The organism is Chimaeribacter coloradensis (genome assembly GCF_002858715.1).
GTDB classification, from domain to species: domain Bacteria; phylum Pseudomonadota; class Gammaproteobacteria; order Enterobacterales; family Enterobacteriaceae; genus Chimaeribacter; species Chimaeribacter coloradensis.
In genome coordinates, this window is sequence record NZ_PJZH01000005.1 from 1 (window position 1) to 115,343 (window position 115,343).

Here is a 115,343-nt window from a genome sequence, read left to right on the forward strand (position 1 = left end):
ATATCAAGCGGGTGGATGATGTCAGCTTCAGTTTGCGGCGGGGGGAGATCCTGGGCGTGGCCGGGCTGGTCGGCTCCGGCCGCACGGAAACGGTACAGTGCCTGTTCGGCGCTTACCCCGGGCGCTGGCAGGGCAGCATTTTCATCGACGGGCAGCCGGTCACCCTGCGCACCTGCCAGGACGCGATGCGCAGCGGCATCGCGATGGTGCCGGAAGATCGCAAACGGGACGGCATTGTGCCGGTGATGGGGGTCGGGGCCAATATCACGCTGGCGGCGCTGTCGGGTTTCACCGGGCGGCTCAGCGTATTGGACGATGCGCAGGAGCAGTCAGTCATTCAGCGCTCTATCGCTTCGTTGCGCGTCAAAACCTCGTCGCCGGAGCTCGCCATCGGCCGCCTGAGCGGTGGGAACCAGCAGAAGGCGATTCTGGCCAAGTGTTTGCTGCTCAACCCACGCATCCTGATTCTGGATGAACCCACACGGGGCATCGACATCGGCGCGAAATCTGAAATCTACAAGCTTATTAACCAGCTGGCCCAGCAGGGGATCGCCGTGATTGTGATCTCTTCCGAATTACCGGAAGTCCTGGGCCTGAGTGACCGGGTGCTGGTGATGCATCTGGGTAAATGCAAAGCCTCCCTTATTAACCAGAACCTGACGCAAGAGCAGGTGATGGAAGCGGCTCTCAGGAGTGAACCTTATGTCGAAAATTACCCAGCCTGACGCCGTGCCGGCGGCGGCAGAATCACACAGCCTGTTGCAACGCCTGAAGCACATCAACCTTCAGGTGTATGTGATGCTGGCGGCGATTGTCATCATCATCCTGTTCTTCACCTTTACCACAGACGGGGCGTATATCAGCCCGCGCAACATCTCTAACCTGCTGCGCCAGACGGCCATCACCGGCATTCTGGCCGTGGGCATGGTGTTTGTGATTATCTCTGCGGAAATTGACCTCTCGGTCGGGTCAATGATGGGGCTGCTCGGCGGGGCAGCGGCGATTTTTGACGTCTGGCTTGGCTGGCCGCTGCCTGTCACGGTGATCGTGACCCTGGCGCTGGGGCTGCTGCTGGGGGCGTGGAACGGCTGGTGGGTCGCCTACCGTAAGGTGCCCTCTTTTATCGTCACGCTGGCAGGTATGCTGGCTTTCCGCGGCGTGCTGATCGGCATTACCCACGGCACCACCGTGGCACCCACCAGCGAAGGGATGTCGTTGATTGGCCAGAGCTACCTGCCGGACGGCGTGGGGTTCGGCATTGGCGCGCTGACGCTGTTGCTGTTTATCGGCTGGCAGTGGCGGCGGCGGCAACAGCGCCAGGCACTGAACCTGCCGCTGCCGGCGGCGGGGAAAGCGGTATCCGGCCAGGCGCTGACGGCCGTTATTGTGCTGGGGGCTATCTATTTGCTGAATGATTACCGCGGGGTGCCGACGCCGGTGCTGGTGCTGGCGGCGCTGATGCTGGCAGGCCTCTTTATGGCGACGCGCACCGCCTTCGGCCGCCGTATTTACGCCATCGGCGGCAACATTGATGCGGCGCGCCTCTCCGGCGTGAATGTGGAACGCACCAAGCTGGCGGTGTTTGCCATTAACGGCCTGATGGTCGCCATCGCCGGGCTGATTCTCAGCTCGCGGCTGGGGGCGGGGTCACCTTCTGCGGGCAACATCGCGGAACTGGATGCCATCGCCGCCTGTGTCATTGGCGGCACCAGCCTGGCAGGCGGGGTCGGCAGCGTGGCCGGGGCCGTGATGGGTGCCTTTATTATGGCCTCGCTGGACAACGGCATGAGTATGCTGGATGTCCCGACCTTCTGGCAGTACATCGTCAAAGGGGCCATTCTGCTGCTGGCTGTCTGGATGGATTCCGCAACCAAACGCCGTGCCTGAGCCGCTGACGGCGCAAAACCACAGCAGGCGTGGCGAGACCGGCATTCCCTGAAAAATAGATCGAGAACGATCACACTTGGTTCATCTTTTATGCCATGAGGGCAGGTGGCTGTGCTATCCAGAAGACAGTGAATCAACGGGATAACTCACCATGTTTGAAAAGCGCTACCGGATTACGCTGTTGTTTAATGCCAATAAGGTTTATGACCGGCAGGTCGTTGAAGGCGTCGGTGAGTATTTACAGGCGTCACAGTGCGACTGGGATATTTTCATCGAAGAGGATTTTCGTTGCCGCATCGACAACATCAAGGACTGGCTGGGTGATGGGGTTATCGCTGACTTTGACGACCGGAGTATTCAGTCTCTGCTGCAAGGTGTGAATGTTCCGATTGTCGGGGTAGGCGGGTCATACCACCGGCCGGAGGATTACCCCTCCGTGCACTACATCGCCACAGATAACCAGGCGCTGGTAGAAGCCGCCTTCCTGCATCTCAAGGAAAAAGGCATCAACCGTTTCGCTTTTTATGGTTTGCCGCACGCCAGCGGCAAACGCTGGGCGCAGGAGCGGGAACACGCCTTCCGGGCACAGGTGGCCGCCGAACAATATCAGGGCGTGGTCTACCAGGGCATGGAGACCGCGCCTGAAAACTGGCAACACGCGCAAAACCGCCTGGCGGACTGGGTACAGACGTTGCCGCAGCAGACCGGCATCATCGCCGTGACGGATGCCCGGGCGCGCCACCTGTTGCAGGTTTGCGAGCATCTGGATATTCCGGTGCCGGAAAAGCTCAGCGTTATCGGCATTGATAATGAAGAGCTGACCCGTTACCTCTCACGCGTGGCGCTCTCTTCCGTAGTGCAGGGCACGCGCCAGATGGGGTACCGGGCCGCTAAACTGCTCCATCAGCTCCTGAACGATAACACCCTGCCGCTGCAACGCATTCTGGTGCCGCCGGTAAAAGTCGTGGCCCGCCGCTCTACCGATTTCCGCTCACTGCGCGATCCGGCAGTGATTCAGGCGATGCACTTTATCCGTTATCACGCCTGTAAGGGGATTAAGGTTGAACAGGTGCTGGATGCCGTGGGGATTTCCCGCTCCAACCTGGAGAAGCGCTTCAAAGATGAGATCGGGCAGACCATTCATGGGGTAATTCACGAAGAGAAACTGGAGCGGGCACGCAATCTGTTAAAAGCGACGTCGCTTTCCATCAATGAGATCTCGCAGATGTGTGGCTACCCCTCATTACAGTACTTCTATTCCGTATTTAAAAAAGATGACGATATGACCCCAAAAGAGTATCGCGAACGTCATGGAGAGGGGGTGTATTAAGCCGTTGCCGGCAGGGGAACACACATGATCAACTCGTTGCATATCCTTTCTTTATTTCTTTCATTCGCTTTATGAATATAAATAAAATCCTAAATAATCAAAGCGTTGCGTAATAAAAAGAAAAGCGTATGCTACCGGCGGGTGCCTGGACATGTCTGTTCCGGGCCGCCTGGTGCAGACAAAGAAAAGGCCCCACCCGACGTTAATCAAAGTGAGGCCTATCTGTATGCGTAACAACATCAGGTTAGCCTCTTACCCGCCGCAAGGCAAGGATTTGGAGGCCAATATGCTGCAAAAAAGTGGGGTTATTTGTTTGATCGTTATCTGCGTCACCTTATTGATATTTATGTGGATAACGCGCAGTTCGCTCTGCGAGGTGCGGGTCAACAATAACGACATTAACGTTGCCATCATTATGGACTGCGGATCCTGAGGGTAAGGCAACCGGGGCGGGCATCTGCCCGCCCCTCCGTTGCAACGCATCGCTGCCCATGCACCCTGTTAAAAAGCCCGCTCCGGCGGGCTTTTTTTATCCTGCTTAGCGGGGATCAGGGCAGGGTGATGATAATACTGTCTGCGCCCCTTTCCGGCGTGATGACCGCGCCCCATTCGCCTTGCTGGTTCGCCCCATGGCGGACATCAGAAATTGCCATGACATTGCGCAGGCAGAGTCGCCAGCCTGGCGCAGCGCCTGTTGCCCGCAGGGTGATCTGTTGGCCGTGACGCTCAGCCGCCAGGGTAAATACCACGGCGCCCGTCTGATTCACCAGCTGGCTTTCAGCACGGTGCCCCTCTTCTAATTCAAACAGCTGGAAGAACGGCTGGTCACTGTAATCGTAATCGGGCCGCTGATCCTGTTCGCCTAACGCCAGCAGCGTGTTCGGGCGGACGTAGAGCGGCAGGCTGGTAAAATCATGCTGCTCTTTATGCCAGCGGCCACCCTCCAGGCGGGCATTGCTGAACAGGTGCGTCCAGCGCCCTTCCGGCAGATAGAAGCTGACATCGCCCTGCTCGCTGAAGACCGGCGCGACCAGCAGGCTGCCGCCCAGCATGTACTGCCGGTCGAGGTAGTCACAGCCAGGGTCGTCCGGGAACTCCAGCACCATAGCGCGCATCATGGGGGTGCCGTGCTCTGCCGCTTCGGCGGCCTGGGCGTAGAGGTAGGGCATCATCCGGCATTTCCATTCGGTAAAGTGGCGCACCACGTCACAGGCTTCATCGTCATAAGCCCACGGCACCCGGTAAGATTTACTGCCATGCAGGCGGCTGTGGCTCGACAGCAGGCCGAACGCACACCAGCGTTTATAGATGTGCGCCGGGGCGGTATTTTCAAAGCCGCCGATGTCATGGCTCCAGAAGCCAAAACCGGAAAGGCCCAGCGACAGCCCGCCGCGCAGGCTTTCTGCCATAGATTCATAAGTGGCATAGCAGTCACCGCCCCAGTGAACCGGGAATTGCTGCGCACCCACAGAGGCGGAGCGGGCAAACAGCACCGCCTGATCGCGGCCCAGTTTCTCCTGCAGGGTGTGATAGACCAGCTCGTTATAGATAAACGCATAATGGTTATGCATTTTTTGCGGGCAGGCCCCGTTGGCCCATACCACGTCGGTAGGGATACGTTCGCCGAAATCGGTTTTGAAGCAGTCAACGCCCATATCGATCAACCGCTTAAGATGCCCGGCATACCATTCGCAGGCCCCCGGGTGGGTGAAATCAACAATGGCCTGGCCGGGCTGCCACTTGTCCCACTGCCAGACATCGCCGTCAGGGCGCTTCAGCAGGAAGCCCTTTTCCATGCCCTCTTTGAACAGTGGGGATTTCTGCCCAATGTAGGGGTTAATCCACAGGCAGATTTTCAGGCCGCGCGCTTTCAGGCGGGCCAGCATCCCTTGCGGGTCGGGGAAGGTGGCCGGGTCCCACTCAAAATCGCACCACTGGAAGGCTTTCATCCAGAAGCAATCGAAGTGAAACACATGCAGCGGCAACCGGCGCTCGGCCATACCGTCAATAAAGCGGTTGACGGTCTCTTCATCATAATTGGTGGTAAACGACGTCGTCAGCCAGAGGCCGAAAGACCAGGCGGGCGGCAGCGCCGGGCGACCGGTGAAGCGGGTGTAGCGGTCCAGCACCTGCTTTGGCGTGGGGCCGTCGATCACAAAATAGTCGAGGTGCTCACTCTCCACGCTGAACTGCACTTTGGACACCTTCTCCGACCCGACCTCGAACGACACGCACTCCGGGTGATTGACCAACACGCCATAGCCTTTGTTGGTCAGGTAGAAAGGAATATTTTTGTAGGCCTGTTCGGTGCTGGTGCCGCCGTCGCGGTTCCAGGTCTCTACGGTCTGGCCGTTTTTCACGAAGGCCGTAAACCGCTCGCCCAGGCCATAGACGGTTTCACCCACGGCCAGGTCGAGCCGCTCATAGACATAGTTTTTGCCGCTCCGGCTATCCTGCACATACCCTGCGGATTTCGCCGCGCTGCCGGTAATGCGTTCGCCCCGGCGCAAGAAGTCGAGCGCCCACGCGTCGCCCTTGGTCACGCGGACCGTCAGGTCGCCGCTGTGCAGCGCGGCAAATTCCTCATTCTCTTCGCTGCGTACCGGCGCATCATTCAGGCTGTTGAGCGGGTAGTGTGGGCCGCGCGGCAGCGCACCCTCAAAGTGGGCGATACGGACCCCGATGATGCCTGGTTGCGGTGCGGTAAAGCGTAAGGTAAACAGCGGGGAGTCAACCTGCCCGGCGCGTTCACGCGCGTCCCGTGGGGCGGCATAGACCACCATCTCCTGCGCCCGGTGTTCCACCTCAAAGACCTGCAAAGGGTGAATAAGCGTCAGGCCCGGCTGAATCAGCCAGTTACCGTCACTGATTTTCATCTCACGTCTCCTGTTACTTCAAAAATTGCTGCTGGTTGCGGCGGACGCCGTTGGCCAGCTCATCAAGGATGTTCCGCAGCATCGGGGTGCGCAGGGTATAGAAGCGCTTGCAGATCAGGGCGCTCAACAGGTAGCAGATGCCCGGCACCAGGGTAAACAGCGCGATAATGCTGGTGAGGGTCGCTGCGTTTTGTGTCGCTGCGCCGGACTGGTAGCCCGCCCCGGCCAGCAGCCAGCCAATCAGCGCTCCGCCGAGGGCCAGCCCGAGTTTCAGCACAAACAGGGTGCCGGCAAAGCTGATGCCGGTCAGGCGTTTGCCGTTCCGCCATTCGCCGTAATCCACGGTATCGGACATCATCACCCACTGGATCGGCGTCACCAGCTGGTGCAGCACACCGATGATAAAGATGAAGATAAACATGGTGATATTGGCGCTGACCGGCACCCAGAACATGGCAATACTGAGCACTGCCAGTGCGGCGTTGGTCCACCAGAAGACGCTGACTTTGCATTTCCAGTCGGTGAGGGGTTTCGCCAGCGCGCTGCCGATCAGGTTGCCCACGGAGTAGGTGCCGAGGAACATGGCGAACACCGCCGGGTTGCCGAGAATATAGGTGACGTAATACATCATGGCGCCGCCGCGTACCGAGACCGCCAGAATATTCAGCAGCGTCAGCCAGCCCACCACGCGCCACTGGTCGTTCTGCCAGATGTCGCGCAAATCCTCACGCATGGTGCCTTTCAGCGCACCCTCATCACTGACGCGCTCTTTGGTGGTAGCGAAACAGATCGCCAGCATCACCACCGCGACCAGCGCCAGCACCGCGATCCCGCCCTGGTAGCCCAGCGCCTGGTTTTCGCCGCCAATCAGCGTGACCAGCGGCATCATCAGCACCGTGCTCAGCATGCCGCCCGCGGTAGCCAGCACAAAGCGGTAGGATTGCAGGGAAATACGCTGCGTGGGGTCAGCAGTAATGACGCCGCCCAGCGCGCAATAAGGGATGTTAACCACCGTATACATCAGCGTCAGCAGGGTGTAGGTAATGGCGGCATAGATCATTTTGCCGGTCATGCTGAGTTCAGGCGTGCTGTAGGTAAAGACGCAGACGATGCCGAACGGAATGGCACCGAACAGGACATAAGGGCGGAATTTGCCGAAGCGCGTGCGGGTACGGTCGGCGATCAGCCCCATGCAGGGGTCGGAGACGGCATCCAGCGCGCGGGCCAGTAAAAACATCGTGCCGACATACCCGGCCGGAATGCCGAAAATATCGGTGTAGAAAAACATCATGTAAAGCATGACGTTATCGAAAATAATATGGCTGGCTGCATCCCCCAGACCGTAGCCGATTTTTTCTTTAACCGAGAGAACTTCACTCATTTCAACCATCCTTAATAAGGAGTGCTGTTAACAAAGGTAGCCACGGTTTTAAACCAGCCGGGCGGGGGCAGCCATTCTGATATTTGTTTATGAAATTACGTTTCTTTATTTATGTGATCGCGGTAACCGGTTTCTGCGGCGGCCGCCCGGCGGAGCAAGGGAATAACGGGGCGGCCGGAAATAGGGCGCGATGAATATATCCATTGCACCCTATTTCATTTTTAAATAGGTCAGAAGATTATTGCGGCACGCGCCAGCTGTCGTAATAGATGTGTTCTGCCTGGAAATTGATCTTCTCTTTTTCGCCCGTCAGTCGCCAGGCCAGATAAAAGGCGAAATCAAAGGCCACGCCCAGCCCCCGGCCACTGATCAGGTTGCCGTCCTCCACGACGTTTTCATCAACATAGCGGCCATCGTCTACGGTCTGGTGGAGATCCCCGGAGCAGACGTAGCGCCGCCCCTGCAGCAGCCGGTTGCCGCCCAGCACCCGCGCGGCGGCAGAACAGAGCGGGCAGATCCATTTACCGGCCTGATCGTGACGGCGGATAAAGTCCGTCACCTGCGGGTCGGCCGCCAGGTTCACCGTGCCCTGCGGGCCGCCGGGCAGCACCACCGCATCAAACAGGGTGGCATGCAGGTCTGCCAGCAGGCTGTCAGCAGTGACGTTCAGCCCGTGGTAACTCACCACCTGCCGCGCGGCCTGGCAGGCCACGGTCACGACCTCAATCTCCAGGCGCTGCAACACATCCATGACAATGACCGCTTCCGCTTCCTCAAATCCTTCTGCCAACAGTATGGCGACGCGCTTGCTCATCCTGACTCCTGATGGTTAATAAAAGAACATGCGGGCCAGCATAACAAAGGGGGTTTTCATAACTGGAACGCTGTTTTAAAAATTTACGAGGCAGATCGCAGAAAAGGGCAGGCCACGGGAAGGTGCGGGGTAGAAGGCAGGTGGCCGTGCCTGAGAGAGATAGCCATGCCTTTCAGAAAACAGCGAGCCAAAATCTCATCCACATTTATTTGGCTCGCCTGATTCAGGGAAGAAAAATAAAAGGTTAGCAGGCCAATGCCTGATAAGCCGTTACCCGCAGGTTAAAGCGCGGCACCGTTGGGTTATTAAATGAAACCGGTTATTTCAGCCATCCAGCGCTAAAACAGCACGGGTATTCTCATCACCCCGCCCTTTTCTGCGTAATGGAAACGATTAACGGATATTCATTAACTCTTCCATAGAGAGAATATGGTAATGGCGCTGGCCCTGAACGGGCAAAGTTTCGTGGATAATACATTTCACCAGCGTGGTCGAAAAAACCGGGGCGAGCATCACCCGCTTACAGATCAGCATATAATTGGTACCATTTACAATCTGGTGCCCGCAATAAAGGACGGGGGTATAACCGATGTCAACCAGGGGTTCTACCAACGGCGGAAATGCGTCGGCCAGATTGTCAGGCAACGTGCAGGGGTCGAGATACTCATTTATGATCCAGCTTGCTGTCATGTGATTTCCTTGTCATTCATGCAATAAGAAACGTAAAGAGATTATGTAATTAATTATCCTACTTACTATGTTAAGGGTTTCTTTCAGGGAGGAGGAATATAGGGTCACGCGGACACCAATAAAATAGGTTTTTAAACGGGCGGGGTCTGTGATTATGCTCGCATTGTGAATAAGAAAGGGGCAGCGAGGGGGTGAGGAATATGCATAACACTCAATATGATAGTGATAGTAATTTTATACCGGGACTATTTCCGGCAAAAATATTTCCCTGATGCAGGCTAACCCTCTCCTTACGTCAGGGAATAGGGATTATCTTTCCTGCTTATTTTTATCCATCCGGCCAAGCAGGAATTTCATCAGCAAGACAAAGGCCACCGCCCCAATAATCACCAGCGCACCGGAAACCTTTTTATCCATCGCCCCCAGCAGATTCTCAATAAAGTGGCCACAGAAATAGCCCAGCAACACCCATACCAGTGACCAGATACAGGCACCGAGAATATTCAGGCTGACAAAGCGTGCTACCGGCATTTTACTGGCACCGATGATTACCGGCCCGATAATGCGGAAGCCATACATAAAACGCACACCTAATACAAACAGCGCCGGGTGGTGATTAATCAGCTGCCTGGCGCGTTCGATTTGCGGCTGACGGCGTTTTAGTTTCCCCAGCAGCCGCGGGCCAAAACGCCGCCCGGTAAAATAGAGGATCTGATCGCCCAGGCAGCCGCCAAATGCCACCACCGCCAGCACCCACGGCAACTTCAGCAGCCCGTGATGCGCAGCAATGCCGCCGAGCAGGGTGATGGTCTCGCCCTCCAGCAGGCAGCCGGCCAGCAGCGCCCAATAACCATAGTCAGTAATAAAATGTGCAATGTCCGGCATAACGGTCCTTATGGCCTGAGAACAGGGTGAAGAAAAAACAAACACATTGACTCAGGGAATACAAAACAGAGATAACAATAGCTTAGTCAATAAATGGCAGGGCAGTGCCCGCCTGCCGATCCCTCTGTGTCAGCCGCCAAGGAGCATCCCATGTTTACCCTGTATGTGGACGATAACTATTTCAGCCCTTATGCCATGTCTGCCTTTGTGGCGCTGACAGAAAAAGGGGCCGGCTTCAGGCTGGAAACCGTGGCGCTGGGTGCGGGTGAGCAGCAGCAGCCGCCTTATGGCGCGCTCTCGCTGACGCGCCGGGTGCCGACGCTGGTTGAGGGGGCGTTCCGGCTATCGGAGTCTTCCGCGATTGATGAGTATCTGGAAGAGTGCTTTCCGGCACCGGACTATGTCGCCCTCTACCCGGTGTCGCGCACGCAGCGGGCAAAGGCGCGTGAGGTGCAGGCGTGGTTACGCAGCGATCTGGGGGCGCTCCGCGCAGAGCGGCCAACGGAAGTGGTGTTTGGCGGCCTGCGGGCAGAGCCACTGACGCGCGAGGGGCAACAGGCGGCAGAAAAGCTGATTGCCGCGGCGGACGCGCTGTTGCCGGAAGGGCAATTACATCTGTTTGACCGGTGGAGCATCGCCGACACCGATCTGGCGCTGATGCTTAACCGGCTGGTGATGAACGGGGACGCCGTACCGGCCCGGCTGGCCGCGTACGCCGGAACGCAGTGGCAGCGCCCCTCCGTACAGCGCTGGCTGGCTTTGTCGCAGCCGGCATAACCGCAGCGCAAGCGGCGCGGCAGGGGCCGCGCCGGAAAACGCAGGATCAGGCGGTGCCGGTGCCGCCGTCCGACCCCCAGACCTGGCCGGAGGTGAAGCTCGCTTCCTGCGAGGCCAGCAGCACATACAGCGGCGCGATCTCCACCGGCTGGCCGGGGCGGCCAAACGGGGCTTCACTGCCGAACTGCATCACTTTTTCCTGTGGCTGGCCGCCGCTGGATTGCAACGGCGTCCAGTAGGGGCCGGGCGCTACTGCATTAACACGGATGCCCTTCTGCGCGATCTGTTTCGCCAGCGCTTTGGTGAAGGCGACAATCGCAGCCTTGGTGGAGGCGTAATCCAGCAGTGCTTCGCCCGGCTTGAAGGCCTGCACCGACGCGGTATTAATGATCGCCGCACCGGGTTGCAGGTGCGGAATCGCCGCTTTGCTCAGCCAGAACATCGCATAGACGTTGGTTTTAAACGTGGTATCAAACTGTTCGCTGGTCAGATCCAGAATCGAATCCACCGACTGCTGGTGACCGGCGTTATTGACTAAAATATCCAGCCCGCCCAGTTTCTCTACCGCTTCACTTATCAGTTTCTTGCAGAACGCCTCGTCACGCAGATCCCCGGGGATCGCCACCGCGTTGCGCCCTTCAGCCCGGATCAGATCGATCACTTCACGGGCATCCGGCTCCTCTACCGGCAGGTAGTTAATCGCGACATCCGCCCCTTCGCGGGCGTAGGCGATGGCGGCAGCGCGGCCGATGCCGGAGTCACCCCCGGTGATCAGCGCTTTGCGCCCCACCAGTTTACCGGCACCCCGGTAGCTGTTTTCACCGTGATCGGGGCGCGGCCGCATTTTACTAGCCAGCCCCGGCGGGTCTTGCGGCTGGCGTTCAAACGGCGGCTTCGGGTACTGATCAATCGGGTTCTGTTTTACCGCCAGCGGCACCGCCTGCCCGGCAGTGCTGGTGTCACCGGTGGCCGCCTGCGCCACACCGGGCAGCGCCATACCTGCGGCCACACCGCCTAACATGCCGCCAACCACCTGTCGCCGTGAAATACCTTTTTTGCCTGTGGGTTCCACTTCCTGCCTCCTTAGGGTCTGCATTTTCTTTGTCCGGCCAGGCCGGAAAAAGCGGGAGTTACCCCTTAAAGGATAGTGGGCATGTGACGGCCGTCCACAAATTGAGCAAAATTGGTGTAACAACCTGGTGACGGGGCGCTACCGGCCGGTAAGACAGGGTTACCGGCCGGAGAACGCGTGTTGCTGACCGGCGAAAGGGGGGCCGGCCAGCAAAGGGGATTACCGGCGCGTGGTCGCCAGCCGGGCAGCAAATACCAGGAATACGCAGCCGGTCAGGCGATCCAGCGTTTTCACAACCGCCGGGCGGCGCAGCCAGCGTGCCAGCGGGCGGGTTGCGGCAATCAGTGTGCAGGACCACAAGGTGCCGATCAGCACATGAATCACCGCCAGGCTGAACACCGAAGCCGCCATCGGGTAGCCGGTGGGCACAAATTGCGGCAGGAAAGAGACATAAAACACGCCTATTTTCGGGTTCAGGATGTTGCCGAACAGGCCTTTGACGAACCAGTTGCTGCCGGGGGAGGCTGGCGTCGCTGTTTCCGGGGCCATTGAGGTGCGCGGCCGCAGGATCATGTTCAGGCCGAGCCAGCAGAGGTAACCCGCGCCAATCCATTTCAGGGTCGTAAAGGCAAGTTCAGAAGCGGCCAGCAGCGCCCCCAGCCCCAGTGCCACCAACGCGCCCCAGACCAGGCACCCGGCGTTGATACCCATCGCCGCCTGCAAGGCTTTGCGGCTGTTTTCCGTGGCGGCAGTGCGCAGGATCAGGGCAGTGTCCAGCCCGGGTGTCAGGGTCAATACCCCGGCGGCAAACGAGAAAGAGATCAGGGATTCAGTAAGGGTCATAACGGCTCCGGCTCAGAAAGAGGCAAGCATATAAGCCGCAGAAAACAGAGGCAACCACGTGTTAATGAATGGTTGTCATGATGGAACGCAAGCCGAAAAAACGGATGAAAAACGGGGAGGGGGTTGCAGTGGGGGTCAGTGAACCGGCATGGCGCACGCGCCTGCCGGCATCACCTGGGTACGTTATTCCTGCGGCTTATTTATAGAGTTCAGCCGTGCCGTGCAGCTTGTTGTTACCGCTGACGGAAATAATACGGTAGGAAGAGGCACCAGCCTGCTGAGCTTTCGCCGCCAGTTGTGCTTCAACCGTGGAAAGATCGGTCGCGCCGCTGGCCGTCACCATGCCCAGTTTTTCACCCGCATCCTGTTGGGTCAGGGTGGCGGCACCGGCAGCACCTGCAAAGGCAGCCAGAGAAAGGGTAGCAGCTACTGCAAAATATTTGATGCTTTTCATGGTCAGTGTCCTGTCAGTAATCAGTAAGGTTATCGGTGTGTGAAAGGGCGTTTCCTTTCGATGAGATAAGCATAAGCGGCAGGGCGCGAAAAGAAAAACGGGATGTTTTGAGGATATCGTTCAAAAAAACTGGAGTAGAATTTACGTGAGGTTACACGGGGCGGCAGGTGCTTTACGCAACGCGGTGAAAAGGCGAAAAAAAGCGGCAGGCGACGAAGAAATAAGCGGCTACATGCTGATTTTGTGCAGTTTTCTTAACCCCTGCTAGACTTAACCCTGTTTACACCCCTGGCGGGAGAGGCCGGGGGTACAGGATCGTAAACATGTCGCTGGGGCAACGCCTGCCGGCGCAACCGCCCGGCTAAAGACACTGTTGGAGGAGTCTATGGGAATTTTATCTTGGATTATTTTTGGTCTGATCGCAGGTATCCTGGCTAAGTGGATCATGCCGGGCAAAGATGGCGGTGGCTTCTTCATTACCATCATCCTGGGGATCATCGGTGCTGTGGTCGGTGGCTGGATCAGTACATTCTTCGGCTTTGGCCGGGTGGATGGCTTCAACTTCGGCAGTTTTGTTGTCGCGGTTATCGGTGCGCTGGTCGTGCTGTTCATTTACCGTAAAGTCCGCAGCTGACCTGCTATCAGGTGCTGAAAAACCCCGCAGGCTGCCGCCTCCGGGGTTTTTTTATGTCAGATGGCGACCTGCCCCCGCACACCGTCTGCCTCCATATCACAGCCGCGCCCGCGCTGGATAATCGCGCCGCGGGACATCACCAGGTAGTTGTCAGCCAGCTCTGCGGCGAAATCATAAAATTGCTCCACCAGCAGAATCGCCATATCGCCGCGTGCCGCCAGCGTGCGGATCACCTGCCCAATCTCCTTGATCACCGACGGCTGAATGCCCTCGGTCGGCTCGTCCAGAATCAGCAGTTGCGGCTTGCAGGCCAGCGCCCGGCCAATCGCCAGTTGCTGCTGCTGGCCGCCGGAGAGGTCACCGCCGCGCCGCTGTTTCATCGCGTTGAGCACCGGAAACAGGGTATAAATATCCTCCGGCACCTGCCGCGCCTGCGCACCGCTGAAACGCGACAGCCCCATCAGCAAATTCTCTTCCACCGTCAGCCGGGGAAAAATCTCGCGCCCCTGCGGCACATAGGCGATGCCCGCCTGCACCCGCTGGTGCGGTTTATGGCGAGTGATCGCCTTGCCCTGCCAGTGCACAGTGCCTGATTTCACCGGCAGCAGCCCCATCAGACACTTCAGCAGCGTGGTTTTACCCACGCCGTTACGCCCCAGCAAACAGGTGATTTCGCCGATGCGCGCCTCAAACCCCAGGCCGCGTAAAATGTGGCTGCCGCCGTAATACTGGTTCAACTCATTGACCTGTAACATCATTCCCCCTCAGCGCCCAAGATAGACCTCAATCACCTGCTCGTTGGCCTGCACCTGTTGCAGCGAGCCTTCCGCCAGCACCTGCCCCTGGTGCAGCACCGTCACGTGGTCGGCGATGGTCTCCACAAAGCCCATGTCGTGCTCCACCACCATCAGCGAATGTTTCCCGGCCAATGAGCGGAACAGTTCGGCGGTGTATTCGGTTTCCGCGTCGGTCATGCCGGCGGCCGGTTCGTCGAGCAGCAGCAGGTGCGGCTCCTGCACCAGCAACATGCCGATTTCAAGGAACTGCTTCTGCCCGTGGGAAAGCAGCCCGGCCGGGCGGTGCCGTTCCGCCGCCAGCCGTAACAGGGTGAGCATCTCATCGATGCGGTCATGCTGTTCGCCGCTCAGCCTGGCGCGCAGCGAGGTCCAGACAGATTTGTCCGCTTTTTGCGCAATCTCCAGGTTCTCGAACACCGTCAGCGCCTCAAACACCGTGGGCTTCTGGAATTTGCGGCCAATCCCCGCCTGGGCAATCGCCATCGGCTCCAGCCGGGTGAGGTCGGTGCGCTGGTCATAGGTGACGCTGCCGCTCTGCGGCCGGGTCTTGCCGGTGATCACATCCATCAGCGTGGTTTTGCCCGCGCCGTTGGGGCCGATGATGCAGCGCAGCTCCCCGACGCCGATCTGCAGCGACAAATCGGTCAGGGCGCGGAAGCCGTCAAAACTGACGTTAATCTTCTCCAGCGACAGAATCGGGTCGCGCTGGTCGCGGTATTTGTCCGCCGGGTGCGGCTGGGTGAACAGCGGTTCAGCGATCATGGCGTTGCCCCTGTTTTCTGCGGCGCAATAGCCCGATGACCCCCTGCGGCAGGCAGAGCGTCACCAGGATGAACATCCCGCCGAGGAAGAATTGCCAGTATTCCGGCATCGCCACGGTGAACCAGCTTTTGGCCCCGTTGACGATCCCGGCCCCCAGCAGCGGCCCCACCAGCGTGCCGCGCCCGCCGAGCGCCACCCAGATCGCCGCCTCAATGGAGTTGGTCGGGGACATCTCACCCGGGTTGATGATGCCGACCTGCGGCACATAGAGCGCCCCGGCCAGCCCGCACAGCACGGCGGAGAGCGTCCAGACAAACAGCTTAAAGCCGCGCGGGTCATAGCCGCAGAAGGTCAGGCGGTTTTCGGCGTCACGCACCGCGGTCAGCACCCGGCCGAATTTGCTTTTCGCCAGCGCGAAGCCCAGCGCCAGGCTGGCGGCCAGCAGCAATACGGTGGCGACAAACAGCGCGACGCGGGTCGCCGTGGCGGTGATCGGGAAGCCGAGCAGGGTGGTAAAGCCGGTAAAGCCGTTATTGCCGCCGAAGCCGGTCTCATTGCGGAAGAACAGCAGCATCCCGGCGTAGGTCAGCGCCTGCGTCATGATAGAGAAGTAGACGCCTTTGATCTTCGAGCGGAAGGCGAAGAAGCCAAACACAAACGCCAGTACCCCCGGCACCAGCACGATCAAACAGAGCGCCCAGGCGAAATATTGCGTCCCGGCCCAGAACCACGGCAGCTCCGTCCACGACAGGAACGACATAAAGGCCGGCAGGCCGTCCCCCGCCGCCTGCCGCATCAGGTACATGCCCATCGCATAGCCGCCGAGGGCGAAAAACAGCCCATGCCCCAGCGACAGCAGCCCGGCATAGCCCCAGACCAGATCCAGCGCGATCGCGACGATCGCATAACAGAGGATCTTGCCGATCAACGTCAGGGTATAGGTGGAGATCGAAAGCGGGTGCGCCGCCGGCAGCAGTGCCAGAAAAGGCAGCGCCAGCAGGGCCAGCAGGGCCAGGGTGCCGAGGCTCAGGGTCAGGCGCGGCGCTTTCTGCACGCCGGTTAAGGTCAGTGGTTGTGTCATCAGTCAGTCACCCGGCCCTTGAGGGCGAACAGCCCCTGCGGACGCTTCTGGATAAACAGGATAATCAGCGCCAGAATCAAAATTTTGCCCAGCACTGCGCCCATCTGCGGCTCAAGGATTTTGTTGACGATCCCCAGCCCAAACGCCGCCACCACGCTGCCCGCCAGCTGGCCGACACCGCCCAGCACCACCACCAGGAACGAATCGATGATGTAGCCTTGGCCCAGCTCCGGCCCGACGTTGCCGAGCTGCGACAGCGCCACGCCGCCCAGCCCGGCGATGCCGGAGCCGAGGCCGAAGGCCAGCATGTCGATGCGCCCGGTCGGCACGCCGCAGCAGGCGGCCATCGCCCGGTTCTGCGTCACGGCGCGCACATTCAGCCCAAGGCGGGTCTTATTCAGCAGCAGCCAGGTCAGCGCCAGCACCAGCAGCACGAAGACAATTACCGCGATGCGGTTCCACGGCAGCACCAGGTTCGGCAGCAGCTGGACGCCGCCGGAGAGCCACGCCGGGTTGGCGACCTCAACGTTCTGCGCGCCGAACAGCATCCGCACCCCCTGGATCAGCATCAGGCTGATGCCCCAGGTCGCCAGCAGCGTCTCCAGCGGGCGGCCGTAAAGGTGGCGGATCACCGTGCGCTCCAGCGCCATGCCGATCCCGGCGGTGATAAAGAAGGCCACCGGCAGCGCCGCCAGCGGGTAGAGCGCCAGCCACCCGGGCGCGTAGTGCTGGAACAGCGACTGCACCAGCCAGGTGGCATAGGCGCCGAGCATCAGCATCTCGCCGTGCGCCATGTTGATTACGCCCAGCAGCCCATAAGTGATCGCCAGCCCCAGCGCCGCCAACAGCAGAATCGACCCCAGCGACAAGCCGGTAAACGCCTGGCCGAGCAGGTCACCAATCAGCAGCCGGTGCTGGATCTGCGCCAGGCTCTCCGCCGCGGCGCGGCGCACCCCGGCATCGGGTTCGGTGCGGGCGTCGGTCAGCGGTTGCAGCCGCGCCTGGGTATCGGGATCGGCGGCGTCGCCGAGCAGTCTCACCGCGTTCAGCCGTACCTGCGGATCGGCGTCAGCCAGGTGCAGGTTGGCGAGCGCCAGCGCCAGCGCGGCACGGACGTCTGACGCGTTCTCCTGCGCCAGCCGCGCCGTAAGCAGCGGCAACTGGTCAGGCTGCGCCTTACGCTGTAAGGCGGTGGCCGCCTGTAACCGGGTGGCGGCATCAGGGCTGACCAGCCGGTGCGCTGCCAGCGCATTGGCGATCAGATTCCGCAGGCGGTTGTTCATCCAGACTTTTTTGGTGTCGCCCACCGGCGCGGCGTTGCCCTCCAGCGGCGTTAACGCTTCGCCCTGCCGGGTAAAGGCGTGTTTTGCCTGGTCAACCACCACATTTTCCTGCTTCAGCGCCTGCAACAGCGGCAGCCGCGCCGGTTGCGGATCGGCGGCCCACGCCTGTAACAGCGCGGCCTGCTGGCTGCGGCTGGCGGCGGCGAACTCATCCGCCGGCCCGGCCTGCGCCAGCCACGGCAGGCTGACGAGCGTTGCTATCAGCAGGCGCATAATGAAAGGGAGTCGCATCGGGGATCTCCTGTGCAGGCCGGGCGAACCCGGCCCGATCGGTTACTGGCCGCTGGTTTTCACCGGCGTATCCGGTTTTTTGTCATTGCCGGGAATGTACGGGCTCCACGGCTGGGCGCGGATCGGCTGTTCGGTCTGCCACACCACGTTGAACTGGCCGCCCGGCTCAATCTCGCCAATCATCACCGGCTTGTGCAGGTGGTGGTTGGTCTGGTCCATGGTCAGGGTAAAGCCGGACGGCGCGGCGAAGGTCTGCCCGGCCATGGCGTCACGCACTTTGTTGACGTCCGTGGTGCCCGCTTTCTCCACCGCCTGCGCCCACATATGGATGCCGACATAGGTCGCTTCCATCGGGTCGTTGGTGACGGCGGAGGCGGCGTTCGGCAGGTTGTGCGCTTTGGCGTAGGCTTTCCATTCGGCGACAAAGGCTTTGTTGGTCGGGTTATCCACGGACTGGAAATAGTTCCAGGCCGCCAGATCGCCCACCAGCGGTTTGGTGTCGATGCCGCGCAGCTCCTCTTCCCCCACCGAGAAGGCCACCACCGGCACATCGGTGGCTTTCACGCCCTGGTTCGCCAGCTCTTTGTAGAACGGCACGTTGGAGTCGCCGTTGATGGTGGAGACCACCGCCGTTTTACCGCCGGCGGCGAACTTCTTGATGTTGGTGACGATGGTCTGGTAGTCGCTGTAACCGAACGGCGTGTAGACCTCTTCGATGTCTTTGTCCTGCACCCCTTTGGCATGCAGGAACGCCCGCAGGATTTTGTTGGTGGTGCGCGGGTAGACGTAATCGGTGCCGAGCAGGAAGAAGCGTTTGGCTTCGCCGCCGTCTTCACTCATCAGGTACTCCACCGCCGGGATCGCCTGCTGGTTCGGCGCGGCCCCGGTGTAGAAGACGTTCGGCGACATCTCCTCGCCCTCATATTGCACCGGGTAGAACAGCAGGCCGTTCAGCTCCTCAAACACCGGCAGCACCGACTTACGTGACACGGACGTCCAGCAGCCGAACACCACGGCCGCCTTGTCCTGCGTCAGCAGCTGGCGCGCCTTCTCGGCGAACAGCGGCCAGTTGGAGGCGGGGTCGACCACCACCGGCTCGAGCTTTTTGCCGAGCACACCGCCTTTGGCGTTGATGTCATCGATGGTCATCAGCGCCACCTCTTTCAGCGGCGTTTCGGAGATCGCCATGGTGCCGGAGAGGGAATGCATAATGCCGACCTTGATGGTGTCGGCGGCCTGGGCACCAAACGCCAGGCCAAAGCCGGCCATCGTGGCGGAGAGGGCGAACGCATGGATAAAGCGGCGGGATGGCATAAAACGCACTCCTGATGAAAAGTAGAGGTTAAGGCGCGCGGAAACCCGGCGACGCCCTGCCTGCCGGAGCAGGCGGTTTTTTGCGCCAGCGGCGCGATTTTCTGTTTCTTCACGCGCTTGCCGCGCGGGTTACGGTGACGGGGCGGGGCGCGCCCCAGGCTCCTCCTCTGCGCGCGGTGGCGGGGTGCGCGCCTCATGCAGCCGGTGCAGCGTGATTTTGCGCACCTCCGCCTTGCTGACGGCGATATGGTCATGCAGCAGGCGCTGCGCCTCGCCGGTGCGGCGCTGCATAATCGCGTGCAGCACCGCCGCATGTTCCCGGTAGGTGGCGCTGACGCGCTCCTCCTGAGTGAAGTCGAGCTGCCGGATGATGCGGATCTTCTCGGTGAGATCGCGGTGGATGCGTGCCATTTCACCGTTACCCACCGCCTCCACCAGCGCCAGATGGAACGCCTCATCAAAGCGCGACACCGCCGGGCCGTCGGGCAGCGGCGGCTGGTCAATCCAGAAAGCCGCCACCGGCAGCAGCAGCGCGGGCAGCGCCTGGCCGGGGCGGGCGCAGAGCCGCTTTACCGCCTCCAGCTCCAGCACAATCCGCAGGTCATAAAGCTGTTCGAAATAGGCGAAATCGAACGGCTTCACCTGCCAGCCGCTGCGGAAATGCACCTCGACGTAGCCTTCACGCTCCAGCCAGAACAGCGCCTGGCGCACCGGGGTGCGGCTCACCGCCATCCGCCCGGCGATTTCGCTCTCGCTGAAGCGGTCGCCGGGCAGCAGGCGGAAGTCAAAAATGTCCTGTTTCATCTGCTGGTAAATGCGCTCCGCCAGCCCTTCCGGACGGGCTTTGCTGGAATGTCCCGCAAGTTGCATAAGCATCCTTAAGGGGCCGGTCTGCCCGGCCCGTTTCCGTTATGAGGCGGCCGTATCGAGCCACAGCAGCGCATCGCCGGGGCCGACCGGGCGGCCGGGGCGGCAGCGGATCTGCGTCACCGTGCCGGCGCAGGGCGCATAGACAGACAGCTCCATCTTCATCGCCTCGACCACGATCAGCGCCTGCCCTTCGCGTACCACATCGCCCGGCTGCACCAGGATTTTCCAGACGTTGCCGTTGAGATCGGCGCTGACCAGTTGCCCTTCGCCCTCGCTCTCCTCCAGCGGCTGCGGGCGGTTGGCCGCCTCCGCCACGGCGGCGCTCTCCTCGGCCTGCCAGTGCGCCACCTCCGTGGTAAACGCAGCCTGCTGGCGGGCGCGGAACGCGCTGATATCGTCGGCGTTCTCCGTTAAAAAGCGGGTGTACTCCGCAAAATCGAACTCGCCCGGTTCAATCTTCACCTCGGCGCGCCCTTCGCGGAACGCCTCGCGGAAGGCGTCCAGCTCCGCTTCGCTGACCGGGTAGAAGCGCACCTGATCGAAGAAGTGCAGCAGCCACGGCTCGCCGGGGGCGAATTGCGGGTTTTTGAGGAATTTGTTCCAGATCGGCAGCGTGCGCCCCACCAGCTGGTAGCCGCCCGGCGAATCCATGCCGTAGATGCACATATACATACCGCCAATGCCCACGGTGCCCTCGGCGGTGTAGGTGCGCGCCGGGTTATATTTGGAGCTGAGCAGCCGGTGGCGAGGGTCGAGCGGCACCGCGCAGGGCGCGCCGAGGTAGACGTCACCCAGCCCGAGGATCAGGTAGCTGGCGCTGAACAGGATGTCGCGCACCGCCTCGCGGCTCGCCAGCCCGTTGATGCGCCGGATGAAATCGACGTTGTTCGGCAGCCAGGGGGCCTGGTCGCGCACCGTTTCGCGGTAGCGTTCCACCGCGCCCAGCGTGGCGGAATCTTCGAACGCCATCGGCAGGTGGACGATGCGCGTCGGCACTTTCAGCGTGCTGACGTCGCCAAGCTGGTTCTCCAGCGTCAGCAGCAGTTGCAGCAGTGCCGGCTGGCTGAGGAGGCGGCCGTCATAGCGGATTTGCAGCGAACGCACGCCGGGGGCCAGCTCAGCGATGCCCGCTACCGCTGCCTCGCGGATCGCCTGCATCAGCAGGTAGAGCCGCAGCCGCAGCGCCAGATCGAGCACGTTGTCGCCATATTCCAGCAGGATGTAGCTGTCGCCCGCCTGGCGGTAGACCACCGCCGGGCGATCTGGGGTGGCGGGCAGCGTGGCCAGGATCGCCGCCGACGGCGTGTCACCCGGCAGCAGGGAAGGTTCCGGCAGCGCCAGCGCGTCGACGCGGCTCAGGGAGGCGAGGGTGCCCGCCTGCGCCTGTTCCAGCGCCAGCGCCTGCTCAATGCTGATCGGGTGGAAACGCAGGCGGTCGCCCGGTTTCACCTGCCCGACTTTCCACAGCTCCGCTTTGGCGATAGTCACCGGGCAGACGAAGCCGCCGAGGCTCGGCCCGTCACGGGTGAGGATCACCGGGAAGTCGCCGGTAAAGTTGATCGCGCCGATGGCGTATTCGCAGTCATGCACGTTGGAGGGGTGCAGCCCCGCCTCGCCGCCATCCTGCCGCGCCCAGGCCGGTTTCGGCCCGGTGAGGCGCACGCCCAGCCGGTTGGAGTTGTAATGCACCTGCCATTCGGCCGCGAAAAATTCCGCGATCGATTCCGGAGTGAAGAAGTCCGGCGCGCCGTGCGGCCCGTAGAGCACGCCGATGTGCCACAGCGTGCCGTAGTGCGGCAGCAGCGCGGGGTCAGCGGCCTGCGGCGCATCGGTGGGCGCGGGGGTGGTGCAGGCGGGCAGGTGCGGCTGGGAGATCGGCAGCAGGTCCGCCACCCGCAGTGTGCGCCCGGCGTGGCCGCCAAACTCCCCCAGCGCAAAGGTGGCGCGGCTGCCGAGGTAGACCGGCACATCCAGCCCGTTGCGCACTGCCAGATAGGTACGGCAGCCGTGGCGGGCGCGGCCGAGCGTCAGCGTCTGCCCGGCGCTGACCGTGACCGGCTCCGCGTAGGGCACCGGCACGCCGTCGAGGTCGGCCGGGCAGTCGGCCCCGGTCAGGGCGATCAGCACATCGGCATGAAAGCGCAGCGTCGGCCCCTGGAGGGTGAACTCCAGCCCGGCGGCGTCCGGGTGGTTGCCGACGATCCGGTTCGCCAGCCGGAACGCGAAATCATCCATCGGCCCCGAGGGCGGGACGCCGATGTCCCAGTAGCCCAGGCGGCCGGGGAAATCCTGCACGCTGCTGTAGGTGCCGGGTTGCAGCACCTCGATCGCCTGCGGGCGGTAGGTGAAGCTGTCGAGCATCCGCGTCCAGACCTCGCCGTGGCGGAAGGCGTCGGTGGCGACGATCTGGCGCAGATAGTCAAGGTTGGTGGCGATGCCGTGCAGCCGGGTGGCGTTGAGCGCCGCCGTGAGATTTTCCAGCGCCAGCGTGCGGTTTTCGCCATAGACAATCAGCTTGGCGATCATCGGGTCGTAGAAGGCCGACACCTCGCTGCCGGTCGAGACCCAGCCATCCACGCGCACCCCGTCCGGGAAGTGCACATCCGTCAGCACGCCGGGGCTGGGCTGGAAGTTGCGCAGCGGGTCTTCCGCGTAGAGCCGCACCTCGATCGCCGCGCCGTGCGGGGCGCGCGCCAGATGCAGCCAGTCCGGCTCGCTGCCTGCGGCCACCTGCACCATGCAGTCGATCAGGTCGAGGCCGGTGACCAGCTCCGTGACCGGGTGCTCTACCTGCAAGCGGGTGTTCACTTCCAGGAAGTAGAACGCCTCCTGCGCCGCGTCGTAGATGAACTCCACCGTCCCGGCGCTGCGGTAGTTTACGGATTCACCCAGCGCCACTGCCGCCCGGTGCAGCGCCGTGCGGGTCATCTCCGGCAGGTGCGGCGCGGGCGTCTCCTCCACCACTTTCTGGTTGCGGCGTTGCAGCGAGCAGTCGCGCTCACCCAGCGCCACCACGCGGCCCTGGCCGTCCCCGAAGATCTGTACCTCAATGTGGCGCGCCCGGTCGATAAAGCGCTCCAGGAAAACGCCGTCATCGCGGAAGAACTGCCCGCCGAGCCGCCGCACGCTCTCCCAGGCATCCCGCAGCGCAGCGGCGTCGTCACAGCGCATCAGCCCGATGCCGCCACCGCCCGCGGTGCTTTTCAGCATCACCGGGTAGCCGATCTGCGCGGCGGCCGCCAGTGCGGCATCCAGATCCGCCAGCAGCCCGGTGCCGGGCGTCATCGGCACACCTGCCGCCGCAGCCAGCTCCCGCGCCCGGTGCTTCAGGCCGAAATCACGGATCTGCTGCGCAGTCGGGCCGATAAATGCCAGCCCCGCGGCCTCGCACGCCTCCGCAAACTCCGCGCTCTCGGACAAAAAACCGTAGCCCGGGAAGATCGCCTGTGCGCCGCTCTCGGCCGCGGCCGCCAGGATTTTAGTCATGTCGAGGTAGCTGTCGGCGGGTTTCTCGCCGCCGAGCGCAATGGCGACCTCCGCGTCGCTGACGTGCGGCGCATTGCGGTCCGGGTCGGCATAGACCGCCACGCTGGTGATGCCGCGCTTTTTCAGGGTGCGGATGGCCCGGCAGGCGATTTCGCCGCGGTTGGCGATCAAAACAGTGGTGAACATGGCGCGATCCTCAGGAAGCGGTGGAAGCGGAAAGGCTGCTGAGGTAGTTGCGCCAGCCGCCAAAGGAGGTGATCTCCTGCGCGCCTTCCAGCGCCGCAGGCTCACAGATAAACCCTTTCACCCGGCGGCCGTCCGCCAGTTCCAGCGTGCCGATGCCGAGCGGCGCGGGGATTTCCGCCACAAACTCGCCGAAGCGCGCCAGCGGCATCGCCCACAGCTCGACCGTGATGGCGCGGCCGCCTGTGTCGCGCACCAGGCCGGGTTTGGGCGGCTGGGTGCCGGGCAGGGCGAACAGGCGGTAGTGGGCGGTGGTGGTGGTCTGCGCCAGCAGCACGGCGCCGCGGGTGGTCAGCTGGTGGTTAAGCGGCATCCCGGTGAGGTGCGCGCCTACCACTGCCACCTGCACCACGCCTTCGGTTGGCGGCAGTGGTGGGGTGAGATAGGCGGGCGGCAGCGCACGGCCGGTAGCGCCCAGCGGCAGGGTCAGGTGCCTCTGCCAGCGCTGGCCGAAGTGCGCCAGTGCCGCGTCATGCCAGGCGGGGGCGATCAGGGTGATGCCGGCGGGCAGGCCGTCTTCCCGCAGGGCGGCGGGCAGGGCCAGCGCGCTGAGGTCGGCCAGGTTGGTGAAGTTGGTGTAGGTGCCGAACTGGCTGTTAAAGCGCACCGGCTCCTGCGCCATCTCATCAATCGTGCGGAGGGTCGGCGACGTCGGCACTACCAGCGCATCAAACCCGGCCAGCGCGTCGTTGATCCGGCGGGCAAGCTCCGCCCGCAGGTACTCCGCCCGCCAGGCATCGCAGGCGCTGTAATTTTTGCCGCCGCTGATAATGCCGCGCACCACCGGGTCGAGGACGTCCGGCTGGTCGTCCAGCAGCGCGCCCACGGCCACGGTGCGTTCGGCCACCCACGGGCCCTGATAGAGCTGCTCCGCCAGCTGGCGGAACGGGCTGAAATCTATCGGCTCCAGCGTGACGCCGCAGGCCTTGAGCTGCGCCAGCGCCGCGGCGAACGCCTGTTGGTTCTGCGTGTCCCCGAAGAATTCCAGGCTGTCCGGCACGGCAAAGCGCGGGGCAGCAGGCAGGGAGGCCGGGGCGGTATGCGGGTTGCGGCGCGAATAGGCGTCGGCGGCATCGTAGCCGCCTGCCGCGCTTGCCACCGCCAGCGCATCGGCCACCGTCAGGGCGAACACCGAGACGCAGTCGTTCAACCGGCAGGCCGGGACCACGCCCCGGTTGGAGAGCCAGCCTTTGGTAGGCTTCAGCCCGACGATATTGTTAAACCCGGCGGGCACGCGGCCCGACCCGGCGGTGTCAGTGCCGAGGGCAAAGGCCACCAGGCCCCGCGCCACGGCTGAGGCGGAACCGGCGCTGGAGCCGCCGCTGACATAGGCCGGGTTGAAACTGTTGCTGACCGCGCCGAACGGCGAACGTGTGCCGACCAGCCCGGTGGCGAACTGGTCGAGGTTGGTCTTGCCGAGCACAATCGCCCCGGCCGCGCGCAGGTTCGCCACCACGGCGGCATCCTGCTCTGCCTGATAGGTAAAGGCCGGGCAGGCGGCGCTGGTGGGCCAGCCGCCGACGTCGATGTTGTCTTTCACCGCGAACGGCACGCCAAACAGCGGGAACGCCGCCAGGTCACCGCCTGCGGCCTGCAACCGTTGCAGCAGGGCGTCGGTCTGCGCCTGGAGCTGCGCCGGGGTGGCGCGGTAGATCCAGGCGTTGTCCTGTTCGCTCAGCCCGGCCAGCACCGTATGTAAGGTGGTGTCGAGCCTGTCCGGCGCGGCGCGGTAGTGCTGTTGCCATTCATCAAGGGTAAAGCCGTTATAAAGAGTCGGTTGCATCTGCTGAATTCCACCCTGTACACAAGTTTGAATTCACCTCAGCAAAGGGCGTGCCACAATGTAATTGACTCATTCTTAACAGGTTTTATTCAAGTGATATGCGGAGGGCAGACACGCCTGCACCAGCGCTGAGCGTTTTCTGCGCAGTGATGGCGCACAGCGGCAGGGTGCCGTTTTCACGTTGGGCGGGCTATGATGAGGATTACCAATACTTTGGCAAACGTGGAGCAGTATGCGGTTTCGGGTGATCAGAAAACGGATGAAACGCCTCGCCATACTGGCAGCGGTGGCGGCAGTGACGCTGTTTACCGTGCGGGTGTATGACACCCAGCGCGGCCCGGCGCTGGAGCCGTGGCACACGGAGGCACCGCCTGAGCTGGAGGCGGCCGCACTGGACCACACCGACTGGGCGGGCTACCTGAAAGCGGAACAGCGGGCGTTTGATGACGTCTACCGCAATGTAACGCAGAAACTCGACAGCAGTGAGCGCCTGCCGCTGAACCGCTATTTTGAGGGCAGCCCGATCTACCCCGAACACTTCCGCCACGACTGGAACCGCTCTTACGAACTGGTGCCCCCGGGCAAACCGCGCGGCGCGGTCGTGATGCTGCACGGCTTGACCGACTCCCCCTACAGCCTGCGCCATCTGGCCGAACACTACCGGCAACGCGGCTGGCTGGTGGTCGGGATCCGTTTACCGGCGCACGGCACCGTACCGGGCGCGCTGACCCGCGTCAGCTGGGAGGACTGGCTGGCCGCCACCCGGCTGGCGGTGCGTGAGGCGAGGGCGAAAACCGGGCCGGAGGCCCCGCTGCAACTGGTGGGCTTCTCCAACGGCGGGGCGCTGGCGATGAAGTACACGCTCGACAGCCTTCAGGATAAGACCCTGGCGCGGCCGCAGCGGGTGGTGCTGATTTCGCCGATGATTGGCGTGACGGCCTTTGCCCGCTTTGCCGGGATCGCCGGCTGGCCGGCAGTCTTCCCGCCGTTCGCCAAAGCCGCCTGGCTGAGCATTCTGCCGGAGTTCAACCCGTTCAAATACAATTCGTTCCCGGTGAACGGGGCGCGCCAGTCCTGGCAGTTAACCCAGGCGCTGCAACAGCAGATTGCGGCGGCGCAACGCGGCGGGCAACTGGCGCAACTGCCGCCGGTGCTGACGTTCCAGTCGGTGCTGGATTCCACCGTCAGCACCCGCGCAGTGGTGGAGGCGCTCTACAACCGGCTGCCGGCCAACGGCAGTGAACTGGTGCTGTTTGACATTAACCGCCGGGCGGAATTCGGCCCGCTGCTCAGGCCCGATGCGGATACCGCCATCGATACCCTGCTGCCCGCGCCGCCGCGCCGTTACACCACCACCGTCATCAGTAATGCCCCACCGGGCGCAAAAACCCCCGGGAATTCCGCCGTGGCCGTCAGGCTCAGTGCCGGGCAGACGGTGCCGCAGCAGCAGGTGCTGGGTATTGCTTACCCGCCGGAGATCTATTCGCTTTCCCATGTGGCGTTGCCGTTCCCGCCGGAGGATTCGCTCTATGGCCGCACGCCCGCAGCGCCGCGCCAGTTCGGCATCAGCTTCGGGACGCTGGCATCGCGCGGTGAGCGCGGGGCGCTGGTGGAGAGTATGGATGCGCTGATGCGCATCTCGTCGAACCCGTTCTACCCCTATCTGCTGGCGCGGATTGATCAGGGCATTGCTCAGGAGTGAGGGCGGTCAGCGTTCAGGTAGGCGCGTTCCGTGTCCCGGAACCATTGCGCCGGGACGTTATAGGGCGGCTGGTGCAGGCTGTCGAGCGCCTGATCGATAATCTTCCGGGCGCGCTTCCACAGGGTTTTATTCCCCTCTTTCAGCACCTCCAGCTGTAACCGTTTTTCAATCAGGTAGGTTTTGGCGAACTCTGCATCGCACGCCAGAATTTCGTGCAGGTTGTCGATCAGATCGGCCAGTTTGATGGTTTTGGCCTGCGGGCTGGCCTGTGCGGTGTGGCGGCGGTCGATATTTTTCCGTCTGATGCGGTCGCCGTCTTCCGGCTGGCTGGCGTTGGTCAGCATCCCGACCAGCGTGGCCACCTCCGGCCCGAACTCACGTTCAATATCTTTCAGGGTGGTGGGCGTATCTTCCACCGTGTCATGCAGCCAGGCAGCGGCCAGCATCGCTTCGCTGTGCGGCACGCGGCTGACAATCTCCGCGACGGCGCGCGGATGCACAATATAGGGATCGTCCGTATACTTGCGGCGCTGATTGATCCCGGCGTGGGCTTTGCCCGCAAACAAGCGGGCACGTTCAACTAAAGTCGTCATGATTTCTCCCTTTATCCCTGTGGCGCGGCCTGCACGGCAGGCAAGAAACATGCACGCCAACCTGTGATGCTTGCAGAAGAAGGCGGCTCATACGCTTTGTGACATCTTTTAAGATAGCGTGGTTTACCGGCTTATGCCGCCGGAGGCCCGCTTTTTCGGAGCAGGCTTAAGCCCGCGCCCTCTGCGTTACGCTAATGCTTGCTATTATATCGCACACTATCTATATTGACACCATGAACAGAAAAACAGACGAGTCGTTACCCAACCCGCCGATGCTGCATCTCGATCAGCAGCTGTGCTTTGCCCTCTACTCCGCCAACCTGGCGTTGCATAAGGTGTACCGCACGCTGCTGGCGCAGCTTGGCCTGACCTACCCGCAGTATCTGGTGATGCTGGTGCTGTGGGAGCGGGATGGGGTGACGGTCTCTGAGATTGGCGAGCGGCTGTTTCTTGACTCCGCCACGCTGACGCCGCTGCTGAAACGGCTGGAAAGTGCCGGGCTGCTGCTGCGCCGCCGCGCGGCCGCCGATGAGCGCCAGGTGTTGATTACCCTGACCGAAGCCGGGCGTGACCTGCGCATGCAGGCGCAATCGGTGCCGGAAGCGGTGGCCTGCGCCGCTGACTGTAGCGTCGAGCAGCTCGAAGGCATCAAACAGCAGTTGGAGATGTTGCGCAGCAACCTGCTGAAAAAAGCCTGACCGGCAAGGTGACGGCGCACCGCAGGGCGGTGCGCCGGTGAAATCCGCGACAGAACGGCACGCTGTTCTATACTTAATCTGTTGTTGCTAATTAAGTTGTGTGCGATTAAATCGCGAATCTGATACGAATGACGATGACCCCAGGCCCGGCGCTGTGCCGGTGTTCCCCTACTCCAGAAGGAAATGTGTATGTCTATCGAAAAAGTTGTCTACCAGGCCCATGCTAAAGCCACCGGCGGCCGTGATGGCCGTGCGACCTCATCAGATGGCGTGCTGGATGTGAAACTGGGCGTGCCGAAAGAGATGGGCGGCGCGGGCGGTGAAGCCACTAACCCGGAACAGCTGTTTGCGGCCGGTTACTCTGCCTGCTTCCTGGGCGCGCTGAAGTATGTGGCGTCGCAGGAAAAGGTGAAAATCCCGGCTGAAGCGCAGATTGAAGGGACTGTGGGCATCGGCCCGGTGCCGACCGGCTTTGCGATCGAAGTGCAGCTCGACATCAGCCTGCCGGGTGTGGAGCGCAGCGTCGCCGAAGATCTGGTGAAGAAAGCGCACGTGGTGTGCCCGTACTCCAACGCCACCCGCGGCAATATTGATGTGACATTGAATATCAAATAAACCTGATTCCCCGTCCAAAATAGCAGGTGTGTTAATAAAAAAGAGGGGTTGCCCCTCTTTTTTTATCAACCGCCTGTTTTCATATCCTTTTCCGGCGTTTTCGAGGTTTTTCGCTCAGACTTTTCTTGAATTGTTGCAAGATTAATCAATTATTCAGCAGCTAAATGAACCACATTTGATCAATAATGTCTGATTGTTTCAGATTGCTTTTACCGGACCGGGGTTCAGACAGTACATGAATAGAGTTAAAACTCTATCGCAACAAAATCTTTCTCTCTTGTTAGCGATTTATATCGGCATTTTCCTGAATTTTTCCGTTTTTTATCGTCGTTTTGATACCTTCACCCAGGGCATCCATACTTTACAACTCATCTCCGCCGTGACGGAAGTGATTGCCATTGTGCTTTTTACCTTCTTCGTCATGCGCATGGTGTCACTCGGCGGCAAGCTGTTTTACCGTTTTATTGCGTCGCTGCTGGTGCTGGTGTCGGTAGCGGCCAGCTACTACATGACCTTTTTCAATGTGGTGATTGGGTACGGCATTATCGTCTCGGTGATGACCACCGATGTGGACCTGTCGAAAGAGGTGATTGGTTACCACTTCATCCTGTGGATGGCGGTGGTCAGCGCCCTGCCGCTGCTGCTGATCTGGAAAAATAACCTCAGCTTTACCCTGATTGAGCAGATCAAAACGCCGGGGCACCGCATTAAGCCGGTGGCGGTGCTGCTGGGCGTCGGGCTGCTGGTCTGGCTGCCGCTGCGCCTGCTGGATATGGAGCAGTCCGCCAATGAGAAAGTCACCAACATCGACATGCCGAGCTACGGCGGCGTGGTGGCGCACTCTTATCTGCCGTCCAACTGGCTGGCGGCGCTCGGCCTGTTCGCCTACACCCAGTATGACGAAAGCCAGGACGCCGAAGATCTGGCTGACCCGGCCAAAAAATTCACCTACATCCCGCCGGCCGGTATCGATGACACCTACGTGGTGTTTATCATCGGTGAAACCACCCGCTGGGACCACATGGGGATGCTCGGCTACAACCGCGACACCACGCCGCGCCTGTCGAAAGAGAAGAACCTGGTGGCATTCAAGGGCACCTCGTGCGACACCGCTACCAAGCTGTCACTGCGCTGCATGTTCGTGCGTGAGGGCGGGGTGGAAGATAACCCGCAGCGCACCCTGAAAGAGCAGAACGTGTTTGCGGTGCTGCGGTCACTGGGCTTTACCTCCGAGCTGTTCGCCATGCAGAGCGAGGTCTGGTTCTACAACAACACCAACCCCAACAACTTCTCGTTCCGTGAGCTTATCGCCTCTGAAAAACGCAACGATGGTAAACCGGTGGACGACATGCTGCTGGTGAATGAGATGCACGAGTCGCTGAAACGTTACCCCACCGGCAAGCACCTGATTGTGCTGCACACCAAAGGGTCACACTACCTCTACTCCCAGCGTTACCCGCGTGAGTATGCGCGCTACACGCCGGAGTGCATGGGGGTGGACCAGTCCTGTAGCAAGCAGCAGCTGATTAACGCCTTCGATAACAGCGTGCTCTACACTGACAGCTTTATCGATAACGTCATCGATCAGGTGCGTGACAAGAAAGCGCTGGTGTTCTATGCCGCTGACCACGGGGAATCGATCGACGAGAACTACCATTTCCACGGCACACCGCGTGAAATGGCACCGCCGGAGCAGTTCCGCGTGCCGCTGATGGTCTGGGCTTCGGATAAATTCCTCTCCCAGCCGGAGCACCGCAGCGCCTTTGAACAGCTTCAGGCGCAGCAGCGCATAGGCGAAACCCACCGCCATACTGAACTCTATGATTCGATCCTGGGCTGCCTGGGCTTTACCTCCCCGGATGGCGGCATCAATCAGAAAAACAACTGGTGCCACCTGCCCGGCAAGGCGTAACTGCCGGGCTGTTGAATAAATAAACAGTTGATGAAAAGGACAGAAAAAAGGGATTGACGGTAAAGGCGCAGCGGCAGTAAGATGCGCCCGCACTCTCGGTGAGTGGCGCAGCCTGGTAGCGCACTTCGTTCGGGACGAAGGGGTCGGAGGTTCGAATCCTCTCTCACCGACCAAATTCTGCATCACGGTTCCCGACCCGTGAAATAAAAAACCCGCAACCTCTGGTTAGCGGGTTTTTTATTGCCTGAAATCCAGCTTTCCGCCTGGTGCGCGCAGTCATGGCATGCTGAATAAAAACGGGTGCTGAAGGCCCGGCCTGACAATGCTCAATCAGCGGGGCACTCTGCCGCCCCGCCGTTGCTCTTAACGTTTAACTTCGTAGGCTAATACCGCTGCAAGCGTGGTGGTTCCCATAGTGATTTGTAATTCACAAAGTGAATCACGTACCAGCCAGGTAAAAACCAGGATGGTAAAACACACCATAAAAATCCCCGTATTAAATTTATGCAGCATATCAGTTCCCTCCATTGCCTTACGGCGGTTAAGAGGCTAACATCCACATTGTTCGGGTGTGGAGTGTTAGCCCCACGTTGGTGAAAATCACGTGGGGCTTTTCTCTGCCTGACCGATGCTTAAGCCAGACAGCCTTAAGCACCCGCCGCGCAGTGTACGCCTTATTCTTTTCCTTTCGCCTCTTTTCGTTATTGATATTTTTTTGTCGTTTTAATAAAGGTAATTCGTTGCCGAATAAACAATTTTACTTTGTGGGTAATAAGCGTAACCGAACCCGTCACGAGAGCTTTTAATTAAAATAATTTGCGAAAGAATTATATTTAAAGAAATGATTCTCTGGAGAGGAAATAAAAAAGGCCGCCCGCAGGCAGCCTTGTTATTTGTTATTTTTTTACGCCTGTTTCGGCTGGCCATTCGAGGCGGTAATGCCGCCATCGACCGGCAGGTTAACCCCGGTGATGTAGCGCGCGTCGTCGCTGGCGAGGAAGGCGATCACCGCTGCAACCTCTTCCGGCTCGCCGGGGCGGCCCAGCGGGGTGCGTTTGCGGAACTCCTCCAGCAGCGGCTCATTCTTTTTAATGTCCTCTGCCATCGGCGTGATGATGAGGCCGGGGCAGACCGCATTAACGCGGACGTTATCGGCCCCGTGGTCCATCGCCAGCGAACGGGTGAAGTTGGTCACGCCGCCTTTCGCTGCATTATAGAAGCTCATGCCCCAGTCGCCGCCGATGCCGGAAACCGAAGAGACGTTCACGATGTTGCCCTGGCTTTTGATCAGCGCCGGCATAAAGTAGCGGCAGCTGTGGAACACGCCGTACAGGTCGATCTTGATCGCTTTTTCCCAATCTTCATACGCCCCTTCATGCACTTTGCCCTGTGCGGCCACACCGGCGTCATTCACTACCACATCCACCCGGCCATACTTCGCCAGCACGTCTGCCGCCAGCTGCTCGACCTCCTCCGCTTTTGACATATCCGTCGGGCGCACCAGATGGTCGCCGCCTTCCAGCGCGCCCAGGGTTTTCTGCAATTTCTCTTCCGTGCGGCCTACCAGCACCACGGATGCCCCCTCAGCGGCAAACCGTTTAGCAGTGAATTCGCCAATGCCGGAACCGGCACCTGTGATGACCACGACTTTTTTGCTGAATCGTTGCATGTTGCCTCCTTTCTGGGGTGATGGGCGTGTCGCCCTGCAATTTACATGTGGTTTAAGCCTAGCAAATCACAGGAAATTCTCAGTGCCGGGAGGCGGGTTGGCGGGATAACCTGCTGTTTTTCAGCGGCTTTAAAGTTTTAAAAAATGTGAATGCAGCGCGCTGTCCCGGTGGTGGCCCGTTTCGCGGGTGGGAAAAGGCAAAGCACCACAGCGCCTTTAACCTGACGGCAGGGCAGGGAACCAGCATATTGTCCGGTAAAAAATAACCAACCCGAAATGAGACGTTTTTTCGTTACGCGGCGGATCTCCCGGCCATAGGCGCAGCTTATGGTAAAAAGGCTCCCCCTTTCGGGTTAAACGCCAGCATTTTAAGCTGATTTTCCTGCACTTCACGGCGATAAGCGCTCAGATTATCGCCATTCGGCCAGAAAGTTTTTTCGTTTTTTAACGGTGGAAACATCTGAAGACAAACTGTTACAGCGGGATGATTCGCCTGCAAATTATCCCTGTTCATTATTTAATCCTGAATATGTTAGAAAATGGTTTTTTTTATGTTTGTTTGCTGTTTCTCACACTCTGTGTAAATGCCCGTTGGTTATATTGACGTCACCCCAAACAGTTGCCAAATTGGTAGCCTCAGGGGTATGACCAGAGGATAGTTCGGGTGAATTCCACGCACCCGGGCACGCCGGTAAACGCTTTCACCGGCACCCGCACCGTATTCCTTCAGACGCCTCCCGGCGTCAGCCGCAACCGGCCACCGACAAAAACATTACAGGCCGGCTTGTACAAATAACACACAACACCACATCACAATCTATGGAGTCACGCGATGAGAATCTCCCTGGGAAAAGCAGGCATCCTGAAGTTCAGCATGGGCCTGATTGCGCTGTCTGTCGCGGCCGGTGTTCAGGCCAAGACATTGGTTTATTGCTCAGAAGGATCGCCCGAAGGCTTTAACCCACAGCTGTTCACCTCCGGCACCACCTATGACGCCAGCTCCGTGCCGATCTATAACCGGCTGGTCGAGTTCAAAATCGGCACCACCGAGATCCAGCCCGGCCTGGCCGAGAAGTGGGAAATCAGTGAAGACGGCAAAACCTACACCTTCCACCTGCGTAAGGGTGTGAAGTGGCAGAGCAGCAAAGAGTTCAAGCCATCGCGTGAATTCAACGCTGACGACGTGCTCTTCTCCTTCAACCGCCAGAAGGATGAGGCCAACCCGTACCACAAAGTCTCCGGCGGCAGCTATGAGTACTTCCAGGGCATGGGCATGCCGGACCTGATCAGCAAGATTGAGAAAGTGGACGACTACACCGTGCGCTTCGTGCTGACCCGCCCGGAGTCGCCGTTCCTGGCCGATATGGCGATGGACTTCGCGTCGATCATGTCCGCAGAGTATGCCGACAACATGCTGAAAGCCGGCACACCGGAGAAGATCGACCTGAACCCGGTCGGCACCGGCCCGTTCCAGCTGCTCCAGTACCAGAAAGATTCGCGCATCCTCTACAAAGCCTTTGACGGCTTCTGGGGCACCAAGCCGAAAATTGACCGCCTGGTCTTCTCCATCACGCCGGACGCCTCCGTGCGTTATGCGAAACTGCAGAAAAACGAGTGCCAGGTGATGCCATACCCGAACCCGGCTGACATCGCGGCGATGAAGAAAGACAGCGCCATTAACCTGATGCAGCAACCGGGCCTGAACGTCGGCTATCTCTCCTACAACGTGCAGAAAAAACCGCTGGATAATGTAAAAGTGCGTCAGGCGCTGAGCATGGCGGTGAACAAGAAAGCGATCATCGACGCGGTTTACCAGGGTGCCGGCCAGGCCGCCAAAAACCTGATCCCGCCGACCATGTGGAGCTACAACGACGACGTCAAAGATTATGAGTACAACCCGGAGCAGGCCAAGGCGCTGCTGAAAGAGGCGGGCATGGCGGACGGCTTCAGCATCGACCTCTGGGCGATGCCGGTGCAGCGCCCCTATAACCCGAACGCCCGCCGCATGGCGGAGCTGATCCAGTCTGACTGGGCGAAAATCGGCGTGAAAGCCAACATCGTGACCTACGAGTGGGGCGAATACCTGAAACGCGCTAAAGCGGGCGAACACCAGACGGTGATGATGGGCTGGACCGGCGACAACGGGGACCCGGACAACTTCTTCGCCACCCTGTTCAGCTGTGACGCGGCGGAGCAAGGCTCGAACTACTCCAAATGGTGCTACAAGCCGTTTGAAGACCAGATCCAGCCGGCCCGCGCCGAATCGGATCACAACAAGCGCATCGAGTACTACAAACAGGCGCAGGTCGTGATGCATGACCAGGCCCCGGCGCTGATCATCGCCCACTCCACCGTCTATGAGCCGGTGCGCAAAGAGGTGAAAGGCTACGTCGTTGACCCGCTGGGCAAACACCACTTCGAGAACGTCTCCATGGAGTGATGCCGCCCCGGCATCCGGCACAGGTTCCCGGCCTGTGCCGTCACGGAATCCGGCCGGCGCTGCCCGGCCCCTGTCGATGGATCGATACATTACCACTGTGAGCTGTTGGGGCGCGGTTTCCGCTGCGCCCGATTCAGATGTGAGCCTTAAATAAGCCCGGCGAGCTACGGTTCTCCGGGCATTTTATACAGAGAGTTCGGGTTATGTTTCAGTTCATACTCCGGCGTTTGGGGCTGGTTATCCCAACGTTTATCGGTATCACCCTGCTGACCTTTGCGTTCGTCCACCTGATCCCCGGTGACCCGGTGACCATCATGGCCGGTGAGCGCGGCATCTCCGCCGAGCGCCACGCGCAACTGATGGCTGAGATGGGGCTGGATAAGCCCATGTACCAGCAGTACTTCCACTACATCGGCGGGGTGCTCCAGGGCGACCTCGGCATCTCGCTGAAAAGCCGCATCCCGGTCTGGGATGAGTTCATCCCGCGTTTCCTCGCCACGCTGGAGCTGGGTATCTGCGCCATGCTGTTTGCGGTGGCGGTGGGCATCCCGGTCGGCGTGCTGGCCGCGGTGAAGCGCGGCTCTATCTTCGACCACACCGCCGTGGGCATCTCGCTCACCGGCTATTCGATGCCGATCTTCTGGTGGGGCATCATGCTGGTGATGCTGGTCTCGGTGCAGCTGAACCTGACGCCGGTCTCCGGCCGCATCAGCGACACCGTGTTCCTGGATGACACCCTGCCGCTCACCGGCTTTATGCTGATCGACACCTTCTTCTGGGGCGAGCCGGGTGACTTCAAAGACGCCGTGATGCACATGATCCTGCCGGCGATTGTGCTCGGCACCATTCCGCTGGCGGTGATTGTGCGCATGACCCGCTCCTCGATGCTGGAGGTGCTGGGCGAAGACTACATCCGCACCGCGCGCGCCAAGGGCGTCAGCCGGATGCGGGTGATCATCGTCCATGCGCTGCGCAACGCCATGCTGCCGGTGGTCACGGTGATCGGCCTCCAGGTCGGTACGCTGCTGGCCGGTGCGATCCTGACGGAGACCATTTTCTCCTGGCCGGGGCTGGGCCGCTGGCTGATCGACGCCCTGCAACGGCGGGATTACCCGGTGGTGCAGGGTGGGGTGCTGCTGATCGCGACCCTGATTATTCTGGTTAACCTGCTGGTAGATCTGCTCTACGGCGTGGTTAACCCCCGTATCCGACACAAGAAATAAGGGGGGCGCACATGTCTCAAATCAGTGAGCCGGTCGGCACAGAATCCCAGCGCAGCACCGCGCCGGTGCCCATGACCCCGATGCAGGAGTTCTGGCACTACTTTAAACGCAACAAAGGGGCGGTGGTGGGGCTGGTCTACATCATCATCATGCTGATCCTGGCGATTGGCGCCGGGTTCCTCGCCCCGCACGCCCCGGCGGAACAGTTCCGTGACGCGCTGCTGAAGCCGCCGGTCTGGCAGGAGGGCGGCAGCTGGAAATTCCTGCTCGGTACCGATGACGTCGGCCGCGACATCCTCTCGCGCCTGATGTACGGCGCACGGCTCTCGCTGCTGGTGGGCTGCCTGGTGGTGGTGCTCTCCCTGCTGATGGGCGTGGTGCTCGGCCTGCTGGCCGGGTACTTCGGCGGCATGACTGACATCATCATCATGCGCGTGGTGGACATCATGCTGGCGCTGCCGAGCCTGCTGCTGGCGCTGGTGCTGGTGGCGATCTTCGGCCCGTCGATTGTCAACGCCTCGCTGGCGCTGACCTTTGTGGCGCTGCCGCACTATGTGCGCCTGACGCGCGCGGCGGTGCTGGTGGAGGTCAACCGCGACTACGTCACCGCCTCGCGGGTGGCGGGCGCGGGCGCGATGCGCCAGATGTTCGTCAACATCCTGCCCAACTGCCTGGCACCGCTGATCGTGCAGGCGTCGCTGGGCTTCTCCAACGCCATCCTGGACATGGCGGCGCTCGGCTTCCTCGGCATGGGCGCACAGCCCCCGACGCCTGAGTGGGGCACCATGCTGTCCGATGTGTTGCAGTTTGCCCAGAGCGCCTGGTGGGTCGTGACCTTCCCGGGGCTGGTGATCCTGCTGACGGTACTGGCATTTAACCTGATGGGGGATGGCCTGCGTGATGCCCTCGACCCCAAACTCAAGCAGTAAGAGGACGCGAGATGTCTGCAACAGAAACCCCTATTGAGGCGCGCACAGCGCCTGCCGCGTCCGGTAAAACGTCTGCGGCGAACAAAACCCTGCTGACCGTGGATCAGCTGTCGGTGCATTTCGGTGAGAAAACCGCGCCGTTCCGCGCCGTTGACCGTATCAGTTATCAGGTGAAACAGGGCGAAGTGCTCGGGATTGTCGGCGAGTCCGGCTCCGGTAAGTCGGTGAGTTCCCTGGCGATCATGGGGCTGATTGATTTCCCCGGCCGCGTGATGGCGGAACGGCTGGAGTTCAACGGCCGTGACCTGCAACAGATCAGCGAAAAAGAGCGCCGCCAGCTGGTGGGCTCCGACGTGGCGATGATCTTCCAGGACCCGATGACCAGCCTTAACCCGTGCTACACCGTGGGCTACCAGATCATGGAAGCGCTGAAAGTGCACCAGGGCGGCAATAAGAAAACCCGCCGCCAGCGCACCATCGACCTGCTGACGCAGGTGGGCATTCCTGACCCGGCCTCGCGGCTGGACGTCTACCCGCACCAGCTCTCCGGCGGCATGAGCCAGCGCGTGATGATCGCGATGGCGATCGCCTGCCGCCCGCAACTGCTGATTGCCGATGAGCCGACCACCGCGCTCGACGTGACCATCCAGGCGCAGATCATTGAGCTGCTGCTGGAGCTGCAACAGCGCGAGAACATGGCGCTGATCCTGATCACCCACGACCTGGCGCTGGTGGCGGAGTCCGCGCACCAGATCATCGTGATGTATGCCGGGCAGGTGGTGGAAGTGGGCAAAGCTGAGGAGATCTTCCGCGCGCCGCGCCACCCTTACACCCAGGCGCTGCTGCGTGCGCTGCCGGAGTTCTCCACCGACAAGGCGCGTCTCGCGTCGCTGCCGGGCGTGGTGCCGGGCAAATATGACCGCCCGACCGGCTGCCTGCTCAACCCGCGCTGCCCCTACGCCACCGATCACTGCCGCGCCGTGGAACCGGCGTTACGCCAGATCCCGGGCCGCCAGTCCAAATGCCATTACCCGCTTGATGATGCCGGGAGACCGACCTATGACCACTAATGCGCCGCTGTTACAGGCGATTGACCTGAAAAAACACTACCCGGTGAAGAAAGGGCTGTTCGCCCCGGAGCGGATGGTAAAAGCGCTCGACGGCGTCTCGTTCACGCTGGAGCGCGGCAAAACGCTGGCGGTAGTCGGCGAGTCCGGCTGCGGCAAATCCACCCTGGGCCGTTTGCTGACGATGATTGAAATCCCCACCGGCGGCGAGCTTTACTTCCAGGGGCAGGATCTGCTGAAACCGGACGAAACCTCTGAAAAGCTGCGCCGCCAAAAGATTCAGATCGTCTTCCAGAACCCTTACGGCTCGCTGAACCCACGCAAAAAAGTGGGGCAGATCCTCGAGGAGCCATTGCTGATCAACACCACGCTGAGCGGTGCCGAGCGGCGGGAAAAGGCGCTGGCGATGATGGCGAAAGTCGGCCTGAAAACCGAGCACTACGACCGCTACCCGCACATGTTCTCCGGCGGCCAGCGCCAGCGTATCGCCATCGCGCGCGGGCTGATGCTCAACCCGGATGTGGTGATCGCCGATGAGCCGGTCTCCGCGCTGGACGTGTCAGTGCGTGCGCAGGTACTGAACCTGATGATGGACCTGCAACAGGAGCTGGGGCTGTCGTATGTCTTTATTTCGCACGACCTGTCGGTGGTGGAGCACATCGCCGATGAGGTGATGGTGATGTACCTCGGCCGCTGTGTGGAGAAGGGCACCAAAGAGGCGATCTTCAACAACCCGCGCCACCCCTATACGCAGGCGCTGCTCTCTGCCACACCGCGCCTCAACCCGGACCAGCGCCGCGAGCGCATCAAGCTCACCGGTGAGCTCCCCAGCCCGCTCAACCCGCCGCCGGGCTGCGCCTTCAACGCCCGCTGCCGCCGCGCGTTCCACGTCTGCCCGCAGCAGCAACCGCAGCTGAAGCAGTACGGTGACCAGCTGGTCGCCTGCTTCGCCGTGGATCAGGACGAGCAGGAAAAGGCGAAACAGCCCGCCCCGGCCCTCGGCTGACGGCGTTTCACCCCCATCAGGGCGCGGGCAACCGCGCCCTTTTTTATGCCCGCCCCGCCGCACCGATCAAGTAGCGTACAAGTAACCGATCAAGTAGAGTAAAAGCCTCCCTCTTTTATGCTCTTTGACCATGATGAAAGATCGCCCGACAGCGCGCTATACGCCCCCCTTTACCCTGACGGCCGATATCCTTGACCGGGTCGCGGCCATCAGTGAACTGCTGGGGCGCTGGTCAATATCGCAGCACGATATCTTTACCCCCCAGCTTCGCCGGGGTAACCAGATCCGGACTATTCAGGCCTCGCTGGCGATTGAAAACAACACGCTCTCGCTGGAGCAGGTAACGGCAGTACTGGAAGGAAAGCGGGTATTGGGGTTACCGCATGAAATTCAGGAAGTGCGCAATGCGTTTTCTGCCTACGCCCGAATGGCGCAGTGGCAGCCGCACTCGGTGGCGCATCTGCTTCAGGCGCATGGCATGCTGATGTATGGGCTGGTCGATAACCCCGGCCATTTCCGGCAGGGCGGTGTTGGGATCTATCGTGATAAAAGGTTGATCCATATGCCGCCGCCCGCCGACCGGGTGCCGTTGTTAATACGTGACCTGCTGACATGGTGCCGGACGGCGACGGTGCATCCGATCATTATCAGTTGTGTTTTTCACTATGAGTTTGAATTTATCCACCCCTTTGCCGATGGCAACGGTCGCATGGGGCGGCTGTGGCAGTCGCGGTTATTGAGCCAGTGGCAGCCGATGTTTGAGTTCCTGCCGGTTGAGTCAGTGATTAAAGCGCGCCAGGAAGAGTATTACCGGGCGCTGTCTGAAGCCGATCGATGTGCGGAATCGACCCCTTTTGTTGAGTTTATGCTCGCTGCCCTGCTGGAGGCGATGCGGGAAATTCATGGCGTGGTGGAGCCGGACGTCGGCATCAGCCCGCCTGTCGCGGCCCTGTTGACGGCGCTTTACCGTAATCCGCCGCTAAAGAGCGCGGAACTGATGCCGTTAACCGGGCTGCGGCACCGGCCAACCTTCCGCAAAAATGTGCTGGAACCGGCGCTGGCGGCCGGGTGGATTGCCATGAGCCACCCCGACTCACCGCGCAGCCCGCAGCAGCGCTATCGGCTGACAGCCGCCGGGGAGCGCCTTGCCGCCGCCCTGCGCGCATAAAAAAACCGGGTTTCCCCGGTTTTTTAATCTGTTTCAGCGGCTTATTTTTGGATCGACCAGTAGGCGAGCTGCTGGAGGGCAGAGGAGTAGTAGCCGTCATCCGGCGTCAGGGTGTTGGTGACGTCAAAGCCGTTGCCGAGCGTCACGTCGCGGATCGCCAGCATCCCGGGGGAGAGCGAGTATTCTGCTTTCGCGCCGCTCTGCACGTCGATATAGGCCGGGGTGTTTTCACGCGGGTAGCCCTGCCAGTAACGGATAAAGGGCTGCAGCGCCGGGGAGTCTGGCTCCGCCCAGCTGATGTAGAGCGGGATGCGCACCGCGTCATAGCTGAAACGCGGCGGCCAGCCGTTGCCCGGTGCCACGCTGCCGTCCGCCTGCATCGTGACCCAGTCCGTCGGCAGGCCGATTTTGCCGAAATTCATCTTTTTCAACAGCGCCAGCCCGTCATCATTCAGGGATTTCCACACCTTCAGGTGGCTGTGTTGGTAAAACGCCTGCCACGCCGGGAAGAGGAAATAAGAAGGGTTGAGCGTGATGGTGCTGGTGTGGTTAAAGCCGTAAATGCCCGGCAGCATCACCGTATGCCCGGCGAACTCAATGACATTGTGCTTCACAATCGCCGCCTGCAACCTCTCAGAGGCGCGGGTGTACGCGGTGTTGTGCCATTTGTCACCGGCCAGCAGCAGCGCCCAGGCCATCAGCGTGTCGCCGTCGGAGGCGTTGTTCTTGTCTGCCACTTTCTCTTTGGCGTTCGGGTCATACCGCCAGGCGTACAGACCGACCTCTTTGCGGTAGAGGGTTTTGTCCGCCCATTTCCACAGCCGGTCAAACGTCGGGCGGTCATCATTGAATACCGCCAGCAGCATACTGAAACCCTGCCCTTCGGTATGGCTGACGTTGCGGTTGGCGGTATCCACGATCCGGCCGTCCGGCATCAGGAAACGCGTTTTATACTGCGCCCAGCCATCCCCCTGCGCACAGGCCAGCGAAGAGAACAGGCTGAGCGCCAGCCCGAAAATCAGCGCCATGCGGCGTAGTGTACTTATCATCAACGGGTATCCCTATAAACAGAGGCCGCACCGGAAGGGCGCGGCCGGAAACCGGCCTCAGAGGCCCTTCTGGTAGCGGAACAACAAGGTTTGCTGCGGGTTCGGCCCCTGCCAGCGTAACGGCACCTGATCATGGCCGCCCTGCGCCTGTAGCCAGGCGGCATAGGCACCCTCCAGCACCGCGGCGAACGCCGCCTGCCAGCCCGCCGCGTCAGCCTGCGGGGCAACCGGCCAGGCGATGTGCGTCAGCGTCAGGCCGCGTTCGCCCGGCGTCAGCGTCACTTCGCCCCAGTCAAACGTCGCCAGCAACTGGTTGAGGCTGTCTTCCAGCCCGCCGACGGTGTGGCAGGCGGCCAGCGGGTGGCGGCGCGCCAGATCGCCGCCCATCATACGCAGGAACTGGTGGCCGTCCTCGCCTTCGGCAGTCGCCAGAATGCCGGAGAACAGCGTCTGCACCAGATCCTGCCAGCCCGGCTGGTGCTGGCGGCGCTGGTGGTAGGCGAGCTGCTGGGTATGGGCGTCTTGCATCAGGTTATTCATTGCACATTATTTCCTGTCCAACAGATAGCGGAAGTAGAGCTCCGCCCTGCTTTCATTGTAGTCACCAAAGGTGTCGTAACCCACTTTCCCGCCGACGATCATATTGCGGTTCAGGTGATAGTTGCCCGCTGCCCCGAGGTTCCAGCCGATGCCGTTCTCGCTGCTGCCGGCGTAGTAGGCTTCGGTGCCGTAACCGGCCGCCACCAGCGATTCAAGCTGGGACTGGAGCGCCGGGTCATCCGGGTAGTAGGCGCTTTTGTCTTTCGAGTAGGACTGGTAGCCCGCCGAGGCATTCAGCTTCAGATCCCAGTCATCCATCTTCTGCGTGTACTCCACCGGGAAGGCGACGCTGACATAGTTCTGCGGGCTGAAGTAGCCGCCCTGGCCGTAGCTGAAGTAGCTGAGGTTTTTCGAGAAATCCATATAGCCGACGTTGACGCCGGTTTTCAGCTCACGGTCACTTTCGCGGTAAGGGCGCACATAGAGCCCGGCATTGGCCTCGATCCCGTGGTTTGAGGCGACGTGGTTACCGAGGTAGCTGTAGTAACCCGCCCCGGCGTAGAACCCGGCGTCGCCGTCGTCATAGGAGAGGCTGAGGCTGCCGCCGTTTTTGGTGACCTGGCCCCACTTTTTGCCGCTGTAGGTGTCTTCAGTGCCGACGTAAGAGAGCAGGCTGTCCGTGACGGCGCGGCGCTCCGCGGTGACTGTCAGGGTGGTAAAGTCGCCTACCTTCGGCGACCACTGCACCCCGCCCACCAGCGAGTTGAGATCCTGGCCGAGCGGGGTGGAGCCGACGTCCGCTTTGTAGTGGTCGCCGCTCACCGCCAGCGCCAGCTCCACGCCGGAACCGTTCTGGTTGCCCGACTCCGGCGCGCTGTAGGCGGTGGGGTCGGCACCGGTGATGGTGCTGTAGGCGGCGCAGCGCGCGCTGGTGGCATCGGTGGCGCAGTTGGCGGTATAGCCTGCGGCCGCCGCGGTTTGCAGCTTCGCCAGCGAGCTGTAGCTGTCGGCATCCAGTCCGGCGGCTTTGGCGGCGGCGCTGACGGTCTCCTTCACGGATTGCGCCTGGGCCAGCGCGCCCTGGCCGAAGCGGCGGTTGCCGGTGTCGCTGCTGCTGCCGCTGCTGAGGGAGACCGGCGTGGCGGTGAAGCTGACGCGCGCGCTGTCAAACGGCTCGGCGGAGAAGGTCATCGGCGCTTTGGCTTCGGTAAGCTGGCTGAGGCCGCTTTCGCCATCGCGCCCACGGATCGAGAGGCCGCCCTGTACCCAGGTGGCGTTTTTCTCCTGCAATGCATCCAGCATCGCGTTGACCTGCTTCAGCGTGGTGTTCTGGCGCGCCAGCAGCGGGGAGGCGGGCGCGCCGGGGATCTGCCCGTTGTTGAGGGTTTCATCCGGCTGCTGCCACGGCAAGACACTGCCGTAGGCGGAGCCTGAGCGGGTACTGCGGGTGGTGCGGTTGATAAACGGGTTATCGGCCAGCGCCAGCCCGGCGATGGTTGGTGTGCCGCTGCCGCCCGCCCCCTCAAGCCCGATCATCTTGCCCTTGGCAGAACGCAACAGCGCCAGCGCCTGATCGTGGTCGCCTTCCGCTTCCGCCACCCGCGCCGCCTGCAACAGCCGCTGCGGGGTGCGCGGCCCGGTGAAACCGCCCATTAACCGGCGCGCGCGCGGCACGTCGCCGTCGGCCAGCGCCACCTCCACCGCCCCTTCACGCGCCTCCTGCGCCGGCGTATCGCGGCTCAGCAGGTAGTCATAGACCTTGCCCGCCTCTTTATTCATCTTGCCGGACTGGTAGAGCCGCGCCATCGCCAGCATCAGGTCGCGGTTCTGCGGGTCGTTTTGCAGCGCGACGATCAGCTTGTCGTAGGCGGCGGCATTCTGCCCCTGCTCACGCAGCCGGTCAGCCTCGTTGATCACGAAGCCGGTGCGCAGACGGCTAAGCTGCGCCGGGCTGCTGCCCGCCTGAACCTGCGGGTTGCTGAGCCAGGCGTCCGCTTCGCTGCCCAGCCCGGCGGCGTTCAGCACCGCGATCTGGTCGGCGTAATCCCCGGCATTGCCCTTCACGCCCTGCTGCATGTTCCGGTGCACCAGCGCCACCGCGCCGCTGGCGTCACCTGCGGCCAGCAGCCCTTTCGCCAGCGCGCCGCTGTCGGCCGGGCTGTCGGGCGGCGTTTGTGCCAGCGCGTGCAGGGTGTTGGCGGCAGCCGTGAGGTTACCGCTTTGCAGGTAGGCGTTGGCGGCGGCCATCTGCCGGTTGAAGTGGGTGCGCCCGGCCAGCCCGCGCATTGCGGCGGTGCGGCTGCGTGGCGGGATGCGCGCCAGCAGCGCGTCGGCCTGCGGCCAGTTGCCGTTTTCAGACGCAAACAGCGCGGCGGCGTAAGTGGCCCCGGCCGGGGCGTTGGGGGCCGCCGCCGGGGCCATCAGTGCCTGCGCCTGGGCGCTGTCGCCGAGACTGGTGAGGATGCGCGCCCGGTCGAGCGTCACCCAGATGTTGTCCGGCTGCTTCTCCTGCGCCTGTTGCAGCAGGGTCAGGGCGCGCTGCGGGTTATTGGCCTGCACCGCTTCCGCTGCCTCGCGGCGCAGCGGCTCCACGTTGACCCCGGCGGGCTGTACCCGCGGCCGCAGTAACGCAGGCAGGCTCTGCAACAGCGCGTTGGCCTCTGCGGTGTCGCCCTGCTGGCGCAGCACATAGTACAGCCCCGCTTTGGCGTCATTGTTCTGGCTGTCACGGGTCAGCAGCGCCCGGTAGAGCTGCGCGGCCCCGGTCAGGTCGCCGCTGCGGCGCAACAGGTCGGCGCGGAACAGCGCCGCCGCCAGCCCTTTGTCACCCGCTTCGGTGGTCAGCGGGGCGGAGAGGGTGAGCGCCCGGTCAGTGTCGCCCGCCGCCGCGGCGCGTTTCGCGTCGGCCAGCGCCGCATAGAAGCGGGCGTCCTGCGCCTGGGCGTGCCACTCGTCGCTGTGCGGCCCGCCCTGTTGGGCGGCGCGCGTCAGATAGGTGTCTGCTTTGGCGAAATCCCCATTGCGCTGGGCGATGTAGCCCAGCCCGGCCAGCGCGTCGGCGTCGTTGGGGCTGGTGGCCAGCACCGCGTCAAACTTCGCCTGCGCATCCTGCATATTGCCGCTGTTCAGGGCGGTGAAGCCTTCGCCTTTGGCCGCGCCGCCGACGTTTTTCTGGAAATAGGCCATCACGCCGCTGTCGTTCGGGTGCCGCTGCTGGTAAGCCTGATAGAGCGGCTGATCCTCCGGCTGCGGGGTGAGCCACAACAGCGCCTGACGCAGGGCGCTGTCCGCCTCGCTGCTTTTGCCCGCAAGGCCGGCCAGCAGGCTGATGCCGTCGCGGCGCGTGGCAGCCTGATAGCTCATCGCTTTGCCCAGCGCCAGCCGCGCCGCGCCATCCGCCGGCCGGGCGTTGAGGCGCGCCTTCAGGCCGTCGATCGCCTGCGGCAGCAGCGTCTGGTCACCGGCCATGGTGAGGTAATATTCGTTCGCCAGGCTCTCCGGCGGCTCGCTGCCGCTGAACAACTTACGGTACGCTTCCAGCGCCTGGCCCACCGCGCCGTTGGCGGCCAGTTGCCGCGCCGTCGCCAGCTGAACCGGCGGGATCGCCTGCACCGCCCCGGCGTTGTCGAGCGCGTCCAGCCGCGGGTCGCCCGGCGAGGCCGCGCTGAGCTTCTGCCGCCACTGCGCGGCGGTGGCCTTGTCACCGCCCTGCATCGCATACAGCGACATCAGGTAGAGCGCCTCCGGGTTGTTGGCCTCCACCATCAGCACCTTTTGCAGCGCGTCTTTCGCCAGCTCGTCGTGCGCTTTCTCATGCCAGTAGGCGGCCTGATCGAACAGCGCCTTCAGCGCCGGGTTGCTGTCGGTGGCCTGCACCGTGACCGGCAGCACCGCCAGCCCGGCGGCCCACAGGGCGAGGCGCAGGCGTGACGGGGTCAGAAAAGGCAGCGGGCGCGCCACCGGGTTACTCATTTTCATCAGGGAAGTCCTTGCCGGCCGAACCGCGGTGCGGGGCCAGGCGCTGTGCCGCATGGCGGGCCAGCAGCACATAAATACTCAAACCGATCGCCGCAGCGAACAGCAATGTCACCAGCGACAGCACCACAATGTGCTGGCTGGCGTACCAGACAATCATCAGGTACCAGGGCAGCTGGCCGACCGGGAACTGCGGGCCGACGCGGAAACTGCGCACGCCGTTCTCATCGGTGATGATGGCCAGATCGCCGCGTACCCCGGCGTTGATCGCGGCGGTGTTCAGATCCTGATTAAGCTTCAGCAGCTCGCTGTCATCGGTGGCGGTGGCCAGCACCACCACGCGGTTTTTCGCCCAGGGGGAGGGGAAGCTGGCAAAGCCGCGCCACGTCTGGGTAGAGGAGAGGTAGCGGTCCGCTTCGACCGGTGTGCGGAACCAGTCACCGGTGGCCCAGGCTTTCAGGCGCGCCGGGGTGCCGGGCGTGCGCACCGTCAGGCTGTGGTTTTCCGGCTGGAACGGCGTGCCGCCCAGCAGGGCCTCAGCAAAGGCGTTATCGTGCAGGGAGGCCACCGCCAGGATGTCACGATCCCCGGCATCACCCGGGACGCCAAACGCCACCCGCACCTGCGCCACCGGCACGCCGGTGGCGTTCCCGGCGCGGCCCATCAGCCCCAGCAGGGTGTGCAGCTCCGCCACGCCCGGCCTGGCGGGCAGCAGCAGCAGCGTCTGCGAGAAGTCCGCCAGCCGTGAGAACGGGAACGAGGCGCCGACGTAGTAAGAGAGATTCGGCAGCTGCGAGAAGTGGTGGGTGTGCGTCAGGTCGATGTAAGAGTCGTCATCGATCCGGCTCTTGATATTGTTGCTGGTCAGCAGGTTGCAGGGCGCATCCTTCTTCGGTGCAATGGCGTAGTAGAAGGTCAGCTGGTTGTCGCCGTAGATCAGGTAGGGCGCCAGGTGCAGCGTGGTGCTCTCCTGCCGGGTATCACCGCCGAGGTAACGCCAGGCGCTCTCCACCAGCCCGTTTTTGTTCACCGTGAGGTTGCGCAGGAAGGTGCCGTTGATCGAGATATTCAGCTGCGAGTTGTCTTCATCGATCCAGTTTTCCGTGGGGAAACGGTAACCGAGCTGCACCGGGATGGTATCGCCGTCCCACATAAAGAGATCCGGCGCGGCACGGAACGCCACGTGGATGGCGTCATGGTAGATGCCGCTGGCGGTCAGTGCGTCCTGATTCGTCACCAGGCTGCGCAGGCTGACCGGCTCGCGGGTGTTGATCCAGCGCGGCGCGTCGTAAGGCAGGCGCGGCGGGATCGGCTGCGTGGTAACTGCCAGTGCGCTCTGGCCTTCCGGCAGCGGGGCGCTGACCAGCCGCCAGGCGGCCTGGCGGAGCTGGCGCTCATCGTTGCCCAGCACCAGCAACAGCTTGTAGACCGGGTTGAGCGGGTTGTCGATCACCTGCAACAACGGGCCGGGGGTGGCGGGCAGCGTCAGCGAGCCGATGCGGTCACCCGGTTTACCGAACACGATGCCGTTCTGTTCCGGCAGGCCGTCTACCACCACCGGGAAATCAATGCCGCGGTAGTCGGAACGCATCCCGAGGTAAGAGGCGACGGTGGCCGCCGCACTGACCTCCGCAGGTTGCAGCGCCGCCGGGAACACCATGCTGACCTGTGAGGCATTCATCTGGAGCGGGTCGAAGAACGGGCGCGGGAAGTGGCCGAGATCGCGGCCGATGTTCAGCCGTTGCCCCTCCAGGTGTAGCCGGGTGGTGGGCTGCACCGTGACCCAGTATTTATCGGACTGGTCGCGCTCGCATTGCATGGTGTTGCTGTCCTGCACCTCGAAACTGAGGTTGTTGCGCGAGACCACCATCGCCGCCGGGATCTCCAGCTCGTACTCATTGTCGCGGCTGCCGTCCCCGGTCAGCGGCAGCGCGCCGAGCGGCTGGCCGTTGAGCATCAGTTGCAGGCTGGTGTCGCGCGCCAGCAGGGCAGGGGAGACCTTGAGCACCAGCGTCAGGCGGGCGTTGGTCATCACCTGGTCGGCCGGCAGGGTAAAGACGATGCCGGAACGCAACTGGCCGCCGCTCAGGGTCAGGCCGTGCGGCTGGCCCATCTCTGCCAGCGTCAGGCGGGTGGTCACATTCTGCGCCAGGGCGATCTGCGGCACCGGCACGTCCGGCACGGCGATCTCCGGCGCGTCCGGTTCAGGCGCAGCGGCCTGCGGCAGGGGCGTGCTGTCAGCCGGGCGCGGCAGGGTGGAGAGATCCAGCGCGGCCGGTTCCGCCTGGCCCACGGCCAGCGGCAGCAGGGCGAGGCCGGTGGCGAGCCACGGGCGGGCGCGGCGCAATGCCGCCAGGAGTCGGATAGGGGTCATCAGGCAGCCTCACCCTTGTTCACCCTGGCGCTGCGGCGGCGTGCCTTGCGCTCTTTCCAGGTGTGGTAGAACAGCTCGAACACACAGCGCACGATGCCCATCAGCGAGTGCAGCGGGCGGTCTTTCGGGTGCGGCGGCGTGATCCAGGCGTCGGCGCGCGCCAGCACCACCCGCACCAGCTCGCGGCGGCGGGAGAGCGGCATCTCGCCAAATTGCAGGCGAATCACCTTCTCCGTGGCGTCGATCAGGCTGACCGGGATGCAGACCGCGCCCGATTGCAGCAGGATCTCCACCTCTTCGATCACGTCATGCTGGTAGCGATCGTCGGGCGTGACCAGTTTCACCCCGCCCATCGACATGTCCACGGTGGTGGTGCGCACTGAGATGCCGCTGGCGTAATGCACAATCGCCGGCAGCGCCACGTCGATGCGGATGGTTTTGCGCACCTGGCGCGTCTCTTTCGCCACGGCAATCGCCGCCAGCAGGATCAGCACGCTGAAGCAGCCCCAGCCGATGTTGAGCGCCATTACTTTCGGGTCAACGCCGAAATAGTTATGCGCCACGGCGCGGGTGATGCCGGCCACAATCCCGGCCAGCATCATCACCACCACGATGACGTGCGGCCGGACGATGTTGAAGTCAAAGAAGCCGTTGTCGAGCAGGCCGCCCTTGTCGGTGACGTTGAACTTGCCGTGTTTCGGCGAAATCAGCGTCAGCAGCGTCGGGATCACCAGGTGGAACGCCATCACCGTCTCGTAGATCTCCCCCCAGAAGGCGTAGCGGTAGCGGCCGTTCATCCGTGAGTTGATGTACACCGACATCAGCAGGTGCGGCAGCATATAGGCGAAAATCATCGAAGCCGACGAAGCAATAATGTTCTGGTTAAACAGCAGGTAGGCCATCGGCGCGGTGAGGAAGATCACCCGCGGCAGGCCGTACTGGAAGTGGAGCATGGCGTTGAGGTAACAGAGGCGCTGCGGCCAGCTCAGGCCGCGGCCGAACAGCGGGTTATCAACGCGGAAAATCTGCGTCATGCCGCGCGCCCAGCGGGTACGCTGGATCACATGCAGGCCGAGGCGCTCAGTGGCCAGCCCGGCCGCCAACGGCAGCGCCAGAAACGCGGAGTTCCAGCCCAGGCGCTGCATTTTCAGCGCGGTATGCGCATCTTCGGTGACAGTTTCCACCGCGAAGCCGCCGATCTCCTCCAGCGCCACGCGGCGGATCACCGCGCAGGAGCCGCAGAAGAAGGTGGCGTTCCAGTTGTCATTGCCCTGCTGAACCGGGCCGTAGAACAGCGCGCCCTCGTTCGGCACATGGCGCGCCGCCGAGAGGTTACGCTCGAACGGGTCGGGCGAGTAGAAGTAGTGCGGCGTCTGCAGCAGCGCCAGCCGCTCCTCTTTCAGGAAGCTGCCGACGGTGGCCTGCAAAAAGGCGCGGGTGGCGACGTGGTCGCAGTCAAAGATGCAGATCAGCTCGCCTTTGGTGAGCGTCAGCGCATGGTTGAGGTTACCGGCTTTGGCGTGGCGGTTGTCGTTGCGGGTGATGTAGCCCACGCCCGCATCGGCGGCGAACACCGCGAACTCGTCGCGTTTGCCGTCATCCAGCAGGTAAATTTTCAGCTTCTCTTTCGGGTAGTCGATGCACTGCGCCGCCAGCACCGTGTCACGCACCACGTCGAGGCTTTCGTTGTAGCTCGGCACATAGATGTCCACCGTCGGCCAGAGGCTCATGTCATCCGGCAGCGGTTCGATGGTGCGCTTCAGCGGCCAGGTGGTTTGCAAATAGCCCAGCAGCAGGATCACCCAGACGTACAGCTCCGCCACGAACAGGCCGATGCCGAGCACCGCCTCAATGGTGGAGTTAAAGTGCAGCGTCTCGGTGGCGCGCCAGTAGATGTAGCGGGTGGAGGTCAGTACTGACATTACCACCATGATCACGCTGACTTTTTTGCTTTTGCTCAGGCCGAGCAGGAACAGCGTCGCGATGCCGATCAGCCCGAAGGTGTACTGCTTTTCGCTGTCGAGCGGCGTGATGATGACCAGCAGGGCCACCGGCAGCAGCAGAAGCAGCAGCAGGGAAAACAGGAGTTTGTTCATGACGTCAGGGTGGCCGCTATCAGTAAGTGTGGGGAGGGGTGATCGACGCGTGGAATTCACCGTCGCCAACGTTGATGCCGAGAATGGCCGCCACTTTTTTGCTGACCAGTTCGATGTCAAACGCAGCGGCAGAGACCGGGCTGAAATCGATGATTGCCCGCTGGGAGGCGTTGGCCTCCGGCACGCACTCATCACGGTGGACGGTGCCGAGCAGGCGGTCGCCCAGGCGTTGCTCAAAGAACTGGGTGACGTCACGGCTCAGGGTGCGGCGCATGTCGATCTGGTTGATGACGTAGTACTCGCCCTGTTTGTCGTTCAGCGCGCTGCCGATCATCTTGTGGTTTTCCATCTGCGGCAGCAGCGACAGCGAGGCGGTGTCCGCCAGCATCACCACCAGGTGCAGGTCCGCCAGCGCTTTCATTGCTTTCAGCGCCGGGCTGGGGCCGGGCGGGAAGTCCGCCAGGATCACCAGGCCGGGGTAGTTCAACACCGTGTGCAGGCCGCGCATCAGGAAGTGCGGGTCGCTGGTGAGCTGCTGCTCAAAGGCGAGGCGCTGGGCCTCGTCCACTTCGCCGTAGGGCAGCACAAAGGTGTTGGACCCCGCCTTGAGGATGAACTGGCTCCAGTCGGCGGCGTCGGTGGCGTCAGCCACAAAGCCGCGCCCGTCGGAGACCGGCACGCCGAAATGCAGCCGCAGGGCGTTCTGTACGTCAAAATCGATCACCAGCACTTTGCTGCCGCTGCGCGCCAGCGCATAGGCCAGATTGGCGGTCAGGGTGGTTTTGCCGACGCCCCCTTTGGGCGAGCAGACACAGACTAACGGCATGAGGCAATCATCTCTAACAGGGGTTGAAGCGGTGTGTCACGGCGGCTGTCCGCGGCCGGGCGGGCGGCGGGTTTCGGCCGGAACAGCGAGGTGTAACGGGCCGCGTCCGCCGCGGCAGTGGCGGCGGCGTCAGGGGCGGCGGCCACTGCCGGGGCAGGAGCCTTCGGGGGCAGCTGCTCACTCAGGCTGCTGAGCAGCCCCTGGCCGGCGAATTCCCGGCCGGAGACCGGCACCGGAGCCGGCTGCACGGTGCGCTGGCTGCTGCCCAGCGCGCCGGGGGCGTCGGCCGCCGCGGAGAGCTGGCGCAGGATCGGCCAGTTCTGCTGGGCACCCTCCTGGCCGCTGTCTGAAATTTCCTTGTAATCAATCCCTTCCATATGGGTTTTTTCTTTGAACCGTTTAATATCGTCGTATGTATTCATCAGTGCGGCCTATACGAGGGTGTGGGTGCCGGGAAAAAGTGGTGAAAAAAACGCAGACAATCGTGCCGGCATTCCCGCCAGGGAAGGGGGTTCAGGTGACGTCGCCGCGCCCCGTCGCTGGAGCGCGCCTAATATATCAATTCCAAATCAGATTAATAGCGCAGCGATCGGCAGGGAAAATGCCTGTCTGAATAGTGCCTTGGTGTTTTGTTCTGAGGTAAATCCTATTAGCGTTTTTTAATGCCCGGTTAAGTGAATCATTAAAATTACGCCAGCGTAAAGCTCTGTTTAACCCGTATTCGCACGGGGTATATGTTAAATATATTTAATCATTTAGTGCGGTTTTCCTGCCCCTGCCACCCCGGAACACGCGGGCATGCCGTGCCGCCGCCTGCTGAAAAGGGGGAGTTAGCGGGTTTTACGCTAGGATAAGGATGAAAACGGCGGTTATCTTGCCGGAAGCGGTGAACAGGCCGTCTGCCGGCGGGGGAAACCCGTATACTGGGCAGCATGCTGCCTCGCCGTGATGATTGCGGCCACGCCGCCCCGCTTTTTGGTCATGGATTTAACTGTTTGTTACCAATGCGGCTCACGTATTACCATGAGGTGCCGCACGGAAGGGTATGACCTCCGATGTGACGGCCAAAACAGCATAAACAGGCAGTGATGCCGTGTGAGACCACCGCGCCGGGCGTGGTGTTCATCTCTTTATAGCCACGGGCGTGACGCCGGTGGCCGATCCCAGTGTGTGACGGAGACGTATGTTGCGGGTCAGACGTTCGTTAACGATTAAACAGATGGCAGCCGTATCAGGCGTGACGCTGGTTACCCTCTGCATTTTTATCACTATCCAGCTGTTTCACCTGGCGCAGCAGCGCCGGGAGGATTACGCCCAGCAGATGGAACAGGTGGCCCACTCTATCCGCCAGCCGCTGGCGGAGGCGGTGCTCAATGTTGACCTGCCGCAGGCGCACCAGCTTCTGAATACGTTCAAACCGCTCGGCATCGTGACGCGCGCCAACGTGGTGCTGCCCAACGACATCCAGGTGCTGCATGGCGACTTCCCGCCGGAGCGGGCGGTGCCGCCGCTGGTGGCCAGCCTCTTCTCACTGCCGGTGCGCATCAGCGTGCCGCTCTACACCCTGGAGCGGATGCCTGCGCACCCCAAGCCGCTGGCCTACCTGGTGTTGCAGGCGGACTCCTGGCACCTCTACCAGCAGATCCGCAGCATCATTATTACCCTGCTGGCGACCTATTTGCTGATGGCGCTGGTGCTCTCGGTGGCGGTGAGCTGGTGCATGAACCGGCTGATGGTGCACCCGCTGCGCCATATGGCGCGGGAGCTGGACGCGCTGGATGAGGGGCAGATTCTGCACCACCAGCTCCGGGTCTCGCCAATCCATAAAGATGACGAGCTGGGGATGCTGGCGCGCCACTACAACCGCAACCAGAAAGTGCTGGCGCAGCGCTTTGGGGAAAACCTGCGCGAGTGGCCGCGCCACCCGGTGACGGCGCTGCCGAATGAGTCACTGTTTACCGAGCTGCTGGCGCAGTACCTGCGCTTCCAGCCGCACCTGTCCCGTTTCAACCTGCTGCTGATCGACGTGGAGACGCTGCAGGAGGCGGCCGGGGTGCTGAACGAGCCGCAGCGCAACGCCATGTTGCAGGCGGTGGTGGCACGCATCCGCAGCGCCCTCGCGGAGCATGATGAACTGGGCCAGACCGGGCCGCATGAGTTCAGCGTGCTGGCCCGCAGCGCGGAGCGGCCGTTCCAGGCGATGCGGCTGGCGCGGGAGATCATGGCGGCGATCAACGCGCCGCTGACGGAAGGGGAGCTGACGGTGCGCCCGGTGGCCTGCATCGGCATCGCCCACCATGCCGGGGACAGCAGGCCGGAAGCCGCGGCGCTGATGCTGAATGCCCGCTCGGCGCTGGTCTCCGCCCACCACCAGGGCAAAAATGAGATCCTGTTCTTTGATCCGGAGCTGACGCGCAAAACCCAGCAGCGGCTGACGCAGGAGAGCGACATTCTGCAGGCGCTGGAGCACAACGAGTTCGCGCTGTTCCTCCAGCCGCAGGTTGAGCTGCAAAGCGACCGGATCATCGGCGCGGAGGCGCTGCTGCGCCGCCGCCTGCCGGACGGCAGCTACAGCCTGGACGCGGAGTTCATCCCGTTTGCCGAGGAGATCGGCCTGATTGTACCGCTGGGCTACTGGGTGCTGGAGCAGGGCTGCCGCATCCTGGCGGACTGGCAGCGCGAAGGGATCACCATTCCGCTCTCTGTGAACCTCTCCGGCGTACAGATTCAGCACCGCAATTTCCTGCTGGAGCTGAAAACCCTGCTGAGCCGCTACCAGATCAAGCCCGGCATGCTGGTGCTGGAGATCACCGAAACTGCCCGCATCGACGATCTTGACCGGGCGCTGAAGCTGCTCAGCGAGCTGCACCACTCCGGGGTGTCGGTGGCGCTGGATGATTTCGGCATGGGGTACTCCAGCCTGCACTACCTCAACCGCCTGCGCTGCCTGCCGATCAACATCATCAAAATTGACCGCAGCTTTATCAGCAGCCTGCCGGAAGATGACCTGATGGTGCGGATCGTCAGCTCCATCGCCAATGCGATGGACATCAGCGTGATCGCCGAAGGGGTGGAAAATTCCGCCCAGCACCAGTGGCTGAAGGCGCACAACATCCCGATGGCGCAGGGCTACCTGTTTGCCCGGCCGATGCCGCGCGACGCCTTTGAAAAGCTGTTGCGGCAGGGTGCGCCGCTGCCGGAAAAAACCGGCAAATAACGCCCCGGTTACCCGCGCCGGGCCATCGCCCGGCGCGGCACCCTTTCCCTTCCGACATCCTGCCGGTGAATCGATTCAGCTCATACTTTGCTATGAACAGTTGTTGCAACCATAGATAAGTTATTTCCAACATGTTTTCTTGGTGTTACTTTCGCCGCTGCTGTCATGCCCGTGTGGGCAGTGGGTGACAGCTCTCTCCCGCAAAGGATGTTGATCATGAAAAAGTTGTTTAAGAGCCTCTATTTTCAGGTGTTAACCGCCATCACCATTGGGGTGCTGCTCGGGCATTTCTATCCGGAGCTGGGGGCGCAGATGAAGCCGCTGGGCGATGGCTTTGTTAAATTGATTAAAATGATTATCGCGCCGGTGATTTTCTGTACCGTCGTGACCGGCATCGCCGGGATGGAGAGCATGAAGGCGGTCGGGCGCACCGGTGCCATCGCGCTGCTCTATTTTGAAGTGGTCAGCACCCTGGCGCTGATTATCGGGCTGGTGATTGTGAACGTGGTGCAGCCGGGAGCCGGGATGAACATCGACCCGGCCACGCTGGATGCCAAAGCGGTGGCGGTCTATGCCGAACAGGCGCAGCAGCAGGGGATCATCCCGTTCCTGCTCGACATCATCCCCGGCAGCGTGATCGGCGCGTTCGCCAGCGGCAACATCCTGCAGGTGCTGCTGTTTGCAGTGCTGTTCGGCTTTGCGCTGCACCGCCTGGGCGATAAAGGCCAGCTGATGTTCAACATGATCGAGAGCTTCTCGAAAGTCATTTTCGGCATCATCAATATGATCATGCGCCTGGCCCCGCTGGGGGCGTTCGGTGCCATGGCGTTCACCATCGGCAAATATGGCGTCGGCTCGCTGGTGCAGCTCGGCCAGCTGATCCTCTGCTTCTACCTGACCTGTATCCTGTTTGTGGTGGTGGTGCTGGGGCTGATCGCCCGCGTCACCGGCTTCAGCATCTTCCGCTTTATCAACTACATCAAAGAGGAGCTGCTGATCGTGCTCGGTACCTCCTCCTCAGAGTCCGCGCTGCCGCGGATGCTGGACAAGATGGAACGGCTGGGCTGCCAGAAGTCGGTGGTGGGGCTGGTGATCCCGACCGGGTACTCGTTTAACCTCGACGGCACCTCAATCTACCTGACCATGGCGGCGGTGTTTATCGCACAGGCCACCAACTCGCACATGGACATCTGGCACCAGATCACCCTGCTGGTGGTGCTGCTGCTCTCCTCCAAAGGGGCGGCCGGGGTCACCGGCAGCGGCTTTATCGTGCTGGCGGCAACACTCTCCGCCGTGGGCCACCTGCCGGTGACCGGCCTGGCGCTGATTCTGGGCATCGACCGCTTTATGTCTGAGGCGCGCGCGCTGACCAACCTGGTGGGCAACGGCGTGGCAACGGTCGTCGTGGCGAAACGCGTGGGCCAGCTGAATGAAAAGCAGCTCCACACCGTGCTGCATGATAAAAAATCCACCGCCGGGACGATCTCCTCCTCCTGATCGCGCTCAGATCGCGGCATTAAGCCGCACTTACAGGCTGTTTGCCGCCCAAAGCCACCCTTTACTTGATGTAAGTGGTGGCTTTTCCTCATAATACCCCGCCACCCCCGGCCTGCTGATGTTCAGATCGCCGCTTTTTTTCTCATTTCCGCGGTGACATCGGCAGGGGTTCGCGGTCAAACACGGGTTACCTCCCGTTTCGTCTCACTGACACGCACAGGGCAGGGCTGCGTTCCCGGAGCAGGGAATGAACGAATTCGAATAGAAAAATCGGAATGTTATTTTAAGTAGGGGTTCACATGCAGGGCACCAAAATTCGTCTTTTAGTTGGTGGGTTACTGCTGGTTGCCGCCAGCAGCAGCGTGCAGGCTGAAGCACTACAACCCGATCCTGCCTGGCAGCAGGGTAAACTGGACAATGGGTTCACCTGGCAGCTGCTGGCCACGCCGCAGCGTCCCACCGACCGTATTCAACTGCGCCTGATCGTGCGCGCCGGCTCGCTGGTCGAGACCGCCCAACAGACCGGCTTTGCCCACCTGTTGCCGCACCTGGCGCTGATCCGCAGCCAGAGCTTCAGCGCTCCCCAGCTTCAGTCGCTGTGGCAGCAGGCGATCGACAGCGACCGGCCTCTGCCGCCCGCCATTTCGTCCTATGATTACACCCTCTATAACCTGAGCCTGCCCACCAACCGCCCCGAGCTGCTGAAAGAGGCGCTGACCTGGCTGGCGGACACCAGCGGCGGGCTGGTGACGGACGCCCCCACCGTGCAGGCAGCGATGGACGCCTTCCAGGACCCGATCGGCACCCTGCCGCCGGATGCGCAAGACCCGTGGTGGCGCTACCGGATGAAAGGCTCCACGCTGCTGGCGCACGATCCCGGCCAGCGCCCTGACCGCCCGGTCAGCATTGATGAGCTGAACAAGTTCTATCACCAGTGGTACACGCCGGACGCGATGACGCTCTATGTAGTCGGCAACGTGGACAGCCGCAGCATGGGCGAGCAGATCAGCAAAACCTTTGGCAGCCTGAAAGGCAAACGGGAGACGCCGCCGGTGATGCCGACCCTCTCCCCGCTGCCGGCGCAGGCGGTGACGCTGATCGCCGACGGCCTGACGCAGGATCGCCTGTCGTTAATCTGGGATGCGCCGTGGCAGCCGATCCGCGACTCCCAGACGCTCAGCCGCTACTGGCGCAGCGACCTGGCGCGTGAGGCGCTGTTTATGCACCTGCAACAGCAACTGAACGGCAAAGCCAAGGCGATGAACCTCGGCTTTGACTGCCAGGTGCAGTACCAGCGCAGCCAGTGCGCCATCCGGATGGAGAGCCCGAACGCCGCACTGCTGCCGGACTTCACCGCGCTGGTCACTGAGCTGGCGAAAGTGCGCGACAACGGGCTGACGCAGCAGGAGTTTGATGCGCTGATGGCGCAGAAGAACGATCAGCTCAGCCAACTGTTCGCCACCTATGCCCGCACCAGCACCGATGTGCTGACCAACCAGCGCCTGCGTTCGCAGGAGAATGGGGTGGTGGACATCGCGCCGGAGCTGTACCAGAAGTTGCGCCAGGAATTCCTGGCATCGCTCAGCCTGCCGCTGCTGAACCAGGAGCTGAAACAGCAGCTCTCGGTGGACCCGGCACTGGTGCTGATGCAGCCGAAAGGGGAAGCGGAGATGAGCGTGCAGACGTTGCAGGAGGCCTACAACAGCGTGATGTTGCCGGCCCCGGCCGTAGTGCCCTCAGTGGATGACGCCAAAGCCGAGGCGGCGGCAGCGACCACGCCGTAACCCGCGGCTATTTCCGACGCTGCAAAAAAACGTGCCGGCTTCTGCCGGCACGTCTGTTTCTGCGGGATGCCGGGTTTAGCGCGGCATCGCCTCTAGCGGGATAATCGCGCCCCGGTGGCGGATCACCGTGCTGGCGGTGAGGTGGCCGCGCTCAGCCGCCGCCACCACATCACCGCCGGTCAGCCGCACCGCCAGGTAACCGGCACTGAAGGAGTCCCCGGCGGCGGTGGTGTCCACCACCTCCTCTTTCGCCAGCGTCACCGCGGCCACTTCATGCAGCGCCCCCTGCGGGTCGGAAACCAGGCAAGACTCCGCCCCGCGTTTAATCACCACCTCTGACACCCCCAGCGCGCGGGTGCGGGCGATCACCGCCTCAACCGGCTGCTCCCCCCACAGTGCGTCCTCATCGTCCAGCGTCAGGAACGCGATGTCCGTGCAGGCGAGCATCGCCTGATAAGCCTGCTGCGTGTCTTCCCGCTGCTGCCACAGGCGCGGGCGGTAGTTGTTGTCAAAGATCACCTTACCGCCGCGGGCGCGACAGTCACGCAGCAACGCCATCAGCCGTTCGCGCCGTTCCGGCGTCAGGATCGCCAGGCTGATGCCGCTCAGGTAGAGGTAGTCATACTGCACCAGCTGTTCACACAGCGCGTCTGCCTGCGGGCCGTCGAGCCAGAAGCGGGCGGCGGCGTCATTGCGCCAGTAGTAGAAGGTGCGCTCGCCGTGCGCGTCGGTCTCGATGAAATAGAGGCCGGGCAGTTTATTCTCCAGCCGCTGCACCAGATCGGTGTTGACCTTTTCACGCTGCCACGCCGCCAGCATCTCCCGGCTGAAGGTATCGGTGCCGAGGGCGGTCACATAGTGCACACCCAGCGCCGTTTCCGGCACCTGGCGGGCAATATAGACCGCGGTGTTCAGCGTGTCGCCGCCGAAACCGCGGCTGAGATCCGCGCCTTTTTGCGACAGTTCGATCATGCATTCGCCGATAACGGCAATTTTCTGGCTTGTCATGGTGGCTGGCCTGCTTAAGAGGGTGAATAGGGGTTTCCCGTAGTCTTAACCGAAGGGCGGGGCGAGTCAACAGCAATAAAACAACGTTTTAAAATTCCTGAGAGAGATCGCGCTTTTGCTGTGCCGAACGATATCAGCAGCTTAGCGCACCGGGCACGCCATGCCCGTGGCCCCGCGCCAAAGCGGCTTTCAGGGGTAAAGTTTTGAGCAATGAGGCCGATAATTAACAGGCGTAGAACACGACGCAGGGCAGGCAACAGGCGGTGACATCCCGCTGCCGCATCCGGCACGCGAGGCCGGCTCCCCCAAACCATCACGAACATGGCAACAGCAACGATGATAACCAAGATGATGTCTGGTCTGCTCACGCCATCATTCTCTGTGATTGATCGCGCGAAGGAACAGAGTTTCTGGCGGCAATGCCAGCGTACCTACAAATTTCAGCCTATTTACCTGACCAGCGGCCATATGCTGGGCCTGGAGCTGCTGACCGCGGTATCACACCCCTCTAACCCCGGGAAATTCCTGTCGCCGGAGCGCTATTTTGCCGCCATCAGCGTGACGCGGCGGCTGATGATTATCCAGGAGCAGCTTCAGTTGCTGGAGCAGTGGCGTCCGGAACTGGAACCGCGCGGGCTGCTGGCCTCCATCAACGTGGATGGGCAATCCCTGGAGGCGCTCCAGCAGCAACCGGCCCTTTGCGCCCGCATCGCGGCGCTGCCGTTTGCACGCTTCGAGCTGGTTGAGCAGGCAGAAATGGCGCTGACCCGGCCGCTGGGGCAGATTGCCCAGGCTGACCGTTTATGGCTGGATGACTTCGGCAACGGTCTCGCCAATTTCTGCTCGTTCACCGCCTGGAAGTATGAGTACATCAAAGTAGCGCGGGAGCTGTTTATCCTGTTGCGCCAGAGCGATGAAGGCTCGCGGCTGTTCTTTACGCTGGTGACGCTGCTCAAGCGTTACAGCAAAGGGGTGATTATCGAAGGAGTGGAGACCGCCGAAGAGTGGGCGATGGTCTGCGACTCTGATGCCCATGCCGCCCAGGGGTATTACATGTCCCGGCCGCAGGTGTTTGACCGTGAAGCCGGTCTGCCGCTGTTTTTCCCCGGCTGACATACCGGGTTACACTCCCGCTTTCCGTTGTAAACCCTGTTATTTGCAGGCATAACGGCCTGTTTCCCGCTTTCTCCGCCGGGTGCGCCCGGGCAGGATCAGACAATTTAAGCTATTGTTAAGCTGACGAAACTGTTAATTCTCTGTCAGGAATAGCTCATGTCGCGAACAGGAAAAATAATAAGCTGGGTCGTGGGAGTGCTGGTGGTGGTGCTGATCGCCCTGGTGGTGTTCATCATGACCTTTGACTGGAACCGCCTGAAACCCACCATTAACGAAAAAGTCTCCACGGAGCTGAACCGGCCGTTTGCCATCCGCGGCAACCTCGGCGTGGACTGGTCACGCCAGAAAGAGGAGCGCGGCTGGCGCTCATGGGTGCCGTGGCCGCACATCCATGCCGAAGATATTGTGCTCGGCAACCCTGACGGCATCCCGGAAACCAAAGACCTCGGCAATAATATGGTCACGCTGCAGCGCGCTGATGCCACCCTCGCCCCGCTGGCGCTGCTGGGCAAAACCGTGAGCATCCCGCACATCCGCCTGACGAAGCCTGACGCCGCCCTGCAACGGCTGGCAAACGGCAAAAATAACTGGACGTTCAACCTCGCCAGCAGCCAGAACCCCGACCCAAACCCGCAGCCTTCCGCCTGGTCGGTGAACATCGGCGAGATTGCCTTTGATCGCGGGCAGATCGACTACAAAGACGCCATCGCGAAAGCGGACGTGCGCGTGGTGGTCGACCCGCTGGGCAAACCGCTGCCCTATGCCGAAATCTCCGGGCAGAAAAAGGATGAGGGCGCGAAACAGAAAGCAGACACCTCCCCGCCGGACTTCATGTTTGGCTGGAAAGTCACCGGCCGTTACAACGGGCAGCCGCTCTCCGGCAGCGGGAAAATCGGCGGGTTGCTGGCGTTGCAGGACACCCGTACCCCGTTCCCGGTGCAGGCCGATGTGCGTTCCGGCAATACGCGCGTTGCGGTGGCCGGGACACTGACCGACCCGACCAACCTCGGTGCGCTGGACCTGCGCCTGAAACTCTCCGGGGAAACCCTCTCCGATCTGTATGGCCTCACCGGCGTGCTGTTGCCGCAATCCCCGCCGTATGAAACCGATGGCCGCCTCTCTGCGACGCTGAAAGAGAAGGGCGGTGCCGTCTACCGCTACCGGGATTTCAACGGGGAGATTGGCGACAGCGACATCCACGGTTCACTGGTTTACCACGCCAGCGAACCACGGCCGAAACTCACCGGCGATGTGGTCTCGAAGCAGCTGCGCTTTGCTGACCTCGCGCCGCTGATCGGCGCAGACTCCAATAAAGAGAAAGCGAAACGCGGCGAAACCACCCGCCAGCCATCCGACAAGGTGCTGCCGGTTGAGAAATTCGATACCAAAAGCTGGGACGTGATGGACGCTGACGTGAAGTTCGCGGCCAAACGCATCGAGCATGGCAAATCCCTGCCGCTGAGCGACCTGAGCACTCACCTGAAACTCACCAACGGCGTGCTGCTGCTTGACCCGCTGCGCTTCGGCGTGGCCGGCGGTAACCTGAACTCCACCGTCCGGCTGGAGGGGAATAAAAACCCGATGCCGGGGCGGGTGGACATGCACGCGCGCGGCCTGCAACTTAAAGCGCTGTTCCCGAATGTGGAAGCGATGCGGAGCAGCCTGGGCCAGCTGAACGGCGATGCCTCCTTTACCGGCACCGGTAACTCCGTCTCCGCGCTGCTCGGCACCAGTGACGGCCAGTTGCAGCTGTTAATTAACGACGGCGTGATCAGCCGCAACCTGATGGAGATTGCCGGGCTGAACGTGGGTAACTACGTGGTCGGCAAACTGTTTGGGGACGATGAAGTAGCGATCAACTGCGCCGCTGCAGACATTAACGTCCGCGACGGCGTGGCGTCACCGCGGCTGTTCGTGTTCGATACCGAGAACGCGATCATTAACGTCAGCGGCACCACCAACTTCGCCAACGAGCGGCTGGATCTCTCCATCAACCCGGACAGCAAAGGGCTGCGTATCATCACCCTGCGCTCACCGCTCTACGTGCGCGGCACCTTCAAAAACCCGGACGCCGGGGTAAAAGCGGGGCCGCTGCTCGCCCGTGGCGCTGCCGCTGTGGCGCTGGGTGCGGTGGTCGGCCCTGCCGCCTCGCTGCTGGCGCTGATCTCCCCCAGCGAAGGGGAAGAGAACCAGTGCGGCCCGCTGTTGCAGAAAATGAAAGCCAGTAAGTAAACCGCACCGGCAATAAAAAAACCGCTCCCGTAAAGGAGCGGTTTTTGTTTTTAGCGTTACCTGGGCTGGAACAGATTCAGCTGAAGCTGAATGTTGGAGATATTAATCTGCCAACCTTCCTCCGCAGCCGTCTGCATTACCAGCGCAACGAACAGCGTAATAAACAACTTACGCGTATTTCTCATTGCCGAATCCCTGACAGGCGATCCGCTATTTCTGCAAACCCACCGGGAAATTTCCAGAAAGACAAGCAGCGTGATACTGCTTGCACTTCACGGGGTAAATTTCCCGTTACCCAACGCCCGGTGACCCGCTGCTAAACGGGCGGAACGGCCCCGGCAAGAGTCTACAAGTTTTAGTGTCCATAAAGAGCCTTTCGTATTTAATCTATTATTAATCAATTTTTTAATCTCAATTAACCGTCAAATAAAAATGGGCATTCTGCCACTTTTTTCGACAAAGAGAGTGACGAAGAGGAAACAGGGGGATATTATTGTTTTGCGTGATACTGCTTGTGCATGTTTTTAAGCACCCTGTCTGCGTAGCCTGCTAACTGCGTAGCCAGATAAAAAAACCGCTCCCGTAAAGGAGCGGTTTTTGTTTTTAGCGTTACCTGGGCTGGAACAGGTTCAGCTGAAGCTGAATGTTGGAGATGTTAATCTGCCAACCTTCCTCTGCAGCCGTCTGCATTACCAGCGCAACGAACAGCGTAATAAACAGCTTACGCGTATTTCTCATTGCCGAATCCCTGACAGGCGATCCGCTATTTCTGCAAACCCACCGGGAAGTTTCCAGAAAGGCAGGCAGTATGCTGCTGCCTGCCATTCACGGGGGAAGAGTACCCGTTACCCAATGCCCGGTGACCCGCTGCTAAACAGGCGGAACGGCCCCGGCAAGAGTCTACAGGGTAGCGCGCTGATAAAGAGCCTTTCATATTTAATCTATTATAAATCATTACTTTAAAATTAATTAAACATGAAATAAAAACGAGAATACCGGCATTTTTTTCTATAAAGAGCGTGACGAAAATGCAGCAGGGGGATATTATCGGTTTGTGTGCTGCTGCCTGCTTTTTTAAGTGAGATACACCCTGTCTGCGTAGCCTGCTAACTGCGTAGCCAGACAAAAGAACCGCTGAAAAGCGGTTTTTTTGTGCCTGTTATCTGCTGGCTTGCGCATGCTGATTCCTCAGCAGTTGGCATTGGTGATCCTGTATCTCTTCAGCGGACGCAAGGTTCAGCGTCAGGAGATCACGCTCAATCGCCAGCAGCAGGAAATCCCCGCTTTTCGCCCTGACCATCGCCAGCCCGTAGTGCCCCATCGCCTCTTTGGCCCCCGGCACCCCCTCCGCCAGCAGGCGGAATGCACTGCGTTGCGCCAGCTCCTCCTGTGTGACGCGCCGCGCCAGCCAGGGCTGGCCGTCAAGCGTCAGCGGCTGCCAGCGTGGCGTGATGCGGCCATCGGCCGCCTGAAGCTGTTGACGCACGTCCGGCCGCAGGCAGGAGAGGTGAATATGCAGCTGGTTCTGCGTCCGTCCCCATTCTGAGTTAATCGCCAAAGAAATCATGCTGTCATCAATCGGGTGGCCATAGCGGCGGGCCATCACGCCGCGTGCCTGCCACGCCTGCAAAAAAAAGTTGGGCGTTTTCGCCTCCAGCAGCGCCGGGCTTTCGATGCCGGTGATCTTTGCGCCCGGCAGCAGCAGGTATTGCAGCGGGCCGTTCTGGTCTTTCAGCACCACATACCCGGCTGCGGGGTTTGCCAGCGCGCAGGGGGCGGGCTGCCCGGTGCGCTGCAGGTTGGGCAGGCATTGCTCGCTGACAATCTTCCATAAGGCGTCCGGGTGGGCCGGGCGCAGCCAGAGATATGCCCCGGCGGCCAGCAGGCACAAGGCAACCAGCGCACCAATCCAGACAACATAACTATGGGGTCGGGGCATAAGCAGAATTCCGGTAAGGGGCTGAAAAGAGAGCATACGTCGGGCGTGTGACGAAAGAAAGGCGGGGCGCGGGCAGAAAAAAGCCGGTGCAGGGCACCGGCCGGAAGACGGGGATGAAATGTTACAGCGCCTGGTGGCGGGTCTCTTTCATCAGCAGCAGCGCGATCAGCGTCAGGGTCGCCATCGCCGCCAGGTAGAAGCCGACGTAGGCGAGGCCGTAGTGGGTCGCCAGCCAGGTGGCGATGTACGGGGCCACCGAGGCACCGAGGATCGACGCCACGTTATAGGAGAACGACGCCCCGGTGTAGCGCACTTCGGTCGGGAACAGCTCCGGCAGCAGCGCGCCCATCGGGCCGAAGGTCAGCCCCATGATGCTCAGGCCGAGCAGCAGGAAGCCCATCACCAGCACCTGGTTACCGGAGCCCAGCAGGCTTGGGAACACAAAGGCGAAGGCGATCATCAGCAGGGTAATCGCGATCATGGTTTTGCGGCGGCCGAAGGCATCCGCCAGCAGCCCGGCCACCGGCACCATCACGCCGAAACCGATCACCGCCACCATCAGCATCCACAGGAAGCTGTTGCGCGAGTAGCCCAGCCCCAGCGGCTGCGCGGTGGTGCCGTAGGTCATGGAGTAGACCGTCATCAGGTAGAACAGGGTGTAGGTCGCCAGCATGATAAAGGTGCCGAGAATGGTCGCCTTCATATGTTTGCTCAGCAGCGTGCCGAGCGGGATCTTCACCTGTTTGCCCGCTTTCGCCACCTTGGCAAACACCGGGGTCTCATGCAGGGAGACGCGCACATAGAGGCCGATCAGCACCAGCGCAGAGGAGAGGATAAACGGCACACGCCAGCCCCACGACATAAACTGCTCATCGGTCAGCAGCCAGGAGAGCAGCAGGAAAGTGCCGTTGGCAAAGAAGAAGCCGATCGGCGCGCCGAGCTGCGGGAAGGAGCCGTAGAGCGCCCGCTTTTTCGCCGGGGCATTTTCAGTGGCCAGCAGCGCCGCGCCGCCCCACTCGCCGCCGAGGCCCAGGCCCTGGCCGAAGCGTGCCAGCGCCAGCAGCAGCGGGGCGAACACGCCGATAGTGGCGTAGCTTGGCAGCAGGCCGATCAGGACGGTTGAGATCCCCATCGTCAGCAGCGACGCCACCAGCGTGACTTTGCGGCCGACGCGGTCGCCAAAGTGGCCGAACAGCGCTGAGCCAATCGGGCGTGCCACAAAGGCGATGGCGAAGGTCGCCAGGGATTGCAGCGTCGCCGCGGTCGGGTCACCCTGTGGGAAGAAGATGTGCGGGAACACAATCACGGCCGCCGTGGCGTAGATGTAGAAATCAAAAAACTCGATGGCGGTACCAATAAGGGAAGCAACGATCACTTTGCCGCGTGAGTTGGTCGGTGTGGCCTGTTGCTCAGAATCAATGGGCGGTGCGATGGTGGCTTGCATAAATGTATCTTATTTGTGATTTATGTAAAAAATCATCTTAAGCACAGCAAAGCGCCATTTCAACGCTGTAAAAACCGCCGGAAAGCGGCCTGGCGGCCAAAAGAGAATATTCTTTCTGAGATAACCGGTTTAGCGCTTCATAAGTTTGCGGTATGAATAAATCACAGCCGAAGACACCAGAAAACCGCTGAAGAAAATTTTCAGGGTAGTGAGATATGCTGGTTCCGGCTGAGGGGGTTGCCTTTTTTCAGCATCAATGGGAGGTTTTAGCTTCTTACATCAGCATATCATGCCAGGCATCAGGCGCTGCCTGGCATGATAGGGAGGTTTATGGCGCTTTGGTCTGCGGCGGCGTGCCGATCGGCTGGTCGCCTTTGTATTTGGCGGTGGCGATCCAGGCGGCGCAGAACAGGGTCAGGCGGGCGAAATAGTAGAAGAACGCCATCAACCCAATCACCGACCCAAAGGCCGCGCCGGAGGCTGATTTCGCCAGGCTCGGCAGCGTCAGGGTCATGATCATCTTAATCACCTCAAAGCCGATGGCGGCAATCAGCGTCCCACGGAACAGCGCCTTTTTGCGCGGCTTGTGGCGCGGCAACATCCAGAAAATCCACAGGAACAGCAGATAGTTGGCGATGATCGAAATGCTCAGCGCGATGATGGTCATCGCCGGGCGCAGCCATTCCACGTGTGACAGCCCCAGCGCCCCGACAATCGCCTCCTGCGCCGACCCGGCCACCGACGTCAGCGACAGCGTCAGGATCAGCGCCACCACCAGCCCAATCAGCGAGATAAAATCGCGCAGGTAACGCAGGTAGATCTTCTCTTTATCCTGCGCGTTACGCTCCCAGACGTCGCGCGACTGGGCGAGGATCGCCTCACGCAGGTTGCCCATCCAGCTGATGCCGGAGTAGAGCGCCAGCAGTAACCCGGTCAGGCCCACGGCGGTGCGCTGCTGGATGGCGGTGTTTACGGTGTTTTTCAGCGTGGCGGCCAGTGACGGGTCACTGATGCTGTTGACGATTTTGCCAATCAGCTCGGTAAGCAGATCGGGGTGGGAGGCCAGCACAAACCCCACGGCGGCAAATGACACCATCAGAATCGGAATCAGTGACAGGAACGAGAAGTAGGTGATCGCCGCGCCGAACTGGCTGCCCAGCCGGTCATTGAAGCGTTCTACCGCCCGCAGCACATGGGCGACCGGTGCCCAGGCCTGAAAGCGGGCCACCAGCCGGGAGAAGCGGCTGATCTGGTGGTCGATATCGGCGTTGCCGGTTTTCACATTAATCAGCGGGGCCTCTTTGGGCTGATTATTGATGGCGTGCTCAGTGATAGTCGGGTGGTCGCTGCTCTGCGCCACGCGATGCAATTCGGAATCTTTCGGCATTACGTACAGTGTCCTTTGTGAAAACGTCAGGGCTTGGGCTAATTATAGCCGAGGCCGCCGCGCTTTCTGGTTTTACCCTGAAGAGTCAGCCGGATAGCGTAATGAAACGGTAAAAAACGGGCGTATTGAGTAAAGAATAGTCAGTTTTGCCCCCCGGCGGCGGCGGGCAGATAGGATGTGCTACGGTGTTATAGCTTATCCAACGCCATAAGACCTTTGTGGCCGGGCTCTTCCGGCCAACCGTTTGATTATCAATATTTTACGAGTCAACAACAGGAACCTGCTGATGAAACTGCTCCCGACCCTGGTGCCGGCACTGGCTATGCTGCCGTTTGCCGCGCTGGCTGCCCCGGCCACCTATGACGCCGAACTCTCCGGCTTTGCTTACCCCCACCCGGTTGAACATTTCACCTTTACTTCACAGGGTCAGCCGTTGCAGATGGCCTATATGGACGTCAAACCGGCGAAGCCAAACGGCCAGACCGTGATGCTGATGCACGGTAAAAACTTCTGTGGGGCAACCTGGGAGCAGACCATCACCACCCTGAGCGATGCCGGTTACCGCGTGGTGGTGCCGGACCAGATCGGCTTCTGCAAATCGTCCAAGCCGCAGCATTACCAGTTCAGCTTCCAGCAACTCGCCGCCAATACCCACGCGCTGCTGGAGAAACTTAACGTACAGAAGCTGACGGTCATGGGCCATTCGATGGGCGGGATGCTCTCCACCCGATACGCCCTGATGTACCCGCAGCAGGTTGAACAGCTGGTGCTGGTCAACCCGATTGGGCTGGAGGACTGGAAAGCGCTCGGCGTGCCTTACCCGGGCATCGACGCTGCCTATCAGGGCGAGCTGAAAACCGATGCGGACTCCATCCGCGCTTACCAGCGCAGCACCTACTACGCGAACCACTGGAAGCCGGAGTACGATCGCTGGGTCAACATGCAGGCGGGCATGTATGCCGGGCCGGACAAGCAGAAAGTGGCGTGGGATCAGGCACTCACCACCGATATGGTGTTCACCCAGCCGGTGGTGTACGAGTTCCCGCACCTGAAAATGCCGACGCTGCTGCTGATTGGCGGCAAAGACAACACGGCGATCGGCAAAGCGCTGGCCCCGGCAGAGCTCAAACCGAAACTGGGGCGCTACGAAGAGCTGGGCAAACGCACCGCCGCGGCCATTCCGCAGTCGACGCTGGTGGAGTTCCCGGAGCTGGGCCACTCGCCGCAGATCCAGGACCCCGCCGCGTTCCACCAGGCATTAATGAAGTGGCTCAGCACCCCGCATAACGGCGCATAAACCGCCTGGTTTTCTGCCCTTTAACCCTGAAAGCCGTTGCGTTCGCGCTGCGGCTTTTTTACGCAAATTGCGCAACGCTTCAACGCCTCCCTCATAATCCCACACAATGTTTGTTGACAAATTTTAAAGTTTAAAATCCTTTTTAGCCGGGCTAACAACGATGTTATATTGATAACGAAAAGTTGAATTTTTCATATTTCTTGACCAGATATGTTAAGTTATTGTTAACTTCAGCCCTTCACCGGTTGTGGGAATAAAGGATGCAACGCCGCGATGCACACATTGCTGACGTTGTACGACTCAGCATGTTTTATTTTCATGAAGTTATTGTTTTTCAAGGATGCAGAGACGGGTTATGAACAAACTACGTGCCAATGCGCTTTGCTTGAATACGGTAATGTCTGTTACGCAAGCGGCAGCAGAGGAAAAACAGGTCGTCGATGTGGTGTTGATCGGCGGCGGCATCATGAGCGCGACGCTCGGCACCTACCTGCAGGAGCTTGAGCCGGACTGGACGATCCACATGGTGGAACGTCTCTCTTCCGTGGCGGACGAAAGCTCTAACGGCTGGAACAATGCCGGCACCGGCCACGCCGCGCTGGCCGAAATGAACTACACGCCGGAGAAGCCCGACGGCTCCATCGACATCAGCAAAGCGGTGGCGATCAACGAATCGTTCCAGATTTCACGCCAGTTCTGGGCCTACCAGGTTCAGCGCAACGTGATGCACACCCCGCGCGCCTTTATCAACAGCGTCCCGCACATGAGCTTTGTCTGGGGCGATGACAACATCAACTTCCTGCGTAAACGCCATGCGGCCCTGCAACAGAGCACCCTGTTCCGCGGCATGGAGTACTCCGAAGACCCGGCGCAGATCCGTGACTGGATCCCGGCGGTGATGGACGGGCGCGACCCGCAGCAGAAAGTGGCGGCGACCCGCATCCCGATCGGCACCGATGTGAATTTCGGTGAAGTCACCCGCCAGCTGGTGACCTCCCTGCGTAAAAGCCGCAACTTCGTGCACCAGACCGGCCATGAAGTGCGTGACATCAAACGCAACAGCGACAAAACCTGGACGGTGACCATCGCCGACCTGCAAAACGGCGGCCGTGAGCGGCGCGTGCGTACCCGCTTCATCTTTATCGGGGCGGGCGGGGCTTCGCTGACGCTGCTGCAGAAATCGGGCATCCCGGAGGCGCGCAACTACGGCGGCTTCCCGGTGGGCGGGGAGTTCCTGGTTACCGAGAACCCGGAAGTGGTCAAACGCCATATGGCGAAAGTCTACGGCAAGGCTACCGTTGGTGCGCCGCCGATGTCGGTGCCGCACCTCGATACCCGCGTGCTGGACGGCAAACGCGTGCTGCTGTTCGGGCCGTTCGCCACCTTCTCCAGCAAGTTCCTGAAAAACGGCTCGCTGTGGGATCTGTTCGGCAGCCTGCGCCCCGGCAACATTATGCCGATGGCGCACGTGGGCATGGATAACTTCAACCTGGTGAAATACCTGGTCGGGCAACTGATGCTCAGCGACGACGACCGCCACCGCGCGCTGCAGGAGTACTTCCCGGAAGCGCGCAAAGAGGACTGGAAGCTGTGGGTCGCCGGCCAGCGTGTGCAGATCATCGAGAAAGATGAGAAGAAGGGCGGCGTACTGCGCCTGGGCACCGAAGTGGTGACCTCGCGTGACGGCAGCATCGCCGCGCTGCTGGGGGCATCACCGGGCGCCTCCACCGCCGCGCCGATCATGCTGGAGCTGATGGAGCGGGTGTTCAAAGAGAAAGTCGCCTCGCCGGAATGGCAGGCGAAGCTCAAACAGATCATCCCGTCTTACGGCCAGAAGCTGAACGGTAACCTGGCGCTGACGCAGCAGGTGCTGGAAGAGACCAGCCGCATCCTGCAACTGGAGAGCCTGCCGGAGTCTGTGCCTGCCGCCTCCCCGGCCGGCACCCCCGCCCACGGCGACGCCGGGGTTGTACCGGCGCTGTAAGCGCAGCCCGAAAAAAAGCCCGCATGATGCGGGCTTTTTTGTGTCTGTCAGCGGTACACCGCCCCCGGTATAGCGCGGCCCCGGCAGCGCGGCGTGAAAAAAACGCCGGGTATCCGGCGTTTTTAATGGGTGTTTATAGCGCAGTGGTTTCTGCAGAAATACTCAGAACGACATCGTCACACCGGCGTAATAGGCGCGGCCCGGCTCGTTATAGGTCGAGGCGCCGTCATTTTCGCGGTAGATCTGTTTATCGAACAGGTTGCTGATACCGGCATTCAGGCGCAGGTTTTTCACCAGCTCATAATTGGTACCGATGCCGACCACCGAATAGGCACCCACTTCACGATCGGACATCGACCCTGATTCGTTGCGGATCTCGGCGTATTCACGCGGCTTCTGCCGCCCGTACATCGTCCAGGTGAGGTTGGTGGAGAGCTTCTCCGTGACCTGCCAGTCCAGCATGGTGTTAATGGTGTATTTCGGGATGATCGACAGCGGGTTGCCGGTCTCTTTGTCTTCCGAGGTGATCATGTAGGTGGCATTGGTGCGCCAGTCGAGCCTGTCACGGATAACCGGCACCGTCAGGTTCGCTTCCAGCCCTTCCACCAGCGCTTTGCCGCCATTCTCCCAGCGCAGGATGTTATAGCCGTTAGAGGCGTAACCGATGATGTCCGTCCCCGAGACGATTTTGTTTTTGTAATCGTTACGGAAATAGGTGACGCCCGCCTCATAGCCGCTGCGGCTGAATTGCAGCCCGATCTCTTTGTTGATGCTGACTTCCGGGTCGAGGTCGTCATTGCCCAACAGGTAGCAGCTCCCGGAGGCGATGTTGGTCGGGCAGCCGTTGCCGCGGGTCGAGAGCAGGTAACCTTCGCTGGACTGGTAGAGGTTCGGCGCTTTGAATACCCGCGCGATCCCGGCTTTAAGTTTGAAATACTCCCCCAGATCCTGGGATGCGTTCAGGCTCGGGCTGAAGTTGCCGCCGAATTTGCTGTGGTAGTCGAAACGTATCCCGGGGATGATCACCGTGCCGGGGATCGCCTCAATATTGTCTTCGATATAGAGCGCGCTCAGCTCGGCGCTGTTTTTGCTGCTGCGGCCGGCCGGGTCGCCCGACACATCCGCGATGGTGACGCCCGTGGCATTCGTCGCCGTCATCGAGGCCGGGTCGTCGAGCTGTTCCCGGTTCCACTCTGCGCCGACGGTCAACGTCTGGTCGGCCCAGAGATCCAGCGGGATATTCAGTTCGCCGCTGGTGCGGTAGTTCTCCAGGCGGCTGGTGTTATAGGCGTCACTGTTGATCATCCCTTCTACCCGGCCGGTGGAGCCTTCCTGCAGGCGGGTATTGTTGGTTTTTTCGTAATAGACGCCAAATTTGGACTGGCCCCAGTCCCAGATGCCGTTATGGGTGATGCCGTAAGTCTGGCGGTAGAGCCGGTTGGTTTCGTCGCCATACAGGGTCGACACCAGCCCATTCGGGCTGAGGTTGCCGTTGCTGTATTGGGTGTCCCCGGCGTAGATATTGCCCTGGCGGCTGTAGCCGTAGTTGAAATCCACAATCTGCGTCGGCGTGATTTTCCAGGAGAGCAGGGCGTTGATGTCTTTGTTGCGCACCCCTTCACGCCCGGCAGCGTAGGAGCCGTTCTGCGCGGTGTTGATGTCCGCGGCGTCGGCGTCGGTTTTATTGAGGTTGCCGTAGAGCCGCATGGTCAGCGCGTCTCCCGCCAGCGGGCCGTTCAGGCTGAAGTTGGCGCGCTTCGTCGCCCCCTCTTTATCGTTTTCCGGCTGGTTGGTGTAGAGCGACAGGGAGCCGTGCCAGTCGTTGGTCGGGCGTTTGGTGATGATATTGACCACGCCGCCGGCCGCGCCGGAGCCGTAGCGGGCGGCGGCCGGGCCGCGCAGCACTTCGATGCGCTCGACCATCTCCGGCGGCACCCAGTTGCTGTCGCCGCGGCTGTCACGCTCGCCGCGCCAGCTGTAACGCACGGAATTGCGTGAGGTCACCGGCACCCCATCAATCAGAATCAGCGTGTTTTCCGGCCCCATGCCGCGGATGTCAATCTGCCGGTTATTGCCGCGGCTGCCGGTGGCGCTGTTACCGGTGAGGTTCACACCCGGCATTTTGCGGATGATGTCTGACAGGTCGTTAACCGGGGGCGTTTTCTCAATATCTTTTGCGGTGATGATCGACACCCCCGGCTGTTGTTTCAGCTCCTCAGCCGCCGTGGCCTGCACCGTCATCACTTCGCCATCGTCCCCGGATAACGGCGGCGTCGCGTCTGCCGCATAACCACTTCCGCTCATCAGCCCCGCCAATACCACTGCACAAGGCCGGAGACGGTAAGATTTTGTGGTGTCCATTAAGAAAAGCCCCTGTTTTTTATATGAAATTGTAAGTAAATGCGTATGGTAATGATAATCATTTTTATTTAAATAGCGAAACAGTAATTTTCATAATTTCCTCACAATTCATCCAGTACTTGTCCAATCGTGAAAAAAAGGCGGTTTTTTAGGCAGAGATGTAAATAAGTGATTAATAAATCATTCAAAACTTATCGGGCTTAGAAGAAATCAGGGGGCCATAACGGAGAAAAGGCGGGCTAAAAGGGAATCTGTTCAGCGTGGCCCCGGATCGGGTATCATCCCGGCATCAAATAAGAATAGTAATGATTAATATTTGCAATCAGTGGTTACTCAGCGATTCCAGGAGATGAAATGCGTTTACGTGCTGCTCTGTTTGCGTCCTTCGTGACGGCCTCCCTTGCCCTGACCGGGTGTGATGACTCTTCCGCGCAGTCCACGGCCGGTGCCTCCCTGAGCGTGGAACATGCGCAGGGCAACACGCAGGTGCCGCTGAACCCGAAGAAGGTGATCGTGCTTAACCCGGCTACGCTGGACATCGTCGACGCCCTGAAGATCCCGGTGGCCGGGGTGCCGCAGTCCAGCACGCATCTGCCGTCCTACCTGGCCAAATACAGCGGCAGCAGCTACCTGAACGCCGGGACGCTGTTTGAGCCGGATTACGAAGCGCTGAGCAACGCCAAACCGGATCTGATCATCGCCGGTGGCCGCGCCCATGACGCCTACGACAAGCTGAGCGAACTCGCGCCGACCATCGCGCTGGATATCGATCCGCAGCACTTTATGCCGAGCCTGGCGCAGCGCACCAACCAGCTGGGCGAGATTTTCGGCAAGCAGACGGAAGCGAAAACCCTGCTGGAGAACTTCACCGCGCAGACGGAAAAAATTAAGCAGAAATCGGCCCACGCCGGATCGGCAATGATCATTATGATCAGCGGCGGAAAGATGTCCGCCTACAGCGCCGGCTCCCGCTTCGGTTTTATCTTTGATCAGCTGGGCTTCACCCCGGCAGCCACCTTCCCGCAGACCGGCAAGCACGGCAACGTGGTCTCGTCCGAGTTCATCCTCAACGCCAACCCGGACTGGCTGTTTGTGCTGGACCGCGACAACGCCATCGGCCGCGCTGAGGGGCAATCCGCCCAACAGGTGCTGGATAACCCGTTGATTGAGAAGACCAATGCCTGGAAAAACCAGCGGGTGATCTACCTGGATTCCGCCTCGCTCTACATCGCCGGCGGCATCCAGAGCTATACCCAGCTGATGGACAAAGTCAGCACCGCGCTGGACAGCACGGCGGCGCAGTAACCCACGATGAAGCTCCTTACCCTCACCGGCCTGGCGACGCTGCTGGGCCTGATGGCCTGTAGCCTGTTTATCGGGGCCGGGCAGGTGACCCTGGCCGGCTTCTGGTCTGACCCGGCAATGCGCGACATCTTCCTGCTCAGCCGGGTGCCGCGCACGCTGGCGCTGCTGCTGGCCGGCAGCGCCATGAGCGTGGCCGGGCTGATTATGCAGATGCTGACCCAGAACCGCTTCGTCGAACCCTCTATCGCCGGGACGACGCAGTCAGCCGGGCTGGGGCTGCTGCTGGTGATGGTGATCCACCCCGGTGCGCCGGTTATCGTAAAAATGCTGGTCGCGACGCTGTTTGCCCTGGGCGGCACCCTGCTGTTTATTCTGTTGCTGGGGCGGATGAGGATGAAATCGCCGCTGATGGTGCCGCTGGCCGGCATCATGCTGGGGGCGGTGTTCAGCGCCGTTACCACCTTTCTGGCGATGGAATTTGACCTGTTGCAGTCGCTGGGCGGCTGGGAGTCAGGGGATTTCTCCGCCGTTTTGCAGGGGCGCTATGAGCTGCTGTGGGTGGTTGGCGCGCTGACGCTGATTGCCTGCCTGATCGCCGACCGCTTCACCGTGGCCGGGATGGGGCGAGAGTTCTCAGTGAATGTCGGGCTGAATTACCAGCGGGTGATGCTGGCGGGCATGGCGATCATCGCGGTGATCAGCGGCGTGGTGGTGGTGGTGATCGGCGTGCTGCCGTTCCTCGGGCTGATTGTGCCCAACATCGTCAGCATGGCGATGGGCGACAACCTGCGCCGCACCCTGCCGTGGGTCTGCTTTGCCGGGGGCGGGCTGGTGCTGCTGTGTGACATCGTCGGCCGGTTGATCATCGCACCGTTCGAGATCCCGGTCAGCGTGATCCTCGGCGTCATCGGCGCGGCGGTCTTTCTGGCCCTGATCATAAGGAAACCCCGCCATGCAGGCTGAAGAGACCACTCACACTGAGTATCACGCCCCGGCGCGGCGCGGCCCACTGAGCCTGCCGGCGAAGCGGCTGCTGCTGCTCGGCGTACTGGCGGTATGCGCCGCCGCCGGGTTTATGACGATCGGCCTCGGCGGCAACATCAGCTACATCCTGGTTCACCGCGGCCTGATCCTGGCGACCATGCTGCTGGTGGCCTTTGCCTCCGGCACCGCCACGCTGCTGTTCCAGACCGTGACCGGCAACCGCATCCTGACCCCCTCCATCATGGGGCTGGAAGCGCTGTTCATCCTGATCCAGACGCTGCTGATCTTTATCATCGATGCTAACGGCCTGGCGTACCTGGGGGTCAGCGGGAAATTCCTCTGTGACGCCCTGCTGTTGCTGGTGTTCTCGCTGTTTCTTTACCGCTGGCTGCTGGGCGGTGCGGGCCTCGACCTGCACCGCGTGCTGCTGGTGGGGCTGGTGTGCGGCACCCTGTTCCGCAGCGTCTCCGGCCTGCTGCAACGCCTGCTCTCACCGGGGGATTTTGCCATCCTCCAGGGGCGTATTTTTGCCACCTTCACCCGCGCCGCGCCGGAGATCATCGCGCTGGCCGCCGTGATCTGCGCGCTGGCGGCGCTGGCGATCTGGCGGATGCGCCACAGCCTCGATGTGATCGCGCTCGGCAGGGAGACGGCGATCAATCTGGGCCTCGCCTATCAGCGGCATGTCACGCTGATCCTGCTGCTGGTGTCGCTGCTGGTGGCGGTCTCCACCGCGCTGGTGGGGCCGCTGACGTTTCTCGGCCTGCTGGTGGCGAACCTCGCGTATCAGGTCGTCGGCTCCTCGCGCCACCGCCACCTGCTGCCCGGCGTGTTCCTGATTGGCGTGGTTACGCTGGTGGGCGGGCAGGTGATCCTGGAGCGCCTGCTGGGTATGGCGGGCACTTTGTCGGTGGTGATTGAGTTCGTCGGCGGCGCGTTGTTTATCATTCTTTTGGTTAAAAAGGCGGCGGTGTGATTGAGATAAAGCGTGTCAGCAAACAGTACCAGCAGACGCGGGTGCTGCATGAGATTGCAGAGACCATCCCGGCCGGTGGCGTGACCTCGATTATCGGCCCGAACGGGGCCGGGAAATCGACCCTGCTGTCGGTGATTGGCCGTTTGCTCACGCCGGACGCCGGGCAGGTGCTGGTCAGCGGGTTGGACGTGGCGCACACGCCCGGCAAGCAGCTCGCCACCCGCCTCTCGGTGCTGCGGCAGGAGAACCACTTCACCAGCCGTCTGACGGTGTACGATCTGGTGGGCTTTGGCCGCTACCCCTACACGCAGGGGCGGCTCAATGAGGAGGATCGCCGGCATATCGATACGGCGCTGGCGTTTCTTGACCTGTTGCCGCTGAAAGATCGCTATCTGGATGAGCTCTCCGGCGGCCAGCGCCAGCGGGCCTATGTGGCGATGGTGCTCTGCCAGGATACCGACTACGTGCTGCTGGATGAGCCGCTCAACAATCTGGACATGAAGCACGCGGTGGCGATGATGAAGCAGCTGCGGCGCGCGGCGGATGAGCTGCATAAAACCATTATTCTGGTGATCCATGACATCAACTTCGCCGCTGCCTACTCCGATTACATCATCGCGATGAAAGCGGGGCAGGTGGTCTGCCGCGGCACGCCGGAGACCCTGATGTGCGCCGAGGTACTGGAGGCGATCTTTGATACGGAGGTCAGTATTGAGCAGGTGCGCGGCCGCCCGGTCGCCATCTATTACCGCTGACGGCAAACCGCAGGCAATAAAAAAGGCCGGATGATTCCGGCCTTTTTGTGGGGGTGCACTGCGCTTAGCGCATGGTGACAAACTCTTCCGCTGCGGTCGGGTGGATCGCGACGGTGTTGTCGAAGTCTTTCTTGGTCGCGCCCATTTTCAGTGCGACGGCGAAGCCCTGCAGGATCTCGTCCATACCGAAGCCGATGCCGTGGATGCCGACGATTTTTTCCTCTTTGCCCACGCAGACCAGCTTCATGCGGCACGGCTGGCGGTGCTGGGTCACGGCGGTGTACATGGCGGTAAACGCGGATTTGTACACTTTCACTTCATCTTCGCCATACAGTTCAACGGCCTGCGGCTCAGTCAGGCCCACGGTGCCGATAGGCGGGTGGCTGAAGACCACGGTCGGGACGTTGCTGTAATCCAGGTGCTCGTCCGGCTTGTTGTTGAACAGGCGCTCAGAGAGGCGGCGGCCGGCGGCCACGGCAACCGGGGTCAGCTCAACGGCACCGGTGTTGTCACCCACGGCGTAGATGCCCGGCACGCTGGTGTTCTGGTATTTATCGACCTCAATGTAACCTTTTTCGTTGGTTTTCACCCCGGTGACGGAGAGGTTCAGGTTGTCGGTTTCCGGCTCACGGCCAATCGCCCAGACCAGGCAATCCACAACGAAATCGTTGCCGTTTTCGAGGTGCAGCGTCAGGCTGCCGTCGTCGTTCTTCACGATCGCTTTCGGGATCGATTCGGTATGCAGCAGCGGGCCTTCGGTGTTCATCACTTCCACCAGCGTATCCACGATCAGCGGATCGAAGGTACGCAGCGGTGCGTGTTTACGCACGAACAGGTGGGTTTGCGCGCCCAGGGCGTTCATCACCCCGGCAATCTCTACGGCGATGTAACCCGCGCCGACCACGGCCACGCGCTGCGGCATCTCGTCCAGATCGAAGAAGCCGTCAGAGTCGATGCCATATTCCGCACCTGGGATGTCCGGGTGGCTCGGACGGCCGCCGGTGGCGATCAGGATATGGTCAGCCGTGATCTTCTCACCGTTCACTTCCACGGTGTGCGCATCCACGAAACGCGCGTAACCGCGGATCACCTCGACGTTATTTTTGCCCAGCACGTTGTCGTAAGAGGTGTGGATACGGTCGATGTAGGCGGTACGGTTGGCGACCAGTTTTTTCCAGTCGAACGCGTTCACGGTGGTGTCGAACCCGTAATCCGGGCCGTAGTTATGGATCGCTTCCGCAATCTGCGCGGCGTGCCACATCACTTTTTTCGGTACACAACCTACGTTGACGCAGGTGCCGCCCAGGGCTTTGGCTTCAATGAGCGCGCACTTCTGGCCGTACATGGCTGCACGGTTGATTGAGGCGATGCCGCCGCTGCCGCCACCAATTGCAAGGTAGTCATAATGTTTGGTCATCGAATGTGTTCCATAGAGATGAAAAGAAAAATTGAGGTAGAGTTTAACGCTACTCGGCCAATCGCCGCAAAGTTTGCACCTATGATTGTGATAGGGCGATAGCGATCTCTTCAGTTACAAATGTTTAACCAGATGGAAGCATAGCATGCACCTGACCTTTCTCGGCACCTGTGCCGGCACCCCGAGTTTGCAGCGTAACGTCACGGCCATCGCGTTGACACTGTGCAACAGCCGCAGCGGCGGCACCTGGCTGTTTGACTGCGGCGAAGGCACCCAGCACCAGTTCATGCGCAGCCCGCTCAAACCGGGCAGGCTGGAGAAAATCTTCATTACCCACCTGCACGGCGACCACATTTTCGGCCTGCCGGGCCTGCTCACCAGCCGTTCTATGGGCGGGATCACCGAGCCGCTGACGGTCTACGGGCCGAAGGGCATCCGCGCGTTTATTGAAACCAGCCTGACCCTCAGCAGCTCGTTTGTGACCTTCCCGCTGGAGATTGTGGAGATCGCCGCCGGTGAGGTGTGTGATGACGGCAAAAACCGGGTCACCGCCTGGCCGATGAACCATGTGGTGGAGTGCTACGGCTACCGGGTTCAGGCGCACGACAAGCCGGGCTACCTGGATGGCGAACGGCTGAAAGCGGACGGCGTGCCGCGCGGGCCGTGGTTCCAGCAGCTGAAACGGGGCGAAACCGTGACGCTGCCCGACGGCCGGGTGGTGGACGGCAGCGCCTATCTGGGGCCGTCCACCAAAGGGAAATCGCTGGCGATTTTCGGTGACACTGCGCCGACGCCGGTCTCCGACCTGCTGGCCGACGGGGTGGATTTGATGGTGCATGAAACCACGCTGGAAGCGGCGATGGCGGAAAAGGCCAACGGCCGCGGCCACTCCACCACCGTACAGGCCGCCACCGCGGCCCGGCTGGCCGGGGCGAAGCGGCTGATCGCCACCCATTTCAGCTCGCGCTACAGCTTTGCCGAGTGCGAGAAACTGCTGGCCGAGTGCCGAGCGATTTTCCCCAACACCGAGCTGGCGCGGGACTTCGCGGTCTTTGAGGTGTGACGGCACCCGCCCGCAGAGGGGCGGGAAGCGCAGCAGATAACGCGGCCCTTCCCCTTACTCCGGGACGATCCACTTCACCAGCGTGTGGCCGTTGCCGGTCGGCACCAGCGTCTTGTGCAGCCACGGCAGTACGTTGTTCATCTGCTGCTCCAGCTTCCACGGCGGGTTAATCACAATCATGCCGGAGGCGGTCATGCCGCGCTGGTCGCTGTCCGGGCGCACCGCCAGCTCAATCTGCAGGATACGGCGGATGCCGGTGGCTTCGAGATCGCGCGTCAGGCGTTTGATCTGCTGGCGCATCACCACCGGGTACCACAGGGCGTAGGTGCCGGTGGCAAAGCGTTTGTAGCCTTCCTGAATCCCTTTCACCACATCCTGATAGTCGGTTTTCATCTCATACGGCGGGTCAATCAGGATCAGCCCACGGCGTGAAAGCGGCGGCAACTGCGATTTCAGCTGTTGGTAGCCGTCTGCTCTCAGCACTTTGGCCCGCTCATCTTTCTGGAATTCACTGCGCAGCAGCGGGTAGTCGCTGGAGTGCAGCTCCGTCAGGTGAAGCTTGTCCTGCTCACGCAGCAGGTGGCGCGCAATCAGCGGGGAGCCGGGGTAGTAACGCAGCGTGCCGGTGCGGTTAAACGCGCGCACCGCATCCAGATAGGGGGCCAGCTCCTCCGGCAGGTTCTCCTGTTGCCAGAGGCGGCCGATGCCCTCCAGGTACTCCCCGGTGCGTTCCGCATGTTCGCCGCTGAGCTGGTAGCGCCCGGCCCCGGAGTGGGTGTCCAGATAGAGGAAAGGTTTCTCTTTCTCTTTCAGCGACTCAATGATCAGGCTCTGAACGGTGTGTTTCAGCACGTCGGCGTGGTTGCCGGCGTGGAAGCTGTGGCGGTAACTAAGCATGGCGGTAAAGGTTCCGGTTTTTAAGGATGCACTGCGACATCAGGCAAAATGGCAATCGCCGCACCGCACCCGCCTGGCGGGCAGGCGGCAGGCGCTCAGGGGCGCCGGGGGCGATAAAGCAACGCCCTGCCGGGTGCGGCAGGGAGGCATGCGGCACAGTATAAACTGTCTGGCGGTGAAAAAGGGAAAAGCCTTTTGCCCTCTGCGAGACAGGTTCCAGGAATCGCGCGCCGGCCGCTATTCTCCTTGCTATCACCCCCCTCACCATTACAATGCCAACGCATTGAAATTCATTGAAGAGCCAAAGCCCATGGAGTTGTTGCGCGTTGTGTTCCGCCAGTACCGCTGGCCTTTTCTGATGGTAATCCTGCTCAGCCTGGCCAGCGCCGCGCTGGGTATCGGCCTTATCGCCTTCATCAATACCCGCTTAATCAACAGCTTCGGCGGTTCACTGGCGGTGCTGCCGGAGTTCCTGGGCTTCCTGGTGCTGCTGATGGCGGTCACGCTCGGCTCACAGCTGGCGCTGACCACACTGGGGCACCACTTTGTCTACCAGTTGCGCGGCGAATACATCAAACGGATTCTCGATACCCATGTGGCGCGCATTGAGCAGATCGGCAGCGCCCAGTTGCAGGCGAGCCTGAGCAGTGACATCCGCAACATCACGCTGGCGTTTGTGCGCCTGCCGGAGCTGTTGCAGGGGATCATTTTGACGGTGGGCTGCGCCCTCTACCTGGGCTGGCTGTCGCCGAAAATGCTGGTGGTCACCGCGCTCTGGCTGGTGGTGACCATCGTGGGTGGCTGGCTGCTGGTGGCGCGCGTCTACCGCCACCTGAGCAGCGTGCGCGAGGCCGAGGATGCGCTCTATCAGGATTACCAGACGGTGATTGACGGCCGCAAAGAGCTGACGCTGAACCGCAGCCGCGCCCGCCATATCTTTGAAGAAGAGTACCAGCAGCATGCGCAGGCCTATCGCCGCCATGTGATCCGTGCCGATACCTTCCACCTCAGCGCCGTGAACTGGTCAAATATTATGATGCTGGGGGCCATCGGGGCGGTGTTCTTTATGGCGAACCGCCTGGGCTGGGCCAATACCGCGGTGGCCGCGACTTACTCCCTGACGCTGCTGTTCCTGCGCACCCCGCTGTTGCAGGCGGTGGGCGCGCTGCCGGTGCTGCTCAGCGCGCAGGTGGCGTTCCGCAAGCTCAAGGCGCTGGAGCTGGTGCCGCACCAGCCGGGCTTCCCGGCCGCCTCCGCCCCGCCACAGTGGCAGACGCTGGAGCTGCGCGACGTCACCTTCCGCTACGCCGGGGCCGGGTTTGAGGTTGGCCCGGTGAACCTGACGCTGCGCCGGGGCGAACTGGTGTTCCTGATCGGCGGCAACGGCAGCGGCAAATCGACGCTGGCGATGCTGCTGACCGGGCTTTACACACCGACCTCCGGCACCCTGCTGGTGGATGGTGTGCCGGTCACCGCAGAGACGCTGCCCGCTTACCGGGCGCTGTTCTCCGCCGTCTTTACCGATTTCCACCTGTTTGGCCGCGCCATGGGGCCGCAGGGCAGCGAGCCGGATGCGGCGCTGGTGCAGAGCTGGCTGACGCGGCTGAACATGGCGGAAAAACTGACCTGGAAAGAGGGCGAGGTGACTAACCTGAAGCTCTCCCAGGGCCAGCGCAAGCGCGTGGCGCTGCTGATGGCAGTGGCCGAGCAGCGGGATGTGCTGCTGCTGGATGAGTGGGCCGCCGATCAGGACCCGCAGTTCCGCCGCACTTTCTACCGTGAACTGCTGCCGCAACTGCACAAGATGGGCAAGACGGTCGTCGCCATCAGCCACGACGATCACTATTTCGAACACGCTGACCGTCTGCTGGAGATGCGCACCGGCCACCTGCATGAGCTGACCGGTGAGGCGCGTCTGGCCGCCAGCCGCGATGCCGTGGCGCAGATCAACCAGGCCGCGGCCCCGGCAGACAGCGCTGCCGCACCCGCAGAAAATTATACCGTTCCCGCAGAAAACCGCGCCGCACCCGCTGAGAGTGAGGCGACGGGCCACGGGGTGCATTGATTTTCACTACACTTGACCTCATGTTAATGACTGGCCTTTAAAAAGGGCGCTGAGGCGCCTTGACAGCCGGGCGCAGAAACAGGCGACCGGCCCACAACGACAAACAGGACTGCCCTATGACAAACCCGTTGCTGACGCCTTTTACCCTGCCGCCGTTCTCCAAAATTGAACCTGAACACATTGTGCCGGCGATGGAATCCGCGCTGGATGCGTGCCGCAAAACGGTCGAGAGCGTGGTCGCGCAGGGCGGGCCCTACACCTGGGATAACCTCTGCCAGCCGCTGGCCGAGTCCGATGACCGCCTGAGCCGCATTTTCTCGCCGGTCAGCCACCTGAACTCCGTGAAAAACAGCCCGGAGCTGCGCGCCGCCTATGAACAGTGCCTGCCGCTGCTCTCCGAATACAGCACCTGGGTCGGCCAGCATGCCGGCCTGTACCAGGCTTACCGCGACCTGAAAGAGGGCGACAACTTCGCCCGGCTCACCGCGCCGCAACAGAAAGCGGTGGACAACGCGCTGCGTGATTTCGAACTCTCCGGCATCGGCCTGTCGCCGGAAAAACAGAAGCGCTACGGGGAAATCTCTACCCGCCTGTCGGAGCTCGGCTCGACCTACAGCAACAACGTGCTGGATGCGACCATGGGCTGGAGCAAACTGATCACCGACGTCAACGACCTCGCCGGGATGCCGGAAAGCGCGCTGGCCGCCGCACAGGCGCTGGCCGAATCCAAAGGGCAGGAGGGTTACCTGCTGACCCTGGACATCCCCAGCTATCTGCCGGTGATGACCTACTGCGACAACCAGGCGCTGCGTGAAGAGATGTACCGCGCCTACGGCACCCGCGCCTCCGATCAGGGGCCGAACGCCGGGAAGTGGGACAACAGCGCCGTGATGGCGGAAGAGCTGGCGCTGCGCCATGAGCTGGCCCAGTTGCTGGGCTTCGCCTCATTCGCGGAGAAATCCCTGGCGACCAAAATGGCGGAAAGCCCGCAGCAGGTCATCGATTTCTTAAACGATCTGGCGAAACGCGCCCGCCCGCAAGGCGAGCAGGAGCTGGCCCAGCTGCGCGCCTTTGCCAAAGAACATTATGGCGTGGACGCGCTGGAAGCCTGGGACCTCTCCTACTACGGCGAGAAGCAGAAACAGCACCTGTTCTCCATCAGTGATGAGCAGCTGCGCCCCTACTTCCCAGAGCAGCGTGTGCTCGGCGGCCTGTTCGAGGTGGTGAAACGCATTTACGGCATCACCGCCAAAGAGCGCCAGGACGTAGACACCTGGCACCCGGAAGTACGCTTCTTTGACCTGTTTGATGAGCACGGCGAACTGCGCGGCAGCTTCTACCTTGACCTCTACGCCCGTGAGCACAAACGCGGCGGCGCCTGGATGGATGACTGCGTGGGCAGCCTGCGCAAAGCCAACGGCGAGCTGCAAAAGCCGGTCGCCTACCTGACCTGCAACTTTAACCGCCCGATCGGCGACAAACCTGCGCTGTTCACCCATAACGAAGTGACCACGCTGTTCCATGAGTTCGGCCACGGCCTGCACCACATGCTGACCCAAATCGACACCGCCGGTGTCGCCGGGATCAGCGGTGTGCCGTGGGATGCAGTGGAGCTGCCGAGCCAGTTTATGGAGAACTGGTGCTGGGAGCCGGAGGCGCTGGCCTTTATCTCCGGCCACTACCAGACCGGCGAGCCGCTGCCGCAGGAGATGCTCGACAAACTGCTGGCGGCGAAGAACTATCAGGCGGCGCTGTTCATCCTGCGTCAGCTGGAGTTCGGCCTGTTCGATTTCCGGATGCATGCTGAATATGACCCGGCGAAAGGCGCGCAGATCCTGGAGACCCTGGCCGAAGTGAAAAAACAGGTGGCGGTGGTGCCGTCCCCAAGCTGGGGCCGCTTCCCGCATGCCTTCAGCCACATCTTCGCCGGGGGCTACGCCGCAGGGTACTACAGCTACCTGTGGGCCGAAGTGCTCTCTGCCGATGCCTACTCCCGCTTTGAGGAGGAAGGGATCTTTAACCGCGAAACCGGCCAGTCGTTCCTGGATAACATCCTGACGCGCGGCGGTTCTGAGGAGCCGATGGCGCTGTTCAAACGCTTCCGTGGCCGTGAGCCGCAGCTCGATGCGATGCTGCGCCACTACGGCATTAAAGGCTGACAGGTGAGCATCTGTTTACTCTGTGAAGAAGGCGCCGATCTCGGCGCCTTATCGCTTTTGGCCGCGCGCTGGCAGCTCACCTCCGATGATGACGCCGTGATGGCGCTGGTGCTGACGCCGGAGCGCCTGGAACTGCGCAAGCGTGATGAGCCGAAACTGGGTGCCATCTATGTGGATTTCGTCACCGGTGCGATGGCGCACCGCCGCCGTTTCGGGGGCGGGCGCGGCGAGGCGGTGGCCAAAGCCGTAGGCATCAAAGGCAGTTACCTGCCGGACGTAGTGGATGCCACCGCCGGGCTGGGGCGCGATGCCTTTGTGCTGGCGGCGCTGGGCTGCCGGGTGCGGATGCTGGAACGCAACCCGGTGGTGGCCGCGCTGCTGGATGACGGCCTGCAACGCGGCTATCAGGATGCCGAGATTGGCCCCTGGCTGCGTGAGCGGCTGACGCTGCTGCACGCCTCCAGCCTCACGGCGCTGGCGGACATTGCCCCGCGGCCGGAGGTGGTCTATCTTGATCCCATGTACCCACACCGGCAGAAGAGTGCGCTGGTGAAAAAAGAGATGCGGGTCTTCCAGTCCCTGGTCGGGCCGGATCTCGATGCAGATGGGCTGCTGGCCCCGGCCCGGGCGCTGGCGACCAAACGGGTAGTGGTAAAACGCCCGGATTACGCCCCGCCGCTGGCAGGTATTGCCGCGCAGGCAGCCATTGAAACCAAGTCCCACCGGTTTGATCTTTACCCCGGCACCGGCAAATAAGGTACCGGGTTAAGGTGCCGGCGCGGATAACGCGGCCCGGCACCTTGTACCTGTATTCTCTCTATTGATACCGCGGGAGATTTCCCTCCACGCGGTATTTTCTGTATGGTTCAAAAAACGCCCATCCCATTTAAGGAAACCGGCATGGCACTCTATAGCATCGACGTCGTGGCACAACTCTGTGGTGTCAACCCGGTCACCCTGCGCTCCTGGCAACGGCATGGACTATTGAAACCGCAGCGGGACGCTGACGGCAAACGGAGCTATTCGGACAGCGACATTTCACGGGCGCATATCATTTTGCACTGGGTGTCACGCGGGGTGCCGCTGACCCAAATCCGGGCGATTCTCTCCGGCGATGCGAAGCAGGTTTCCCAGGGCTGGCAGGCGCAGCAGGAGGCGCTGCTCTACCACCTTGAACACCATGAGACGGCCAAACTGCGCCATCTGCTGTGGCGTTACGGGCGGGAAGTGCCGTCTGAGAATCTGGTCAATGATATTCTGCGCCCGCTGCGGCTGTTCCTCGGCTCCGGCCGCCAGGCGGCGCTGCTGCAACAGCGGGCGATGCTGGATGTGGCCATCATGGAGTATGCCAGTTTCACCATGCACACCGCCCGCAAGCGGCCGGGCGCGCCGGTGCTGCTGCTGGCCTGGCAGGCCAAAGACAGCCTGGAGCTGTGGCTGGAGGCGATCCGGCTGGTCAGCGAGGGGCTGAGGGTCGAACTGCTGCCTTACCCGCTGCCGCAGCCGGAGCTGGAGCGCTATCAGGTAGAGAATTTCTTTATCTGGTCAGACAAAGCCTTAACCCTGTTACAGCAGTTGCAGTTTGAGGCGTGGCTGGCGAAAGGGCTGGCGGTGATGCTGATTGGGCCGGCGGCAAAAACGGTGTTTATGGCCCCGGTGGAGACGCCGCCCGTACCGGCCGCAGAAAATGACGGTGATATTCCACGTGATGACGCCGGGGATGATGCGGTGTCGTTACCGGCCTGAAGAAGACGCCCGCGGGAGCGGGCGTCTCGCTGCGTGCGGGGTTATTCGTCTTCGTCATCCTGCAACGGCACAATCAGCATGTCGATGTGGATGGTGTTAATCAGCTGGCGCGCGGAAGACATCAGCTTGCTCCAGAAATCCTGATGGTGGCCGCACACCACCAGATCGACATCATATTTCTTGATCGCATCCACCAGCACCTGCCCCAGGTCACCGCTGCCGCTCAGCGTCTCGGCAATCGGGTAGCCCGCACTGGTGGAAAGCTCCGTCAGTGCGTTGTGGGTCTCTTCTGAGATACGCTTCTGCATATCCCCCAGGTTGACATCAATCAGGCCGGTGTAGAGATCGGAATAGTTAACATCGACGTGGATCAGGGAGACTTTGGCATTGTAAGGTCTTGCCATTGAAACCGCCTTGTCGACCAGGATCTTGCTCTCCGGGGACAGGTCAACAGCAATCAGAATATGTTGGTAAGCCATAAGTGTACTCCTTCCATAAAGCCGGTTAAAAAATCACTTTCTGAGAGGCCATCCGGTGCCGGAACGCGCCCCGGCAGCCCCACCTGAATCATTGTTGTTTTAGCTCGTCGCGCCGCTCCCGGCTGCGTGATGCACAGTATGCTTTTCGCCCTGAATTGCCACGCCTTAACCCATTGTTGCGTAACCTCTTCACCTGAGGCGCAGCCCGGGGATGCCGTGGCCTGTTCCCGTTTTACACCTCAACGCCCGAAAAGTACGCTTTTTTCTGTTCCCTTTGGGCGTTTGTGTGAGAAATATCAGCAGCATGAGTTAAGTATAGCGCTTCCGGGGCCGTTCAGATTTTATCATTACTTTGCAGGCGATCCGGCGGCGGGGTGGCCGGGGCGTGAAGGGGGTCACGCCGGGTTGCAAACCACCCTGCGGCCTGTGCAGCAGGGGGTGATCCGGCCACGGCACAGCACAGTGCGCCGCACAGAAACCCACTCCGCTGAACAAATTGTTCTTAAGGCACGCCGTTTTACTTTTTCATTTTCTACACTGAATAAGGAGCGACCGCTCGGCGTGTGCCGGCTGCGGCAGCTCAATAAAAAGATGATCCAGGGGCAGGCAGGTAAACGCCCCGGTATGTCAGGAGTCAAGCAGACGCAGGGCGGGCGTGTTCCCCTGCCGGCACAGACCGGCGGCGGGAGCCATGCCCTGAGGGGGGATCATGATCAGTACTGTTGCGCTGTTTTGGGCATTATGTGTGGTGTGTGTTATCAATATGGCGCGCTACTTCTCTTCATTGCGGGCCTTACTGGTGGTGCTGCGCGGCTGCGATCCGCTGCTCTACCAGTATGTGGACGGCGGGGGGTTCTTTACCTCACACGGCCAGCCCAGCAAGCAGATCAGGCTGGTGCGCTATATCTATTCCCAACGCTATCTTGATCATCATGATCCTGAGTTTATCCGCCGCTGTGCGCGGGTCCGCGGGCAATTTATCCTGACCAGTGCCCTGTGCGGCCTGGTGGTCATCAGCCTGGTGGCGATGATGATCTGGTACTGAGGCGATAAACGGCATAAAAAAAGGCGGCCCCCAGGGGCCGCCTTTTCTTTGCCTGCTGCCCGGCAGCGCCGGGGTGGCAGGTTAAATCAGCTGCAATGCCAGCCAGTAGAGCACGCCGGAAAGCACAATCGCAATCGGCAGGGTCAGGAACCAGGCCAGCAGGATGTTTTTCACGGTTTTGCTCTGCACGCCGCCGCCATCCACGATCATGGTGCCTGCCACCGCAGAGGAGAGCACATGAGTGGTGGAGACCGGCATACCGGTGTAACTGGCCACGCCAATCGACACCGCCGCCGTCATCTGCGCGGAGACGCCCTGGGCGTAGGTCATGCCTTTTTTACCGATCTTCTCACCAATGGTGGTGGCCACACGGCGCCAGCCCACCATGGTCCCGAGGGAGAGCGCCAGCGCTACCGCCAGGATGATCCAGACCGGGGCATACTCTACCGTAGCCAGCAGGTCAGTACGCAGGTTGTTGAGGAAGCGCTTGTCTTCCGCTGCGGTGCCCGGCAGCTTGGCCGCTTTCTCAGCCGTGTCGGCCACGCACATCAGCAGGCGGCGCATATGGCTGCGCTGCTCCACGGACAGGTCACTGTAGCTTGACAGGTTGGTCAGCAGCGCCTGGGCGTGGTTAATCGCGACCAGGGCGCGGCTGCTGTCACAGTGGAACTCTTTCGGCGTATCCGGCACGGTCTCTTCCGGCGTCGGTACCAGCGGGGTCTGCACTGCCACCTGCGACAGCGCATCACTGTGCTGCTGATAATACTGCTGCAGGTGTACCACGGCATCACGGGTGCGGGTGATGTCATACCCGGTGGCATTCATATTGACCACGAAGCCCGCCGGGGCCACCCCGATCAGCACCAGCATAATCAGGCCGATGCCTTTCTGGCCGTCATTCGCGCCGTGCGAGAAGCTGACGCCAATCGCAGAGAGGATCAGGGCGGTACGCGTCCAGAACGGCGGCTTTTTCTTGCCGTCGACCTTTTCACGCTCTGCCGGGGTCATATGGATGCGGCGGCGCTTCTTGGTGCCGCTCCAGTAGCGGCGCAGCAGGAAGACCACTGCGCCCGCCAGCCCCAGGCCGACCAGCGGAGAGATGATCAGCGACAGGAAAATGCTGACCATTTTCGGGATGTTCAGCGCATCCACCACGGAGCTGTCCGTGACGATGGCGTTGGTCAGCCCGATGCCGATGATGGCACCAATCAGGGTGTGGGAACTGGAGGCCGGCAAACCGAAGTACCAGGTGCCGAGGTTCCAGATAATCGCCGCCAGCAGCATGGAGAAGACCATGGCCAAGCCGTGGGCAGACCCCACGTTCAACAGCAGATCGGTAGGTAATAAATGGACAATAGCGTAAGCAACACTCAATCCGCCGAGTATGACGCCAAGGAAGTTAAAGAAACCCGCCATTACGACCGCAATTTGCGAACGCATAGCACGGGTATAGATTACAGTGGCTACCGCATTCGCCGTGTCGTGGAAGCCGTTAATGGCTTCATAGAACAGGACAAACAGGAGCGCGAGGACTAACAACAGGCCGGTATGGAAATCCAGCCCAGCGAACAGATGTAGCATAAGCGTTACGCCAGTTGGTGGACATGAACGCGGCGCATTATCCGCGAGAAGGGGGGGTATCGGAAAGCAAAATATGACCTTTTTTTGACAAAAGCATCGTTACGGTCACGGTTTTTTTGAAAAAATTTAACAGAAATCATGCTGTTAATAAGCCTTACGGTTTTTAACGTTTGGTTACGCTGGTACTTCCGGCAGGGCAGACATACAATTTGCCGCCTGAATACTCCGCCGCAAGAGGCCCGATGTCTCTTTATATGTAGCAGATAATTCAGGCATATCGCGTAAATACAGTGACTTTATTAGCAGAGGTAGGGCAGTGGAACAGTTTGATGTGGTCGTTATCGGGGCAGGGGCAGCCGGGATGTTTTGTGCCGCGCTGGCCGGGCAGGGCGGCTGCCGCGTGCTGCTGCTGGATAACGGCAAAAAGGCCGGTCGCAAGATCCTGATGTCCGGCGGCGGCCGTTGCAACTTTACTAACATGTATACCGAACCTGCCGCCTACCTGTCGCAAAACCCGCACTTCTGCAAATCGGCCCTGGCGCGCTACACCCAGTGGGACTTCATCGATCTGGTTAACCGCCACGGCATCGCCTACCACGAGAAGACCCTCGGCCAGCTGTTTTGTGATGACTCTGCGCAACAGATCGTGGATCTGCTGCTGAAAGAGTGTGACCAGGGCAAGGTGACGCTCCGCCTGCGCAGCGAAGTGCTGGCGGTCGCACAGAGCGACAACGGCTACACCCTGACGCTGAACGGCGCGGAAGTGGGCGCACGCGCGGTGGTGGTGGCTTCCGGCGGGCTGTCGATGCCGGGGCTGGGGGCGTCGCCGTTCGGCTATAAGCTGGCGGAGCAGTTCGGCCTGAAGGTGCTGCCGACCCGCGCGGCGCTGGTGCCTTTTACCCTGCACAAACCGCTGCTGGAGCACCTGCAAACCCTCTCCGGCGTGTCGGTGCCGTCGGTGGTGACGGCGGAAAACGGCGTCACCTTTAAAGAGAGCATCCTGTTCACCCACCGCGGCCTCTCCGGCCCGGCGATCCTCCAGCTCTCGAGCTACTGGCAGCCGGGTGAGTTTGTGACGGTCAACCTGCTGCCGGGGCTGGATCTCGCGGCGTTCCTGGAACGTGAGCGCCAGGCGCACCCGAACCAGAGTCTGAAGAACACGCTGGCGCAGCAGTTGCCGAAACGGCTGGTGGAGTGCCTGCAAACCCTGGGGCAGTTGCCGGATGTAACCTTAAAGCAGCTCAACGCCCCGCAACAGGCGGCGCTGATCGAGAGCTTACAGGCGTGGCGGGTACAGCCGAACGGCACCGAGGGTTACCGTACTGCCGAAGTGACGCTGGGCGGCGTGGACACGCGGGCGCTCTCCTCCAAAACCATGATGGCGAACAGCGTGCCGGGCCTCTACTTTATCGGCGAAGTGGTAGACGTCACCGGCTGGCTCGGCGGCTACAACTTCCAGTGGGCCTGGAGCAGCGCCTGGGCCTGCGCACAGGCGCTGATAGCCGATAAGCCCTGACGGCTGCCGGTAAAAACAGAAAGGGCCTCATCATGAGGCCCTTTTGTTTATCTGCCTTCCCCATGCGGGGAACGCCTTACTCTTTGTGCTGCAGAGACTTACGCACCTCAGCGACCTGTTCTTTGGTCACTGCACCGGCGTGGTTGCTCCAGCCCTGGCGGATGAAGGTAGTGAGCGCGGCCACCTCTTCATCGCTCAGGCGGGCGGCGAAGCCCGGCATCGCCAGCGTCGACGGCGCTTTCGCGGTGGAAGGCTGCTGCGCGCCGGCCAGCACGGTGTGGATCAGGCCGGTCGGGTCATCCGCGTTGACAATGGTCGCCTGGTCCAGCTCCGGGAAGATGCCCGGTGCGCCCTTGCCGCTGACAAAGTGGCAGGCGCCGCAGTTGTCAATGTAGAGGCGCTCGCCTTCACTCAGGTTTTTCGCTGCCGTGAGTTTGGCTTCGGTGGCCTGCGCTGCCTGCTCATTGCGCGCCGGCAGGGCCGGGTTGCCGCCCAGGAACTTCAGGTAGGCCGCCACGGCTTTCAGGTCAGCGTCGGTCATGTGCGAGGAGCTGTGCTCCACCACGGAGGTCATCTCACCGCCCACGGCCGCCTTGTCATTGCGCCCGGTCTGGAGGTAATCGACGATCTCCTGCTCGCTCCAGCGCGGCACACCGCGCAGGGACGGCACATCCCAGTGGTTCAGGCTGCCGCCGGAGAGGAAATTATCCTCGCCGCTGTCGAGCGCTTTCTCATTCATGCCGAGGCCGCGCGGGGTGTGGCAACTGCCGCAGTGGCCGAGGCTCTCCACAATATAGGCCCCGCGGTTAACTTCCGCGGAGGCGCCGCCAATCGGCTTGAACGGCGTGTCAGTGGTGAAGACCCAGTTCCAGAACAGCATGCCCCAGCGCTGGTTGAACGGGAAGCTCAGGTCGGTTTCCGGTGGCTGCTCGGCGCTCGGCTGCACCCCTTTCATAAAGTAGGTGTAGAGCGCGTGCATGTCCTCGTCGCTGATCTTGGCGTAGTCCGGGTAAGGCATCGCCGGGTAGAGGTGGCGGCCGTCCGGCAGCACACCTTTACGTACCGCGTCAGAGAACTGCTGCTCGCTGTAGTTACCGATGCCGTGGGTTTTGTCCGGCGTGATGTTGGTGGAGTAGATGGTGCCGAGATCGGAGTCGATCGCCAGCCCGCCGGAGTAGGCCGGTTTATTGGGCAGCGAGTGGCACGCCATGCAGTCGCCCAGCCGGGAGAGGTACTCACCCTGCTTGATCAGCGCTGCCTCATCCGCCGCCTGCGCCTGCCAGGCGAAACCGGCCGCCAGCGCCACGGCGCTTACCTTAAAAAAGCGTTTCATTGTTAACATTTTCATGCGCTTACACCTGCACCAGTGGACCGGGGTTTTTCAGATACTGTTCCTTGATCGCCTGCGCCGCCATCAGGGTAATGGCACCGATGGTATCGGTGGGGTTCGCCTGGAAGTTCTGCGGGAAGGCGTTGCCGCCCGGCACGAACACGTTGTGCACGTCCCAGCTCTGCAGGTAGCGGTTCAGCGCCGAGGTGCGCGGGTCGTCACCCATCACTGCGCCGCCCACGTTGTGGGTCGAGACGTATTTGGTCAGGTCAAAGGTGGCGTCCATCGGCAGGAAGCTCATGCTCATGCTGTCCGGGTTCAGCTCTTTGGCGATGTTGCCGACAATCCCTTTCAGGTACTGCTGCAGTTTCAGTTCGTTCTGCTTCCAGTTGAAGGTCATGCGCAGCAGCGGCTGGCCGTGTTCGTTGGTGTAGTTCGGATCGAGATCGAGGTAGATATCGCGATAGGACATACAGGTGGTGGTGATGCTGATCTTCATCGAATGGCCGTACCACTCTTCCAGACCCTCTTTCCAGCCGGTGCCCCAGGTCGGCACACCCTTGGGCAGCGCGGTGCCGATCGGCGTACCGGTTGCCTGGGAGCTGTGGATTTTCGCGCCGCCGATAAAGCCGAGGCCCGGGCCGTCGAAGTTGCCCGGCGAGATGTCGTTGAACATCTGCCCGGTCGGGCCGGAGGTGGCAAACGGGTTGAAGTTTTTGTCTTTGAAGAACAGCGTCGCGCCGCCGTTGCTCAGGAAGGCGTAGTTACGGCCGACCACACCCTCTTCGGTTACCGGGTTATACGGCTTGCCGATGCCGGAAAGCAGCATCAGGTGCACGTTGTAGAGCTGGAAGCTGCTCAGCACCACGATTTTCGCCGGCTGGAAGCAGACGTTGCCGTGCTCGTCGATGTAGGTCACGCCTTTGGCGGTCTTCTTGTCATCGTGCAGCTCGACTTTCAGCACATTGGCGTGCACTTCGTAGGAGAAGTTGTCCATGCGCTTCAGCGCGTCCATCACCGCCGTCTGCGGCGAGGCTTTGGAGTAGTTCAGGCACGGGTACTTACTGCAGTAGCCGCAGTAGTTACACGGCGCGATCTGGTTGCCGTAAGGGTTGGTCCAGGCGCGGGAGACCGCGGCGGACGGGTTCGGGAACGGGTGGTAGCCGAGCTTTTTCGCCACGTCAGCGAACATCACGTTGTTGAGCGTGTCTTCCAGTGCCGGCAGCGGCATCGGGTTGGAGCGCGGGCCTTCGAACGGGTCGCCGCCCGGCAGGATCTTGCCGCGCAGGTTGCCGGTGTTACCGGACTGGCCGCAGATGCGCTCAAATTTGTCGTAGTACGGCTCGATCTCATCCCAGGTGAACGGGAAATCCATCACGCGCATATCGTCCTGAAGGATGCCGGGCTTGTAGGCCTCATCCGCATAGGTTTTCAGCTTCAGGTCGATAGGGGTCGGGCGGATCAGCACGCCGGTCCAGTGCAGGCCGGAGCCGCCCACGCCGCCGCCGGGCACAAACGCGCCCCATTTACGGGTTGGCAGGGCGGTTTCCTGCATGTTGTAGCGCACGGTCACCGCGGACTCTGCCGGGGTGGTCATCACTTTGTTACGCACGCCGTAGGCGTACTCATCTGCCGGTTTCGGATAGGCGAAATCGTCATAGGTACGGTCTGCGCCTTTTTCCAGCGCCCGCACTTTCAATCCTGCCATTGCCAGCTCGATACTCATCAGCGAGCCGGCCCAGCCCAGGCCGACCACAACGACGTCGACTTCTTCTTTATTCAGCTGTGCCATCATTTACCCTGTAAAAATCACAAAATTGCTAAAAACGTCTTACAACCGCGCGGTTCAGGCACGCGCGCCCTGCAGGCTCACCGGCCCCAGCGGGTAAGGGATGTTGTGCTGCTTCACCCACTCCAGATAGCTGGCACGCGCCCCCGGGAAACCGATGGCGATCCAGGCTTTCATCCCTTTATTGCCGCCGTAAATCGGGTCGGAAAGGTAGCCGTGTTTGGTATCGCTCAGCAGTTGGTTGAAGAAGTGCGACGGCTTCAGGTCGTTTTCACCCAGTGCGGCGAAATCGATGCCGTTTTTCTGCATTTGTGTCAGGGCGTCATCTTTTTCTTGCTGGGAGAGCTGGTGGAACGGCTTCTGATGCACGCTCTGGCTCCAGGCATTCACCAGGCGGATGCCGGTTTTATAGATCTGCTGCGGGCGGAACGGCAGCTGGTAACCCATGGTGGCCGGGGCTTTGGTGTTGAACGGCCCCTGCATGTAGATCTCTTCGCCGAAATCGCCATGCAGTTGCTGGTCAATAAACACCGGCACGTTGGTTTCCAGCGCGCCTGGGGCCTTGCCTTTGCCGCCGGCCGGGATCAGGCGGTCAGTGGCGGCGAGGATAAATTGCCACTCGTCGGCCTTGAAGAAGATCGGCTTGTAGGTGGCCAGATCGGGCGCGGCCAGTTCGGCGGCTTCTGCGGCAGTCAGCCCTTTCAGGATCATGCCGCTTAAAGGCAATGCAGCCAGCGACCCAAGCAGGAACTTACGTCGGGAAGTCTCTTTTTGAAGAAGCATAACGGGAGGGATCTCACATTAAAGGGTTGTTAATTTTTTATAGGTATCTTTAAAAGTTCGTTAGTTTACATAGCCGCACTTACCCTGAAAATGTTAATGGAATTACAAAATGCGAGCAAATGTAAATATAATTCAATAAGATGGCGAAAAAGCAGTCAGCCATAACATCGGGCTGACTTAACTTTTTCTTATCTATCAATGTGATGTTGATCACATCAGGAAACAGGAACCGGTTCCTAAATGCAGAGGGAAATGTAACAACGCACCGCACATTTCGGTAAACGGGTTTACTGACGGCCCATTTACAAGCTTTGCGGGTTACGAATGATAATCTTTCCGCGTCTGTATGATAGAAATGTTAAAAAAGGTCGCATGATGGAGTATCGGCAGTGCAGGGGCGCGGCTTTACAGATCCGGCCGCCTGATTGCGCAAAAAAAAGTTCTAAGATATATTTTGAGCCACCTGCCGGCCCGCCCGGTGCGACCCTACCTACCCAGAAGGAACCGCGATGCACGCCTCTACTGCCCCAGGTTTGACCCCGTTACCCACCCGCGTCCGCAATGAACTGGTCTTCCGGCAGATCAGCGTCAAACAGGCTGACACCGTCGCCGGCTGCTTCCGCCGCATTGTTTTCCAGGGCGACGCGCTACGGGGGTTCACCTCCGGCGGCTTTGATGACCACATCAAACTCTTTTTCCCGGACCCGGAGACGGGTGAGCTGCACCTGCCGCAGGTGACGCCGGAGGGCATCGTCTGGGGGGAGAAGCGCCCGGCCGCGCGTGACTATACGCCGCTGCATTTTGATGCCGCGGCCAATGAGCTGACGGTGGATTTCTTTATCCATGACCAGGGGCTGGCCAGTGACTGGGCGGTCGCCGCCGGGCCGGGGGATGCGCTGGCGATGGGCGGGCCGCGCGGCTCGTTGATTGTGCCGGAAACCTACCCGCACCAGATCTACCTCTGTGACGAATCCGGCTTACCGGCGCTGCGCCGCCGCCTGCTGGCGCTGGCACCGCATGAAGGGCTTAACGTGACCGCGCTGGTCAGCCACCACAGCCCGGACACCCGCGCCTACCTGGCCGATCTCGGTCATGTGCAGTGTGAGTGGCTGCCCGCTGATGCCGAGCAACTCGTTGCCCGGATGGCGGCGCTGCCCCTGCCGCCGGAAGACAGCTTTATCTGGATCACCGGTGAAGGGAGCGTGGTAAAAACGATCAGCGATGCGCTGCTCGAAAGAGGGGCCGACGCCGACCGGCTGCGCGCCGTGGCCTACTGGCACCAGAAATAGTTCCCGGGGGCGGCATTGGCCGCCCCGTTTTCCCCGGCGGCCTGTGCCTTGTAATCCGGGGGCCGCCCCGATATGCTTTTCCCCCCGATCTCCTGCCTGTGCCGCTGCCGATGAAAACCCCAATCAATAACGCCGACGTCCCGCTTATTTTTTCTCATGGTGAAAAAGGGCGCGGGGGCGTCAGTAAAAAGCAGCGTCGCGAGAAACTGTTCGATGCCAATGATATTCGCCTGCTGATGCTCTCGGTGCTGGAAACCCGGCCCGCGCATGGGTATGAATTAATTAAGGCGATTGAAGATCGCTCCGGCGGGGAATATGCGCCCAGCCCCGGCATTATTTATCCCAACCTTACCCTGATGGAGGAGATGGGCTATATCGACGCGGCGGAAAACAGCGGCGGTAAAAAAGCGTACCGGCTCGCCGACGCGGGCAGGGGCTTTCTGCATGAACAGCGTGAGACACTGGTGCGCGCCGATGCCCGGCTGCACGGGCTGGCGGTGCTGGCAAACAACCGCGCCATCCCGGAAATTGAGCGCGCGATCCATGAATTCCGTGTCGCGCTGAACCGGCGGCTCGCCAGGGAGGATGTTTCACCCGAAACGCTGCACACCATTATTGCCAGCCTGGAGCGCGCCGCCCGCGAGATTGAAAAGAGCTGACGCCCACGCCGTTCCCCATTTCCCCTGCGTTCCCCCCCTATTTACGCCCGCTGCCTTAAATAAAGAACAATGTGCGATCTACCGCGCATTGTCTTAGGCACTCTGATATTTATCGGCTTTATTCACGCTGTGAATTGGTACATCTGCACAATGGTATTCAGGTGAATGTCCTTTAAGATTTTATTTCTTTTCTGAATGTTTATTCCCCCCATTATTTCCCGCGGCGGGCGACTGCTGCGCGAAATAAAAAGCAGAAAATCAATCACCCTGAGGATCAAGAGATGAGCGTCACGACCGTTGAAGCGGCAGCGAAAGGGCACCGCACCCGCTATCTGATCTTACTGATTATTTTTATTGTTACCGCCGTCAATTATGCCGACCGCGCCACCCTCTCCATTGCCGGCAGCGCGGTGGGCAAAGAGCTGAACCTCAGCCCGATGGCGATGGGCTATATCTTCTCCGCCTTCGGCTGGGCCTATTTGTTGATGCAGATCCCTGGCGGCTGGCTGCTTGACCGCTTCGGCTCCAAGAAGGTCTACACCTACAGCCTCTTTTTCTGGTCGCTGTTTACCTTCCTGCAAGGTTTTGTGCACCTCGCGCCGCTGGCGTGGGCGGCGGCATCGATGTTTGCCATGCGCTTTATGCTCGGCTTCTCCGAAGCGCCCTCGTTCCCGGCCAATGCGCGCATCGTCGCGGCCTGGTTCCCGACCAAAGAGCGCGGCACCGCCTCGGCCATCTTTAACTCGGCGCAATACTTCTCCCTGGCGATCTTCTCCCCGCTGCTCGGCTATTTAACCTACGCCTGGGGCTGGCAGCATGTGTTCACCGTGATGGGGGCCATCGGTTTTGTGCTGACGGCGGTCTGGGTGAAATATATCCATAACCCCACCGATCACCCGCGAATGTCCAAACAGGAGCTGGATTATGTGGCGCAGGGCGGCGCGGTGGTGGACATGGATCACCCGCAGGCGAAAAAAGCGGGCGGCGGGCCGAAACTCGGTTACCTCAAACAGCTGCTGGCGAACCGGATGATGCTCGGCATCTTCTTCGGCCAGTACTTTATCAACACTATCACCTGGTTCTTCCTGACCTGGTTCCCGATCTACCTGGTGCAGGACAAAGGCATGTCGATCCTGAAAGTGGGGCTGGTCGCCTCGATCCCGGCGCTGTGCGGCTTTATCGGCGGCGTGGCGGGCGGCCTGTTCTCAGACGCCCTGATCAAGCGCGGCAAATCCCTGACGCTGGCGCGGAAACTGCCGATTGTGCTGGGGATGCTGCTCGCCTCCACCATCATCTTGTGCAATTACACCAACAGCACCGCGCTGGTGGTGGCACTGATGGCGCTGGCCTTCTTCGGCAAGGGCTTCGGCGCACTGGGCTGGCCGGTGATTGCGGACACCGCGCCGAAAGAGATTGTCGGGCTGTGCGGCGGCCTGTTTAACGTCTTCGGCAACGTCGCCTCCATCGTCACCCCGCTGGTGATTGGCTACCTGGTCAGCGAGCTGCACTCGTTCAACGCTGCGCTGATCTTCGTCGGCTGCTCCGCGCTGATGGCGATGGTCTGCTACCTGTTTGTGGTCGGCGAGATCAAACGCATGGAACTCAGGGTCTGACCCTTCCCCCGCCCAGAGAGGCACCCGCTGCGGTGCCTTTTTTATCCCCCGGATAAGCCTGCTGAACTACCCTTGAAACAGGCGGTGCCGCACAGGCACCCCTGTCTCAGGGGCGTTATGCCCGCCATTCACCTTTTGAATCAGCGTGGTATCCGATGAAAGCAGCAACACGCGGGCAAACGCCCGCCATTGAAAACATTGTGATTGGGCAGGTCGCGGAGCCGGGCGAACCGGGGCCGGGTGAGGTGCGGGTACGCATCCATGCCAACTCCCTTAACTTCCATGATTATGCCGTGGCCGCCGGCTTCATGCCTTCCGAGGCGGGGCGGCTGTTGCTGTCAGACGGCGCAGGCGTGGTAGAGAGCGTCGGCGCGGGCGTCACGGCCTTTAAGGCGGGTGACCACGTCGTCTCCTGCTTCTTCCCCGACTGGGAGGATGGCCCCTGCCCGGTGACCGGCTTCGCCCGCACGCCGGGTGACGGCATCGACGGCTACGCCACTCCCTGGGTGGTGCGCCCGGCCAGTTTCTTCACCCACGCGCCGCAGGGCTGGAGCCATGCGCAGTCTGCCACGCTCACCACCGCCGGGCTGACGGCCTGGCGCGCCCTGGTGGTTAACGGCGGCCTCAAAGCCGGGGACGACGTGTTGATCCTCGGCACCGGCGGGGTGTCGCTGTTCGCACTGCAACTGGCGAAAATGATGGGCGCGCGCGTCTTCGCCACCTCCTCTTCTGATGAAAAGCTCGAACGTTTGCAGGCACTCGGCGTCCACGCCGGGGTGAATTACCGGCAGCATCAGGACTGGGGCAAACAGATCTGGGAACTCACCGGCGGCCGCGGCGTTGACCATGTGATTGAGATCGGCGGGCCGGGCACGCTGGGCAACTCGATTGATGCGGTGGCTATCGGCGGCCATATTGCGCTGATCGGCGTCTTTACCGGGCTGGCGGGCGAGGTGCCGACCGCTCAGCTGATGGCGAAACAGGCCGCACTGCGCGGCATCACCGTCGGCAGCCGCCGCCACCAGCGGGAGATGATCCGCGCGTTGGAGGCCAACGCCGTCACGCCGCTGATCGACAAATCCTTCGCCCTCGAGGAACTGGCAGAGGCGTTCAACTATGAACACTCCGGTCAGCACATGGGCAAGATCGTCATCGAACAGTAACCGGCGCGCCACCGACAGGCCGCGGGTTTACACACAATGCACTGATGTTTATCCGTTTCACTTTTCCAGGAGAACCGCATGACCAACCCAATCACCCCGGAACAGGCCCCGACCGACCGCCATATCGAGCAGTTTCTCAACCAGCTTAACGCCGCCGGAGGGCCGCCGATGGAGCAACTCTCGCCGCAGGCGGCGCGGCAGGTGCTGACAGATGCGCAGAACTCGGTGGAGGTTGACCTCTCCGGCGTGGAGATCGCTGAGCGCACCGTGAACAGCGGCGGGCACGATCTCAGCCTGACCATTGTGCGGCCGCAGGGCGCGGCCGGTTTTCTGCCGGTGTTTATGTTCTTCCACGGCGGCGGCTGGGTGCTGGGTGACTTCCCGACCCACCAGCGGCTGGTGCGCGATCTGGTGGTGGAGAGCGGGGCAGCGGCGGTGTTCGTCAACTATACCCCGTCACCGGAGGCGCAGTACCCGGTGGCGATCCACCAGGCCTATGCGGCTACCTGCTGGGTGGCTGACCACGCCGCAGAGCTGAACCTCGACGGCGGGCGGCTGGCAGTGGTGGGCAACAGCGTCGGCGGCAACATGGCGGCGGTGGTGGCGATGATGGCCAAAGAGCAGGGCGCGCCGCGCCTGCGTTTTCAGCTTTTGTTCTGGCCGGTCACGGATGCGGCGTTTGAAACGGGCTCCTACCAGGCTTACCCCGACGGCTTTTTCCTCAGCCGTAATATGATGAAGTGGTTCTGGGACAACTACACCACCGATGAGAGCAAACGTGCCGAGCTGCACGCGTCGCCGCTGCGCGCCACGCCTGACCAGCTTGCCGGGCTGCCGCCAGCGTTGATTCAGGTAGCGGAATTTGATGTGCTGCGCGATGAGGGGGAAGCCTACGGCCGCAAACTGAATGAAGCCGGGGTAGAGACCACGCTGGTGCGCTACAACGGCCTGATCCATGACTTCGGGCTGCTGAACCCGCTCAGCCAGGTGCCGGCGGTGAAAGCGGCCTTGTCACAGGCGGCGCAGGCGCTGAAACAGCACCTCGCCTGACGGGTGAGGCAAGAAAAAAATACCCGGCCGTGGCAGCGGCCGGGCAGCGGGCCTCAGCCGCTCAGCGGCGTCAGCCAAACTTCGGGCGTTGCTGTCAGCCCTGAATCAGTGCCATGCTCTGCTTAATCTCGCGTTCAATGTCCGCCTCCTGCCAGCTCTCCAGTACCGAGGAGAACGGCTCAAACGAATAGATCCCCTGATACCCCAGCCGTTCCAGGTTATCCACCTGCTGTTTGCTTTTCAGCAGGTCGCCCTGGCTCAGCATGATGCGCTCTTCGTCAGTGAGCAGGGATTTGTCGCGCGGGTCTTCCACGCCGGAGAGGTGCACCAGCCCGATGCTCTCCATCGCCATCTGCTGGTCAAACTGCGCCTGATCCACCTCATCCAGATGGTGGTGGAAGGTGTCCACCACCAGTTTGTACGGGGCCGCCGAATCACGGATCAGCGACTGGGTCAGCAGGGAGGAGCGCAGCGAACTGATGCCGAAGCCGAGCGGCTCCACCAGCCCGGTGACGCCATACTGGGCGAATAGCGGGGCCAGCATCTGCAACGCCTGTAACGTCTCCTGCTGTTTCTGGTCTGCACTGCGCGTGTCGTCCGCGCTGCAATGGGGGCAGAGGATCAGCCCCTTGCTCCCGATCGCCTGCGCCTCACGCAACATCGCCTCCGCGTTGGCCCATACCTGGTCGCGCTCCGCCCCCAGGTTAAAGCGGCCCAGAGCGTTGATGGTGATGATTTCCATCCCATACTGCTGCGCCAGCGCCCGGACCTCCTGGCTGCTCAGGCCGTCCGTGACCTTGCCGCTGGGCATATCGTTGCGTAGCTCCACCTTATTCAGGCCGCATTTTTTGACCACCCGGAAAAACGCGTCCAGGGAGAGGTTTGGGGCAATTTTACGGTTGATGCAAAAACGGTGTTGCGCGATAGCCATGTTGTGACTCCATATACCGTAGCGTTATGACGAGGTTGAGTTGGAGGTGTCCTGCGCTGCGTGGGGGGCCGCCAGCGGCCGCCGGTCACGCTTCGCCAGGATCACATCGTCCATTTTTTCCAGAGAGACACCTTTGGTTTCCGGTACATAACGGGAGATAAACCAGAAACTGAATACGCAGAGCGCCGCGAAGACCCACATCGGGAATGCGCCGTGGAAATGGGAGAAGAGGTAAGGGTGGTCGTTAATCATCGGGAAGGATTGCGACACCACAAAATTGACGATCCACATCGCGCCCACCGCCAGGCTCATGCCCTGCGCGCGCATCCGGTTGGGGAAGATCTCTGAGATCAGCACCCAGGTGCCGACCCCCCAGGAGAGGGCGTAGAAGGTCATAAAGAAGAGCATCCCGCCCAGCGCCAGGTAGCCGCTGTCCTGGCTGTAGAGGGCGAACGAGGTGATCAGCAGCCCGATAATCGCCCCGGCGGTGCCGGCGCGCATCAGCGGGATGCGGCCCACGCGATCCATCAGCGACGCGCCGATCACCGAGCCGGCCAGCTGCACCACGCCGATCCAGATCGTCTGGAACATCGCTGCCTCGGCGTTGCCGGTCACCTCTTTCAGCACCACCGGCGCGTAGTACATCATCACGTTCACGCCGGTGACCTGTTGCAACACGGCGATCATCGCGCCGACAAACAAAATGAAGCGCACCTTGCTGTCACGCAGGCTCAGCCGGGCGCTGTGCTGCCGGGCATCCTTTTGCAGGGATTCCTTAATCTCCGCCAGCACGTGCGCCGCATGGGCCGGGTTGGAGAGCCGGGAGAGCAATGCCAGCGCCTGCTCGTCACGCCCGGTCATTGCGCACCAGCGCGGGGATTCAGGAATAAACAGTACCAGGATACAAAACAGCACGCAGGGCAGCACGCCTGAGGCGAACATCCAGCGCCAGCCCATCTCCACCAGCCACTGCTCGGTGGCAAGCCCGGCAATTTTGTAATTCACATAGAAGATCAGGATCTGGCCGAAAACGATGGCAAACTGCTGCATACTCAGCGCCCGCCCGCGCATATCCTTGGGCGAGACTTCCGACATATACATCGGCGACACCGTGGCCGCCAGCCCGACCGCCACACCGCCGATAATGCGGAAAATCACAAACCAGGTGAAGGTGTGCGCCAGCGAGGCCCCGATAGCCGAAATGGTAAACAGCAGCGCCGCCAGCATCAGCGCCTTTTTACGCCCCCAGCGTGCCGCCACGCCACCGGCACAAAACGCGCCCGCCACGCAGCCAATCACCACATTTGATACGGCCCAGCCGGTTTCAGCCGGGGTCAGCCGGAAGTAGATCTTTAAGGATTCAATCGCGCCGGAGATCACGGCGGTGTCATAGCCGAACAGGATGCCGCCGAGAGCGGCAATGGCGCAGATGCGCAGGATATAGCCGGTATTATGCTTTCGTTGAATGACCATACAGACTCCGTTGGCGCACACGACCAGGGTTCGCGCGCTATGAGGAACATCAGGGTAATTCGTGCCGTGAGGGGACCCACACCGCCTGCGCTTAAAAGAACATTTATTCCACTATTTTAAAATAATGAAATATTGATTTTTCGACACGCTTCAAAAAATTCACTGCGGTTTCACGCAACATCCAGACAACATGAGAGCTGCCTTCCAGGATATTCCCCGTCACGGTAAGGGCATTCTGCTGCCCTTGGCGGCGCGGTGTGGTTAACTTTTTGTGAATGCTGAAGTGTGGTCTGGAAGCTGCCTCGCACCCTGCAGGGTGCTTTCATGACAGCGTTCACATTTTTGCGAGGCGTGCCGCTAAAATAAAAAATTCCAAAACAAAATATTTGAAACTTTTTTTTCAATGAAATAGAGTTTTTGCCAACAACGGCTTAACAGGCGGCGCAGAGTGCGCTCCGGTTTATGCCCCCGCAGGCCCGGCACAGCCCGGCCACACCGATCACAACATGAGGGTGAGACATGAACATCGTGGGTAACTTTATTGGCGGCAAAAGCAGCCTCAGCGCCAGCAACCAGACGCTGCCGGTCTACAACCCGGCCACCGGCAAGGCCGATCGCAACGTCACACAGAGCACCGGCGAAGAGGTGCTGGCAGCCATTGAAACGGCACACCAGGCCTTCCCGGCCTGGGCTGCCACCACGCCGCTGCGCCGCGCCCGCATCATGTTCAACTTCAAGGCGTTGCTGGAGCAGCACCGTGATGAGCTGGCGGAACTGATCGTCAGCGAGCACGGCAAGGTCTACTCCGACGCGCTGGGTGAGCTGACCCGTGGGATGGAAGTGGTGGAGTTTGCCTGCGGCATCCCGCACCTGATCAAAGGCGAATACTCGCCGGACGTCGGCGGCGGCGTGGACAGCTTCTCCATGCAGCAGCCGCTGGGGGTAGTGGCGGGCATTACGCCCTTTAACTTCCCGGCCATGGTGCCGATGTGGATGTTCCCGATCGCGCTGGCCTGCGGTAACACCTTTGTGCTGAAGCCCCCGGCGCTGGTGCCGTCTGCCTCGGTGCGCATGGCGGAACTGCTGAAAGAGGCGGGCCTGCCGGATGGCGTGTTCAACGTGGTGCACTGCGCCAATGAGCACGCCGAACAACTCTATACTGACCCGCGCGTGCAGGCGGTGAGCTTTGTCGGCTCCTCCACCGTCGCGGAGTACATCTATAAAACCGCCAGCGCCCACGGCAAGCGTGTGCAGGCATTCGGCGCGGCGAAAAACCACGCCATCATCATGCCGGATGCCGACCTGGACGCCACCGTCAACGCGCTGATGGGCGGGGCGTTCGGCTCGGCGGGCGAGCGCTGCATGGCCCTGCCGATCGCCGTGGTGGTGGGTGACAGCACCGCAGACAAACTGGTGGAAAAACTCAAACCGCTGATTGCCCAGCTGCGGGTCGGGCCGGGGCTGCAACAGGGTGGCGAAGAGAATGAGATGGGGCCGCTGGTCTCCTCGGATCACCAGAAAAAGGTGGTGGGTTACATCGACAAAGGGGTAGAAGAGGGCGCGACGCTGGTGGCCGACGGCCGCAACTACAAAGTGCCGGGCGCGCCGGACGGCTACTTCGTCGGCGGGACGCTGTTTGACCATGTGACGCCGGAGATGGTGATCTACCGCGAAGAGATCTTCGGGCCGGTACTGGGCATTGTGCGGGTGCCGGACTACCAGACCGCCATTGAGACCGTGAACGGCCACGAATACGGCAACGGCAGCGCCATTTTCACCAGCAACGGCCGCTATGCGCGTGAGTTCGTCAGCAGTGTGCAGGCGGGGATGGTCGGCGTGAATGTGCCGGTGCCGGTGCCGATGGCCTTCCACAGCTTCGGCGGCTGGAAACGCTCGGTGTTCGGTGCGCTGAACGTTCACGGCACCGACGGCGTGCGCTTCTACACCCGCATGAAAACCGTGACCGCCCGCTGGCCGACCGGCCAGCAAACGGTTTCCGAATACAGTATGCCGACGCTGGGCTAAGTTAACGGACAAGCGTTAACAGGCGACAGTTAACAGACGTACAGGAGGGAACGATGTCTTCACTGCTTTCCAAATGCCAGAAACCGGACGCGCAAGGGCGCGTCCAGCACATCACCCCGGAAAATGCCGGCTGGGAGTACGTCGGGTTTGACGTCTACCAGCTGGAGGCGGGCCAGGCGCTGACGCTGCACAGTGACGGCAACGAGCTTTGCCTGGTACTGGTGGCCGGGCTGGCATCCGTTTCGACCAGCAAGGCGGAGTTTCCGCACATCGGCAAACGCATGAGCCCGTTTGAGCGGGTGCCGCCCTATTCGGTCTATGTGCCGCACCATGAGACGGTCAACATTCTGGCGGAGAGCGCGCTGGAGCTGGCAGTGTGCCGTTCGCCCTCCTCCGGCACCCTGCCGGCGCGGCTGATTGCGCCGGAAGAGGTCGGGGTAGAGCGCCGCGGCAAGGGGCGCAACAAACGGCTGGTGCATAACATCCTGCCGGACAGCGAGCCTGCCGACAGCCTGCTGGTGGTAGAGGTCTACACCGCCGAAGGGGACACCAGCTCCTACCCGAGCCACAAGCACGATGACAAAAACTCGCCGGATGAGACCTACCTGGAAGAGTCCTATTACCACCGGCTCGACCCGGCGCAGGGGTTCTGTATGCAGCGCGTCTACACCGATGACCGCTCGCTGGATGAGTGCATGGCCGTCTACAACGGGGATGTGGTGAAAGTGCCGCGCGGCTACCACCCGGTCGCCACCCTGGCCGGTTACGACAGCTACTACCTCAACGTCATGGCCGGCCCGGTCAGGAAATGGAAATTCACCTGGGAAAAAGATCACGCCTGGATCAACAGCGATCAGTACCCGAAAGGGTGATCGCGCACCAGACAACAACGGCCACCCCAGGGTGGCCGTTTTTATTGCCTGATGGCAGGCAGAAACGTTATTTATATTTTATAAGGCAAATATTTATACTGTGAATATGTTCTATCTTTTGAAGCCCCACAGAAAAATTAAGAGTAAATTAAATATTAATTAATAAGAAATAAAATTTCACCTTCAAGAAAATAATCTATTAATTTCAAGAATAGGCTCGCTGGGTAAACCATTTAACCTTTTGAATAATAAATAATTCATCGTGAATACTACTATTCCTACCATTTATTGAATGAATTTTTTTTATCAACGCGTTTTTTGTGAAGGCTTACCATACTGAACCGGCTTGTTTATAAAAGAGGCAGGGATTTATAATTTTCGCTTATCAAATTATTTTTTGAGTGTCGGAATAATGAAAGTAATCACGGTTACTATTGATGGCGAGAACTATAACTTTGCAACACATGAAAACCAAACCGGATTATACGTCCGCGGTACCACGGCTCCGGCTGCTGAAAATAAAGTGATTGTTGTCACGGTTCCCAGAGTTATCGTCGTCACCCGGAATAATGGCGACATCTTATTTATTTTGCGCGGCGCTGAAAAAGATGAGTACAGCGTCATTACCGCACAAAAATTATATGACAAACTGGCCTATCAATGGTTTGAACCACTGGCCGATAACTACCGGGAGCTCCTGTATGTAAACACGTCTGACGACGTGAAAGAGGCTTATCGGCATTTTACCTGGGAAGATATAGACAAGTTTGCTTGTGTGGATAGGTTTGCACTTAGTTACCATAAAAACATGCCTGGCGATTGGAAAAAGAATCCGGAAGGGGGAGCAGGATACCTTTTAACCATGATTGAAGGAATGCCTTACTGGTGTGACGCCATAGGGCAGATACCTTTTGCAGTAGATACTTATAGATTACATAAAAATATTCCGGAAACTATAAATACTGGGATAGCTTGGGGCACAGGCATTGCTAAAGACGCTTTCATGAAAAATAAAGACTATTCAAATAAATATGACAACTTCTTTGTATTAAGAGGCGCGCTTTATGCCGCGAAAAAATTCACTTATGAGATATCACCTCACCGTGATAACTACCCCAGCGTTAACGTAGTGGAAAATATACAACCGATAAATGCATCACTGCTTGGCCAGGCCATTTCACAACAGGATTTTGATAACTATGCGATTTGGAATAAAAAGCGCTAGTCTGCTTGTTTGTATAAGAATAGCGCTGGCGATTTTATTGTGCGCTGCCGGGTTTTATCTCTATGTCATAGGCTATGCAACCTATGCAGAATATTTCCCTTTACGCAGATCACAGGAATTACACCTTATAGATATTTTCCCTTATTATTTCTTTATGGTTCTACCGGTGTCGGTTATAAGTGTATTTATATCTATACGTATGGCAGGGATGATAATCTTTTTAATGGCAGCAGGGAGTTTAAGCCAATGGCAGAATCATAGTTACTCAAGTGAACCGCTGATCGCGTTATGTGCGGCTGTGCAATGTTCTTTTCTTATATTTTTGAATTATTTTTTCTATAAAATAAATAATTAAATTCACGCTGAGGTAGATATGAAAATCAGCATAAAAAGGGATTATCTCTTTTTTATTAGAATAATAATCGTCATGGTCTGCTTTTTCCTGATGGTGTGCATTCATGATACTGGTCATTATCTCTATACCCAGTACTTTCGTACACATAGCCGGGGTTATAGTATTGGCTATGTTGTCTATTATATGAATTGGTTTATCTTGCCATCCTTTTTCCTGGTGGCGTTCTTAAAAAGAAAATGGGGCATAACGGTTATGATAGGCGTTCTGTTTCTTTTGTTGTATTAGTTTGTCGATTATTACCCTTTACGGACGCTATTGGTTTTCCTGTCAAGCCTCTTACCCTACGCCATTATTTTTTGCATGAATGGATGGTTGGAGAGAAGAATGTCTTTTAAGAAGGGTGAGTTATGAACCGTAAATTAACTAATTTGCTGGTTAATATCATGCTGTCTGTACTAGTTATGGTGATTTATGTCGCATTACATATCATAGGTCATGATTTTTATATGGAATTTTACACACCTACAACGCGGGGGTTGTCTCTGCGTTTTGTAATATACGATGCAGTGTATATTATTTTTCCTTTTATCAAAAGTCATTATTCATGGGCAGGGGGGAGTTGTTCTTTTCTACTTATATATAACAGGATTCTCTGACTATGCTCTTCGGATCATGCTGATGATGATATGTTCATGTTCTTCTTATTTGTTTTTAGGGTTTGCTGGGTATTTTATTAATAGGAAATTAAAAGATCAATGATTCACCGAAGAGATTATTGTTTGGGGGTGCTGTGAGGATTAAAATAAACAGGGATTACCTTTTCTTTATTAAGATAACTATTGTCATGTTTTGCTTTTTCTTGATGGTATGGATTCATGATATAGGATATGACATCTATATGACTTATTATACGCCACGCAGCCGAGGGGTAGGACTTGGTTTCGTCTTTATCTACTCAGTGTTCTTTATCCTCCCCTCATTTTTTGCAGTAATATTTTCACCTCTGCGATGGGGCGTGATGATTGTTGCGGCTGTTATGGGCGCTCTGTTTTATTTGTGGTTCGGAAGCAATCCGCTCAGGGTCATATTAATGGCTCTTTCGAGCCTCTTACCCTATGCCATCCTATTTGTTATGAATGCGTGGCTGAAGAAAAGAATAAAATAGATTGTCGCAACAACGGCCACCCCAGGGTGGCCGTTTTTTATTGGTTGCCCGGCGCGGTTACCGGCTGGGCTGGGCGTTGAGGGCGCTGATGGTGCCGTCATGGGCGTTGGTCAGGGCGAGGGAGACGGCGAGGGTCTGGGCGAGGCACATCGAGGCGACCTGTGAACGGAAGCCGTCTACCTGCGCTTCGCGTACCACAAAACAGACGTCGCTGAAGGCGGCCAGCGGGCTGACCTGGCTGTCAGTGATCGCGATCTGCTGGGCACCCTGTTTCGCGCCGAGCTGCACCAGATCCACCGCTTCCTGCGCATACGGCGAGTAGCTGATGGCGATCACCACATCTTTCGGCTTCACCATGCTGAGCTGCTCGGTAAACATGCCGCCCAGCCCGTCGATCAGGAAGGCGCGGCGCTCCAGGTGGCGCAAGGCATAGGTGAGGTAAGAGGCGACGCTGAAGGAGCGGCGCAGGCCAATCACATAGATGGTGTCGGCGTTGTTAAGCAGATCCACCGCTTTTTCCAGCTGGTCAGGGCTGATCTGCATCGCCAGCTGTTGCAACGCCTGCGCATTCACCATCGTGAACACATTCAGGATCTCCGCCGGTTTCTCCGGCACGGCGTTCTCTTCCGTCGAGGTCTGGCGGAACAGGCGCGCGCGCTCGGTGTAGCTCACCGTCTCTTCCATCAGGTGCTGGCGGAAAACCTGTTTCATTTCATTGAACCCGCTGAAACCAAAAGCGTTGGCGAAACGGATCAAGGTCGAGGGCGGCACGCTGGCCTGGGCGGCAATCGAGGCCACGGTATCAAAGGCGATGCTGTTACTGTTATCAAGAATATAGCGGGCCACCTGCTTCAGGCGCTTGCTCAGCGTGTCGTAGCGACGGCGGATCTCATCCTGCAGCAAGGAGAGTTGGGTCGGGTTAGTCATGTCAGTGGCTCACAGAGAAGACAGGGGATCAGGAAAACAAAACACGTTTTCATTGTGGCTATTCTACCAGATGAATCGAAAATTTCATTTAATGTGGCTGAACCCCGGATTTATTTCATCGGACCTTGAAAAGGCTCACAGATCGCTTAAAAAATAGCGGAAAAGGCGCTGTCACCGGCCATAAAAAACGGCCCCCGCAGGAGCCGTTTCAGACTGTTACTGTTTCAGGGCGTCCGGCAGGGGGCGCACGTCACGCCAGTAACCGATCAGCGTCAGGTAGTTCTGTTTCACCTGGCGGATCAGCGCGGCGTCATCCAGTTCACCCTGCAGCCACTGGCGTGACGCCTGGCCGAAGATGGTGCGGCCCACGGCGAAGCCTTTCACCCACGGCGCGGCGGCAGCCTCGGCAAAGCCCGCTTTCAGCTCCGCTTCCGGCGCGTCCAGGCCGAGGATTACCACGCCCCGGCAGTGCGGGTCGTTGGCTTCAATCACCTTGCCGACCTGTTCCCAGCCGCTGACGGAGAGCGGCGGCAGTTTCCACCAGTCCGGCTGGATGCCGAGCTGGTAGAAGCGCGCCAGGGACTCCACGTAGAAGCGCTCATCTTTGTCAGGGCTGTTCTCCGGCAGAATCACCTCCAGCAGCAGTTCATGGCCGCTCTGGCAGCAGGCGCGCCAGACGTCGAGCAACTGCGCCTCCTGTTCCCGGCGTAACGCCTCCGGATCTTGCGGGTGGTAGAACACCAGGCATTTCACCACATGCTCCAGCGGCCAGCTCACCAGCTGCGAGCCAAGGTTGCCGTGCTCCAGCCGCAGCGGGCGCGAGCCGGGCATCTCAATCGGGCGGCCGATCCACCAGCCCTGGCCGGTGATGGCGTTCAGCGCCGGCTGGCCGTAAGTGGTATCGGCCAGGATGCCGCTGTTATGCGCCAGCCCCGCCTCGGTGGCGGCCTCGCGGGCGGCCTGGAGCAGCAGCTGTTTCAGCACCGGGATTTTCTGGTAGTCCGTTCCGGCTTCGTCCGCCATCTCTTCAAGCTGTTTACGGTGGTCGAAGGCGAAAACGCACAGCTCCGGCCACGCCTGTGTGCGGGTGGTGACGCGATGCAGATGGTTGAGGCGCACGTCGCGATCCGGGCGTTTCACCCCGGTGTCGCGCTTCAGGTAGTCGTCCAGCTCCTCTTTGGTCGGCATCGCCGGGGCGCAGCCGTGGCGTGACACCACCAGCGCCCCGCAGGCGTTGGCGTAGCGGCAGGCCTGGTCCCAGCCCTCGTCATTGAGGTAGCCGCGCAGCAAACCGGACATAAAGGCATCGCCCGCGCCCAGCACATTCAACACATCTACCCGCACGCCCGAATGCAGTTTGACCTGATCCCACCCTTCCGGGATCGCGCCCTCAAACACCGAGCAGCCCTGTGCGCCACGCTTGCAGACCAGCGCAGCCTGGGTGTGGCGGCGCACATTCGCCAGCGCCGTCAGGGTGTCGGTGCTGCCGCCGGCGATATGGAACTCCTCTTCGGTACCGACGATCAGGTCAAACTTGTCCAGCACCTGCTGGAGCTGGCGGGTCACCGGTTCGGACTCAATAAACCGCGTTTCGCCGTCGCCCAGTGAGGTCAGCCCCCAGAGCACCGGCCGGTAGTCGATGTCCAGCGCGGTGCGCAGGCCATGTTTACGGGCGTAATCCAGCGCTTTCAGCACCGCGGCGCGGGTATCGGGGTGGGAGAGGTGGGTGCCGGTCACCGCCACGGCGCGCGCGGAGGCGATGTAATTTTCGTCGATATCCTCGGGCACCAGCCCCATGTCGGCGCAGTTATCGCGGTAGAAGATCAGCGGAAAGGTCTCCTGATCCTTGATGCCGAGCATCACCAGCGCGGTCAGGCGTTGGGTGTCGGTGATCAGGTATTGGGTGTCCACGCCCGCCCGTTGCAGCGTTTCACGCAGGAAGCGGCCGTTATGCTCATCACCGACGCGCGCCAGCATGGCGGACTTCAGCCCCTGAATGGCCGTGCCGTAAGCCACATTGCCGGATGAACCGCCGAGGTACTTGGAAAACGTGCTCATATCTTCCAGCCGGGCACCGATCTGCTGACCATACAGGTCAACCGCAATGCGGCCAATACAGATGACATCCAGCTGTTTTGGGTGTGTCGCCATACCAGATTCCTTCTTTAAAGGGGGGTGAAGAAGCATTTTGTCGCAGTATGAGGAATAAAAATTTCAAATACAAGAATGAATGAAATTAGAAAACCAGAATTGTGAGGGGGATTAAACGGCTGCCTTTCTGACCCGTGGCTTTCTGGCCGGAATCGCGGCAAAACCGCGCTGCATCAGGGTTAGAACAGGCCGCAAAGTGGGTGTGCGTCGGGTCACACTGAGGATGAAAGCGCCGATAACCCGTTGAATTGTCATGTCGGGGTAACAGGCATGTGGCAAAAAGGTGAATGGACGTTTTATTTCATTTTTTGATCTCTCTCGCAAAATGAAATGTTTCTTCTGGAATGGGATTTTGTGGAAAAAAAATTTGTTTATAATCCCTCCACGTTTCACCCCACCGGGCTGAAAGGGTAGCCGCTCCACGGCCCGCTGCCACCGGACAACGCAAACAGGAAGGGTACAACAATGGCTAAGACGAGACTCACGATGGCGCAGGCGCTGGTTAAGTTCCTGGATAACCAATATGTCCTGGTGGATGGGGCTGAGCACAAATTCGTCAAAGGGATTTTTGCCATTTTCGGCCACGGCAACGTGCTGGGGCTGGGGCAGGCGCTGGAACAGGATTGCGGCTCGCTGGTGGTGCATCAGGGGCGCAATGAGCAGGGCATGGCGCACGCCGCCATCGGCTACGCCAAACAGAAACTGCGCCGTGAAATCTACGCCTGCAGCGCCTCCGTGGGGCCGGGCTCGGCCAATATGGTCACCGCCGCGGCGACCGCCACCGCCAACCGCATCCCGCTGCTGCTGCTGCCGGGGGATGTGTTCGCCACCCGCCAGCCCGACCCGGTGCTGCAACAGATTGAACAGTCTCACGATCTCAGCATCAGCACCAACGACGCCTTCCGCGCCGTAAGCAAATATTGGGACCGCATCTCACGGCCGGAGCAGCTGATGAGCGCCTGCCTCAACGCGATGCGGGTACTGACCGACCCGGCAGAAACCGGCGCGGTAACGCTCTCCCTGCCGCAGGATGTGCAGGGCGAAGCCTATGACTACCCCGACTACTTCTTCCAGAAACGGGTGCACCGTATGGACCGCCGCCTGCCGACTGAGGGCATGTTGCAGGATGCGCTGGCGCTGCTGGCCGGCAAGCGCAAGCCGCTGATTGTCTGCGGCGGCGGGGTGAAATATGGGGCAGCGGCGGCGGCGTTACAGCAGTTTGCCGAACAGTTCGCGATTCCGTTTGCTGAAACCCAGGCGGGCAAGGGCGCGATTGTCTCGGAGCACCCGCTGAACCTCGGCGGCATCGGCGAAACCGGCAGCCTGGCGGCCAATACGCTGGCCAAAGAGGCCGATCTGGTGATCGGCATCGGCACCCGTTACACCGACTTCACCACCTCCTCGAAATGGATTTTCCAGAACCCGGAGGTGGCCTTCCTTAACCTCAACGTCAGCGCCTTTGATGCCGGCAAGCTCGACGGCGTGCAGCTGCTGGCAGACGCCCGCGAAGCGCTGGATGCCCTGGCACCGCGGCTGGCTGACACCGGCTACCGCGCCCAGTGGGGTGACGCCATCCGCGCAGCGCGGGAAAGCCTCTACCGTGAGGTTGACCGGGTCTACCAGGTCGAATACAGCGGCGAAGAATTTGTGCCGGAGATCGACGACCATCTCGACCGGAAAAAGGTGTTCGCCGAATTTATTGAACAGACCAACTCCGTGCTGACGCAAAGCAAAGTGCTGGGCACGCTGAATGAGTGCCTGCCGCAGGACGCGGTGATCGTGGCGGCTTCCGGCAGTTTGCCGGGCGATTTGCAGCGCGTCTGGCGTACCACCGGCGTCAACGGTTACCACGTCGAATATGGCTACTCGTGTATGGGGTATGAGGTGAATGCCTCGCTGGGCGTCAAGCTGGCGGAGCCGGACCGTGAGGTTTATACGCTGCTGGGCGACGGCTCCTTCATGATGCTGCACTCCGAGCTGGTCACCTCAATTCAGGAAGGCTGCAAAATTAACGTGGTGCTGCTCGACAACATGACCAATGGCTGCATCAACAACCTGCAGATGGAACACGGCATGAACAGCTTCAGCACCGAGTTCCGCTTCCGCGACGCGGAAACCAACAGCCTGACCGGCGGCTTCGTGCCGGTGGATTTCGCCATGCTGGCCCAGGCCTACGGCTGCAAAACCTACCGCGTCACCACCTATGCGCAATTGCGCGAGGCGCTGGAGGATGCGCGCAAACAGACTGTCTCCACGCTGATAGACATCAAAGTGCTGCCGAAAACCATGGTGCACAAGTACTTCAGCTGGTGGCGCGTCGGCGGCGCGCAGGTCTCGGAAAGCAGCCGCATCCAGCAGGTGGCGGAGATGCTGAACCACAACATCAGCAAAGCGCGCGACTACTGATTCACCGGGCGGCCGCGGCTGCCCGGTTCTACCGCTTCACGCCGTTAACCATTAAGCGCAATTAAGCCGTATGCGATGAATAACACGTATGCGGGCGGGCAGCCCGTGACCTGAATCCAGAGGAGTTTCAACTATGTCACTGAATATTGGCGTTATCGGCACCGGCGCAATCGGCCAGGATCATATCCGCCGTTGTACCAAAGTGCTTCAGGGCGCGCGCGTTGTCGCGGTAAACGACATCAATGCTGACCATGCAGCCAACGTGGTGATCAACCAGCGGCTGGATGCCAAAGTCTATGAAAACGGCCATGACCTGATCAACGCGCCGGAAGTGGATGCGGTGCTGGTCACCTCCTGGGGGCCGAGCCACGAGGAGTTTGTGCTCTCCGCCATTCAGGCCGGGAAGCCGGTGTTCTGCGAGAAACCGCTGGCGGTGACGGCCGAAGGCTGCAAGCGCATCGTTGAGGCGGAAGCGCGCCACGGCAAACGGCTGGTGCAGGTCGGCTTTATGCGCCCCTATGACCGCGGCTACCGCGCGCTGAAAGCGGTGATCGGCAGCGGGCAGATTGGCGAGCCGCTGATGCTGCACTGCGCGCACCGCAACCCGGAAGTGGGCGACAGCTACACCACTGATATGGCAATTACCGACACGCTGATCCATGAGATCGACGTGCTGCGCTGGCTGCTGGATGACGACTACGTCTCCGTGCAGGTGGTCTTCCCGCGCAAAACCTCCAACGCCCTCAGCCACCTGAAAGATCCGCAAATCGTGCTGTTCGAGACGGCGAAAGGCACGCGCATTGACGTCGAAATCTTCGTCAACTGCCGCTATGGCTATGACATCCAGTGCGAGGTGGTGGGGGAAACCGGCATCGCCCGCCTGCCGGAGCCGTCATCCGTGCAGCTGCGCAGCGCGGCGAAGCTCTCCACAGAGATCCTCACCGACTGGAAACAGCGCTTCATTGACGCCTATGACGTTGAGTTGCAGGGCTTTATCAACGACGTGCTGGCCGGGCAGCTCACCGGGCCGTCCGCCTGGGATGGCTACGCCGCCGCCGTGACCGCCGATGCCTGCGTGGCCGCCCAGCTCAGCGGTGAGATCGTGCCGGTGACCCTGCCGGCGCGCCCGGGCTTCTACGGCAACACGGCCGGCTGACCCCTTTTTTCACCGGGCCGCCGGCGGCCCGGTGGCTTCACACTGACTTTAGGAAGAGACCATGAAAATCGCGTTTGATGTCGACGTCATCAAGGATATGGGCATTACCAGGATGGTGCATCAGGTGGCGGAGTGGGGCTACCGCTACATTGAGCAGTCGCCGCACCCGCAGATCAACCCGTTCTACAAGCACCCGAAAGCCAGCCGTGAAGTGATGGCGGAGTACCGCAATGCACTGAAGGCCACCGGCGTCGAGATCTCATCGTTTATCGTGGTCTACCGCTGGTCCGGC

The 115,343-nt window shown here is 60.7% G+C and carries 90 protein-coding genes, 1 tRNA gene and 1 pseudogene (1 of these 92 running past the window's edge); 47 read left to right on the forward strand and 45 right to left on the reverse strand.

Going from position 1 to position 115,343, the window contains the following annotated elements; genetic code table 11:
• The 4 genes from CYR32_RS07485 to CYR32_RS21975 form a co-directional block, all read left to right on the forward strand.
• The coding region (locus CYR32_RS07485) for an ATP-binding cassette domain-containing protein (RefSeq protein ID WP_146000677.1) at positions 1-725 on the forward strand (725 nt) is incomplete at its 5' end.
• Positions 703-1,887 (forward strand): xylose ABC transporter permease XylH, encoded by a 1,185-nt coding sequence (xylH, locus tag CYR32_RS07490; protein ID WP_101823779.1) that lies wholly within the window; start codon positions 703-705, stop codon positions 1,885-1,887. The genes CYR32_RS07485 and xylH, both read left to right, overlap by 23 nt.
• 151 nt (positions 1,888-2,038) lie before the next feature.
• Positions 2,039-3,217, forward strand: coding sequence for a D-xylose utilization transcriptional activator XylR (xylR, locus tag CYR32_RS07495; RefSeq protein WP_101823780.1), 1,179 nt, complete (start codon positions 2,039-2,041; stop codon positions 3,215-3,217).
• 286 nt (positions 3,218-3,503) lie between these two features.
• Positions 3,504-3,650 (forward strand): Hok/Gef family protein, encoded by a 147-nt coding sequence (locus CYR32_RS21975; RefSeq protein WP_206602446.1) that lies wholly within the window; start codon positions 3,504-3,506, stop codon positions 3,648-3,650.
• Positions 3,651-3,765: 115 nt separating this feature from the next.
• Here CYR32_RS21975 and yicI read toward each other — a convergent pair whose 3' ends face one another.
• From yicI to CYR32_RS07525, 5 genes are all read right to left on the reverse strand, one after another.
• Positions 3,766-6,093 (reverse strand): alpha-xylosidase, encoded by a 2,328-nt coding sequence (yicI, locus tag CYR32_RS07505; protein WP_101823781.1) that lies wholly within the window; start codon positions 6,091-6,093, stop codon positions 3,766-3,768.
• A 13-nt stretch (positions 6,094-6,106) separates the two neighbouring features.
• On the reverse strand, positions 6,107-7,474 hold the full coding sequence (locus CYR32_RS07510) for a glycoside-pentoside-hexuronide family transporter (protein ID WP_101823782.1): 1,368 nt from the start codon (positions 7,472-7,474) through the stop codon (positions 6,107-6,109).
• A gap of 238 nt (positions 7,475-7,712) precedes the next feature.
• Positions 7,713-8,288, reverse strand: a complete 576-nt coding sequence (locus CYR32_RS07515) for a DJ-1/PfpI family protein (protein ID WP_101823783.1) — start codon at positions 8,286-8,288, stop codon at positions 7,713-7,715.
• Between the two features lie 393 nt (positions 8,289-8,681).
• Positions 8,682-8,978: a hypothetical protein gene (locus CYR32_RS07520; RefSeq protein WP_101823784.1), complete on the reverse strand. Its 297-nt coding sequence runs from the start codon at positions 8,976-8,978 to the stop codon at positions 8,682-8,684.
• Between the two features lie 309 nt (positions 8,979-9,287).
• Positions 9,288-9,863: a DedA family protein gene (locus CYR32_RS07525; RefSeq protein ID WP_101823785.1), complete on the reverse strand. Its 576-nt coding sequence runs from the start codon at positions 9,861-9,863 to the stop codon at positions 9,288-9,290.
• Positions 9,864-10,013: 150 nt separating this feature from the next.
• Between CYR32_RS07525 and yfcF the strand changes: the two genes are divergently transcribed.
• Positions 10,014-10,640 carry a glutathione transferase gene (yfcF, locus tag CYR32_RS07530; protein WP_101823786.1) on the forward strand — a complete coding sequence of 209 codons (627 nt, stop codon included), beginning with the start codon at positions 10,014-10,016 and terminating at the stop codon, positions 10,638-10,640.
• 46 nt (positions 10,641-10,686) lie between these two features.
• Here yfcF and CYR32_RS07535 read toward each other — a convergent pair whose 3' ends face one another.
• The 3 genes from CYR32_RS07535 to bhsA all read right to left on the reverse strand — a co-directional run bounded on the left by CYR32_RS07535 (position 10,687) and on the right by bhsA (position 13,009).
• Positions 10,687-11,661 (reverse strand): SDR family oxidoreductase, encoded by a 975-nt coding sequence (locus CYR32_RS07535; protein ID WP_241523778.1) that lies wholly within the window; start codon positions 11,659-11,661, stop codon positions 10,687-10,689.
• A 270-nt stretch (positions 11,662-11,931) separates the two neighbouring features.
• Positions 11,932-12,555 (reverse strand): LysE family translocator, encoded by a 624-nt coding sequence (locus CYR32_RS07540; protein WP_101823787.1) that lies wholly within the window; start codon positions 12,553-12,555, stop codon positions 11,932-11,934.
• 196 nt (positions 12,556-12,751) lie between these two features.
• Positions 12,752-13,009: a multiple stress resistance protein BhsA gene (gene bhsA / locus CYR32_RS07545; RefSeq protein WP_101823788.1), complete on the reverse strand. Its 258-nt coding sequence runs from the start codon at positions 13,007-13,009 to the stop codon at positions 12,752-12,754.
• Between the two features lie 385 nt (positions 13,010-13,394).
• Here bhsA and CYR32_RS07550 point away from each other — a divergent pair, with 385 nt between their 5' ends.
• A complete protein-coding gene (locus CYR32_RS07550) occupies positions 13,395-13,643 on the forward strand; it encodes a GlsB/YeaQ/YmgE family stress response membrane protein (RefSeq protein WP_072927699.1) in 249 nt (82 codons plus the stop codon).
• 56 nt (positions 13,644-13,699) lie between these two features.
• On the opposite strand, the gene urtE is transcribed toward CYR32_RS07550, so the two are convergent.
• From urtE to atzF, 8 genes are all read right to left on the reverse strand, one after another.
• Complete coding sequence (gene urtE / locus CYR32_RS07555; RefSeq protein ID WP_101823939.1) at positions 13,700-14,398, reverse strand: urea ABC transporter ATP-binding subunit UrtE; 699 nt, start codon at positions 14,396-14,398, stop codon at positions 13,700-13,702.
• Positions 14,399-14,407: 9 nt separating this feature from the next.
• Positions 14,408-15,202, reverse strand: a complete 795-nt coding sequence (urtD, locus tag CYR32_RS07560) for an urea ABC transporter ATP-binding protein UrtD (RefSeq protein WP_175578808.1) — start codon at positions 15,200-15,202, stop codon at positions 14,408-14,410.
• Positions 15,192-16,283, reverse strand: a complete 1,092-nt coding sequence (gene urtC / locus CYR32_RS07565) for an urea ABC transporter permease subunit UrtC (RefSeq protein WP_101823789.1) — start codon at positions 16,281-16,283, stop codon at positions 15,192-15,194. Before urtC ends, urtD begins: the two co-directional genes overlap by 11 nt.
• Entirely contained in the window at positions 16,283-17,857 is a 1,575-nt protein-coding gene (gene urtB, locus CYR32_RS07570; protein ID WP_101823790.1) for an urea ABC transporter permease subunit UrtB, read from the reverse strand. The genes urtC and urtB overlap by 1 nt, the downstream gene beginning before the upstream one ends.
• A 42-nt stretch (positions 17,858-17,899) precedes the next feature.
• Positions 17,900-19,171 (reverse strand): urea ABC transporter substrate-binding protein, encoded by a 1,272-nt coding sequence (urtA, locus tag CYR32_RS07575; protein ID WP_101823791.1) that lies wholly within the window; start codon positions 19,169-19,171, stop codon positions 17,900-17,902.
• Between the two features lie 129 nt (positions 19,172-19,300).
• The gene (locus CYR32_RS07580) at positions 19,301-20,041 is read right to left on the reverse strand and encodes a GntR family transcriptional regulator (protein WP_101823792.1); all 741 of its coding nucleotides are present in this window, start codon (positions 20,039-20,041) and stop codon (positions 19,301-19,303) included.
• A 39-nt stretch (positions 20,042-20,080) separates the two neighbouring features.
• A complete protein-coding gene (gene uca, locus CYR32_RS07585; protein WP_101823793.1) occupies positions 20,081-23,713 on the reverse strand; it encodes an urea carboxylase in 3,633 nt (1,210 codons plus the stop codon).
• Between the two features lie 10 nt (positions 23,714-23,723).
• Positions 23,724-25,553: an allophanate hydrolase gene (gene atzF, locus CYR32_RS07590; RefSeq protein ID WP_101823794.1), complete on the reverse strand. Its 1,830-nt coding sequence runs from the start codon at positions 25,551-25,553 to the stop codon at positions 23,724-23,726.
• Positions 25,554-25,785: 232 nt separating this feature from the next.
• On the opposite strand from atzF, the gene CYR32_RS07595 reads away from it, so the two are divergent.
• Positions 25,786-27,255, forward strand: coding sequence for an alpha/beta hydrolase (locus CYR32_RS07595; protein ID WP_101823795.1), 1,470 nt, complete (start codon positions 25,786-25,788; stop codon positions 27,253-27,255).
• On the opposite strand, the gene CYR32_RS07600 is transcribed toward CYR32_RS07595, so the two are convergent.
• Entirely contained in the window at positions 27,246-27,851 is a 606-nt protein-coding gene (locus tag CYR32_RS07600; protein ID WP_101823941.1) for an HD domain-containing protein, read from the reverse strand. The two genes, CYR32_RS07595 and CYR32_RS07600, sit on opposite strands and share 10 nt — an antisense overlap.
• A gap of 230 nt (positions 27,852-28,081) precedes the next feature.
• Between CYR32_RS07600 and CYR32_RS07605 the strand changes: the two genes are divergently transcribed.
• The 4 genes from CYR32_RS07605 to CYR32_RS07620 all read left to right on the forward strand — a co-directional run bounded on the left by CYR32_RS07605 (position 28,082) and on the right by CYR32_RS07620 (position 31,246).
• Positions 28,082-28,546, forward strand: a complete 465-nt coding sequence (locus CYR32_RS07605; protein WP_101823942.1) for a MarR family winged helix-turn-helix transcriptional regulator — start codon at positions 28,082-28,084, stop codon at positions 28,544-28,546.
• Between the two features lie 189 nt (positions 28,547-28,735).
• Positions 28,736-29,161, forward strand: a complete 426-nt coding sequence (locus tag CYR32_RS07610; protein WP_072927677.1) for an organic hydroperoxide resistance protein — start codon at positions 28,736-28,738, stop codon at positions 29,159-29,161.
• A gap of 235 nt (positions 29,162-29,396) precedes the next feature.
• Positions 29,397-31,073 carry a kdo(2)-lipid A phosphoethanolamine 7''-transferase gene (gene eptB / locus CYR32_RS07615; protein WP_101823796.1) on the forward strand — a complete coding sequence of 559 codons (1,677 nt, stop codon included), beginning with the start codon at positions 29,397-29,399 and terminating at the stop codon, positions 31,071-31,073.
• Positions 31,074-31,169: 96 nt separating this feature from the next.
• Positions 31,170-31,246, forward strand: a tRNA-Pro gene (locus CYR32_RS07620).
• Positions 31,247-31,436: 190 nt separating this feature from the next.
• Here CYR32_RS07620 and CYR32_RS07625 read toward each other — a convergent pair.
• The 3 genes from CYR32_RS07625 to CYR32_RS21375 form a co-directional block, all read right to left on the reverse strand.
• A complete protein-coding gene (locus CYR32_RS07625) occupies positions 31,437-31,586 on the reverse strand; it encodes a Hok/Gef family protein (protein WP_101823797.1) in 150 nt (49 codons plus the stop codon).
• A 391-nt stretch (positions 31,587-31,977) separates the two neighbouring features.
• Entirely contained in the window at positions 31,978-32,742 is a 765-nt protein-coding gene (gene budC / locus CYR32_RS07630; RefSeq protein ID WP_101823798.1) for a meso-2,3-butanediol dehydrogenase, read from the reverse strand.
• Positions 32,743-33,067: 325 nt separating this feature from the next.
• The gene (locus tag CYR32_RS21375; RefSeq protein ID WP_146000678.1) at positions 33,068-33,256 is read right to left on the reverse strand and encodes a hypothetical protein; all 189 of its coding nucleotides are present in this window, start codon (positions 33,254-33,256) and stop codon (positions 33,068-33,070) included.
• Positions 33,257-33,574: 318 nt separating this feature from the next.
• Between CYR32_RS21375 and dppA the strand changes: the two genes are divergently transcribed.
• The 6 genes from dppA to CYR32_RS07660 all read left to right on the forward strand — a co-directional run bounded on the left by dppA (position 33,575) and on the right by CYR32_RS07660 (position 40,575).
• Positions 33,575-35,182: a dipeptide ABC transporter periplasmic-binding protein DppA gene (gene dppA, locus CYR32_RS07635; protein WP_101823799.1), complete on the forward strand. Its 1,608-nt coding sequence runs from the start codon at positions 33,575-33,577 to the stop codon at positions 35,180-35,182.
• 203 nt (positions 35,183-35,385) lie between these two features.
• Complete coding sequence (gene dppB, locus CYR32_RS07640) at positions 35,386-36,405, forward strand: dipeptide ABC transporter permease DppB (RefSeq protein ID WP_101823800.1); 1,020 nt, start codon at positions 35,386-35,388, stop codon at positions 36,403-36,405.
• A gap of 11 nt (positions 36,406-36,416) precedes the next feature.
• On the forward strand, positions 36,417-37,334 hold the full coding sequence (gene dppC / locus CYR32_RS07645) for a dipeptide ABC transporter permease DppC (protein ID WP_101823801.1): 918 nt from the start codon (positions 36,417-36,419) through the stop codon (positions 37,332-37,334).
• Between the two features lie 11 nt (positions 37,335-37,345).
• Positions 37,346-38,404, forward strand: a complete 1,059-nt coding sequence (gene dppD, locus CYR32_RS07650) for a dipeptide ABC transporter ATP-binding protein (RefSeq protein ID WP_101823802.1) — start codon at positions 37,346-37,348, stop codon at positions 38,402-38,404.
• On the forward strand, positions 38,394-39,407 hold the full coding sequence (gene dppF, locus CYR32_RS07655; RefSeq protein WP_101823803.1) for a dipeptide ABC transporter ATP-binding subunit DppF: 1,014 nt from the start codon (positions 38,394-38,396) through the stop codon (positions 39,405-39,407). The genes dppD and dppF overlap by 11 nt, the downstream gene beginning before the upstream one ends.
• Positions 39,408-39,537: 130 nt before the next feature.
• Entirely contained in the window at positions 39,538-40,575 is a 1,038-nt protein-coding gene (locus CYR32_RS07660) for a Fic family protein (protein ID WP_206602444.1), read from the forward strand.
• A gap of 41 nt (positions 40,576-40,616) precedes the next feature.
• On the opposite strand, the gene CYR32_RS07665 is transcribed toward CYR32_RS07660, so the two are convergent.
• Genes CYR32_RS07665 through bcsO form a run of 7 tightly spaced genes read right to left on the reverse strand, consistent with a single transcriptional unit; the run spans position 40,617 to position 51,857 of the window.
• On the reverse strand, positions 40,617-41,624 hold the full coding sequence (locus CYR32_RS07665) for a family 8 glycosyl hydrolase (RefSeq protein ID WP_175578809.1): 1,008 nt from the start codon (positions 41,622-41,624) through the stop codon (positions 40,617-40,619).
• A 57-nt stretch (positions 41,625-41,681) separates the two neighbouring features.
• Positions 41,682-42,164, reverse strand: a complete 483-nt coding sequence (gene bcsD, locus CYR32_RS07670; protein WP_241523779.1) for a cellulose biosynthesis protein BcsD — start codon at positions 42,162-42,164, stop codon at positions 41,682-41,684.
• A 6-nt stretch (positions 42,165-42,170) separates the two neighbouring features.
• The gene (locus CYR32_RS07675; RefSeq protein ID WP_241523780.1) at positions 42,171-46,142 is read right to left on the reverse strand and encodes a cellulose biosynthesis protein BcsC; all 3,972 of its coding nucleotides are present in this window, start codon (positions 46,140-46,142) and stop codon (positions 42,171-42,173) included.
• Positions 46,129-48,513 (reverse strand): cellulose biosynthesis cyclic di-GMP-binding regulatory protein BcsB, encoded by a 2,385-nt coding sequence (gene bcsB / locus CYR32_RS07680; protein ID WP_101823804.1) that lies wholly within the window; start codon positions 48,511-48,513, stop codon positions 46,129-46,131. The genes CYR32_RS07675 and bcsB overlap by 14 nt, the downstream gene beginning before the upstream one ends.
• Complete coding sequence (gene bcsA / locus CYR32_RS07685) at positions 48,513-50,609, reverse strand: UDP-forming cellulose synthase catalytic subunit (RefSeq protein WP_101823805.1); 2,097 nt, start codon at positions 50,607-50,609, stop codon at positions 48,513-48,515. Before bcsA ends, bcsB begins: the two co-directional genes overlap by 1 nt.
• Positions 50,610-50,628: 19 nt before the next feature.
• The gene (gene bcsQ, locus CYR32_RS07690) at positions 50,629-51,435 is read right to left on the reverse strand and encodes a cellulose biosynthesis protein BcsQ (RefSeq protein ID WP_101823806.1); all 807 of its coding nucleotides are present in this window, start codon (positions 51,433-51,435) and stop codon (positions 50,629-50,631) included.
• Positions 51,426-51,857 (reverse strand): cellulose biosynthesis protein BcsO, encoded by a 432-nt coding sequence (gene bcsO, locus CYR32_RS07695; RefSeq protein WP_101823807.1) that lies wholly within the window; start codon positions 51,855-51,857, stop codon positions 51,426-51,428. Before bcsO ends, bcsQ begins: the two co-directional genes overlap by 10 nt.
• 764 nt (positions 51,858-52,621) lie before the next feature.
• Here bcsO and hmsP point away from each other — a divergent pair.
• The 3 genes from hmsP to CYR32_RS07710 all read left to right on the forward strand — a co-directional run bounded on the left by hmsP (position 52,622) and on the right by CYR32_RS07710 (position 57,933).
• Complete coding sequence (gene hmsP / locus CYR32_RS07700; RefSeq protein WP_101823947.1) at positions 52,622-54,652, forward strand: biofilm formation regulator HmsP; 2,031 nt, start codon at positions 52,622-52,624, stop codon at positions 54,650-54,652.
• 216 nt (positions 54,653-54,868) lie between these two features.
• Entirely contained in the window at positions 54,869-56,149 is a 1,281-nt protein-coding gene (locus CYR32_RS07705) for a dicarboxylate/amino acid:cation symporter (protein ID WP_420912823.1), read from the forward strand.
• A gap of 299 nt (positions 56,150-56,448) precedes the next feature.
• Positions 56,449-57,933 carry a M16 family metallopeptidase gene (locus CYR32_RS07710; RefSeq protein ID WP_101823808.1) on the forward strand — a complete coding sequence of 495 codons (1,485 nt, stop codon included), beginning with the start codon at positions 56,449-56,451 and terminating at the stop codon, positions 57,931-57,933.
• Between the two features lie 75 nt (positions 57,934-58,008).
• Here CYR32_RS07710 and kdgK read toward each other — a convergent pair whose 3' ends face one another.
• The gene (gene kdgK, locus CYR32_RS07715) at positions 58,009-58,941 is read right to left on the reverse strand and encodes a 2-dehydro-3-deoxygluconokinase (protein ID WP_101823809.1); all 933 of its coding nucleotides are present in this window, start codon (positions 58,939-58,941) and stop codon (positions 58,009-58,011) included.
• 321 nt (positions 58,942-59,262) lie between these two features.
• On the opposite strand from kdgK, the gene pdeH reads away from it, so the two are divergent.
• The 3 genes from pdeH (at position 59,263) to CYR32_RS21380 (ending at position 62,609) form a co-directional block, all read left to right on the forward strand.
• The gene (pdeH, locus tag CYR32_RS07720; RefSeq protein ID WP_165698199.1) at positions 59,263-60,054 is read left to right on the forward strand and encodes a cyclic-guanylate-specific phosphodiesterase; all 792 of its coding nucleotides are present in this window, start codon (positions 59,263-59,265) and stop codon (positions 60,052-60,054) included.
• 159 nt (positions 60,055-60,213) lie between these two features.
• Positions 60,214-62,289, forward strand: coding sequence for an AsmA family protein (locus CYR32_RS07725; RefSeq protein WP_101823811.1), 2,076 nt, complete (start codon positions 60,214-60,216; stop codon positions 62,287-62,289).
• A gap of 44 nt (positions 62,290-62,333) precedes the next feature.
• Positions 62,334-62,609, forward strand: a complete 276-nt coding sequence (locus CYR32_RS21380; protein WP_146000679.1) for a hypothetical protein — start codon at positions 62,334-62,336, stop codon at positions 62,607-62,609.
• Between the two features lie 289 nt (positions 62,610-62,898).
• Here the strand turns inward: CYR32_RS21380 and CYR32_RS21980 are convergent, their stop codons facing one another.
• From CYR32_RS21980 to yhjD, 4 genes are all read right to left on the reverse strand, one after another.
• On the reverse strand, positions 62,899-63,027 hold the full coding sequence (locus CYR32_RS21980) for a hypothetical protein (protein ID WP_277621945.1): 129 nt from the start codon (positions 63,025-63,027) through the stop codon (positions 62,899-62,901).
• 421 nt (positions 63,028-63,448) lie between these two features.
• On the reverse strand, positions 63,449-64,228 hold the full coding sequence (locus CYR32_RS07730) for a CDP-diacylglycerol diphosphatase (RefSeq protein WP_101823812.1): 780 nt from the start codon (positions 64,226-64,228) through the stop codon (positions 63,449-63,451).
• Between the two features lie 121 nt (positions 64,229-64,349).
• On the reverse strand, positions 64,350-65,672 hold the full coding sequence (locus CYR32_RS07735) for an MFS transporter (RefSeq protein ID WP_101823813.1): 1,323 nt from the start codon (positions 65,670-65,672) through the stop codon (positions 64,350-64,352).
• A 328-nt stretch (positions 65,673-66,000) separates the two neighbouring features.
• On the reverse strand, positions 66,001-67,059 hold the full coding sequence (yhjD, locus tag CYR32_RS07740) for an inner membrane protein YhjD (protein ID WP_101823814.1): 1,059 nt from the start codon (positions 67,057-67,059) through the stop codon (positions 66,001-66,003).
• A gap of 322 nt (positions 67,060-67,381) precedes the next feature.
• On the opposite strand from yhjD, the gene CYR32_RS07745 reads away from it, so the two are divergent.
• The gene (locus CYR32_RS07745) at positions 67,382-68,356 is read left to right on the forward strand and encodes an alpha/beta fold hydrolase (RefSeq protein ID WP_241523788.1); all 975 of its coding nucleotides are present in this window, start codon (positions 67,382-67,384) and stop codon (positions 68,354-68,356) included.
• A 355-nt stretch (positions 68,357-68,711) separates the two neighbouring features.
• Positions 68,712-70,340 (forward strand): malate dehydrogenase (quinone), encoded by a 1,629-nt coding sequence (gene mqo / locus CYR32_RS07750; protein WP_101823816.1) that lies wholly within the window; start codon positions 68,712-68,714, stop codon positions 70,338-70,340.
• Positions 70,341-70,502: 162 nt separating this feature from the next.
• Here the strand turns inward: mqo and CYR32_RS07755 are convergent, their stop codons facing one another.
• Positions 70,503-72,701 carry a TonB-dependent siderophore receptor gene (locus tag CYR32_RS07755; protein ID WP_101823817.1) on the reverse strand — a complete coding sequence of 733 codons (2,199 nt, stop codon included), beginning with the start codon at positions 72,699-72,701 and terminating at the stop codon, positions 70,503-70,505.
• 354 nt (positions 72,702-73,055) lie between these two features.
• Between CYR32_RS07755 and CYR32_RS07760 the strand changes: the two genes are divergently transcribed.
• From CYR32_RS07760 to CYR32_RS07775, 4 genes are read left to right on the forward strand one after another with little or no spacing between them, the layout of a single operon-like run.
• Positions 73,056-74,006 carry a siderophore ABC transporter substrate-binding protein gene (locus CYR32_RS07760; protein ID WP_101823818.1) on the forward strand — a complete coding sequence of 317 codons (951 nt, stop codon included), beginning with the start codon at positions 73,056-73,058 and terminating at the stop codon, positions 74,004-74,006.
• Positions 74,007-74,012: 6 nt separating this feature from the next.
• Complete coding sequence (locus CYR32_RS07765) at positions 74,013-74,969, forward strand: ABC transporter permease (RefSeq protein ID WP_101823819.1); 957 nt, start codon at positions 74,013-74,015, stop codon at positions 74,967-74,969.
• On the forward strand, positions 74,959-75,966 hold the full coding sequence (locus tag CYR32_RS07770; RefSeq protein ID WP_206602445.1) for an iron chelate uptake ABC transporter family permease subunit: 1,008 nt from the start codon (positions 74,959-74,961) through the stop codon (positions 75,964-75,966). Before CYR32_RS07765 ends, CYR32_RS07770 begins: the two co-directional genes overlap by 11 nt.
• Complete coding sequence (locus CYR32_RS07775) at positions 75,963-76,721, forward strand: iron ABC transporter ATP-binding protein (RefSeq protein WP_101823820.1); 759 nt, start codon at positions 75,963-75,965, stop codon at positions 76,719-76,721. Before CYR32_RS07770 ends, CYR32_RS07775 begins: the two co-directional genes overlap by 4 nt.
• A 64-nt stretch (positions 76,722-76,785) precedes the next feature.
• Here CYR32_RS07775 and gorA read toward each other — a convergent pair whose 3' ends face one another.
• Positions 76,786-78,138, reverse strand: a complete 1,353-nt coding sequence (gene gorA, locus CYR32_RS07780) for a glutathione-disulfide reductase (RefSeq protein ID WP_101823821.1) — start codon at positions 78,136-78,138, stop codon at positions 76,786-76,788.
• Positions 78,139-78,283: 145 nt separating this feature from the next.
• Between gorA and rnz the strand changes: the two genes are divergently transcribed.
• Entirely contained in the window at positions 78,284-79,201 is a 918-nt protein-coding gene (rnz, locus tag CYR32_RS07785; protein ID WP_101823822.1) for a ribonuclease Z, read from the forward strand.
• A gap of 54 nt (positions 79,202-79,255) precedes the next feature.
• On the opposite strand, the gene CYR32_RS07790 is transcribed toward rnz, so the two are convergent.
• A complete protein-coding gene (locus tag CYR32_RS07790) occupies positions 79,256-80,098 on the reverse strand; it encodes a 23S rRNA (adenine(2030)-N(6))-methyltransferase RlmJ (protein WP_101823823.1) in 843 nt (280 codons plus the stop codon).
• A 310-nt stretch (positions 80,099-80,408) separates the two neighbouring features.
• Here CYR32_RS07790 and CYR32_RS07795 point away from each other — a divergent pair.
• The 4 genes and pseudogenes from CYR32_RS07795 to CYR32_RS07810 form a co-directional block, all read left to right on the forward strand.
• Positions 80,409-82,043 (forward strand): annotated as a pseudogene (locus CYR32_RS07795) (multidrug ABC transporter permease/ATP-binding protein); the annotation flags it as partial.
• Positions 82,044-82,279: 236 nt separating this feature from the next.
• Entirely contained in the window at positions 82,280-84,322 is a 2,043-nt protein-coding gene (gene prlC, locus CYR32_RS07800; protein ID WP_101823825.1) for an oligopeptidase A, read from the forward strand.
• 3 nt (positions 84,323-84,325) lie between these two features.
• Positions 84,326-85,078 (forward strand): 16S rRNA (guanine(1516)-N(2))-methyltransferase RsmJ, encoded by a 753-nt coding sequence (gene rsmJ, locus CYR32_RS07805; RefSeq protein ID WP_101823826.1) that lies wholly within the window; start codon positions 84,326-84,328, stop codon positions 85,076-85,078.
• Between the two features lie 144 nt (positions 85,079-85,222).
• Positions 85,223-86,068, forward strand: a complete 846-nt coding sequence (locus tag CYR32_RS07810; protein ID WP_241523783.1) for a MerR family transcriptional regulator — start codon at positions 85,223-85,225, stop codon at positions 86,066-86,068.
• A 41-nt stretch (positions 86,069-86,109) separates the two neighbouring features.
• Here the strand turns inward: CYR32_RS07810 and uspA are convergent, their stop codons facing one another.
• The gene (gene uspA, locus CYR32_RS07815) at positions 86,110-86,547 is read right to left on the reverse strand and encodes a universal stress protein UspA (RefSeq protein ID WP_101823828.1); all 438 of its coding nucleotides are present in this window, start codon (positions 86,545-86,547) and stop codon (positions 86,110-86,112) included.
• Between the two features lie 709 nt (positions 86,548-87,256).
• Between uspA and uspB the strand changes: the two genes are divergently transcribed.
• Positions 87,257-87,592, forward strand: coding sequence for a universal stress protein UspB (gene uspB, locus CYR32_RS07820; RefSeq protein WP_072927611.1), 336 nt, complete (start codon positions 87,257-87,259; stop codon positions 87,590-87,592).
• Positions 87,593-87,673: 81 nt separating this feature from the next.
• On the opposite strand, the gene pitA is transcribed toward uspB, so the two are convergent.
• On the reverse strand, positions 87,674-89,173 hold the full coding sequence (pitA, locus tag CYR32_RS07825; protein WP_101823829.1) for an inorganic phosphate transporter PitA: 1,500 nt from the start codon (positions 89,171-89,173) through the stop codon (positions 87,674-87,676).
• 316 nt (positions 89,174-89,489) lie between these two features.
• Between pitA and CYR32_RS07830 the strand changes: the two genes are divergently transcribed.
• Positions 89,490-90,689, forward strand: coding sequence for a BaiN/RdsA family NAD(P)/FAD-dependent oxidoreductase (locus CYR32_RS07830; protein WP_101823830.1), 1,200 nt, complete (start codon positions 89,490-89,492; stop codon positions 90,687-90,689).
• Positions 90,690-90,765: 76 nt separating this feature from the next.
• Here the strand turns inward: CYR32_RS07830 and CYR32_RS07835 are convergent, their stop codons facing one another.
• The 3 genes from CYR32_RS07835 to CYR32_RS07845 are packed head-to-tail and all read right to left on the reverse strand — an operon-like array spanning position 90,766 to position 94,591.
• On the reverse strand, positions 90,766-92,037 hold the full coding sequence (locus tag CYR32_RS07835; protein WP_101823831.1) for a c-type cytochrome: 1,272 nt from the start codon (positions 92,035-92,037) through the stop codon (positions 90,766-90,768).
• 4 nt (positions 92,038-92,041) lie between these two features.
• Positions 92,042-93,811, reverse strand: a complete 1,770-nt coding sequence (locus tag CYR32_RS07840; protein ID WP_101823832.1) for a GMC family oxidoreductase — start codon at positions 93,809-93,811, stop codon at positions 92,042-92,044.
• A gap of 54 nt (positions 93,812-93,865) precedes the next feature.
• On the reverse strand, positions 93,866-94,591 hold the full coding sequence (locus tag CYR32_RS07845) for a gluconate 2-dehydrogenase subunit 3 family protein (protein WP_101823833.1): 726 nt from the start codon (positions 94,589-94,591) through the stop codon (positions 93,866-93,868).
• Between the two features lie 509 nt (positions 94,592-95,100).
• Between CYR32_RS07845 and CYR32_RS07850 the strand changes: the two genes are divergently transcribed.
• The 5 genes from CYR32_RS07850 to CYR32_RS07870 all read left to right on the forward strand — a co-directional run bounded on the left by CYR32_RS07850 (position 95,101) and on the right by CYR32_RS07870 (position 100,365).
• A complete protein-coding gene (locus CYR32_RS07850) occupies positions 95,101-95,880 on the forward strand; it encodes a siderophore-interacting protein (RefSeq protein WP_101823834.1) in 780 nt (259 codons plus the stop codon).
• A gap of 110 nt (positions 95,881-95,990) precedes the next feature.
• Complete coding sequence (locus tag CYR32_RS07855) at positions 95,991-96,539, forward strand: PadR family transcriptional regulator (RefSeq protein ID WP_101823835.1); 549 nt, start codon at positions 95,991-95,993, stop codon at positions 96,537-96,539.
• 281 nt (positions 96,540-96,820) lie between these two features.
• Positions 96,821-98,152 (forward strand): MFS transporter, encoded by a 1,332-nt coding sequence (locus CYR32_RS07860; protein ID WP_101823836.1) that lies wholly within the window; start codon positions 96,821-96,823, stop codon positions 98,150-98,152.
• A 155-nt stretch (positions 98,153-98,307) separates the two neighbouring features.
• A complete protein-coding gene (locus tag CYR32_RS07865; RefSeq protein ID WP_101823837.1) occupies positions 98,308-99,315 on the forward strand; it encodes a zinc-dependent alcohol dehydrogenase family protein in 1,008 nt (335 codons plus the stop codon).
• A gap of 78 nt (positions 99,316-99,393) precedes the next feature.
• The gene (locus CYR32_RS07870) at positions 99,394-100,365 is read left to right on the forward strand and encodes an alpha/beta hydrolase (protein WP_101823838.1); all 972 of its coding nucleotides are present in this window, start codon (positions 99,394-99,396) and stop codon (positions 100,363-100,365) included.
• A gap of 94 nt (positions 100,366-100,459) precedes the next feature.
• On the opposite strand, the gene CYR32_RS07875 is transcribed toward CYR32_RS07870, so the two are convergent.
• Both CYR32_RS07875 and CYR32_RS07880 read right to left on the reverse strand, forming a co-directional pair.
• Positions 100,460-101,296 carry a TIM barrel protein gene (locus CYR32_RS07875; RefSeq protein ID WP_101823839.1) on the reverse strand — a complete coding sequence of 279 codons (837 nt, stop codon included), beginning with the start codon at positions 101,294-101,296 and terminating at the stop codon, positions 100,460-100,462.
• A 24-nt stretch (positions 101,297-101,320) separates the two neighbouring features.
• Positions 101,321-102,769, reverse strand: coding sequence for a sugar porter family MFS transporter (locus CYR32_RS07880; RefSeq protein WP_101823840.1), 1,449 nt, complete (start codon positions 102,767-102,769; stop codon positions 101,321-101,323).
• A 519-nt stretch (positions 102,770-103,288) separates the two neighbouring features.
• Here CYR32_RS07880 and CYR32_RS07885 point away from each other — a divergent pair.
• The 3 genes from CYR32_RS07885 to CYR32_RS07895 all read left to right on the forward strand — a co-directional run bounded on the left by CYR32_RS07885 (position 103,289) and on the right by CYR32_RS07895 (position 106,891).
• A complete protein-coding gene (locus CYR32_RS07885; protein WP_101823841.1) occupies positions 103,289-104,794 on the forward strand; it encodes a CoA-acylating methylmalonate-semialdehyde dehydrogenase in 1,506 nt (501 codons plus the stop codon).
• Positions 104,795-104,847: 53 nt separating this feature from the next.
• Positions 104,848-105,666, forward strand: a complete 819-nt coding sequence (gene iolB / locus CYR32_RS07890; protein ID WP_101823842.1) for a 5-deoxy-glucuronate isomerase — start codon at positions 104,848-104,850, stop codon at positions 105,664-105,666.
• A 346-nt stretch (positions 105,667-106,012) separates the two neighbouring features.
• Positions 106,013-106,891: a hypothetical protein gene (locus CYR32_RS07895; protein ID WP_101823843.1), complete on the forward strand. Its 879-nt coding sequence runs from the start codon at positions 106,013-106,015 to the stop codon at positions 106,889-106,891.
• A gap of 286 nt (positions 106,892-107,177) precedes the next feature.
• Here the strand turns inward: CYR32_RS07895 and CYR32_RS21660 are convergent, their stop codons facing one another.
• The 3 genes from CYR32_RS21660 to CYR32_RS07915 form a co-directional block, all read right to left on the reverse strand.
• Positions 107,178-107,351, reverse strand: coding sequence for a hypothetical protein (locus CYR32_RS21660; RefSeq protein ID WP_165698200.1), 174 nt, complete (start codon positions 107,349-107,351; stop codon positions 107,178-107,180).
• Positions 107,352-108,468: 1,117 nt separating this feature from the next.
• Positions 108,469-109,338, reverse strand: a complete 870-nt coding sequence (locus CYR32_RS07910) for a MurR/RpiR family transcriptional regulator (RefSeq protein WP_101823846.1) — start codon at positions 109,336-109,338, stop codon at positions 108,469-108,471.
• Between the two features lie 216 nt (positions 109,339-109,554).
• Complete coding sequence (locus tag CYR32_RS07915; RefSeq protein WP_101823847.1) at positions 109,555-111,489, reverse strand: bifunctional 5-dehydro-2-deoxygluconokinase/5-dehydro-2-deoxyphosphogluconate aldolase; 1,935 nt, start codon at positions 111,487-111,489, stop codon at positions 109,555-109,557.
• A gap of 465 nt (positions 111,490-111,954) precedes the next feature.
• On the opposite strand from CYR32_RS07915, the gene iolD reads away from it, so the two are divergent.
• From iolD to CYR32_RS07930, 3 genes are all read left to right on the forward strand, one after another.
• Positions 111,955-113,895, forward strand: coding sequence for a 3D-(3,5/4)-trihydroxycyclohexane-1,2-dione acylhydrolase (decyclizing) (gene iolD, locus CYR32_RS07920; RefSeq protein WP_101823848.1), 1,941 nt, complete (start codon positions 111,955-111,957; stop codon positions 113,893-113,895).
• 133 nt (positions 113,896-114,028) lie between these two features.
• Positions 114,029-115,051 carry a bifunctional inositol 2-dehydrogenase/D-chiro-inositol 1-dehydrogenase gene (iolG, locus tag CYR32_RS07925; protein ID WP_101823849.1) on the forward strand — a complete coding sequence of 341 codons (1,023 nt, stop codon included), beginning with the start codon at positions 114,029-114,031 and terminating at the stop codon, positions 115,049-115,051.
• A 61-nt stretch (positions 115,052-115,112) separates the two neighbouring features.
• Positions 115,113-115,343, forward strand: the 5' portion of a protein-coding gene (locus CYR32_RS07930) for a sugar phosphate isomerase/epimerase family protein (RefSeq protein ID WP_101823850.1). Its footprint extends 654 nt past the window's final position; the window shows 231 of its 885 coding nt (coding positions 1-231); its start codon is at positions 115,113-115,115; its stop codon lies off the right edge, out of view.

What these genes read in the sequence shown, in the direction of transcription:
- xylH (WP_101823779.1), top strand. Translation starts at nt 703, where the DNA reads ATGTCGAAAATTACCCAGCCTGACGCCGTGCCGGCGGCGGCAGAATCA.
- xylR (WP_101823780.1), top strand. Translation starts at nt 2,039, where the DNA reads ATGTTTGAAAAGCGCTACCGGATTACGCTGTTGTTTAATGCCAATAAG.
- CYR32_RS21975 (WP_206602446.1), top strand. Translation starts at nt 3,504, where the DNA reads ATGCTGCAAAAAAGTGGGGTTATTTGTTTGATCGTTATCTGCGTCACC.
- yicI (WP_101823781.1), bottom strand. Translation starts at nt 6,093, where the DNA reads ATGAAAATCAGTGACGGTAACTGGCTGATTCAGCCGGGCCTGACGCTT.
- CYR32_RS07510 (WP_101823782.1), bottom strand. Translation starts at nt 7,474, where the DNA reads ATGAGTGAAGTTCTCTCGGTTAAAGAAAAAATCGGCTACGGTCTGGGG.
- CYR32_RS07515 (WP_101823783.1), bottom strand. Translation starts at nt 8,288, where the DNA reads ATGAGCAAGCGCGTCGCCATACTGTTGGCAGAAGGATTTGAGGAAGCG.
- CYR32_RS07520 (WP_101823784.1), bottom strand. Translation starts at nt 8,978, where the DNA reads ATGACAGCAAGCTGGATCATAAATGAGTATCTCGACCCCTGCACGTTG.
- CYR32_RS07525 (WP_101823785.1), bottom strand. Translation starts at nt 9,863, where the DNA reads ATGCCGGACATTGCACATTTTATTACTGACTATGGTTATTGGGCGCTG.
- yfcF (WP_101823786.1), top strand. Translation starts at nt 10,014, where the DNA reads ATGTTTACCCTGTATGTGGACGATAACTATTTCAGCCCTTATGCCATG.
- CYR32_RS07535 (WP_241523778.1), bottom strand. Translation starts at nt 11,661, where the DNA reads ATGTTAGGCGGTGTGGCCGCAGGTATGGCGCTGCCCGGTGTGGCGCAG.
- CYR32_RS07540 (WP_101823787.1), bottom strand. Translation starts at nt 12,555, where the DNA reads ATGACCCTTACTGAATCCCTGATCTCTTTCTCGTTTGCCGCCGGGGTA.
- bhsA (WP_101823788.1), bottom strand. Translation starts at nt 13,009, where the DNA reads ATGAAAAGCATCAAATATTTTGCAGTAGCTGCTACCCTTTCTCTGGCT.
- CYR32_RS07550 (WP_072927699.1), top strand. Translation starts at nt 13,395, where the DNA reads ATGGGAATTTTATCTTGGATTATTTTTGGTCTGATCGCAGGTATCCTG.
- urtE (WP_101823939.1), bottom strand. Translation starts at nt 14,398, where the DNA reads ATGTTACAGGTCAATGAGTTGAACCAGTATTACGGCGGCAGCCACATT.
- urtD (WP_175578808.1), bottom strand. Translation starts at nt 15,202, where the DNA reads ATGATCGCTGAACCGCTGTTCACCCAGCCGCACCCGGCGGACAAATAC.
- urtC (WP_101823789.1), bottom strand. Translation starts at nt 16,283, where the DNA reads ATGACACAACCACTGACCTTAACCGGCGTGCAGAAAGCGCCGCGCCTG.
- urtB (WP_101823790.1), bottom strand. Translation starts at nt 17,857, where the DNA reads ATGCGACTCCCTTTCATTATGCGCCTGCTGATAGCAACGCTCGTCAGC.
- urtA (WP_101823791.1), bottom strand. Translation starts at nt 19,171, where the DNA reads ATGCCATCCCGCCGCTTTATCCATGCGTTCGCCCTCTCCGCCACGATG.
- CYR32_RS07580 (WP_101823792.1), bottom strand. Translation starts at nt 20,041, where the DNA reads ATGCAACTTGCGGGACATTCCAGCAAAGCCCGTCCGGAAGGGCTGGCG.
- uca (WP_101823793.1), bottom strand. Translation starts at nt 23,713, where the DNA reads ATGTTCACCACTGTTTTGATCGCCAACCGCGGCGAAATCGCCTGCCGG.
- atzF (WP_101823794.1), bottom strand. Translation starts at nt 25,553, where the DNA reads ATGCAACCGACTCTTTATAACGGCTTTACCCTTGATGAATGGCAACAG.
- CYR32_RS07595 (WP_101823795.1), top strand. Translation starts at nt 25,786, where the DNA reads ATGCGGTTTCGGGTGATCAGAAAACGGATGAAACGCCTCGCCATACTG.
- CYR32_RS07605 (WP_101823942.1), top strand. Translation starts at nt 28,082, where the DNA reads ATGAACAGAAAAACAGACGAGTCGTTACCCAACCCGCCGATGCTGCAT.
- CYR32_RS07610 (WP_072927677.1), top strand. Translation starts at nt 28,736, where the DNA reads ATGTCTATCGAAAAAGTTGTCTACCAGGCCCATGCTAAAGCCACCGGC.
- eptB (WP_101823796.1), top strand. Translation starts at nt 29,397, where the DNA reads ATGAATAGAGTTAAAACTCTATCGCAACAAAATCTTTCTCTCTTGTTA.
- CYR32_RS07625 (WP_101823797.1), bottom strand. Translation starts at nt 31,586, where the DNA reads ATGCTGCATAAATTTAATACGGGGATTTTTATGGTGTGTTTTACCATC.
- budC (WP_101823798.1), bottom strand. Translation starts at nt 32,742, where the DNA reads ATGCAACGATTCAGCAAAAAAGTCGTGGTCATCACAGGTGCCGGTTCC.
- CYR32_RS21375 (WP_146000678.1), bottom strand. Translation starts at nt 33,256, where the DNA reads ATGAACAGGGATAATTTGCAGGCGAATCATCCCGCTGTAACAGTTTGT.
- dppA (WP_101823799.1), top strand. Translation starts at nt 33,575, where the DNA reads ATGAGAATCTCCCTGGGAAAAGCAGGCATCCTGAAGTTCAGCATGGGC.
- dppB (WP_101823800.1), top strand. Translation starts at nt 35,386, where the DNA reads ATGTTTCAGTTCATACTCCGGCGTTTGGGGCTGGTTATCCCAACGTTT.
- dppC (WP_101823801.1), top strand. Translation starts at nt 36,417, where the DNA reads ATGTCTCAAATCAGTGAGCCGGTCGGCACAGAATCCCAGCGCAGCACC.
- dppD (WP_101823802.1), top strand. Translation starts at nt 37,346, where the DNA reads ATGTCTGCAACAGAAACCCCTATTGAGGCGCGCACAGCGCCTGCCGCG.
- dppF (WP_101823803.1), top strand. Translation starts at nt 38,394, where the DNA reads ATGACCACTAATGCGCCGCTGTTACAGGCGATTGACCTGAAAAAACAC.
- CYR32_RS07660 (WP_206602444.1), top strand. Translation starts at nt 39,538, where the DNA reads ATGATGAAAGATCGCCCGACAGCGCGCTATACGCCCCCCTTTACCCTG.
- CYR32_RS07665 (WP_175578809.1), bottom strand. Translation starts at nt 41,624, where the DNA reads ATGATAAGTACACTACGCCGCATGGCGCTGATTTTCGGGCTGGCGCTC.
- bcsD (WP_241523779.1), bottom strand. Translation starts at nt 42,164, where the DNA reads ATGAATAACCTGATGCAAGACGCCCATACCCAGCAGCTCGCCTACCAC.
- CYR32_RS07675 (WP_241523780.1), bottom strand. Translation starts at nt 46,142, where the DNA reads ATGAAAATGAGTAACCCGGTGGCGCGCCCGCTGCCTTTTCTGACCCCG.
- bcsB (WP_101823804.1), bottom strand. Translation starts at nt 48,513, where the DNA reads ATGACCCCTATCCGACTCCTGGCGGCATTGCGCCGCGCCCGCCCGTGG.
- bcsA (WP_101823805.1), bottom strand. Translation starts at nt 50,609, where the DNA reads ATGAACAAACTCCTGTTTTCCCTGCTGCTGCTTCTGCTGCTGCCGGTG.
- bcsQ (WP_101823806.1), bottom strand. Translation starts at nt 51,435, where the DNA reads ATGCCGTTAGTCTGTGTCTGCTCGCCCAAAGGGGGCGTCGGCAAAACC.
- bcsO (WP_101823807.1), bottom strand. Translation starts at nt 51,857, where the DNA reads ATGAATACATACGACGATATTAAACGGTTCAAAGAAAAAACCCATATG.
- CYR32_RS07705 (WP_420912823.1), top strand. Translation starts at nt 54,869, where the DNA reads ATGAAAAAGTTGTTTAAGAGCCTCTATTTTCAGGTGTTAACCGCCATC.
- CYR32_RS07710 (WP_101823808.1), top strand. Translation starts at nt 56,449, where the DNA reads ATGCAGGGCACCAAAATTCGTCTTTTAGTTGGTGGGTTACTGCTGGTT.
- kdgK (WP_101823809.1), bottom strand. Translation starts at nt 58,941, where the DNA reads ATGACAAGCCAGAAAATTGCCGTTATCGGCGAATGCATGATCGAACTG.
- pdeH (WP_165698199.1), top strand. Translation starts at nt 59,263, where the DNA reads ATGGCAACAGCAACGATGATAACCAAGATGATGTCTGGTCTGCTCACG.
- CYR32_RS07725 (WP_101823811.1), top strand. Translation starts at nt 60,214, where the DNA reads ATGTCGCGAACAGGAAAAATAATAAGCTGGGTCGTGGGAGTGCTGGTG.
- CYR32_RS21980 (WP_277621945.1), bottom strand. Translation starts at nt 63,027, where the DNA reads ATGAGAAATACGCGTAAGCTGTTTATTACGCTGTTCGTTGCGCTGGTA.
- CYR32_RS07730 (WP_101823812.1), bottom strand. Translation starts at nt 64,228, where the DNA reads ATGCCCCGACCCCATAGTTATGTTGTCTGGATTGGTGCGCTGGTTGCC.
- CYR32_RS07735 (WP_101823813.1), bottom strand. Translation starts at nt 65,672, where the DNA reads ATGCAAGCCACCATCGCACCGCCCATTGATTCTGAGCAACAGGCCACA.
- yhjD (WP_101823814.1), bottom strand. Translation starts at nt 67,059, where the DNA reads ATGCCGAAAGATTCCGAATTGCATCGCGTGGCGCAGAGCAGCGACCAC.
- CYR32_RS07745 (WP_241523788.1), top strand. Translation starts at nt 67,382, where the DNA reads ATGCTGCCGTTTGCCGCGCTGGCTGCCCCGGCCACCTATGACGCCGAA.
- mqo (WP_101823816.1), top strand. Translation starts at nt 68,712, where the DNA reads ATGAACAAACTACGTGCCAATGCGCTTTGCTTGAATACGGTAATGTCT.
- CYR32_RS07755 (WP_101823817.1), bottom strand. Translation starts at nt 72,701, where the DNA reads ATGGACACCACAAAATCTTACCGTCTCCGGCCTTGTGCAGTGGTATTG.
- CYR32_RS07760 (WP_101823818.1), top strand. Translation starts at nt 73,056, where the DNA reads ATGCGTTTACGTGCTGCTCTGTTTGCGTCCTTCGTGACGGCCTCCCTT.
- CYR32_RS07765 (WP_101823819.1), top strand. Translation starts at nt 74,013, where the DNA reads ATGAAGCTCCTTACCCTCACCGGCCTGGCGACGCTGCTGGGCCTGATG.
- CYR32_RS07770 (WP_206602445.1), top strand. Translation starts at nt 74,959, where the DNA reads ATGCAGGCTGAAGAGACCACTCACACTGAGTATCACGCCCCGGCGCGG.
- gorA (WP_101823821.1), bottom strand. Translation starts at nt 78,138, where the DNA reads ATGACCAAACATTATGACTACCTTGCAATTGGTGGCGGCAGCGGCGGC.
- rnz (WP_101823822.1), top strand. Translation starts at nt 78,284, where the DNA reads ATGCACCTGACCTTTCTCGGCACCTGTGCCGGCACCCCGAGTTTGCAG.
- CYR32_RS07790 (WP_101823823.1), bottom strand. Translation starts at nt 80,098, where the DNA reads ATGCTTAGTTACCGCCACAGCTTCCACGCCGGCAACCACGCCGACGTG.
- prlC (WP_101823825.1), top strand. Translation starts at nt 82,280, where the DNA reads ATGACAAACCCGTTGCTGACGCCTTTTACCCTGCCGCCGTTCTCCAAA.
- CYR32_RS07810 (WP_241523783.1), top strand. Translation starts at nt 85,223, where the DNA reads ATGGCACTCTATAGCATCGACGTCGTGGCACAACTCTGTGGTGTCAAC.
- uspA (WP_101823828.1), bottom strand. Translation starts at nt 86,547, where the DNA reads ATGGCTTACCAACATATTCTGATTGCTGTTGACCTGTCCCCGGAGAGC.
- uspB (WP_072927611.1), top strand. Translation starts at nt 87,257, where the DNA reads ATGATCAGTACTGTTGCGCTGTTTTGGGCATTATGTGTGGTGTGTGTT.
- pitA (WP_101823829.1), bottom strand. Translation starts at nt 89,173, where the DNA reads ATGCTACATCTGTTCGCTGGGCTGGATTTCCATACCGGCCTGTTGTTA.
- CYR32_RS07835 (WP_101823831.1), bottom strand. Translation starts at nt 92,037, where the DNA reads ATGAAAATGTTAACAATGAAACGCTTTTTTAAGGTAAGCGCCGTGGCG.
- CYR32_RS07840 (WP_101823832.1), bottom strand. Translation starts at nt 93,811, where the DNA reads ATGGCACAGCTGAATAAAGAAGAAGTCGACGTCGTTGTGGTCGGCCTG.
- CYR32_RS07845 (WP_101823833.1), bottom strand. Translation starts at nt 94,591, where the DNA reads ATGCTTCTTCAAAAAGAGACTTCCCGACGTAAGTTCCTGCTTGGGTCG.
- CYR32_RS07850 (WP_101823834.1), top strand. Translation starts at nt 95,101, where the DNA reads ATGCACGCCTCTACTGCCCCAGGTTTGACCCCGTTACCCACCCGCGTC.
- CYR32_RS07855 (WP_101823835.1), top strand. Translation starts at nt 95,991, where the DNA reads ATGAAAACCCCAATCAATAACGCCGACGTCCCGCTTATTTTTTCTCAT.
- CYR32_RS07860 (WP_101823836.1), top strand. Translation starts at nt 96,821, where the DNA reads ATGAGCGTCACGACCGTTGAAGCGGCAGCGAAAGGGCACCGCACCCGC.
- CYR32_RS07865 (WP_101823837.1), top strand. Translation starts at nt 98,308, where the DNA reads ATGAAAGCAGCAACACGCGGGCAAACGCCCGCCATTGAAAACATTGTG.
- CYR32_RS07870 (WP_101823838.1), top strand. Translation starts at nt 99,394, where the DNA reads ATGACCAACCCAATCACCCCGGAACAGGCCCCGACCGACCGCCATATC.
- CYR32_RS07875 (WP_101823839.1), bottom strand. Translation starts at nt 101,296, where the DNA reads ATGGCTATCGCGCAACACCGTTTTTGCATCAACCGTAAAATTGCCCCA.
- CYR32_RS07880 (WP_101823840.1), bottom strand. Translation starts at nt 102,769, where the DNA reads ATGGTCATTCAACGAAAGCATAATACCGGCTATATCCTGCGCATCTGC.
- CYR32_RS07885 (WP_101823841.1), top strand. Translation starts at nt 103,289, where the DNA reads ATGAACATCGTGGGTAACTTTATTGGCGGCAAAAGCAGCCTCAGCGCC.
- iolB (WP_101823842.1), top strand. Translation starts at nt 104,848, where the DNA reads ATGTCTTCACTGCTTTCCAAATGCCAGAAACCGGACGCGCAAGGGCGC.
- CYR32_RS21660 (WP_165698200.1), bottom strand. Translation starts at nt 107,351, where the DNA reads ATGAATGCACACCATCAGGAAAAAGCAGACCATGACGATTATTATTCT.
- CYR32_RS07910 (WP_101823846.1), bottom strand. Translation starts at nt 109,338, where the DNA reads ATGACTAACCCGACCCAACTCTCCTTGCTGCAGGATGAGATCCGCCGT.
- CYR32_RS07915 (WP_101823847.1), bottom strand. Translation starts at nt 111,489, where the DNA reads ATGGCGACACACCCAAAACAGCTGGATGTCATCTGTATTGGCCGCATT.
- iolD (WP_101823848.1), top strand. Translation starts at nt 111,955, where the DNA reads ATGGCTAAGACGAGACTCACGATGGCGCAGGCGCTGGTTAAGTTCCTG.
- iolG (WP_101823849.1), top strand. Translation starts at nt 114,029, where the DNA reads ATGTCACTGAATATTGGCGTTATCGGCACCGGCGCAATCGGCCAGGAT.